The following is a 111,146-nucleotide window of genomic DNA, read 5'->3' as shown; positions in this document are numbered from 1 at the left end:
CGCACCGTGACCGGCTGGGCCGGCTGGACCGAAAGGGCGGCGGGCGAATCGGGAACGGCGGCAGGCGTGGACACAATGGAAACCGGCGAGACGGACATGGGCGGTAGTTTACCGAAAACCCATGGGTCTCGCCGGGCACGGAAAGGGACGGATCGCTGATCGGCCCGTTGCGAGGCGCTCAGACGGTGCGCCAGCCATCGTGGAACAGCGCCGCGACGCGCTCGCGCAGGCGCGAGAGGCTGGTCAGCGCGACTTCCTTCGGCGGCCGCGCGACCGAGAACGCGACGCACGCGCTCTGCCCGCCCTCCGCGCTCAGCCACAGCCGCTCGCCGCGGCGCAGCTTCAGCGTCTCGCCGTCCACGAGGAAGTAGTCGTCGACGTCGTTGCTGCGCGTCGCCCAGACCGGCCCGCACTGAACCGTCAGCCGCGTGCTGCGCTGCACCTTCATCGGGACGGTTTCGCCAGGGGGGATTTCGAAGGTGACGCTTGAAGAAATTTCTTGCATGATCGGCTCCGCCAAAAAATGCTTCGATGGCTACAATCGTAGTCATCGCCGGGCGTCCGACCAAACGACCAATTTTCACGTCGATGTGAGGAAAATTAGCAAATGGACCTGCGCCAGCTCCCCCCGCTGAATGCGATTCGGGCGTTCGAGGCCGCCGCCCGCCACGAGAATTTCTCGCGCGCCGCCGACGAACTGTTCGTCACGCACGGCGCGGTCAGCCACCAGGTGCGCGGGCTCGAGGAGGAGCTCGGCGTGCAGCTGTTCGCGCGCAAAGGCAAGCGGCTCTGCCTGACCGACGCCGGCAACCGCTATGCGCAGCAGGTCCGCACCGCGCTGATGATGCTCGCCGACGCGACGCGCGATGTGCGCGCGAGCGACCGCGACCGGCGGCTCGTGATCTCGATGCTGTCGTCGTTCGCGGCGCGCTTCGTGACGCCGCGCATCGGCTCGTTCATCGAACGGCATCCGGAAATCGACGTCGAGCTGCAGTCGACGAACGCCCTCACCGATTTCGCGCGCGACGACGTCGACATCGCGATCCGCTTCGGTTTCGGCACCTATCCGGGGCTCTACGTGGAGCCGCTGCTCAACGAGGTGTTCTTCCCGGCCTGCGCGCCGACGCTGAACGGCGGCGTGCTGCCGAAGACGCCCGCGGACCTCGTCCGCTACAACCTGCTGCGCTCGGACGACGAGCTGTGGCGGCCGTGGTTCGACGCGGCGGGCCTCGACACGCTGACCGAGCCGAAGCGCGGGATCCTGTACCAGGATTCTTCGAACCTGCTGCAGGCCGCGATCGACGGCCAGGGCATCGCACTCGTACGGCGCTCGCTCGCAGTGCACGACCTGCTGCAGGGGCGCCTCGTGCGCCTGTTCGATATCGACGGACTGAGCCCGTGGAATTATTTCTTCGTGTGCCCGCCGCCGCTGTTGAGCACGCCGCGCGTGCAAGCATTCAGGACGTGGATCCTGCAGGAAGTCGCCGAATTCAAGCTGCTGTGCGACGAGCTGGACGCGCGTCGCGCGGCGGAGAAGTCCGCCGCGTGAGCGCAAAAGGAACGGAGATCAGGGCCTGTTCACGCCAATCACGGGCTTGCTCTGGCCCTAGGGGTCAGAGCACGACCTTGACCATCGGATGGCCGGTCAGCGCGCGGTAGATGTTGTCGAGCTGTTCCTGGCTCGTCGCGCGCACGGTGATCGTGAGGCCCGTGTAGTTGCCGCCGCTCGATGCGCGCTCCTCGATCTTCTCGAGGTCGATTTCGTTGTCATGGACGCTCACGACCTTGAAGATCGTGTCCTTGAACTCCGGGTGTGCCTTGCCCATGATCTTGATCGGGAAATCGCACGGGAACTCCAGCAGCGATTCCTTCCGGGTATCGATCGCGCCGGTCAGCTCGACGGTTTTGGACGGTTCGCTCATCACTTTCTCCGGGTTAGGTCAAACTGTTCAAACTCGCGCGCTTTCGCGCGTTGGTACGCGTCGTACAACGCCGCGAATACCGGGCCGGGCTTGCCGCCCTGCACCGGCAGATCGTCGAGCGACGTGACGGGCAGCACCTCCTTCGTCGCCGACGTGATCATGATTTCGTCGGCCGCGCGCAGCTCCGCTTCGCTGATTTCGCGCGCGACGAACGGAATCCCGCATTCGTCGGCCAGTTCCTCGAGCAGCGCGTAGCGGATCCCCTCGAGGATCCTGTTGCTGCGCGGCGGCGCGAGCAGCTCGCCGTTCTTCACGATCCACACGTTCGACGACGAGCCTTCGGTCAGGCAGCCGTCGCGCAGCTGCAGCGTCTCGAACGCGTCGTGCTCGACCGCGTGTTGCGCCATCAGCACGTTGCCGAGCAGCGAGATCGACTTGATGTCGCAATGCAGCCAGCGACGGTCCTCGGCAGTCACGCAGCGCACGCCGCTCGCGCGCTCGTCCGCGGACGGCACGCGCAGCGGGCTCACCATCATGAACACCGTCGGCACCGCGTCGGCCGGGAACGCGTGGCCGCGTTTCGCGACGCCCCGCGTCACCTGAATATAGACAATCGCGTCGCCGGCGCCGAGCCCTTCGGCGTTCGCGTCGACGATCTGCTCGATCAGCGCGCGCCAGCCCGCGTCGTCATGCGGATTGGCGATGCCGATCTTCTTCAGGCTGCGCTCGAGCCGCTCGAGATGCTGCGCGATCCGGAACGGCACGTGCGCGCCGTCGTGCGCGTAGACGGGCACGACTTCATACACGCCGTCGCCGAAAATGAAGCCGCGGTCGAGGACCGGCACACGCGCTTGCGCGAGCGGCACCATTTCCGTTTGCGACGAGACGCTCAGGTAGACGATCGGTTCGAATTCGGCTTGGCTCATAGCGATACAAGATGGGGATGAAGTCGTCGAAACAAAGGCCTCGGCCCGCTTACTTCTTCTTGCTGAACATCAGCAGGATCGAGTCCCAGATACGGCCGAAGATACCCGCTTCCGGCACCGCCTGCAGCGCGACGACCGGGAACTGCGACAGCGTCTTGCCGTCCGCGACGATCTTCACGCTGCCGACCTGCTGGCCCTGTGCGAGCGGCGCGATCAGCGGCGCGTTCACTTCGACTTCCGGCTTGACCTTGTCGCCGAGGCCGCGCGGCACGGTGACCCACTGGTCGCCCTGCACGCCGACCTGCACGGTGTTCTCCTTGCCCTTGTAGAGGCGCGGCGTCGAGATCGCCTGGCCGCCCTTGAACAGGCGCACCGCATCGAACGCGCTGTAGCCGTAGTTCAGCATCTTCATGCTGTCCTGCACGCGGTCGCTTTCCTTCGTCTCGCCCATCATCACCGACACGAGACGGCGCGGCGCATCCGCCGTGCCCGGCATCGCACGCTTCGCCGACGAGATCAGGCAGAAGCCCGCCGCCTGCGTGTGGCCCGTCTTCAGGCCGTCGACGCTCGGGTCGAGCCACAGCAGACGGTTGCGGTTCGGCTGCTTGATGTTGTTGTACTTGAATTCCTTCTCCGAGAAGATGCTGTAGTACTGCGGATAATCGCGGATCAGGTGCGCGGACAGCGTCGCGAGGTCGCCGGCCGTCGTGTAGTGGTTCGGGTCGGGCATGCCGTTGACGTCGGCGAAGTGCGTGCCCTTCATGCCGAGACGCTGCGCCTCGTCGTTCATCAAGTTGACGAACTGCCCTTCGCTGCCGCCGACCAGCTCGGCCAGCGCGATCGCCGCGTCGTTGCCCGACTGGATGATCATGCCGTAGACGAGGTCGTGCACCGACACCGGCTTCTCCGCCTCGATGAACATCCGCGACTCGTCGCGGCCGACGCGGCGCACCGCGGCGCTCGGCGTGACGATCTGCTCCATCGAGATCTTCTTCTTGTCGAGCGCCTCGAACACGAGGTAGGCCGTCATCAGCTTCGTCAGCGACGCCGGCTCGACACGCTCGTCCGCATTGCCCGACGCGAGCACGGTGTTGCTCGTCGCGTCGACGAGCACCCACGAGCGCGCATTGACGCCCGGCGGCGGCACCGCACCCGGCATGTAGGTCGCGGGGGCGCCGGTCGCTTCGGGCGCGGCGGCCGGCGCGGCATGCGCGGCCTTGGCCTTCGCGGCAGGCTTCGCCTCGGCGGCGACGATCGTCGACGCGAGCGCGACGGGCAGCATCACGCCGAGCGCAACGTTGCGCGCGGCGGTGCTGAAGGTGATGGAAGAAGCGAGGGTCTTGAGGCCTTGGGAGGACAAACGCATGATCGATTCAGGCTGGTGGCAGAAAGTACGGGCGCGGACCGCGCACGGTTGAATGGCAAGGCGGCGGGCGTTCCGGCCATGCGCCTGAGCGTCAGGCGATGCGAAACGCGCCGGTTGGACTCGTGCGGACGCGTTCGGTTCGCGGCCCGCGCGGCGCGTGCGCGCGAACGGCCAACCGAGCGCCGCATGGGCCCGGCCGGGCCGCGGGCGACGCGAAATCCGGCCATTATACGTGGCCGCAGCGGGCGTTTTCGTGAACGTGCCGCCGCGCGTGCGCATGCCGGTGTCGCGAGCATAACGCGACGCGGATGCGCAGGATGCCTATCGAAGGAAGACGAAAGATGCACGCAGGCGCCGTGCAAGCGCGCCGCGAAAAAAGGGGCGAAACGCCCTGCAGACGGACCGGCGCTGCGCCGCCCCGCAACGGAGCGGCGCTAGCGCCTGTTCACGCCGACTAGCGCCACGCGTCGATCACGACGCGCTTCAGCACATGCAGCTTGCGATGGAAGAAATGCTCGGCGCCGGGGATCACGACCACCGGCAGCTCCTGCGGCCGCGCCCAGTCGTAGACGGACGCGATCGGCACGGTGTCGTCGGTCTCGCCGTGGATCACGAGCGTGTTCTCCGGCACGTCGGCGACCTCCCAGCGGCTCGCGGCCGTGCCGACGAACACCATCCGCTCGATCGCCGCGCCCGCGTCGCGCAGCCGCTTCGCGACATGCGACAGCACGAAGGTGCCGAACGAGAAGCCGGCCAGCACGAGCGGCAGGTCCGCATAGCCGGGCTGCGCGCGCATGTGCGCGAGCACCGCGAGCAGGTCGTCGGCCTCGCCCGTGCCGTTGTCGTGCACGCCTTCGGTCGCGCCGACGCCGCGGAAGTTCGACCGGTAGACGACGTAGTTGAGCTGGACGAGCGTGCGCGCGAGCGTCTGCGCGACCTTGTTGTCCATCGTGCCGCCGAACAGCGGATGCGGATGCGCGACGAGCGCGATGCCGCGCGGCGCGGCGCTGCCTTCGCGCACCGGGTCCGGCACGTCGACGGCGATCTCGATCTGCCCGACCGGGCCGGCGATCAGGGATTTCTGCGTATGGATGTTCATTCGGGCCGGCTCGCTCAGATCTTCAGGCGTTCGACGACCTTGCCGTCGCGCAGGTGCGATTCGACGATCTCGTCGATGTCGGCCTGGTCGACGTACGTGTACCAGGTGCCTTCCGGATAGACGACCATCACGGGCCCTTCCTCGCAGCGGTCGAGGCAGCCCGCCTTGTTGATGCGAACCTTGCCGGGCCCCGCGAGGCCGAGCTCCTTCACGCGTTTTTTCGCGTATTCCTGCATGGTCTGCGCGTCGCATTGCGCGCAGCTCGGACGTTCGGCGCCGGGCTCGCGCTGGTTCAGGCAGAAGAAGACGTGGTGCTGGTAGTAGGATTCCATGATGGGTGACGGCAAGCGGCCAGGCGGCAATGCCGGACCGGCGGTGGCAGGTGAATGGTGCGGACGATTATAGCGAGCGGCGCGCGCTGTTGCCCGCCAGGCTGCCCGCCCCGCTGCCCGGCTCCCTGCCCGTCAGCGGCGCGATGCGGCCGGCAGCCACGCGCGCTCGATGCGCAGACCGAGCCAGATCAGCGCCGCATAGGGCCAGATCCACGCGAGCCAGCGCGCGAGGCTGTTGAAGTGCACGTAGCGGCCCTGCCGCCAGCCCGCGAGCGTGAAGTCGAAGAACGGATTGACGGGCAGCAGGTTCACGAGTGCGACACCCGCGACGAGCGCGGCGGCGGCGAGTGCCGCGCGCCACGTTTCGGGCGCGCGCAGCGCGACGAGCGCCGCCGCAAAGCCGAGCGCGATGCCGAGCCGCGCGCCGGGCGTCGCCCACACGATGACGAGCCCGGTGGCCGACTGCATGTAGGTCGCGCCGGCCTTCAGCACGAGCGTCGCGCCGACGAGCGCGATCAGGAGCCGCACGCGCGGCGCGCGCGGCCGGATCGCGAGCGACGCGATCGCGAGCGCCGCGAACAGCATCAGCGCGCCGAGCACGGCCTCCCATCCGGAATCGGACAGCCAGCCGTCGACGCGCTCGGGCCACGCGGAAACCTGCCACGCCGCCGGCAGCCACGCGAGCAGCGCATCCTGCATCGACGCGTCCGCGCGCTCCCACAGCTCGGCCGGCCAGTCGCCGATGCCGAACAGGAACGGCGAAGGAAAGAGGATCGCGAACGGCCACAGCGCGGCGAGCAGCAGCGGCGTCGCGCCGTCCGGCTCGAACCATGCGAAGCGCAGCCGCCGGAGCGCACCGCGATCGAGCAGCGCACCCGTTGCCGGCGCGACGAGCGCCGCACCGAGCAACGCGCCGAGCGCGTTGGCCGCGAGATCGAGATTCGACGCGACGCGCGTCGGCAAGTAGGTTTGCAGCGCCTCCATCGACCCCGACAGCAGCGTGCCGAGCACGCCGGCGATCAGCGTCGCGCCGACGCCGCGCCAGCGCGGATGGAGCGCCAGCACCGCAAGGCCGCCGAACGGCAGGTAGCCGAGCACGTTCGTGACGACATCGAACGCGGTCACGTAGCGCTGCATCGGCGCGAACAGATAGTCGAACGGGCCGATGCCGAGCGCGGTCCAGCCTTCGAACGGATACAGCGACGCGTAGACGACGAGCGCCGCATACGCGGCGAATGCCTGCCGCGCAAGCGCCGACGCGCGAGGCGAGCCGGGCACGCTCATCGCGGACGCGGCACGCGCATTACGGCGTGCCCGCGTACGCCTGCATGCCGACCCATGCGGCGATCTGCGCGACGAGGTCGTCGCTCGCCATCGCGAGCGCACGTGCGCCGCCGGCCGCGTCGGGCGTGCTCGACGGCGCACGCGCAATGAACGTGCGCTGGCCGAGCACCTTGCCGTCCTGCGTGAGCGTCGCACGCGCGGTGACGGCGCCGTGGCTTTGCGACTCGCCGTCGAACACCTGCTCGAATTCGCTCAGGTCGATCTTGAGCGTCGGCGCACGCACGCCGTCTGAGCCTTCGAGCACCGCGCCGCGCGACGACAGCGCGCCGCGCAGACGCAGCGTCAGCAACTGCGCGGGCGGCGCGGTCCAGCGGCTGTCGCGGTACACGGCGGTGCGCTGCGCATCCGCGTACGCGAGCCGGTAGACGAACTTGTCCGAATCGAGCGCGTCCGGCGCGGCGACGTCGAGCACCTTCAGCGCGGGGGCCGTGCCGGCGGTCGCGACCGGCGCGGCCGGGCCGAGGTCGTAGCGGATGTTCGACAGCGCGGCGCGCTCGCTCGCGCAGCCGGCCGCAAGCGTGAGCGCCAGCACCGCAAACGCGGCTGCGGCCGGGCGCAGCGCGCGGGCAAGGATTCGGGACATGACGTGTTCCTGCATGAAAAATCTCGATTCGAAGGTCAGTGGCCGGCCGCGGCGTTCGGCCAGACGAAGCCGGTTTCGCCCGGCCCCGGCGATGCGCCCGGGGAACCGAACAGCAGACTGCGCGGGTTGCGGCCGAGTTCACCGGCGACGTCCTTCAACTGCCGCGACGCGTCGCCGACGCTGCCGGCGAGCGCGTTGAAGCGCGGCAGCGTGTCGTACTGCACGCGCGCGTTCAGGTCGTTCAGCGCGACGCCGATCTGCTGGGCCGCGGTGCCGGCCTTGTCCAGGTTCGCGACGAGCGGGCCGTTCGGCTGCAGCAGCGTGTTCGCCGACGCCATCGTGCGGTTCACCTCGTGCATCGTCTGCGGCAGCGCCGCGACCGCCGGCCCGAGCTGCTTCGACAGCGTCGTCACGCCGTCCGCCGCGTGCTGCAGGCTTGCCGCCGTCGCGAGCAGCTGGTCGCGCACTTCCGGCGACATCAGCTCGTTCGCGTTCTTCGCGGCGAGTTCGAGCTGCCGCAGCAGCACGTCGCCGCGCTGCTGGATCTGGTCGAACAGGCTCGGGTGCATCGGGATCTGCGCGATCGCTTTCGGCGACGACGGCAGCGGTGACAGGTCGCGCCCCGTGTCGTCGAGCTGCACAAACGCGATGCCCGTCACGCCCTGGAAGCCGAGGCTGCCGAACGTCGACTGCGTGATCGGCGCATCCTTGTCGACCATGATCCGGATCCGGATCTGGCCCGGATGCGCGCGGTCGAAGCCGATCGCCTGCACCTTGCCGACGTCGAGGCCGCGAAAGCGCACCGCCGCGTCCGGGAACAGGCCCGTGACGTTGGTGCGCGCGATCAGGTCGTACGGAATGCGCACGGTGCGGTCGACGTTGAACCAGAACACCGTGCCCGCGATCACGAGCGTCAGCGCGATCGTGAACAGGCCGGCCCAGAATGCATGCGATTTGTTTTCCATTCGCGGGTTCCTTCAGGCTACAGCTCGGGGTTCGACGGCGCGGGTTCGAGGGCTGCCGGCGGCAGCTTCGCGCGCCGCTCGGGCGGCAGCGCCTGCAGTGCGCGCCGTCCGCGCAGCCCCAGAAAATATTCGTGGATGAACGGATGGTCGACGTTCGCGGCCTCCTCGACCGGCGCGGCGACGAGCACCTTGCGGTCGGCGAGCACCGCGACGCGCGTCGACAGCGCGACCATCGTGTCGAGATCGTGCGTCACCATCACGACAGTCAGCCCGAGCGTGCGGTGCAGCGTCGCGATCAGGTCGACGAACTCCTCGGACGCCTGCGGATCGAGCCCCGCCGTCGGCTCGTCGAGGAACAGCAGCTCCGGCTCGAGCGCGATCGCGCGCGCGATGCCGACCCGCTTCACCATCCCGCCCGACAGCGCGGCCGGCATCTTCGACGCATGCTTGCACGGCAGCCCGACCATCTCGAGCTTCAGCATCACGATGTCGTTCAGCAGGTCGGGCGGCACGCGGCCGAGCTCGCGCAGCGGCTGCGCGACGTTGTCGAACACCGTCATCGACGAGAACAGCGCGCCCTGCTGGAACAGCATCCCCGACCGGGTGCGCATGGTGCGCGCGGTCGCGGCGTCGATCTTCGACGTGTCCTCGCCGAACACCTTGATCGTGCCGGACGTCGGCCGCTCGAGGCCGAGGATCTGCCGCACGAGCGTCGTCTTGCCCGAGCCCGAGCCGCCGACGATCGACACGATCTCGCCGCGCCGCACGTCGAAATCGAGCTTCTGGTGGACGATGTTGCGCCCGTAGCGCTTCGTCAGGTTGCGCACCTCGATCACGAGCTCGTCGGCCGCGCGCGCGCCCGGCGACGGCGCGCCGCTCGTCGCCGCATCGGTTGCCGCTGCATGGGCTGCCCGTTGATACGTCGTATTCATCCCAGCCCCACGTTCTGGAACAGCATCGCGAACACCGCGTCCGCGAGGATCACGACCGTGATCGACGTGACGACCGACGTCGTCGTGCCTTCGCCGAGGCTCTGCGAGTTCGCCTTGATGCGGAAGCCGAAATGGCACGCGACGAGCGCGATCAGCATGCCGAACACCACGCCCTTGCCGAGCCCGATGTACAGGTTCGCGATCGGCACGACGCCCGGCAGCGAGCGCACGAAGAAGCTGAAATCGATGCCGAGCGCGAGCTTCGCGGCGAGCGCGCCGCCCGTGAGCGCGATGATGTTGGTCCACATCACGAGGAGCGGCATCGCGACGCCGAGCGCGAGCACGCGCGGCAGGATCAGCCGCAGCCCGTGCGGGATGCCCATCACGCGCATCGCGTCGAGCTCCTCGGTCACGCGCATCACGCCGATCTGCGCGGTGATCGCCGAGCCCGACCGGCCGGCGACGAGGATCGCCGACAGCACGGGCCCGAGCTCGCGGATCACCGACAGGCCGAGGATGTTCACGATGTAGCGGTTCGCGCCGAACATCTGCAGCTGCTGCGCGGACAGGTAGCTGAGCACGATGCCGATCAGGAACGCGACGAGCGCGGTAATCGGCAGCGCCTGCGCGCCCGCGCTGTAGATGTTCGCCGAGGTTTCCTTCCACGGCATCGTCTGCGGCCGGCGCAGCACGGACAGCGCGTCGAGGATCACGCGGCCGAACATCGCGACGCCGCCCTGCAGGTGCTCGGCGAACGTGAAGATCGCGCGGCCGAGGCGCGTGACGGGATCGATGCGCGCGACGCGCTCCGGGGCCTCGCGCTGGCTGTCGAGCCGCTCGATGCGCTCGAAGATCGTGCGCTGCGTGTCGGTGAGCGCGACGCCGGCCGGCAGCTGGCGGCCCCACACGCGCCACAGCGCCTGGCCGCCGACGTGATCGAGCCGTTCGATGCCGGACAGGTCCCATTCGCGCACGCGCTCGGTCGCGAGACCCGCGACGCGGCGCGCGACGGCGCCGCGGTTGCGCGCCAGCGCGAGCGCAGTCCATTGTCCGTACAGGCGCACGGTCGGACCCTGGCCGCCGGCATCGACCGACAGGCCGGGAGGAGTGTCGAAATCCAAGGCGGCTTGTTTGCAAATGAATGACAACGGCCATTGTAGCGAACCGTCCGCCGCCGCGACGTGAGGATTTCCGCCGGGGTCGGAGCGGCGGGCGCTCGCGCTGCCGGCAAGCCATTCAGCGGTACCGGCCCGCCGCCCACCTTCCGGAAAGCCGTCTAAATCCTTTCATTATTACGTCACGTTTCCTTTCGATACTCTCACGCGCCGCACCGCAGGCCGTCGGCGCATGCGCCGTCTTCAGTGCGAATCAACACGAGTTACGACGAATCACGACAACAGAACACCGAACAGGACAACCGATGCGTCTCCCCCCGTTTCCCCGCCATCGCGCGCCGGCCGCCGCCGCGCTCGCGAGCCTCGCGTTCCTCGCCGCCTGCAACGGCGACGACGTGACCGCCCCGCCGTCCTCGCAGGCGCAGGCGCAAGCCCCCGCCGGCACGAAGGCGACCCTCGCCGTGCTCGAGACGACCGACCTGCACACGAACGTGCTGTCGTATGACTATTTCAAGCTCGCGGCCGACAACTCGCTCGGCTTCGAACGCGTGGCGACGCTGATCGCGCAGGCGCGCACGCAGTATCCGAACACGCTGCTGCTCGACAACGGCGACACGATCCAGGGCACCGCGCTGTCCGACTACCAGGCGCTCGTGAACCCGATCGGCTGCGACAAGACGCTCGCGATCTACAAGGTGATGAACGCGGCGAAGTTCGACGGCGGCGGGATCGGCAACCACGAATTCAACTACGGGCTGCCGTACCTGTCGCAGGTGACCGGCAACACGTTCGAGGTCAACGGGATGCCTGCGCCCGCGCAGCAGAAGAAATGCGCGGGCCCCGCATTCCCGCAGGTGCTCGCGAACGTGATCAGCGCGAAGACCAACGCGCCCCTCTTCACGCCGTACACGATCCTCACGCGCACGCTCACCGCGACGACGCCGGACGGCCGCACCGTCAGCGCGCCGGTGAAGATCGGCATCATCGGCTTCACGCCGCCCGCGATCATGAGCTGGGACAAGCGCTGGCTCGACGGCAAGGTGTACACCACCGGCCTGAAGGAAGCGGCCCAGAAGTACATCCCCGAGATGCGCGCGAAAGGCGCGGATCTCGTCGTCGCGATCTCGCACGGCGGGCTCGACAACTCGCCGTACTCGCCGACGATGGAAAACGGCAGCTGGTGGCTGTCGACCGTACCCGGCATCGACGCGATGCTGATCGGCCACTCGCACCAGGTGTTCCCGGATGCGGCGAGCACCGTGCCGCAGTTCAACCTGCCGGGTGTCGACAAGGTCAAGGGCACCGTCAACGGCGTGCCGACCGTGATGGCGAACTACTGGGGCAAGCACCTCGGCGTAATCAAGCTCGGGCTCGCGTTCGACGGCAAGCAGTGGAGCGTCGACAAGTCGCTGACGACCGTCGAGGCGCGGCCGATCCAGAACGCCGACAAGACCTACGTCGCCGCCGATCCGTCGGTGTCCGCCGCGATCGCGGCCGAGCACCAGGCGACGATCGACTACGTGAAGACGCCGATCGGCTCGACCGACTACCGGATGAACTCGTATTTCGCCGACGTCGGCGATCCGGGCGCGATCCAGATCGTCAACGAGGCGCAGGCCGACTACGTGAAGACCTACGTGCAGGCCAACCTGCCGCAGTATGCATCGCTGCCGGTGCTGTCGGTCAGCGCGCCGTTCAAGAGCGGCTTCGGCGGCGGCAACGATTTCACCGACGTCGCGCCGGGCGCGCTCGCGATCAACAACGCGGCCGACCTGTACCTGTACCCGAACACCGTGTACGCGGTGAAGGTGAGCGGCGCGGACGTGAAGAACTGGCTCGAGACCGCCGCGAAGCGCTTCAACACGATCGACCCGACGAAGGCGACCGTGCAGAAGCTCGTCGGCAGCTTCCCCGGCTACAACTTCGACATGTTCACGTCCGCGGACCTGTCCTACGAGATCGACGTCACGCAGCCGGCCGGCAACCGCATCCGCAACCTGACGTACAAGGGTGCGCCGCTCGATCCGAACGCGCAGTTCATCGTCGCGACCAACAACTATCGCGCGAGCGGCGGCGGCAATTTCCCGGGGCTCGACGGCAGCAAGACGATCTTCGCGTCGCCGGACGCGAACCGTGACGTGCTGATCGCGTACATCAAGAAGCGCGGCGCGCTCACCCGCGCGGTGGACGGCGCGCAGCGCAGCTGGCGCTTCACGAAGCTCGCGAGCTCGGTCGCGCACGTGCAGTTCGCGTCCGCGCCGAACCGCCTCGCGGACGCGGCGGCGGCCGGCCTGACCGGCATCACGCAGGTCGCGGCCGACGACGGCACGGGCAAGAACCTCGCGACCTACGAAATCGACCTGACGCAATGAGGCGCGCGATGCAACCGATCCCCACGATGCGGCCCGCCGAGTCCGGCATCGCGCCTGCCGTGCGTCGCCTGCTGCGCGTGAAACTGCCGCCTGCCGTGCTGCTCGCGGCGTCGGCGGCGATCGTCGCGACGGCGGTCGCGGTGGCCGGCTGGCGGAGCGCCGGGCCCGCGCCGAGCGCCGCGCAGCTCGACGAATGGCAGGCGATGGTCACGCAGGTCGCCGATCCGCACGCGCTCGCGCAGTTGCGCGACCTCGCGCGCGCCGGGTCCGCCGATGCGCAGGCGGCGCTCGGCGTCGCGCTCGTCGACGCGCGCGAGCCGGGGCTGCGGGACGAAGGGCGCGGCTGGCTCGAAACCGCCGCGCAGGCAAGCGGCGCGCAGGATGCGCCGGCCGTGCGGCGCGCGCAGCTCGCGCTCGGCAAGGCGTTGCTGTTCGGCAGCGACGATCTGCCGAAGGACTATGCGCGCGCCCGCGCGCTGCTCGGCGCCGCCGCCGAACACGGCGATCCGGCCGCAGCGTATTACGTCGGCCTGATCTACCGCAGCGGCTACGGCACCGCCGCCGATCCCGCGCAGGCGGCGCGCTGGTTCGCGCTCGCGTCGCGCGCGGACATCCCGGCGGCCGACTTCATGCTCGCAAACGCGTATCGCAACGGCAGCGGCGTGCCGCGCGACGACGCGCGCGCACTCGCGCTGTACCGGCGCGCGGCCGAGCACGAACTGCCGGAAGCGGTGCAGACGCTCGCGATGGCGTATCGGAATGGCGAACTCGGGCTCACGCCGAATGCGGACGAATTCCACGCGCAGTGGATCGAGACCGCGCACGCGCTGAAGCATCCGGTCGTCGCGCCCTGACGCTCCACCGACGTTCGGCCGGACGACGCGTCGTCCGGCCGCGCGCCGCCGTGACTTCGTCGTCAGGCGGCGACGCGACCACCCGTCAGGCGGCAAGGTCCAGCGAGCGTCGCTCCAGACGCAGGTAGATGTCGGACGCAATCAGCCCATACACGATGTGATCGAGCGCGCTCACCCAGCCTCGCGCATCGGCGAACCACGGGAAGAATTGCGTCATTGCGTAGAAATTGAAGAAGTACAGCAGCAGCCCGAATGCGGCTCCCGCCAGCGTCGCCATCCCGACGCTCGAATCGAGGCTGAACGGCGCGATGATCACCGCCAGGATCAGCGCGAACACGATCGTCAACGCGATGTGCACGCCCAGTGCCGCGAGCAGGATCCCGACTTCGAACGTGGCCGACGGCGCAAGCGCGTCCTCTCCGAAGTAGATCGCCGCGATCATGCGCAGCGGCGCCCACGCGCCTTGTCCGAGGATGACCGCCTCGACGAGTTCGAGGACGAGGATGACCGCACCGGCGACGAGTCCGCCGATCACGGCTGCGCGCCAGTCCGGAATACGGTGCACGTAGTGATGCGAATGCATGTGAAGTTGCATGGCGAGCTCCTTGAAAACGGTCTGGCGCCGCCGCTTCCGCCGACAACATCCGGTCGACGCGTGCGGATCGGGATGCGATTCGCGATCGGCCGGACACCTCGACACACGCTGCCGCGTCAATGCCGGTGCGTATGCGACACGCCGGAGCGAACCGCCGACCATGCCGACTCGATCGACTCCGACAGCCGGCGACAGGCGCGCGTCATCGGCGGCCGGACGGCTTCGGAAATCTGGGTCGTCTTGCGGTGGAAGCGCTCGAACAGGCTGGACAGGTTCGAACATGAATGAAGCTTGCTCATCGCCTTTTCCCTCGATGCAGCAACGACGAGAACGGACTGGCGCACTCCGGTTCGCCTGCGTCGCTGCGGGCGAACCCGTCGAAACACGCCGCCAGAGCGGATATATCGAACGTAGTCCCGCCGGTCGGGAATATCAAGAAGCCGGCAGGCGCCGTCGGATCGCGGTGCTGTGTTCCGCAGACGAAAGCGGCAACGAGGTTGCGGTTAAGCGGGATGCGGGCTGCAAGCGCTTGCGTGGCTGTGTAAGCAGAGTCGTAAAAACCAAATGGCCGCGCCAGATACGCGGCCATCACCGTCAATATTACTGACGTTGCATGGTTGTTCCGCAAGGACTCGCGCAGCCGCCTGGTGAGCTGGCGGGAATAAACTCGATCTCGATCTGGTTACGCTGGCTCGGCAGAATGTGCGAATCGTTTCGCCAGATCTTTGTATCGATGTTGATTCGGTCCCGCGAAATCCCAAGACTCAAGAGATAATCCTCAACAGCTTCCGCTCGGCGACGCGCAACAGTCTTCGCATCATCCTCATTGTCGTCTGCGAGTCCGCAAATTACGACTGGACCATCTTTCGCCACGCTATCACGGACGGCGATCAGAAGGCCGGCAAGCTGGACTCGGTCGATGTTTGAAATAGATGTAACGCCGTGCTGAACCTTTCCACCATACTGCAATGCAAAACTACACGCGGAAGCCATTCCATAGAAACACGCCACTGAAAAACCGATCAACACACGTAACGTACCAAGCATTATCGTCTGCACTTCCGTTTATCGTGGTGAAGGTGATTCACATCAATCTGAAAACGAGCATGACAAACCAATGCGCCGCGACAAGCACGCCCGCCACCACTGCCCATTGTGTCCAGCGGCGCCGCTTCCCGGCAAGGAACACTGCCACAACACCAAATACAATCGACGGCCCTAAAATGGCGGCAAGGAATACCAACCCATCCCAAAAGCCAATCGCGCATGCCCCAATCTCCCTGCAACCGTTCGGAACACAAAGTTGCGGGAAACGTCGACAGATTTCAGCATCAGCAGCGGACCACCACAGACTGGCAAGACCAAACGCTGCGAAAATCGTGGCGTGCCCTCCCTGCCTCATCGAACATTTCAACCCAATACAAGGCAACCCAAAGACGGCATGAATTCTCATGCTTTCCATTTTTTTCCTGCCCGGTTTCGCTCCCAGACAAACCCACGCCAGCCACCGATTACCGAGGCCACAATTACGGACATAAACCAACCAACCAAAAAGAGGTTGGCAACTTGCGGGTTCGTATCGAAGAGACTTCCTTTCCCGTGAAGAATAAAAACACCGAATAGATATAAGCCACCCCAACAAGCAAGCGTGACTATGATCGAGCCGGAAATTGCACCAATGGCAGATCCTAGATATTTCATTTTATCTGGAAGAACATGATTTTTTTCGATTTCCGAAAGTCGGACCACAACCCTGGAATCACGATATTCCAACGGGTTCGGAGTCCGGTACCGAATCCCGTAAGCTTTTCGCCGTTCCATAAATCAATGTGCCCGCCGCTGGCATTCCCCTCCGTTTCCCCGTCGCGGGTCCAGTAGCCATCAAACATGATGATGCCGGTTCGCCCCTTGACCCTATCCCTCCAATCTTCTCCGGTGACGTTTTCCGCCCTCCCCAGACCCGCAAAGGGCTGCAGCTTCAGCCATTCCCCAAGTTCGTTGGCTCGTGTCGCTGTTGCCTTTCCGTTCAGCAAGATTCGCCCGATGCTCGACTGACCACCAAGCGGCTTGACCAGTTTCGACGAAAAAGACTTCATTTCAATGCCAACACGGTGAAAGGCGACGCTCATGCGAATAGCGCATTGATTCGTATAAGCCGGATTGTCATAGGGATTGCCCGACGGGTAGGCGTCCCATAGTTCCTTGAATGTTACCGCCCGCAATTGCACAACCTTGATGGAATCGGGCGTCGTGTTCGTTCTTACTGTTGTCGGGCTGTTTGGCATCACGTCCAGTCCTTGTGTACAAGAGCGTCTTCGCCCCAATAGATCGTGTAACTGTCGGCGATCCCGGAATGGATACGCGGCAACTGGCCATTACTGTTGACATGCCCTGCGAAGGTCCGTCCGTCGCTCAGTTCGATCAGATATGGATAGTTCTGCGGTAACGATGTGCGTATGCCGGCACGCACCTGTTCGTCATAGGTGGCAGAGACATCAGTCTGCGTCGCTGTCGCCGCCTCGGCCTTCGCAGGGCTCGCAGCCGTAACGTTTTTTCCTCCCGTCAGCGTCGCTACCTCGTGCGACGAGAAGGTCATCATCATGTTGCGTTCGGCATAAAAAACAGGCTGCGGATTGCACCCGCAGACGTTGATATCGCCGCTCAACGCCCACGGCTTGCCATTTGGGCCTGTACCGGGCCAGCGCGGCCCCTTTGGCGCGATGAAACCTTCCTGTTTGCAAGCCGTGCAGTAGGTTTTCATGTAAAGCGTGGCGATATTCACCCTGGGCGGCGGGTTCGAACAAGTCACACCTTCGAGCCCTTCGGTAATCACCGCACTGCCGCCGCGGTCGCCTCTGGCAAGGAAATAGCGGATCATGCGGCCTCTCCTCAGCGTGTCGCTGCCGAACGCTTCACAACCGCGAATGTGTCGGCGGAGACGAGGCCGTCACGCTCCGGGCTGTCCGTCATGGTGTCGCCGTTATCGAGCTCGCTACCGACGAAAGCCAGTAGTTCGAAACTGCTGTTGTCCGTCAGCCCGAGCCCGCTGATGATTCGTGCAGTCGAGCCATCCGCATAGTGGACAAGATCGCCTACGACGCCGGCCTTGCCAAGTCGAACGCCGGTATCCCACGTGCCAGTTGCTTCGCGCAGCACGCCGCCCCGTGCAGTCGTCGCTCCACGTACCGCGAGCCGGTAGCGCAGCGGCGCTGGCGGCGGCACATAGCTGGCGTCGAACAATCCGTCGATGGTTTCGCCTGCCGGTACATGAATTCCCCACGAACGCTGAAGCGTTTCGACAATGCGATCGCCGTTGCTCAATCGACTGCCCACGAGCGCAAAGGGCTTGTCGCGGTCAATCGCGTACTCGCCTGCGCCGTCGGTAATGACAGCCTCGCTGCCGTCCTCGTAGGTCACGATATCGCCGACGCGGGCAACGGCAAGTCCGATCACTGTCAACCCGCTGCTGGCCTTGGTCACCCGACCGCCGCGCTCCGTGAGTGCGCCAATGGTGACGAAAAGATGGGTCGGTACTTTCTGCTCGTTACTCATCTTGATCTCCTTTCTCGACTATTGGGTGAGGATTGCTCCGCCCAAATTTGCTCAAGCGAGAAAGGAGAATCAATCTGACAAATTCGAAATCCTTATCAACAAGGCTCGTTTGAGTATGTTTACGCAATAGAGGATGGACTGGCTCAAGCGCTAGCCGGCTCAGCTGGGAGCTTGCGCTCATGTTCGACCCGACCCATCGCCAGCGCCAGCGCGATCGGAACGAGGCGCACCTATCGCAGTTCCGTGACACCCTGCGACGCCGCTGCCCTCCCCCAACTTCCCAGCACGATCCCCGCACCCTGTCGCTACAATAGGCCCCATGAACGCCCCCACCTCCTCCGACACGCCCGACGCCGGCGACGCGCACATTGCGCGCAGCCGCCTCGAGGCGCACCTGGACGCCACGCCGCGCGCGTGGCCGCTCGACATCGTCGCCGCGACCGGCTCGACCAACGCCGACGTCGCCGCCCGCCTGAAGGCGCTGCCGCGCGCTGCGAACGCGCTGCCCGCGCCGCTCGTGCGGGTCGCGTTCGAGCAGACGGCCGGCCGCGGCCGGCAAGGCCGGCCGTGGTTCGCGCAGCCGGGCAACGCGCTGCTGTGCTCGGTCGGCTGCATCGTCCCGCGCCCCGTCGACGCGCTCGGCGGATTGAGCATCGCGATCGGCGTCGCGCTCGCCGAAGGGCTCGCGGCGCTGCCGCTCGATGGCCGCACCGGCGTCGCGCTCAAGTGGCCGAACGACGTGCTGCTGACGGCCGCCGACGCCGGCACGCAGCGCCTCGTCGGCAAGCTCGCGGGGATCCTGATCGAAACCGTATGGACGACGCCCGGCGCGACCGCCGTCGTGATCGGCTTCGGCATCAACGTGCGCGGCGCGGAAGCCGTCGCTGCGCAGGTCGACGCGCAGCGTGCGCGCGAAGCGACATTGGCGGGCGCGCTGCCGCCCGCCGCGCTGTCGTCCGCGTGGGCGTCGGCCAACCTCACCGATACGCTCGCCGCGGCGCTGAACGCACTCACGCCCGCGCTCGCGCAGTTCGCGGCCGACGGCCTCGCGCCGTTCCTGCCGCGCTGGCACGCATTGCACGCGTACGCCGGCCGCGAAGTCGTGCTGATCGAGCAAGGCGTCGAACGCGCGCGCGGCATTGCGACCGGCATCGACGCGGCAGGCCAGCTGCTGCTAGACACGCCCACCGGGATCCAGGCGATCGCGGCAGGCGACGTGTCGCTGCGCGAGGCGCAATGAGCGAAGCGCAGTTGCTGATCGACGCCGGCAACAGCCGGATCAAATGGGCGCTCACCGACGCTCGGCGTGAACTGGTCGAAACGGGCGCGTTCGGCCACGCGCGCGACGGCGGCGCCGATCCGGACTGGTCGCGTGTGCCGCGCCCGCGCGGCGCATGGATCTCGAACGTCGCCGGCGCTGAAGTCGCCGCGCGGATCGACGCACTGCTCGACGCACACTGGCCAGGCCTGCCGCGCACGACGATCCGCTCCTGTCCCGCACAGTGCGGCGTGACGAACGGCTACACGACGCCCGATCAGCTCGGCAGCGACCGCTGGGCGGGCCTGATCGGCGCGCACGCGGCGTTTCCGGGCGAGCACTTGCTGATCGCGACGTTCGGCACCGCGACGACGCTGGAGGCGCTGCGCGCGGACGGCCGCTTCACGGGCGGGCTGATCGCGCCTGGCTGGGCGCTGATGATGCGCTCGCTCGGCACGCACACAGCGCAGTTGCCGACGCTGACGACCGACATCGCGAGCGGCCTGCTCGCGGGCGCGCAGGCGGAACCGTTCCAGGTCGATACGCCGCGCTCGCTGTCGGCCGGCTGCCTGTATGCGCAAGCCGGGCTGATCGAGCGCGCGTGGCGCGACCTGAACGATGCATGGCAGGCGCCGGTACGGCTCGTGCTCGCGGGCGGCGCGGCGGACGACGTCGCACGCGCGCTGACGGTGCCGCATACGCGGCACGATGCGCTGATCCTCTCCGGACTGGCGCTGATTGCCGCCGAAACGGCCGCGAACGGTTGATACGGTCGACGCGGCGGGGCGCGGGCGTCGTTCCGCACGCTGCCGCCCCGAATGCATGAAGAATGGGCCGCCCCTGCGATCGGCCCGACTGGATGACTGGATGACGAAAAGGAGTGTCGACGATGCTGCGCTGGCTGATCGCTGTTCTCTTTCTCGCCAACATGCTCGCGCTCGTGGTGATGCGCGAGGTGTTCGGGCCGCTGCCCGCGGCCGGTCCGCGCGAGCCGGGGATCCTGTCGCGGCAGGTGCATCCCGACGCGCTGCGCGTGACGCCGCTCGCACAAGCCACCGGCGAGGCCGTCGTCGGCGGGCCGATCGCGTCGCCCGCGCTGACCGCGCAGCCGCTCGCCGCGTCCGCGCCGTGACGACGCGTGCGGCCGCGCGACGACGTTACGGCTGCTGCGTGCGCACCTTCTTCAGCAGCGCGGTAGTCGAGCGGTCGTGCTCGAACGGGATCGCGAGCGCGCGACCGCCCCAGCCGCGCACCAGTGCCGATTCCGGCAGCACATCCATGTCGTAATCGCCGCCCTTGACGAGGATGTCCGGATGGACGGCCTCGATCAGCGACACCGGCGTCTGTTCCTCGAACTTCACCACATAGTCGACGCTCTCGAGCGCCGCCAGCAGCGCCATGCGGTCGTCCTCGCGGTTGATCGGCCGGTCGTCACCCTTGCCGAGCATCCGCACCGACGCATCGCTGTTGACGCCGACGATCAGGCACGCGCCGAGCGCCTTCGCGTCGGCGAGATAGGTGACGTGACCGCGGTGCAGGATGTCGAACACGCCGTTCGTGAACACGACGGGCGACGGCAGCGACGCGCGCAGCGCGGCCAGCGCGTCGCGGGTGATCAGCTTACGTTCGAAAGTGGCAGGCATGATGGGCGAAAAGCGGAAATAAGCGGCATGCGCGGCGCGCACGCCCAAGAAAAAGCCCGTCGGCCAAACCGGACGGGCTTCGTTTCATCGCGGCCCGGCAGCGGACGCGGCCGGTGACGCACGGCCGGCAACGAGCCGGCCGCGCGCGAGCCGGCTTCAGGCCGGCTGCGCAGCGGACGGGCCGCTTTCGGACTGCAGACGGCCCGTGACTTCCTTGCGGTACCGGTTCAGTTCCTGCGCGGTCGCGAACGTGCGCTCGAACAGGATCGACAGGTTGTGCAGGATACGCTCGATGACCTTCTTCTCCCACTCGCCGTCGAAGCGGATCTGCTCGTCGAGCCAGCGCTCGAGCCACTCCGGATCGGGCAGGCGCGACTGCACGGTGTCGCGCGGGAACAGCGCCTGGTTCACGTGCAGGTTGGTCGGGTGCAGCGGCTTCTCGGTGCGGCGCGCGGACGCCATCAGCACGCCGATCTTCGCGAACGCCGCGCGTGCGACGTCGCCGCAGTTGTTGAGCGCCTTCTTCATGTAGCGCAGGTACGCGCCGCCGTGGCGCGCTTCATCGCGCGAGATCGTTTCGTAGATGTGCTTGATGACCGGCTCGGTGTGCCACTCGGCCGCGCAGCGGTACCAGTGGTTCAGGCGGATCTCGCCGCAGAAGTGCAGCATCAGCGTCTCGAGCGGCGGCGCCGGATCGAACTCGAAGCGCACCGCGTGCAGCTCCTCCTCGGTCGGCATCATTTCCGGCTTGAAGCGGCGCAGGTATTCCATCAGCACGAGCGAGTGCTTCTGCTCTTCGAAGAACCACACGCTCATGAAGGCGGAAAAGTCGCTGTCGTGCTGGTTGTCGCGCAGGAACATCTCGGTCGCGGGCAGCGCCGACCATTCGGTGATCGCGTTCATCTTGATCGTCCTCGCCTGCTCGTCGGTGAGCAGCGAAGCGTCGAACTTGTCCCACGGAATGTCCTTCTCCATGTCCCAGCGGACGGCTTCGAGCGACTTGTAAAGTTCCGGATAAAGCATGGTGTTCATGATGGTCCCACCCCTGTTCTGCGCAATGCGACTTCTCTCAAACGTGACTGTTGCAGCAAATGCGCATGCCGATGCGCTTTTTGCAACCAAGCCTCTAATTTTACGCGTGAAACCAGCTCCCGGACGCGCGATTCGCATCCGTGAGCCGCGCGGCCGCGTAAGCCGCCGTGGGGCAAGCTGCGTGCCATGCTCCGCTCGAACGGAACGGGCCGCGCGTGCCTGAGTGGGGGCCGGCGCTGGCCGGCTTCGCTGGCGAGCCCGTCCGCTGCCCCATGCGGGGCGCCGCTGCCGGCCGGCTGCTCGATATGGTGTATTCGGCGGCGGCCATGATATCACGCGTGCGTGACGGTTCCGAGACGGCACCCCGGTCACGTTCGGCCAGGCACCGCGCGGCACGGCGCGGCGATCCGCCGCATCCGGCATGTCGCGGAAATGCAACCAGGATGTAATTCGAACGAAATGGATGCGTAATCGTCACGCACCCGATACGCGTCAGACCCGCATTTCTCCTGCCGTCGGCCCGTCGGCCGGCGACGCGCTCGCGCCGTCCGCGCGCGCGATCCAGCCGGCAAGCGTGTCGCGCTGCGCGCAGCCGTCGCGATAGCCGAGTTCGATCAGCTCGCACGCGAACGACGCCTCGAACAGCAGGTAGCTCGCGAACGACGCGCCCGCGGGCTGGCTGCCGCCGACCGCGCCGAGCAGCCCGCGCACGGTGAACGGCAGTTGCTTCACGTGCTTCGCGGCGATCAGCTCGATACGCTCGGACGGCGCGATCGCGAGCACGTCGACATGCCGCCAGCCGCTGTCCACTTCGACCTGGTGCGGCAGGTGCGTGATCATCCGGTTGATGTGCTCGATGCGTTCTATGTCCGAGCCGATCGAGTCGAGGAACACGCTCGCGAGCACCTGCTGGCCGATCTGCGCGAGCGACGGGTAGCCACGCACGAGGCCCCCGCCGTTCGCGGCGGGGATCTCGGGCCGCGGATCGGCCGCGCCGACGACGACGATCGCGTCCGCGCCGAAGTGGATCGCCGGCGACAGCGGCGCGATCTGCCGGATCGAGCCGTCGCCGAAATATTCGATCTGGCCGTCGAGCACGAGCGGCACCGCCGGAAACACGAACGGAATCGCCGACGACGCGAGCAGGTGCGACGCCGACAGGTCGACGAGCCGCGCGGTGCGCTGCGCGCGCCGCCACGCCTGGATCGGCTCGGCCGCCTGGTAGAACGTGAGGTGCCGGCCGCTCGAATAGCTGAGCGCGGTGATCGACAGCGCGTGCAGCAGGCGCGCCTCGAGCATCTGCTCGATCCGGTGAAAGCTCAGCTCGCGCTGCAGCAGGTGCGCGAGCGGCGCGTTGTCGAGCAGGCCGCGCGGCGACCGGCGCGCCGCCCAGCCGAAACTCATCGTCGCAAGCCAGCGCGCGCCCGCCGCGGCAATGCCGAGCCAGTCGGTCCGGTACACGTAGTCGGCGCGCAGATGCTCCCAGAATTCGAGCAGGCGCCGCACGCCATGCGAGAAATCGTCCGCGTGGCTCGCGATCGACGTCGCGTTGATCGCGCCGGCCGACGACCCGCACACGACCGCGAACGGCAGCGTGCGCCGCTGCGGATCGGCGTCGAGCGCGATCTCGGTCAGCGCCTTCAGCACGCCGACCTGATACGCGGCACGCGCGCCGCCTCCCATCAGTACGAGCGCGAGCCGCATCGATCGACCTGCTACATGGACTGCTGCGCCGTCACGTCGAGCGCTTCGGCGGACGGCTCGCAGGCGTCGACGCGGCCGCCGCACGCGCCGCCGCCGAACCGGCCGGCTTCGCACGCTTCGCGGCGGGCTTGCGCGGCGCGGCGGCCGGCGGATCGGCCGCCGCGGGCGGCGCCGCGTCCGGCGCGGCGGTGGGCTGGGCGCCCGGCTGCGTCATCGCGAGGCTCGCGAGCTGGTTGAACTGCGTCTGCAGCAGGTTCCACCATCCGGCCGGATCGAACGCCTGGTTCTGCGCGGCGGCATCGGCGTCGGCGGACGATGCTTCCGGTTCGGCCTGCGGCGCATCGCCGAGCGGCGACGCCGCAGCCTTTGCCGCCGCGACGGCCGCATCCTCTGCGGCCGACATCGAGCTTTGCGCAAACGTGCCGAACGCGCGCAGCGTCGCGAGCGTCGCGCGCTGCACCTCGAGCGCCTGGATCGCAGACTGCAGCATCCCGAGGTTCAGCTTCAGCCACTGCTCGACCGCACGCAGGTCGGTGATCCGCTTGTCGAGTTCCTCGACGTTCGTGAGCGGCGCCATCATGTCGGACATGCTCGACAGCGACGGCGGCAGCCCATGCGCGGCGCCGGGAATCGCCGCCATCGCGCCGAACGGCGACAGGCGAATCATTTCCCACATCCGGTCGACCATGTCGGCGGGTTGGAAGCCGGCAAAGCCGGGGAACGGATTGGAGCCGGTGGTATCGATCGTCATGCGGACATCCTGGTTGACTGGGGGGGGAATGCGACGGCCGGATCGGCCGGCCGCCTGGATCATCATAGCGCGCGTCAGAACGGCGCGCCGCCGGGGAAGTCGGGCGGGCGGCGCTCGCGCAGCGAACGGATGCCCTCCTGCACGTCGGGCCCCGAGAAGCCCATGAATTCGAGCGCGAGCGACGTGTCGAAGCTCGGCCCGGCCGAGCGCAGCCAGTTGTTGAGCGCGTACTTGGTCCATCGGATCGCCGTCTGCGACCCGTGCGCGAGCCGCTCGGCAACCTCGTACGCCTTCGGCAGCAGGTCGTGGTCGTCGACCGCGAGCGATACGAGGCCGATCCGCTCGGCCTCCTCGCCGCTCACCGGCTCGCACAGCAGCAGGTAGTACTTCGCCTTCGCCATCCCGCACAACAGCGGCCACACGATCGCCGCGTGGTCGCCCGCGGCGACGCCGAGCCGCGTATGGCCGTCGATGATGCGCGCGCTCTTCGACGCGATCGAGATGTCGGCGAGCAGCCCGGCGACGAGCCCCGCGCCGACGGCCGGGCCGTGCATCGCGGACACGATCGGCTTGCTGCAGTTGATCACGTTGTAGACGAGGTCGCGCGCCTCGCGCCAGACCCGCGCGCGCACGTCGAAGTCGTTCGCCATCTGCTCGACGAGCGCGAGGTCGCCGCCCGCCGAGAAGCCCTTGCCTTCGCCGCGGATCACCGCGACGCGCGTGTCGGGATCGCGATCGACGTCGCGCCAGATGTCGGCCAGTTCGCGGTGCATGCGCTCGTTCGCGGTGGCGAGGCCGCTCTTGTTCGCGCCTTCGCCGCTCATCACGATTTCGAGGATGCCGTGCGGCTGGCGCCGCACCTTCAGTGCTTCATAGCCGCTGTAGACGGCGAGATCGGACATGCGCAGCTCCTTGCGGAAAACCCATGGGTCGAGTGTAGCCAAGCCCGCGCAGGCAAACATCGGGCGAAACCCGGCGCGCGGACCGCAACCGGATTGCGCCCGCGCCCGGCCGGTTCATATCAAGCGGCGCCGTCAGGCGGTGCGACCGACTGGTCGATCGCGCCGAAGATCGACTTGCCGGCCTCGTCGACCATCTCGATCTTCACGGTGTCGCCGTAGCGCATGAACGGCGTCTGCGGCGCGCCGTGCTCGATCGTCTCGAGGCAGCGCTTCTCGGCGATGCAGCAGTAGCCGCGCTTCGGATCCTTGTTCGACACCGTGCCCGAGCCGACGATCGAGCCCGCGCGCAGGTTGCGCGTCTTCGCCGCGTGCGCGATCAGCTGGCCGAAATGGAACACCATGTCGGTGCCCGCGTCGGGCTGGCCGACCTTCTTGCCGTTCCAGTGGACGACCATCGGCCGGTGCACGCGGCCGTCGCGCCAGTGCTCGCCGAGCTCGTCCGGCGTGACCGCGACCGGCGCGAACGCGGTCGCCGGCTTGCTCTGGAAGAAGCCGAAGCCCTTCGCGAGTTCGGCCGGGATCAGGTTGCGCAGCGATACGTCGTTCACGAGCGTGACGAGCCGCACGGCCTTCAGCGCGTCGTCGGGCGACACGCTCATCGGCACGTCGCCGGTGATCACCGCGACTTCCGCCTCGAAGTCGATGCCCCATTCCTCGGACGGGCAGACCACGTCGTCGCGCGCCCCGAGGAAATCGTCGCTGCCGCCCTGGTACATCAGCGGATCGGTCCAGAATTCCGGCGGCATCTCCGCGCCGCGCGCGCGGCGCACGAGCTCGACGTGGTTCACGTACGCGGAGCCGTCCGCCCACTGGAACGCGCGCGGCAGCGGCGCCATGCAGTTGGCCGGATCGAACGCGAACGCGTGGCGCGCGCGGCCGTGGTTCAGCGCGTCGTACAGGTCGCGCAGCTGCGGCGCGTAGAACGCCCAGTCGTCGAGGACGCGCTGCAGCGTCGGCGCGATCGCGTCGGCGATCGCCGCGGTATGCAGGTCGCGCGACACGACGATCAGCTGGCCGTCGCGCGTGCCGTCCTTCAGCGAAGCAAGTTTCATAAGGGGAATCTGCCGTTGTAGTGACGATGGAAGGAATCTATTTTACGATGGTGAATCCGTGCGGCGCGCAGCCAGCGTGCGCGCCGCGGCCGAATCGAATCCAGCCTCTTCATCGCGCACGCGCGCCGTTGCCCCATGCCCGCCAGCCAGCTCCCAGACGACGATCTCGCCGAACCCGACACCTCCGACGATTCTGCCGGCGATGGCGGCGACAACGGCGAGAAGGTCCGCTCCGGCATCCAGTCGATCGAGGTCGGCTTCCGCCTGCTCGACGTGCTGACGAGCGAGCCGCGCGCGATGATGCTGCGCGACCTCGCGCAGCGCGCGGGCATGAGCCCCGCAAAGGCGCATCGCTATCTCGTCAGCTTCTCGCGGCTCGGCGTCGTGTCGCAGGATCCCGTGTCCGGCCGCTATGAGCTCGGCGGCTTCGCGCTGCAGATGGGCCTCGCGCGCCTCGCGCGGGTCGACGGCGTGAAGCTCGCGCGGATCGCGCTGACCGAGCTGCGCGACCGGCTCGACCAGACGGTCGGCATCGCGGTGTGGGGCAACCAGGGGCCGACGATCGTGCACTGGATGGAATCGAGCCATCCGGCGAAGGCGTCGCTGAAGCTCGGCGACGTGATGCCGCTGCTCGGCTCCGCGACGGGCCTGCTGTTCGCCGCGTACCTGCCGCCCGGCAAGACCGCCGCGATGATCGAGCGCGAACTCGCCGACACGCGCCGCTCGCCGCATCACGGCGGGCCGCGCACGCGCGCCGACGTCGACGCGGTGCTCGCGGACGTGCGCGCGCATCAGGCCGCACGCGTCGAGGGGATGCTGCTGCCGACGATCCACGCGTTCTGCATGCCGGTGTTCGACGCGGTCGGCGAACTCGCGCTCGCGATCCTCGCGCTCGGCCACGAGGGCACGTTCGACATCGCATGGGGCGGGGAGATCGATACCGCGCTGCGCGCCTGCGCGCAGAAACTGTCGTACGAACTCGGCTACAGTCCGGACGCACGCGACGCCTGACGCGCCTGTCGTGCCTGTCGTGCCTGTCGTGCCTGTCGTGCCTGTCGTGCCTGTCGTGCCTGTCGTGCGCCCCGCGCCGCGAACGTACCGCGCATCCGGCGGTCGGAATCCTGACGAGACCCGCGAGCCGCCACGCACATTGCGCGCCGGACGCCCGACGACCGCCCCACATCGCCCCGTACCCTTCGCCGCCAGCCGATGCCTCACGCCGACACCCGCCCCCGCCATGCTCCGCCCCGCCACTGGCTGCGCTTGGGCGTCGCGCTCGTCGTGGTGCTCGTGCTGCACGTGCTCGCCGCGTTCTGGTTCACGCGTCATCGCGAACCGTTCACACCGCCCGCGCCTGCCGAGGTGCCCGTGCAGATCGAGCTGCTGAAACCGCAGCCGATCGAGCGGCAACCGGCGCCGCCGGCGCCGAAGCCGGTGGCGAAACCGGCCGCGCCGACACCCGCACCGACACCCGCGAAGCCAGCCCCGCAACCGCGCCGGGCGCCGCAAGAACCCGTTCTGACATCGACGCAGACCGCCGCGGAAGGCGAGCCGCCGGCCGCATCCGCAGCCGGCGCTGCATCGGGTGCATCCGGTGCACCGGGCGCATCGGCCGCGTCCACCGGCGGCGCGAGCGGCGCCGCGACGGCAGGCCCCGCGTCGAACGGCGTGAAATACGCGGTGCCGCCATCCGGCGACCTGCAGTACGACGCGTTCTTCAACGGCATGCAGAACTCGACGGGCACGATCCACTGGCGCACCGACGGGCAATCGTACGAACTGTCGGTGACGATGCCGGTGCCGTTCATCGGCCCGTTCCGCTACCGGAGCCAGGGCCGCATCGATGCGTTCGGGATCGCGCCCGAGCGTTACGTCGAGCAGCGCGGCAAGCGTCCCGAGGACATCGCGATCTTCAACCGCGAGATCAAGCAGGTCGTGTTCACCCGCACGCCGAACAACGTGCCGCTGCCCGACGGCACGCAGGATCGCTTCAGCCTGCTGATGCAGCTCGCGGGCCTCGTGCGCGGCAACCCGGATGCGTACAAGCCGGGCGTCACGCAGCAGTTCTTCGTCGTCGACAACAACAGCGGCGAGGCCTGGCCGATCACGGTGATCGGCGACGAACAGGTGCAGACCGCCGCGGGCTTCGTCGCAACGCGGCACTTCATGCGCCTGCCGCGCCGCGACGGCGATACGCGACGCATCGACATGTGGCTCGCGCCGTCGCTCGGCTGGCTGCCCGCGCGACTCGTGCAGACCGAACCGAACGGCACGCAGATCGAACTGCTGTGGCACGGGCGGCTCGCCGCCCCCGACGTGCCGGCGGACGCCGCGCCCGACACCGGCCACGCACCGTCCGCGCCGGCCGATGCTTCGGCGCCGGCCGCACCTGCTGTGTCACCCGCACCTGCTGCGTCGCCTGCACCCGATGCGTCGCCCGTGCCCGGCGCACCGCCTGCGCCAGCTCCCGCGCCGACCACGCCCGCCCCATCGCCATCCGCACCGCCTGCGGCATCGACCGCAGCCCCGTGACACCTCGCGTGCCGACGCACGAATCGGCAATTTCGACCGATGCTCACACACCTAAAGATCAGCGGTTATGCGCCGTAAAATTAGGCATGACACTCTTTAACAACTATTTCAGTGCACCGGCCGACAATAGGAAACGTTTCAGAGATATCGGCTTCTAACCGATACACCCCATGCAACGGGAACGGGGTGTGCAGCGCAAGCCCCTTGAAACCGGCGCAGCCTGCCCCACCTATGGGGACAACAAGGCCAGATGCCACTGCGAAGAGGAGTGCCGCCATGCAAATGATCTACAACAGCCCCAACTACTGCGTCGTCGAGTTCCCGCCGCAGGCCGGCCACCACGCGATGAACGCGGGCGGCTACGAAATCGTCGACAAGAACGCGCAGCGCGAAATCTTCATCGATGGCGAACTCGCTACGCGGTTTCGCGAGCACGTCAAACAGCTGATCGAAGACGAACCGTCGCTCGACGAAGTCGACGAATTCCTCGGACAGTTCGACAGCCTGATGACGCAACCGGTCGTCCTGCACTGACGGCACCCGGGCCCGGCGCTTCGCACCGCCGGGCTCACCGCAAGCGGCGCGCGGTTCACCTGCGCCGCCCCGAGCACTCCAATCCCGCCCCCGCCCGGTCCGCCGCGCGGGGGTTTTCATTTGGCGCGGCGGCCCTCGCTCCACCGTCGCGCGGCCCCGCGCCACGCCGGGCGGCGCGGGGCCGCACCGGCTACAATGGCGGTTTTCCCGATTCGCCGGTCATCCGCCATGTCTGCGACCTCATCCGCCGTTCCTTCCGCTCCGTCCGCCGCGCTCGACGCTCCGTACACGCGCGGCGCCCAGCTGCCTGAGCTGCTCAAGCAGCGCATCCTGATCCTCGACGGCGCGATGGGCACGATGATCCAGCGCTACAAGCTCGACGAGGCCGCGTATCGCGGTGTGCGCTTCAAGGATTTCGCACGCGACATCAAGGGCAACAACGAGCTGCTGTCGATCACGCAGCCGCAGATCATCCGCGAGATCCACGACCAGTACTTCGCGGCCGGCGCCGACATCGTCGAGACCAACACGTTCGGCGCGACGACGGTCGCGCAGGCCGACTACGGGATGGAAGACCTCGTCGTCGAGATGAACATCGAATCGGCGAAGCTCGCGCGCGAGGCGGCCGCGAAGTACGCGACGCCGGACAAGCCGCGCTTCGTCGCGGGCGCGATCGGGCCGACGCCGAAGACGGCGAGCATCTCGCCGGACGTCAACGATCCGGGCGCCCGCAACGTCACGTTCGACGAGCTGCGCGACGCGTACTACGAACAGGCGAAAGCACTGCTCGACGGCGGCGTCGACCTGTTCCTCGTCGAGACGATCTTCGACACGCTGAACGCGAAGGCCGCGCTGTTCGCGCTCGACGCGCTGTTCGAGGACACCGGCGAACGGCTGCCGATCATGATCTCGGGCACCGTCACCGACGCGTCGGGCCGGATCCTGTCCGGCCAGACGGTCGAGGCGTTCTGGAACTCGCTGCGCCACGCGAAGCCGCTCACGTTCGGCCTGAACTGCGCGCTCGGCGCGGCGCTGATGCGCCCGTACATCGCCGAGCTCGCGAAACTGTGCGACACCTACGTGTCGTGCTATCCGAACGCGGGCCTGCCGAACCCGATGAGCGACACCGGCTTCGACGAGACGCCGGACGTCACGTCGGGCCTGCTGAAGGAATTCGCGCAGGCCGGACTCGTGAACCTCGCCGGCGGCTGCTGCGGCACGACCCCCGAACACATCGCCGAGATCGCGAAGGCGCTCGCCGAAGTGAAGCCGCGCCGCTGGCCGAGCCAGTACAGCGAAGCCGCCTGACCCGACCGTTCCACGCCCGCCCCACATCACACGAATTCGCACCGCCATGACCGATCACATGATGCGCCTTGCCGGCCTCGAGCCGTTCAACGTCACGTCCGGGACGCTCTTCATCAACGTCGGCGAACGCACCAACGTCACCGGCTCGAAGGCGTTCGCGCGGATGATCCTCAACGGCCAGTTCGACGAAGCGCTCGCCGTCGCGCGCCAGCAGGTCGAGAACGGCGCGCAGGTGATCGACATCAACATGGACGAGGCGATGCTCGATTCGAAGGCGGCGATGGTGCGCTTCCTGAACCTGATCGCGTCGGAGCCGGACATCGCGCGCGTGCCGATCATGATCGACTCGTCGAAGTGGGAAGTGATCGAGGCGGGCCTCAAGTGCGTGCAGGGCAAGGCGATCGTCAACTCGATCTCGCTGAAGGAAGGCGAGGACGCGTTCGTCCATCATGCGAAGCTGATCCGCCGCTACGGCGCGGCGGCCGTCGTGATGGCGTTCGACGAACAGGGCCAGGCCGATACGTTCGCGCGCAAGACCGAGATCTGCAAGCGCTCGTATGACGTGCTCGTGAACACGTGCGGCTTCCCGCCCGAGGACGTCATCTTCGATCCGAACATCTTCGCGGTCGCCACCGGCATCGAGGAGCACAACAACTACGCGGTCGACTTCATCGAGGCAACCCGCTGGATCAAGCAGAACCTGCCGTACGCGAAGGTGAGCGGCGGCGTGTCGAACGTCTCGTTCTCGTTCCGCGGCAACGATCCCGTGCGCGAGGCGATCCACACCGTGTTCCTGTACCACGCGATCCAGGCGGGGATGGACATGGGCATCGTCAACGCGGGCCAGCTCGGCGTGTATGCGGAGCTCGACGCGGAGCTGCGCGAGCGCGTCGAGGACGTGATCCTGAACCGCCGCGCGGATTCCACCGACCGCCTGCTCGAGATCGCCGACAAGTTCAAGGCCGGCGGCGCGAAGAAGGAAGAGAACCTCGAGTGGCGCAACCAGCCGGTCGAGAAGCGGCTCTCGCATGCGCTCGTGCACGGCATCACGACCTTCATCGTCGAGGATACCGAGGAAGTGCGCGCGAAGATCGACGCGGCGGGCGGCCGCCCGATCAACGTGATCGAAGGCCCGCTGATGGACGGCATGAACATCGTCGGCGACCTGTTCGGCCAGGGCAAGATGTTCCTGCCGCAGGTCGTGAAATCGGCGCGCGTGATGAAGCAGGCCGTCGCGCACCTGATCCCGTTCATCGAGGAAGAAAAGCGCCTGCTCGCGGAAGCGGGCGGCGACGTGCGCGCGAAGGGCAAGATCGTCATCGCGACCGTGAAGGGCGACGTGCACGACATCGGCAAGAACATCGTGTCGGTCGTGCTCCAGTGCAACAACTTCGAAGTGGTCAACATGGGCGTGATGGTCCCGTGCAACGAGATCCTCGCGAAGGCGAAGGTCGAGGGCGCGGACATCATCGGGCTGTCCGGCCTCATCACGCCGAGCCTCGAGGAAATGGCGTACGTCGCGTCCGAAATGCAGCGCGACGACTATTTCCGCGTGAAGAAGATTCCGCTCTTGATCGGCGGCGCGACGACGTCGCGCGTGCACACGGCCGTGAAGATCGCGCCGCACTACGAGGGCCCCGTCGTCTACGTGCCGGACGCGTCGCGCTCGGTATCGGTCGCGGCGAGCCTCCTGTCCGACGAAGGCGCGGCGAAGTATCTCGACGAGCTGAAATCCGACTACGACCGGATCCGCGACCAGCACGCGAACCGGAAGGCGCAGCCGATGGTCACGCTCGCCGAAGCGCGCGCGAACAAGACCAGGGTCGACTGGGCAAGCTACCAGCCGGTCAAGCCGAAGTTCATCGGCCGGCGCGTGTTCAAGAACTACGACCTGAACGATCTCGCGAACTACATCGACTGGGGCCCGTTCTTCCAGACCTGGGATCTCGCGGGCCCCTACCCCGCGATCCTGAACGACGAGATCGTCGGCGAATCGGCGCGCCGCGTGTTCTCCGACGCGAAGTCGATGCTCGCGCGCCTGATCCAGGGCCGCTGGCTGACCGCGAGCGGCGTGATCTCGCTGTTGCCCGCGAATACGGTCAACGACGACGACATCGAGATCTATACCGACGACTCGCGCTCCGAGGTGTTGCTCACGTGGCGCAACCTGCGCCAGCAGAGCGTGCGCCCGGTGGTCGACGGCGTGATGCGGCCGAACCGCTCGCTCGCCGACTTCATCGCGCCGAAGGAATCGGGCGTCGCCGACTACATCGGGATGTTCGCGGTGACGGCCGGCCTCGGCGTCGACGTGAAGGAAAAGCAGTTCGAAGCCGACCACGACGACTACAGCGCGATCATGCTGAAGGCGCTCGCGGACCGCTTCGCGGAAGCGTTCGCGGAGGCGATGCATGCGCGCGTGCGCCGCGAGCTGTGGGGCTACGCGAGCGCCGAGACGCTCGACAACGACGCGCTGATCGCCGAAAAGTACGTCGGCATCCGGCCGGCGCCCGGCTATCCGGCATGCCCCGACCACCTCGTGAAGCGCGACATGTTTGAAGCGCTTCATGCGGACGAGATCGGCATGAGCGTCACCGACTCGCTGGCGATGCTGCCGGCAGCGAGCGTGTCGGGCTTCTACCTCGCGCACCCGGACAGCACCTACTTCTCGGTCGGGAAAATCGCGCAGGACCAGCTCGAGGACTATGCGCAGCGGATGGCGCTGTCGCTCGACGACGCGCGGCGCGCGCTCGCGCCGCAGCTTTGACGGGGAACGGCCGGCCGTCGCCGGTCTTTCGTCATACAAGATGCAAAAAGCCCGCGAATGCGGGCTTTTTTGCTGGCGGTCGGCCTGGTGCGGCTCAGAAGCCCCAGTGCACGTCGGCTTCGCCGGCCTTCGCCTCGCGCAGCATCGTAAGGAACGGCGCGACGCGCTGCGCCAGACTCGGCGGCACTTCGTGGTGCGCGTGGTCGGCCTCGTCCTCGTGGAAATGACCGGCGTGCTCGGCACGCTCGTGCTTCGCCTGCGCGACGGCATCTTCCAGCTTCGAGATCGCGTGGTCCAGCTCGTCGTGCGTAATCACGCCGCGCTCGCCCAACTGCTTGCCGACGAGACCCAGCACATACACGGCGAAATCCTTCAGCACGTCGAGATCCTGTGCCGCCTTGCTCTTGAACGTAATCATGACATTTCCCTTTTCATCTTGTTGTGCCCGCCGCGCGAGGTTGGGGAACGCCGGCAGACCGGCGTCCGGCCTCGCGGATACGGGCCGCCTGAGGGGCATATTAGCACCTGTTAAAATTCTGCGATCCCTGAAACGCGCGCTCGAAAAGCGCGCCGGCGCGCCGAGCTTCCCGGCCGCCACCAACGAAGCCTTCTATCAGCATGCTGCCAGCCCAAAAACAGACCCTCGAAGCCCTGCTCGCGGATAGCGTCAAGCAGGTCGCCCACGCCCTGAAGGGCGACGACGCTACGTTCGTCGCGCCCGCGATCACGCTGGAGCGCCCGAAGGTGGCCGCGCACGGCGACGTCGCGTGCAACGTCGCGATGCAGCTCGCGAAGCCGCTCGGCGCGAACCCGCGCCAGCTCGCCGAGAAGATCGTCGCGGCGCTCACCGCCCAAACGGGCGCGCAAGGCCTCGTCGAGGCCGCCGAGATCGCCGGCCCGGGCTTCATCAACCTGCGCCTGACGGCGGCAGCCAAGCAGGCCGTGATCGCCGCGGTGCTCGCCGAAGGCCGCGCATTCGGCCTGTCCGCGCGCGAGAAAGGCAAGCAAGTGTTGCTGGAATTCGTGTCCGCGAACCCGACCGGCCCGCTGCACGTCGGCCACGGCCGCCAGGCCGCGCTCGGCGACGTGCTCGCGAACGTGATCGCGAGCCAGGGCTACGCGGTGCACCGCGAGTTCTACTACAACGACGCCGGCGTGCAGATCGGCAACCTCGCGATCTCGACGCAGGCGCGCGCGCGCGGCCTGAGGCCGGGCGACGCGGGTTGGCCGGAAGCCGCGTACAACGGCGAGTACATCGCCGACATCGCGCGCGACTACCTGAACGGCGAGACGGTCGCCGCGAAGGACGGCGAGCCCGTCAAGGGCGCCGGCGACATCGAGGATCTCGAGGCGATCCGCAAGTTCGCGGTCGCGTACCTGCGCCACGAGCAGGACATGGACCTGCAGGCGTTCGGCGTGAAGTTCGACCAGTACTACCTCGAATCGTCGCTGTACAGCGAAGGCCGCGTCGAGAAGACGGTCGACGCGCTGATCAAGGCCGGCATGACCTACGAGCAGGACGGTGCGCTGTGGCTGCGCACGACCGACGAAGGCGACGACAAGGATCGCGTGATGCGCAAGTCGGACGGCACGTACACGTATTTCGTGCCGGACGTCGCGTACCACGTGACGAAGTGGGAGCGCGGCTTCACGAAGGTGATCAACATCCAGGGCTCGGACCACCACGGCACGATCGCGCGCGTGCGCGCCGGCCTGCAGGGGCTGCACATCGGCATCCCGAAGGGCTACCCCGACTACGTGCTGCACAAGATGGTCACCGTGATGCGCGACGGCCAGGAAGTGAAGCTGTCGAAACGTGCGGGCAGCTACGTGACCGTGCGCGACCTGATCGAATGGTCGGGCGGCGCGGCGCCGGGCCAGGAGGCGGCGCCCGACCTGATCGACGAGGCGACCATCACGCGCGGCCGCGACGCGGTGCGCTTCTTCCTGATCTCGCGCAAGGCCGACACCGAGTTCGTGTTCGACATCGACCTCGCGCTGAAACAGAACGACGAGAACCCGGTCTATTACGTCCAGTACGCGCACGCGCGGATCTGCTCGGTGTTGAACGAGTTGAAGTCGCGCTATAACGGCGATCTCGCGCAGCTGCCGGACGCCGACCTGTCGCAGCTGACGAGCGCGCAGGCCGCGTCGTTGATGCAGAAGCTCGCCGAGTATCCGGACATGCTCACGCACGCGGCGAACGAGCTCGCGCCGCACGCGGTCGCGTTCTACCTGCGCGATCTCGCTGGCGAATTCCACTCGTTCTACAATGCGGAGCGCGTGCTGGTCGACGACGAAGCGCCGCGCACCGCGCGCGCCGCGCTCCTCGCCGCGACCCGGCAGGTGCTCGAGAACGGTCTGGCGATGCTCGGCGTGTCCGCGCCCGCCAAGATGTAAGCGGCCCGAACCGGGCAGCGAATGGCCGCGGCCGCGCCCGCCGTCGGATTACCCGCCGTCGGATGCCCGCCGCGGCCTTTTCACGATTCTTTTTGCAGGTGACTCAAGCAATGGCACAACCACGCCGCACTTCGAAGCAATCGAAACAAGCCGGAGGGACATTTCTTGGAATCGTGCTGGGCCTGATCGTCGGCCTCGCGATCGCCGTGGTGGTGGCGCTCTACATCACGCGTTCGCCGTCCCCGTTCGTGTCGAAGGTCGCGCCGCAGCCGGCCGACAACGCCGCAAGCCAGCCGCAGCAGTTCGATCCGAACCGCGCGCTGCAGGGCAAGACACCCGGCCAGCCGGTGCCGCAGGCCGCGCAGCCGTCGCCGCCCAATACCGCCCCCGGCCAGGCCGGCAACCAGACGCAAGGCGGCCTGCTGCCCGAGCCGCAGATCGTCGAAGTGCCGCCGTCGGCCAACGGCAACGCCCCGAGCGCATCGAACGGCTCGAACGGGTCGAACGGCTCGAGCGCGTCGAACGGATCGTCGGGCAACGGCGTCGCCGTCGCGCCGAAGCCGGCCGATACCACGCCGCCGAAGAAGCCGCAGGCAACCGCGAATGCGAACGCGAACGCGGGCGAAGACGACATCGCGCGCCTCGCCGCGCAGAAGCAGGCGCAGCAGCAACAGGCGCAGAAGGCGCAACAGCAGCAGGCGAATGCACCGAAGGCCACGTCGTCGGCGACGACGGTCGCGAGCAACACGCCCGGCAATGCCGCGAAGGCGCCGACCGCGAGCGACGCGAACACCGGCTACTTCCTGCAGGTCGGCGCGTACAAGACGGAAAGCGACGCCGAGCAGCAGCGCGCGCGCCTCGGCTTCCAGGGGTTCGAGTCGAAGGTGTCGAAGCGCGACGTCAGCGGCGTCACGTATTTCCGCGTGCGCGTCGGCCCGTTCTCGAAGTTCGAGGATATGAACTCGGCGCGCCAGCGCCTGTCCGATGCAGGTGTCGACACGGCAGTGATCCGCTTCACGAAGCAGTGAAGCCGGTCGCGCCCAAGCTGATCCCGTTACGTTTCGCTACCCAAGCAACTGATTCGACGTTCACAACATGAAAAAACTGCTCAGCACGCTCCTCCTGTCCCTGGGCCTCGTGGCCGGCTTCGCCCATGCCGCCCCGGCCGCGCCGGTGGCCGGCAAGGACTTCGAGGTGATGAAGGCGCCGCAGCCGGTGTCCGCACCGGCCGGCAAGGTCGAAGTGATCGAATTCTTCTGGTACGGCTGCCCGCACTGCTACGAGTTCGAGCCGACGGTCGAGGCATGGGTCAAGAAGCAAGGCAACAACATCGACTTCAAGCGCATCCCGGTCGCGTTCCGTGACGATTTCGTCCCGCACTCGAAGCTGTACTACGCGGTGTCCGCGCTCGGCATTTCGGAGAAGGTCACGCCGGCGATCTTCAACGCGATCCACAAGCAGAAGAACTACCTGCTGACGCCGCAGGCGCAGGCCGACTTCCTCGCGACGCAAGGCGTCGACAAGAAGCAGTTCATGGACGCGTACAACTCGTTCAGCGTGCAGGGCGAGGTCAATCAGTCGGCCAAGCTGCTGAAGGACTACAACATCGACGGCGTGCCGACGATCGTCGTCCAGGGCAAGTACAAGACGGGCCCGGCCTACACGAACAGCATTCCGGGCACCGCGCAGGTCCTCGACTATCTCGTGAAGCAGGTTCAGGACAAGAAGCTCTGATCCCCGTTCCGATCCCCTCCCCGGCGCCGGCATGACTACTCCGCTGAAGGTCTTCATCACCGGCGCGTCGAGCGGCCTCGGCCTCGCACTGGCCGAGGAATACGCGCGCCAGGGTGCGACGCTCGCCCTCGTCGCGCGACGCACCGATGCACTCGACGCGCTCGCGCGGCGTTTCCCCGGGCGTTCCATCTCCGTCTATTCGGCCGACGTCCGCGACGCCGACGCGCTCGCGGCCGCCGCCGCGGCATTCATCACCGCGCACGGCTGCCCGGACGTCGTCATTGCGAACGCGGGCATCAGCCAGGGCGCCGTCACGGGCCAGGGCGACCTCGTCACGTTCCGCAACGTGATGGACGTCAACTACTTCGGGATGGTCGCGACCTTCGAGCCGTTCGTCGGCCCGATGACGGCTGCGCGGCACGGCACGCTCGTCGGCGTCGCGAGCGTCGCCGGCGTGCGCGGCCTGCCCGGCTCCGGCGCATACAGTGCGTCGAAATCGGCCGCGATCAAGTATCTCGAGTCGCTGCGCGTCGAGCTGCGTCCCGCGGGTGTCGGCGTCGTGACGATCGCGCCCGGCTACATCCGCACGCCGATGACCGCGCACAATCCGTACCGGATGCCGTTCCTGATGGACGCCGACCGCTTCGCCGCACGCGCGGCGCAGGCAATCGCGCAGCAGCGCGCGTTCCGCGTGATTCCGTGGCAGATGGGCGTCGTCGCAAAGGTGCTGCACGTGATGCCGCGCTGGCTCTACGACCGCCTGTTCGAAAAGGCGCCCCGCAAGCCGAAGGCCGGCACGCACTGAGCACGGGGCCGGGCTGGCCGCGCGGCGCATCGTTGCCGCTGCGGCCCGCTTGAGCGCTCGCCGCTCGCTTCGTCGCTTCGGGTCACCTTTGCGCCCTTCCGGCTCAGCCTCGCGCGCCACCTTCCCGCTTCCGCCTCTCGCTTCAGCGTCTCGCCTCACCCTCCCGCTTCAGCCTCTCGCTTCAGCGTCTCGCCTCCCCCTCCCGCTTCAGCCTCACGCTTCGGCCTCCCGCCTTACCCGCCAGCTTTCCGGCGCACAAACGCCCTTTCCGTCGTCATCGCAGCCGTTTTCCGCTCAACGCGCAGCGTTCCGGCGCCTTTTTCCACGCGGCGCGCGCTTTGACGGTATGCTATCCGCCAGCCGCGCGGGGCCGGACCGAATTCCCGGCCGCGCATCCGTATCCCGTCATCAAGCAAAAAACACAAGCCACGTCGGAGAACCTATGCACGTCAAGCTGTTCGCCGCGGCCGCACTCGCCGCCGCGCCCGTCCTCGTCGCCGCGAAGCCGCTCACCGTCTGCACGGAATCGAGCCCCGACGGCTTCGACGTCGTGCAGTACAACTCGCTCGTCACGACCAACGCGTCGGCCGACGTGATCTTCAATACGCTCGTGTCGTACGACGAAGCCGCGAAGAAGGTCGTGCCCGCGCTCGCGGATACATGGGACGCGAGCGCCGACGGCCTCGCGTACACGTTCCATCTGCGTCCGAACGTCGCGTTCCAGTCCACCGACTCCTTCAAGCCGACCCGCCCGCTGAACGCGGACGACGTCGTGTTCACGTTCAACCGGATGCTCGACGACGCGAACCCGTGGCACAAGGTGGCCGGCGCGAGCGGCTTCCCGCATGCGCAGTCGATGGGGCTGATCAAGCTCGTGAAGTCGGTGTCGAAGGTCGACGACAACACCGTGAAGTTCGTGCTGAACGAGCCGAACGCGACGTTCGTGCCGATCCTGACGATGGGCTTCGCGTCGATCTATTCGGCCGAATACGCGGACCAGCTGCTGAAGGCCGGCAAGCAGGCGGACCTGAACACGAAGCCGGTCGGCACGGGCCCGTTCGTGCTGAAGAGCTACACGAAGGACGCGCTGATCCGCTACGACGTGAACCCCGCCTACTGGGGCACGAAGCCGAAGGTCGACCGGCTGATCTACGCGATCACGCCCGATCCGTCGGTGCGGATGCAGAAAGTGAAGGCCGGCGAATGCCAGATCGCACTGTCGCCGAAGCCACAGGACGTGCTCGCCGCAAAGGGCGACGGCGCGCTGAAGGTCGTGCAGACGCCCGCGTTCATGACCGCGTTCGTCGCACTGAACACGCAGAAGAAGCCGCTCGACAACGCGAAGGTGCGCGAGGCGCTGAACCTCGCATTCGACCGCACGACCTACCTGAAGGTCGTGTTCGACAACACCGCGACGCCCGCGAACAACCCGTATCCGCCGAACACGTGGGGCTACGCGAAGGACATCGCGCCGTATGCGTACGATCCCGCGAAGGCGAAGCAGCTGCTCGCCTCGGCGGGCTTCCCGAACGGCTTCTCGACGACGATCTGGACGCGTCCGACCGGCAGCGTGCTGAACCCGAACCCGAAGGCCGGCGCGGAACTGCTGCAGGCCGACCTCGCGAAGATCGGCGTGAAGGCCGACCTGAAGGTGATCGAGTGGGGCGAGCTGATCAAGCAGGCCAAGCTCGGCCAGCATGACATCCTGTTCATGGGCTGGGCCGGCGACAACGGCGATCCGGACAACTACCTGACGCCGCAGTTCAGCTGCAACGCGGTGAAGTCCGGGATCAACTTCGCGCGCTACTGCGACCCGCAGCTCGACAAGCTGATCGCCGACGGCAAGGCCACCGCCGACCAGGCGAAGCGCGCGAAGCTGTATGAAGCCGCGCAGAAGATCGTCCACGACGAGGCGCTGTGGATTCCGCTCGGGTATCCGACCGCGGCGGCGCTCACGCGCGCGAACGTCAGCGGCTATCGCGTGAGTCCGTTCGGACGACAGAACTTCACGGCGGTATCCGTGCAGTAACCGCACCGTGGTGCGCAGGCGACGGGTGTGACGGCCGGGTCGTCGCGTCGCACGACGCGGACTTCATCGCGGCGCTCGCGCCGACCCACACGATGCAATGGAACCGCCACGGGTGGCGCTGCGAACCCGTCGCATCATCAAGGAGAACGGACGATCAGCGCGCGGGCCGGAACCGCAGCACGCCGTCCTCGCCCTGCTCGCGCACGAGTTCGCCCGCGATCCACAGCAGGTTCAGGTGCGCGATCGCCTCGCCGAGCGCGAACGTGATCTGGTGGATGTCGAGCTCGCGGCGGCGGAACATGATCGGCACGATGTCGGCTGCGCTCATCGGTTTCTCCGCGCATGCTTCGCGCACCTCGTCGAGCCGTGCGTCGTGGTGCGCGCGCAACTGCGCGATGCGCGTGCGCACGCCGCGGAACGGCTTGCCGTGCGATGGCAGCACGAGCGTATCGGCGGCCATCGTCTCGTAGCGGCCGAGCGACTGCAGGTACAGCGCGAGCGGGTTCGCTTCCGGTTCGAGATCGAACACCGACACGTTCGTCGAGATGCGCGGCAGCACCATGTCGCCGGAGATCAGCACGCCGTCCGCTTCGCTGTGGAGCGCGCAATGTTCAGGCGAATGGCCGTAGCCCGTGACGACGCGCCACGTGCGCGCGCCGATCGTCACCGCGTCGCCTTCGCGCAGGCGGCGATAGCGCGGCGGCACGGCCGGCACGAGATCCGAGTAGTAGCTGCGGCGGTTGCGCAGCTTGTCGAGCGAAGCCGGATCGGTGAGGCCGTGGCGCGCGAAGTGATCGGCCGCGGCCGGGCCGCCGGCGTTCGAGCCGTTGCCGGCGGCCATCAGGCAGCCGAACATGTATTCGCCGAGCGTCATCCACAGCCGCACCTTCCAGCGCGACTGCGCGCCGCCTTCGCACAGCCAGTTCGCGAGCCCGAAGTGATCGGGATGGCAGTGCGTGACGATCACGCGCAGCACCGGCAGGCCGTCGAGGTGCGCATCGAAGATCCGTTCCCAGTGCTCACGGATCGCGTCCGACGCGATCCCGCAATCGACGATCGTCCAGCCGGCCTGCCCGTCGATCTCGTCGCGCAGCAGCCAGAGGTTGATGTGGTCGAGCGAGAACGGCAGCGGCATGCGCAGCCAGCGCACGCCGGGCGCGACCTCGAACGTGTCGCCCGCGGCGGGCAGCGTATCGGCGAAGGGGTAGTCGAGTTGGTGTTCCAGTGCGTTCATCGGTGGGGTGTCTCGTCGTTATTCGTGCGGGGCCGACAAGCGGCCTGGCGTGCGGGGCCGGCAAGCAGCCGGGCGGGCGGCGGGCTGCCGCGGGCGTTCCGGCGATTCTATCGCTCAATCGGCCCGGACGTGATCCGCGCCGCCTGCGCGTCAAAAAAAGTTCGCGTCAGAATCCGTTCCGTACCTGTATCTTTGCGCGAAGATGCCCCGAACGGCACCGAACGCCGCGCAACATGCCGATCGGCGACCGACCTGGGCGCCACCCGGGATGCAATGAAAGCGCCGACTTGGGCGCTAAAATGTCGACTGGTTCCAGCCCTTTTGAGCGAGCCTGCACGCAATGAATCACTTCCCCAAACTGCTGTCGTCGCAGATCGGCTTCGACGTCGCGCAGACGATGCTCGAAAACTTCGACCGCCACTACCGGGTCTTCCGGGAAGCGGCCATCGCAGCGAAGACGCTGTTCGAGCAGGCCGACTGGCACGGGCTGCAGCGGCTCGCGCGCGAGCGGATCACGTCGTACGACGATCGCGTGCAGGAATGCGTCGAGGTGCTGGAAGACGAATACGACGCGGAGAACATCGACGACGAAGTGTGGCAGCAGATCAAGCTGCACTACATCGGTCTCCTGACGTCGCACCGGCAGCCCGAGTGCGCGGAGACGTTCTTCAACTCGGTGTGCTGCAAGATCCTGCACCGCTCGTACTTCAGCAACGACTTCATCTTCGTGCGCCCGGCGATCTCGACCGAATACCTCGAGAACGACGAGCCTGCGGCCAAGCCGACCTACCGCGCGTACTATCCCGGCACCGACGGGCTCGCGGCGACGCTCGAGCGGATCGTCACGAACTTCCAGCTCGAGCCGCCGTTCGAGGATCTCTTGCGCGACATCACGTGCGTGATGCATGCGATCCACGACGAATTCGGCCGCTTCGACGAGGCGCAGAATTTCCAGATCCACGTGCTGTCGTCGCTGTTCTTCCGCAACAAGACCGCGTACATCGTCGGCCGCATCATCAACGCGGACCGCGTGCTGCCGTTCGCGGTGCCGATCCGTCACGTGCGAGCGGGCCTGCTCGCGCTCGACACGGTGCTGCTGCGCCGCGACCAGCTGCAGATCATCTTCAGCTTCTCGCACTCGTACTTCCTCGTCGACATGAACGTGCCGTCCGCATACGTCGACTTCCTGTGCTCGATCATGCCGGGCAAGCCGAAGGCGGAGATCTACACGTCGGTCGGCCTGCAGAAGCAGGGCAAGAACCTGTTCTACCGCGACCTGCTGCATCACCTGTCGCATTCGAGCGACCGCTTCATCATCGCGCCGGGGATCAAGGGCCTCGTGATGCTCGTGTTCACGCTGCCGTCGTTCCCGTACGTGTTCAAGATCATCAAGGACCAGTTCCCGCCGCCGAAAGAGACGACGCGCGCGCAGATCATGGAGAAGTACCAGCTCGTGAAGCGCCACGACCGGCTCGGGCGCATGGCCGACACGCTCGAGTATTCGAGCGTCGCGCTGCCGCTCGCGCGGCTCGACCACGCGCTCGTGCGCGAGCTCGAGAAGGAAGTGCCGTCGCTGCTCGAATACGAGGGCGACGACCTCGTGATCAAGCACCTGTACATCGAGCGCCGGATGATCCCGCTCAACCTGTACCTGCAGAACGGCAGCGACGCGGACATCGAGCACGGCGTGAAGGAGTACGGCAACGCGGTGAAGGAGCTGATGAAGGCGAACATCTTCCCCGGTGACATGCTGTACAAGAACTTCGGCGTCACGCGCCACGGCCGCGTCGTGTTCTACGACTACGACGAGATCGAGTACCTGACCGACTGCAACGTGCGCCGCGTGCCGCCGCCGCGCAACGAGGAAGACGAGCTGTCCGGCGAGCCGTGGTATTCGATCGGCCCGCACGACATCTTTCCCGAAACCTACGGGCCGTTCCTGCTCGGCGATCCGCGCGTGCGCGACGTATTCTTGAAGCATCACGCGGATTTCTTCGAGCCTGCGCTCTGGCAGGCGAGCAAGGACAAGCTGCTGCAGGGCGAACTGCCCGATTTCTATCCGTACGACGCGTCGCTGCGCTTTTGCGTACGCTACCCGGCACGCTTCGATGCCATGGACGACGACGAAGGCGGCGCGCAGCGCGCCGCCTGAAGCCGCATCCCGAACCGACCCGATTTCCGCACACGGAACTCCACACCGATGAACACCAACGACCACCCGCTTTCACACCTGTTCGACAACAACGACGCCTGGGTCAAGCGCAAGCTCGCCGACGATCCGCAGTACTTCTCGCGTCTCGCCGACCAGCAGGCGCCCGAATATCTGTGGATCGGCTGCTCTGATTCGCGCGTGCCGGCGAACCAGATCATCGGCCTGCCGCCGGGCGAAGTGTTCGTCCACCGGAACATCGCGAACGTCGTCGTGCACACCGACCTCAACTGCCTGTCGGTGATCCAGTTCGCGGTCGACCTGCTGCGCGTGAAACACATCATGGTGGTCGGCCACTACGGCTGCTCGGGCGTGAACGCGGCGCTGCACAACCGCCGCGTCGGCCTCGCGGACAACTGGCTGCACCACGTGCAGGACGTGCGCGAGAAGCACGCGGTGCTGCTCGACGAATGGCCGATCGGCGAGGCGCGCTATCGCCGCCTGATCGAGCTGAACGCGATCGAGCAGGTCGTCAATGTGTGCCGCACGACGATTGTCAACGACGCGTGGGCGCGCGGCCAGCAGCTCACCGTGCACGCGCTCGTGTACGGCGTGCACGACGGCCGCATGCGCGATCTCGGGATGGCCGTGTCGAACGCCGAAGCGCTCGACGACACCTACCGGCGTGCAGTGGCTGCGCTGACCACGGGCGGCCAGCACTCGCCGGACAACGACATGGTCGCGGCCGATGCGGCCAAGCTCACCGAAGTCGCGCAGTCTGTCGCGGACACGTTGAAGCATTGAGCGGGGCCCGGGCAGGCGCCGAAGCGCTGACGCCAACGGACCGCGCTGCATGGGACCCGAGCAGGCGCTGAAGCGCCAACCCGGTTCGACTGGAGACGAACATGGCATCTGTTGATCACGACGATCCGATCGTCATCGCAGCGGCGGCGCGCACGCCGATCGGCGGCTTCCAGGGCGACTTCGCATCGCTCACGGCGCCGCAGCTCGGCAGCGTCGCGATTGGCGCGGCGCTCGCGCGCGCCGGTCTCGGGCCGGAGCAGGTCGATGAAGTGGTGATGGGCTGCGTGCTGCCCGCCGGCCAGGGCCAGGCGCCCGCGCGCCAGGCCGCGCTCGGCGCGGGCCTGCCGCTCGCCACCGGCTGCACGACGGTCAACAAGATGTGCGGCTCGGGAATGCGCGCGGCGATGTTCGCGCACGACATGCTCGTCGCCGGCTCGGCCGACGTGATGATCGCGGGCGGCATGGAAAGCATGACGAACGCGCCGTACCTGCTGCCGAAGGCGCGCGCCGGGATGCGCATGGGCCACGGCCAGGTGCTCGACCACATGTTCCTCGACGGCCTCGAGGACGCGTACGACAAGGGCCGCCTGATGGGCACGTTCGCCGAGGAATGCGCGAGCGAGTACCGGTTCACGCGCGACGCTCAGGACGCGTTCGCGATCGAGTCGCTCGCGCGCGCGAAACGTGCGAACGAGGACGGCTCGTTCGGCTGGGAGATCGCGCCCGTGACGGTGGCCGGCAAGAAGGGGGACACCATCGTGTCACGCGACGAGCAGCCGTTCAACGCCGATCCGTCGAAGATCCCGACGCTGAAGCCCGCGTTCAGCAAGACCGGCACCGTGACCGCCGCGAATGCGTCGTCGATCTCCGACGGCGCGGCCGCACTCGTGATGATCCGCGCGTCCACCGCCGCGCGACTCGGCATCCAGCCGCTCGCGCGCGTCGTCGGCCACGCGACGTTCGCGCAGGAACCGTCGAAGTTCACGACCGCGCCGGTCGGCGCGATCCGCAGCCTGTTCGGCAAGAACGGCTGGCGCGCCGCCGACGTCGACCTGTACGAGATCAACGAGGCATTCGCGGTCGTCACGATGGCGGCGATGACGGAATTCGACCTGCCGCACGACAGCGTGAACGTGAACGGCGGCGCCTGCGCGCTCGGCCATCCGATCGGCGCGTCCGGCGCGCGCATCGTCGTCACGCTGATCGGCGCGCTGCGCGCACGCGGCGGCAAGCGCGGCGTCGCGAGCCTGTGCATCGGCGGCGGCGAGGCGACCGCGATGGGCATCGAACTGATCTGACACCCTGAACCCACGCACTGCGAAGGAGTGGCGAGCATGAAAACCGTATTGATCGTCGGCGCGTCGCGCGGCCTCGGCCGCGAATTCGTCCGGCAATACCGGCGCGACGGCTGGAACGTGATCGCCACCGCACGCGACGACGCGTCGCTCGCGGCGCTGCGCGAGCTCGGCGCGCACGCGCATGCGCTCGACATCGCGCAGCCCGAGCAGATCGCCGCGCTCGGCTGGAAACTCGACGGCGAACGGCTCGATGCGGCCGTCGTCGTGTCGGGCATCTACGGGCCGCGCACCGAAGGGGTCGAAACGATCACATCCGACGATTTCGACGCGGTGATGCACACCAACGTGCGCGGGCCGATGCAGCTGCTGCCGATCCTGCTGCCGCTCGTCGAGGACACGCACGGCGTGCTCGCGGTCGTGTCGAGCCGGATGGGCAGCATCGGCGAGGCGACCGGCACGACCGGCTGGCTCTACCGCGCGAGCAAGGCCGCGCTCAACGACGTGCTGCGCGTCGCGTCGCTGCAGACCCGCCACGCGGCCTGCATCTCGCTGCATCCGGGCTGGGTGCGCACCGACATGGGCGGCGCGCAGGCCGCGATCGATCCGGAAACGAGCGTCACGGGCATGCGCCGCGTGATCGCCGAAGCCGGTGCGGACGTCGCGCTCGCGAACGGCCGCTTCTTCCAGTACGACGGCATCGAGCTGACCTGGTAACAACAACCCGTCGTTAATTCACGTTTCGCATGATTTCGACCCGACCAGACGCGTGCCCATGCGGCGGCGCGTCGCCCGTACCTGCCGGCCGCGCGCCGGCGCCTCGCTACGCCGCGTGCTGCGGCCGCTTCATCGACGGCGGCGAGATCGCGCCGACCGCGCTCGAGTTGATGCGTTCCCGGTACAGCGCGTACGTGCTCGGCGCGACCGACTACCTGCGCGCGACGTGGGATGCGCGCACCTGCCCCGCCGATCTGGATGCCGACCCCGCAGCACCCGACGCGCCGCGCTGGCTCGGCCTCGCGGTGAAACGCCACACGCCGCTCGACGAACGCCACGCAGAGGTCGAATTCGTGGCCCGCTACAAGGTTGGCGGGCGCGCATACCGGCTCCATGAGACGAGCCGTTTCGAGCGCGACGAACAGGGTTTCTGGCGCTATATCGACGGCGAAGTAAACGAACGCTGACAAATACTTGCTGTGGCATACGCCGGGTAATTCCTGCATTGCACAACCCAAAATTGTCAGGCTACGATGAGCCTCGGTTTGGTCAAGTTGCATGGCAGGGCTTACGAATGGCGTTCAGCAAGGTATTTGTGGGATGGATGGCGGCATGCGCGCTGTCGGCCGCTATGGCCGACACGCTGCCGAACGCCGCGCCCGCAGGCGGGCCGCTCGCCCGCGCCGAACGCTTCGACTACGGCGGCTCGGGCCTGCCGCAGGTCGCCGCAAACCTGAACGAGCAGATCGTGCGCATTCCGGCCGACGCGTCGGGCACGGTGACGCTCGAAGCCACGCTGTTCAAGCCGGATGGCCCCGGCCCGTTCCCGCTCGTCGTGTTCAACCACGGCAAGAATCCCGGCGATCTCCACGAGCAGCCGCGCAGCCGCCCGCTCGCGTTCGCGCGCGAATTCGTGCGCCGCGGCTATGCGGTGATCGCGCCGAACCGGCAAGGTTTCGCCGGCTCCGGCGGCACCTACCAGCAGGAAGGCTGCGACGTCGCGAAGAACGGTCTCGCGCAAGCGGCCGACGTCGGCGCGACGGTCCGCTACATGGCGCGCCAGCCGTATATCGACGCGTCGCGCATCGTCGTCGCCGGCACGTCGCATGGCGGGCTCGCATCGATCGCTTATGGCACCGAGGCGACGTCCGGCGTGCGCGGCATCATCAACTTCTCCGGCGGGCTGCGCCAGGATCTCTGCAACGGCTGGCAGCGCAATCTCGTCGACGCGTTCGACCAGTACGGCGCGCATTCGGCGGTGCCGTCGCTGTGGCTCTACGGCGACAACGACTCGGTGTGGACGCCGGCGCTCGTCGCGCAGATGCACGACGCGTATGCGTCGCACGGCACGCACGTGCAGTTCGTCGACTTCGGCCGCTACAAGGACGACGCGCACCGGCTGATCGTCGATCGCGACGGCGTGCCCGTCTGGTGGCCGGCCGTCAATGCGTTCCTCGCCGACCTGAACCTGCCGACATCGGTGCGCTATGCGGTCGCGAGCCCGCACGAGCCGAAGGCGTCGGGCTATGCGTCGATCGACGCAGTCAACGCGGTGCCGTTCGTCGACGAAGCCGGCCGCGAAGGCTATCGCCGCTTCCTGAGCCAGCATCCGAGCCGCGCGTTCGCTGTGTCTGACGAAGGCGCGTGGTCGTGGGCCGAGGGCGGCGACGATCCGATGGCGCTCGCGCTCGACAATTGCGCGAAGCAGGGTGCGGGTGCATGCCGGCTGTATGCGGTCAACGATCGCGTCGTGTGGAACGCGCATGCGTCGCAGACCGCAGACAACGGCGACCGCGACGACGATGCGCAGGCCGCGCGCTCGCTCGCGGCGCGCTGATCGTACGCGCCTGAGTTCCCTCTTTTCTCCTTTTTTTCCTCCGATCATTTCCATCCGCGATCGAATCGCGCATCGCACGTGACGATCGCGATCCGATGACGAAGCGCGGCCGCCCGTGCGATTCAAGCGCAGCGACGCCGGTCGTTTCGCCGCACCGGCCCCCGAGCGCACGACAGCCGGCCGCGATCGTCAATCTGCGTCATTCGTCGCCCCTGACCGCCGCGATCCCGCTACCCGGTCCCGACTTCGGCACGCGCATCGGCGGCAAGCGCGCCGCGTGTTCCGTCACGCTTTCCCGCTTTCCCGCTTTCCCGCTTTTCCGCTTTACCGCTTTACCGCTTTCCCGCTTTCCCGCTTTCCCGCTTTTCCGCTTTACCGCTTTCCCGCTTTCCCGCTTCCGCCGACGTCGCAGACACCGTCACGCACACCCAGCGCCCTTCTTCCACCCCCATTTTCCAACCCCGAACCACACCATCGCCCCACGATTTTTTTCTACTGGGGGGTGTCACTCGAACGTCGTCATCTGCACGCATTTCCGGACTACTGGACCGTACCGTTCCGAGCCGCCCCGAACTGCGCCGAACTCCCGTCCGGCAAGGCTTTGCGGCGTTTGTAACCGCCCGTGCACGGATCCGCGGAACACGCTAATCTTCCGCGGAACACGCTGATCTCAGCGCGTTTTCGTGTTTTGCATGCCGCCCTGACGGCCTGCATTGCCGTCATCCGATGCGGCGCGCCGAGCATCTGTCCGATGCCGCGCGCCGCGCGTTTTACCCCGGAGCCGTTTTGACTACGCAAGCGACCGACGACTGGGTCGCGCGCAGCCTGCGCGCGGTCTGGCACCCCTGCACCCAGATGAAGCACCACGAGCGGCTGCCGCTCATCCCCGTCGCGCGCGGCGCAGGCGTGTGGCTGTACGACCGTGACGGCCGTCGCTATTTCGACGCGATCAGCTCGTGGTGGGTCAACCTGTTCGGCCATGCGAATCCGGACATCAACGCCGCACTGAAGGACCAGCTCGACACGCTCGAGCACGCGATGCTCGCGGGCTGCACGCACGAGCCCGCGATCGAGCTCGCCGAGCGGCTCACCGCGCTCACGCAGCACACGCTCGGCCATGCGTTCTTCGCGTCGGACGGCGCGTCCGCCGTCGAGATCGCGCTGAAGATGAGCTTCCACGCATGGCGCAACCGCGGCCGCGCGGACAAGCGCGAATTCGTCTGCGTTGCGAACGGCTATCACGGCGAGACGATCGGCGCTCTCGGCGTGACCGACGTCGCACTGTTCAAGGATGCATACGACCCGCTGATCCGCCAGGCGCACGTCGTCGCGTCGCCCGACGCGCGCCTCGCGCAGCCGGGCGAGACGGCCGCCGACGTCGCGGGCCGCGCGCTCGCCGACGTGCGGCGCCTGTTCACCGAACGCGACGGCCACATCGCCGCGCTGATCGTCGAGCCGCTCGTGCAGTGCGCGGCCGGCATGGCGATGCACGATCCGTCGTACGTGCGCGGGCTGCGCGCGCTGTGCGACGAATTCGGCGTGCACCTGATCGCCGACGAGATCGCGGTCGGCTGCGGGCGCACCGGCACCTTTTTCGCGTGCGAGCAGGCCGGCGTGTGGCCCGATTTCCTGTGCCTGTCGAAAGGTATCAGCGGCGGCTACCTGCCGCTGTCGCTGGTGCTGTCGCGCGACGACATCTTCGCGGCGTTCTACGACGACGACACGACGCGCGGCTTCCTGCACTCGCACTCGTACACGGGCAACCCGCTCGCGTGCCGCGCGGCGCTCGCAACGCTCGACCTGTTCGCGCGCGACGACGTGCTCGCGCGCAACGAGCGCAACGCCGCCGCGATGCGCGACGCGCTCGCGCCGCTCGCCGCGCACGGCCAAGTGCGCCACCTGCGCGAGCGCGGCACGCTGTTCGCATTCGACGTCGCGCTCGACGGCGATGCCGCGCGCGGCTTCTCGCGGCGCTTCTTCGAGCGCGCGCTCGAACGCGAGTTGCTGCTGCGCCCGATCGGCACGACCGTCTACCTGATGCCGCCGTACGTGATGAGCGACGACGACATCGCGTGGCTTGCGCAGCGCACGCGCGACACGCTCGACGCCACCCTCGCGGAGATTGCACGATGACCCTGCTCGACACCCTGCAACGCGGCCTCGCCGAACTCGACGCGCAAGGCCTGCGCCGCGTGCGCCGCACCGCGGACACTGCGTGCGACGCGCACATGACCGTCGACGGCCGCGAGATCGTCGGCTTCGCGAGCAACGACTATCTCGGCCTCGCCGCGCACCCGGCGCTGGTCGCCGCGTTCGGCGAAGGCGCGCAGCGCTACGGCTCGGGGAGCGGCGGCTCGCATCTGCTCGGCGGGCACTCGCGCGCGCACGCACTGCTCGAGGACGAGCTCGCCGGTTTCTGCGGCGGCTTCTCCGACGCGCCGCGCGCGCTGTACTTCAGCACCGGCTACATGGCGAACCTCGCCGCGATGACCGCGCTGACGGCCAAGGACGCGACGATCTTCTCCGACGCGCTGAACCATGCGTCGCTGATCGACGGCATCCGGCTGTCGCGCGCGAACGTGCAGGTCTATCCGCACGCGGACATGACCGCGCTTGCCGCGCTGCTCGAAGCGTCGGACGCGAAGACGAAGCTGATCGTCAGCGACACCGTGTTCAGCATGGACGGCGACATCGCGCCGCTGCCGGAACTCGTCGCGCTCGCCGAGCGCCACGGCGCGTGGCTCGTCGTCGACGACGCGCACGGCTTCGGCGTGCTCGGTCCGCAAGGCCGCGGCGCGCTCGCGGCGGCCGCACTGCGCTCGCCGCACCTCGTCTACGTCGGCACGCTCGGCAAGGCGGCCGGCGTCGCGGGCGCATTCGTCGTCGCACACGAGACGGTGATCGAATGGATGATCCAGCGTGCGCGCAGCTACATCTTCACGACCGCCGCGCCGCCGGCGGTCGCGCATGCGGTATCGGCAAGCCTGAAGGTGATCGCCGGCGACGAAGGCGATGCGCGGCGCGCGCACCTCGCCGCGCTGATCGAGCGCACCCGTGCGCTGCTGCGCAAGACCCGCTGGCAGCCGGTCGATTCGCACACGGCCGTGCAGCCGCTCGTGATCGGCAGCAACGAGGCGACGCTCGCCGCGATGGCCGCGCTCGACGCGCACGGCCTGTGGGTGCCCGCGATCCGGCCGCCGACGGTGCCCGCCGGCACGTCGCGGCTGCGCATCTCGCTGTCGGCCGCGCATTCGTTCGACGATCTCGCGCGGCTCGAAGCCGCGCTGATCGACGCGAGCGAGGGCCGGATGCCCCCTTCCGGCGCGCACTCGCGCTCGCTGCCCGCCGAAGCGGCGCAACGGCGGGAGGCCGCATGAGCGCACCGCTGTCGCTGTTCGTCACCGGCACCGACACCGAGATCGGCAAGACCTTCGTGTCCGCCGCGATGCTGCACGGCTTTGCGCGGCGCGGCCTGCGCGCGGCCGCGCTGAAGCCGGTCGCGGCCGGCGCGTATGAAAAGGACGGCGTGTGGCGCAACGAGGACGCCGACCAGCTCGACGCGGCCGCGAACGTCGTGCTGCCGCCCGAGCTGCGCACGCCGTTCCTGCTGAAGGCGCCCGCGGCACCGCACATCGTCGCCGCGCAGGAAGGCGTGACGCTCGATGTCGACACGATCGTCGCGTGCCATCGCGAGGCGCTGACGCGCGCGGACATCGTCGTCGTCGAAGGCGCCGGCGGCTTCCGCGTGCCGCTCACCGACACGCACGACATGGCCGACCTCGCGGTTGCGCTCGGCGTGCCGGTCGTGATGGTGGTCGGCGTGCGGCTCGGCTGCATCAGCCATGCGCTGCTGACCGCCGACGCGATTCGCCAACGCGGCCTCACGCTCGCCGGCTGGGTCGCGAATCACGTCGATCCGGCGATGTCGTACCCGGACGAGAACGTCGCGACGATCCGCGACTGGCTCGCGCGCGAGCACCGCGCGCCGCTCATCGGCCGCATTCCGCACATGACGCCGGCCGCCCCCGAATCCGCTGCAGCGATGCTCGACGTCGCCGCGCTCATCGACACGCTGCGCGCCTCGCAGCATTGACCCCAACATTCCCCCACGCGAATCCAGGATGAACGATATGACCCAAGCCCAGACCGCTGCCGTGCAACCCGATGCGATCCCCGTGGCCGCCCCGGCCGCGCAGCGCTGGCGCGTCGCCGACGTCGTCGCGCTGTTCGAACTGCCGTTCAACGACCTGATGTTCCGCGCGCAGCAGGTGCACCGCGAGCATTTCGACGCGAACGCGGTGCAGCTGTCGACGCTGCTGTCGATCAAGACGGGCGGCTGCGAGGAGGATTGCGGCTACTGCTCGCAATCCTCGCACCACGACACCGGCCTGAAGGCGGAGAAGCTGATGGATGTCGACGCGGTGCTCGACGCCGCGCGTGCCGCGAAGGCAAACGGCGCGAGCCGCTTCTGCATGGGCGCCGCGTGGCGCAATCCGAAGGAGCGCCACATGCCGGCGCTGACCGAGATGGTGCGCGGCGTGAAGGAGATGGGCCTCGAGACCTGCATGACGCTCGGCATGCTCGAGGACGAGCAGGCGAAGGAGCTCGCCGACGCGGGTCTCGACTACTACAACCACAACCTCGACACGTCGCCGGAGTTCTACGGCCAGATCATCTCGACGCGCACGTACCAGGACCGTCTCGACACGCTCGACCGTGTGCGTGACGCCGGCATCAACGTGTGCTGCGGCGGGATCATCGGGATGGGCGAATCGCGCCGCGAACGCGCGGGCCTGATCACGCAGCTCGCCAACCTGAACCCGTATCCGGACTCGGTGCCGATCAACAACCTCGTCGCGATCGAGGGCACGCCGCTCGAAGGCACCGCGGCGCTCGATCCGTTCGAATTCGTCCGCACGATCGCGGTCGCGCGGATCACGATGCCGAAGGCCGTCGTTCGCCTGTCGGCCGGCCGCGAGCAGCTCGACGACGGATTGCAGGCAATGTGCTTCCTCGCCGGCGCGAACTCGATGTTCTACGGCGACCAGCTGCTGACGACGAGCAACCCGCAGACGCAGCGCGATCGCGCGCTGTTCGAGCGTCTCGGGATTCGCGCGAGCCAGGCGGACGCGCTCGCGACCGACGCGTAAGCACGGCACGTCGATGCATTGAAATAGCCGGGGCATGCCCCGGCTTTTTCATATCCCGACGATCCGAACGGGGTTGCGCTGCGCGTCGCGAACGACGGTGCGCTCGCCGCGCGAACGCACGCCGCCGCGCCTGTCGACCTCGGCGCCACCGGCGTCACGCGCGCGCCACCTCGTCGAGCACTGCCCGCACCTTCGCAACGAGCCGCTCGTCGACCGGCGCGAGCACCTCGCCGCGCGGCCGCACGCCCGAGCCGAAATGCACCGCGCGCACGCCGGTCGTGCGGACGAAGTCGCCGACCGCATCGGCGGTCAGCCCGGAGCCGGCCAGCACCGTGCACGTCGAGCCCTCCGCGTGCCGCACCATCCGCGCGATCGTCGCCGCCGCGTCGAGCACCGACGGATGGCCGCCCGACGTCAGCACCGACGTGACGGCCGGCACGCGCAGCAGCGCGTCGAATGCGGCGTTGAGGTCGCGCGCGACGTCGAACGCGCGGTGAAAGGTCAGCGCGCGGCCGCCGGCCGCGGCGGCGATGCGTGCGAGCGCATCGAGATCGACGTCGCCGCGCGCATCGAGCGCGCCGAACACGACGCCGTTCGCGCCGGCCGCGACCGCCGCGCGCACGTCGCGCTCGATCACCTTCAGTTCGTCGGCGTCGTAGACGAACGAGCGGCTGTGCGGCCGCACGATCACGTTGACGGGAATCGGCACCGCGGCGACGACGGTCTCGATCAGGCCGACACTCGGCGTCAGCCCGCCTTCGCCGATCGCGGTCACGAGTTCGAGCCGGTCGGCGCCGGCGCGGGCAGCGGTTTTCGCGTCGCCGACGGTCGTGGCGATCACTTCGAGCAGGATGGACGGGGCGGCGGTTCGGATCATCGGCGGCTCGCGAATCGGTATGAGGATTCACGCATCCTAGCCGACCGGTGCGGGCGACGCCAAATCACGGCCCGCGCGCGCCGCCCGTCGCGGCGCGCAGACGCTGCTACACGGCGTCGGCGTCGTCGTCGATCCAGTCGATATCGCCGCACAGCACGCGCAGCGCGTCGCCGACGCGAATCGCGACCGACAGCGTCACGCACGGCTGCGCCTCGTTGATCGACAGGTACGGCCGCGTCACCTGCACGCGCCCCGGTTCGCCGATCGCCGAGCGGAAATACGGCCGCCGCAGCCAGTTCGCGCCCTGCGCGTCCGCGAGCGGCAGGAAGCGCGCCTCGCGCGCCGCGCGATCGGCGCGCAGCACGACGTTGCGGCCCGCCTGCCGGCCCTGCGCGTCGAGCAGGAAGCAGCGCGCCGCGTGGTCGAGCGCGAGGAAGTTCCAGCACACCTCTTCGAGCGGTTCGCCGGCCGCAAGGCGCTCGGCCGCGCGCTCGAACGCGCGCAGGTGCGGCGCGAGCCGCTGCGTGTCGCGCCGCTCGCGCGCTTCGGTCTGCTGACGAAAGCGCTCGGTCAGCTCGCCGATGCAGGTGGTCGCGGCCGCGCTGTCGGGCAGCCCCGGCGCCGGACGGCCGAAGAAATAGCCCTGCACGAAATCCGCCTCGCACGACAGCGCGATCTGCGCCTCATGCTCGGTTTCGATCCCTTCGACCAGCACGAGCTTGCCGGCCTCGTGCAGCAGCGTGACGAGGCCGTGCAGGATCGCGGTCAGCCCCGTGCGATGCGCCGCGTGCGACAGCATGATCCGGTCGAGCTTCACGATATCGGGGTTGAGCTGCCAGATCCGTTCGAGGTTCGAATGGCCGGCGCCGAAATCGTCGAGCGCGATCAGGAACCCCTGCGCGCGGAACTCGCGCAGCGCGTCCGCGAGCCGTTCGAGATCGTCCGCGCGCTGCTCGAGCACTTCGAGCACGATGCGGCGCGGCGGCATGCCGAGGCGCTTCAGGTTCGCGAGCAGCGCGGCCGCCTGGAACGGATCGGTCAGCACGCCCGGATGCACATTCAGGAACAGCCATTCGCGCTCCGCGCCGAGCAGCGCGAAGTTCTCGAGATGCAGCGCCTGCGCGAGCCGGTCGAGCTGCATCAGCTCGCCGTGGCGCGCTGCCTCGCCGAATACGTCGAGCGGCGACACGGACCGGTCGAGCGGGTCGTGCGCGCGCAAGAGCGCCTCATAGCCGACCGCACGCTGGTGCGACAGGCTGAAAATCGGCTGGAACACGGTCGTGAGCGTCAGCTCGTGATGCTGCGTCGCAAGACGCTCGAAGCCGGAACTCACCTCCCGTTCGAAGCGGTACGGCGACGCGGCGGCCGGACGCTCCTGTTGCACGATCGTCATACCTCCCTCCTCCTGATGCTGGCAAACGCGGCGGCTGACGAACTGGGCGGCGCGCAATATCTCATGAACTGTCCCTCGGATTTCCGGTTGTTGTGACTTGTCGGTCAGCATGAAGCAAGCTCCGTGCGCGCTCGCGTGAGGCCCGCCACGCCGGTCCGCGCGGGGGACGCACCGGCGTGGCGCATCCCCGACGCACCATTCAGGTGCGCACGCACCGGGACGCTTGAACGCAGCCGTCGCATCAGCACGCTACACTCCGTACGGTCGTTTCATTCCCCGTTTATTGCCGTATCGATGGAAATCGTCTTCACCGTCCTGATTCTGCTGCTCACCGTCGCGCTGTCCGGCGCGATCCCCCGCGTGCTGCCGTTGCGGCTGCCTCTGCCGCTGATGCAGATCGCGTTCGGCGCGATCCTCGCGTGGCCGAAGTTCAACCTGCACGTCACGTTCGATCCCGAAATCTTCATGCTGCTGTTCATTCCGCCGCTGCTGTTCGCGGACGGCTGGCGGATTCCGAAGCGCGAGCTGTACCTGCAGCGCCGCGCGATCCTGATGCTCGCGTTCGGGCTCGTCTTCATGACGGTACTCGCAGTCGGCTATTTCGCGCATTGGCTGATTCCCGAGTTGCCGCTGCCGATCGCGTTCGCGCTCGCCGCTGTGCTGTCGCCGACCGACGCGGTCGCGCTGTCCGGCATCGCCGGCAAGGGCCGGATCCCGCCGCAGCTGATGCACATCCTCGAGGGCGAGGCGTTGATGAACGACGCGTCGGGCCTCGTCGCGCTGAAGTTCGCGGTCGCCGCCGCGCTGACCGGCATGTTCTCGCTGCGCGACGCGTCGGTCACGTTCGTGATCGTCGCGGCCGGCGGGCTCGCGACGGGCGCCGCGGTGTCATGGATCTTCAGCGCGCTGTCGACGCGCTTCCTGAACGCCGAGCAGGAAGGCGATCCGGCGCCCGGCATCGTGATGACGCTGCTGGTGCCGTTCGCCGCGTACCTGTTCGCCGAGCATCTCGAGCTGTCCGGCGTGCTCGCGGCCGTTGCGGCCGGGATGATGATGAACTACACGAGCTTCTCCCGCAAAAGCACCGTCGCGTCGCGCGTGCGCGCGGAAAGCACGTGGGCGATGATCGAGTTCGTGTTCAACGGCATGGTGTTCATCATGCTCGGCCTGCAGCTGCCGCACATCATCGGCCGCGCGCTCGTCGATGCGCACCATACGAGCGACGCGCTCGTCGGCCGGATGATCTTCAACGTGCTCGCGATGATGGCCGCGCTCTATGCAATCCGCTTTTTGTGGGTCTGGCTGCTGCGCTGGATCGCAAGCCGGCGCGCCGCGCGCCAGGGGCTCGCCGGCACGATGGCCGGCGTGCGCACGATCGCGGTGATGACGGTCGGCGGCGTGCGCGGCGCGGTGACGCTCGCCGGCGTGCTGTCGATTCCGGTCGCGCTGTCGGACGGCACGCCGCTGCCGGGCCGCGACACGGCAATCTTCGTCGCATCGGCGGTGATCCTCGGCTCGCTGGTGTTCGCGGTGATCGGCCTGCCGGTGCTGCTGCGCGGCGTGCGCTCGACGCGCAACCCGCTCGCCGACGAGGAGCGCGCCGCGCGCGCGGCCGCCGCGCAGGCGGCGATCCGCGCGATCGATGCGTCGCACGACGCGATCGCGACCGATCTCGACGAGTCGGGCGCCGCGCGCTGCGCGGACATCTCCGCGCGCGTGATGGATCAGTACCGCCGCCGGCTTTCCGCGCTCGCCGAGGACGGGCCCACGCCGCGCGCGGAGGCCAAGCAGGCCGAGACGATGGAGCTGCAGATGCGGATTGCGGCCATCCGCGCGGAACGCTCGGTGCTGTACCGGATGCGCGGCGAGAGCAGGATCTCCGACGAGACGCTGACGAAGCTGATCCGCGAGATCGACCTGTCGGAAACGGCGCTGTCGACGCGGAAGAAGGGCATCGTCTGATTGCAGGCGCTGCGCGCGTGCCAGATCACCGGATCGCAGCGCGTCACGCAGACGTCGTGAACGCGGCGGCCAGCAGGACATCTCAATGAAAAACGGCGACGCCCGCGATGCGAGCGTCGCCGTTTTTCGTGGCGCGTGCCGTGCGACTTACTTCGCGACGACGACCGGAATGCCCTTCAGCGTCCCCGCACCCTTCACCTCGTCGAGCGCGTGCTGCACCGCCGCACTCGTCGCGGCATCGATGCCGAGCTGCAGCGCAAGCTCGCGCTCCGCGCGCTTCACGCCCGCCAGATTGCGCAGCTTCACGTGGCCGAAGCCGCGCACGCGTGCGTGCAGGTCCGCCAGCTGCGTGACGCGCGCCGCGTTGTCGGCCGTCACCGCCGCGAGCGCGCGGGTCAGCGTCGTCTCGTAGTCGTCGGCGAGCGCGCGCTCCATCCTGCGCTCGACGGTGCGGCCGAACGGATCGAGCGACGTGCCGCGCAGGCTGCGCACGCGCGCGAGCATGCCGAGCACCGGCCACATCCACTGGCCGAACACACGCTTCTTCGGCACGCTGCCGTCGCGGCCCGCTTTCGCGACCGTCGGCGGCGCCAGGTTGAACTTCACGCGATAGTCCTGCCCCGGCACGCCTTCGAACTGCGCTTCGAGCGCCGAGCGGAACGCGCCATCCGCATACAGTCGCGCGACCTCGTATTCGTCCTTCACCGCGAGCAGGCGATGGAACGTCGTCGCGACCGCGCGCGTCAGCGCATCGTCGCCCTTCGCGCGCGCGGCGCCCACGAGCGCGAGGTAGCGCTCGACGTAGCGCGCACCGCCGTACGCGGACAGGCGCGCTTCGCGGTCCGCGATCAGGTCGCCGAGCGTCTCGATCGCGACCGGCGCCGCCACCGTGTGCCGCGCGTTCCACAATGCGTCGAGACCAGCCGGATCGCCCGCCGCCATCCGGCCGACCGAGAACGCGAGCTTGTTCATCGGCACCGCGACGTTGTTCAGCTCGATCGCGCGCATCATTGCCGCGTGCGACACCGGCACGAGGCCGAGCTGCCACGCGAAGCCGAGCATCAGGATGTTTGCGCCGATCGAGTCGCCGAGGAATTTCGCGGCGAGCGCCTGCGCGTCGCAGCTCGACAGGAAGCCGTCGCCGGCCGCATGGTGCATCTTCTCGAGCAGCGCGTCCGCGTGCAGGCTCGCGTCGGGGTTCTGCACGAACGACGCGTTCGGGATCCGGTGCGTGTTGACGACGATCCGCGAACGCTCGTGACGCACCGTCTGCAGTGCCTCGGCGCTCGCGCCGACGACCATGTCGCAGGCGAGCAGCACGTCCGCCTGCTGCGTGTCGATGCGCACCTGGTTCAGCCATTCGTCGCGCGCGGCGATCCGCACGAACGACAGCACCGAGCCGCCCTTCTGCGCGAAGCCCATGAAGTCGAGCACCGACGCGCTCTTGCCTTCGAGGTGCGCGGCCATGCTGATCAGCGCGCCGACCGTCACGACGCCCGTGCCGCCGACGCCCGTCACGAGCATGTCGTACGGCGCCGCGTCGAGATGCGTGGCCGGCACCGGCAGCGCATCGACACGCGCGGCGAGCGCCGCCTCGTCGAACGCCGCACCCGCGGCCTTCTTCAGCGCCGCGCCTTCGACCGTCACGAAGCTCGGGCAGAAGCCGTTCACGCACGAGAAGTCCTTGTTGCACGACGACTGGTCGATCCGGCGCTTGCGGCCGAGCGGCGTCTCGAGCGGCTCGACCGACAGGCAGTTCGACTGCACGCCGCAATCGCCGCAGCCTTCGCACACCGCATCGTTGATGAACAGGCGCTTGTCCGGGTCGGGGAACTCACCCTTCTTGCGGCGGCGGCGCTTTTCGGCCGCGCAGGTCTGGTCGTAGATCAGCACGGTGACGCCCGGCGTCTCGCGCAGCTCGCGCTGCACCGCGTCGAGCTCGCTGCGGTGATGGAACGTCGTGCCTTTCGGGAACAGCCCGTGATGGCCGTCGTACTTCTCCGGCTCGTCGGACACGACGACGAAGCGCGACACGCCTTCCGCCTCGACCTGCCGCGCGATCTGCGGCACCGAGATGCTGCCGTCGACCGGCTGGCCGCCCGTCATCGCGACCGCATCGTTGTAGAGGATCTTGTACGTGATGTTTGCCTTCGCGGCGACGGCCTGGCGGATCGCGAGGATCCCCGAGTGGAAATAGGTGCCGTCGCCGAGGTTCTGGAACACGTGCTTCGTGTTCGTGAACATCGCGTGCGCGGCCCAGTCGACGCCCTCGCCGCCCATCTGGATCAGCCCGGTCGTGTCGCGCTCCATCCACGACGCCATGAAGTGGCAGCCGATGCCGGCCTGCGCGATCGAGCCCTCCGGCACCTTCGTCGACGTGTTGTGCGGGCAGCCCGAGCAGAAGTACGGCGTGCGCTTCACCGCGTCCGCTTCGTTCGACAGGATCTGCGGCGCGACGAGATCGACGACGCGTTCGCGGCGGTCGAGCGCCGGCTTGTGACGCGCAAGCCATGCGGCGAACACCGGCAGGATCCGCGACGGGCGCAGTTCGCCGAGCTCCGACAACAGGCACGCGCCTTCGGCGTCGTGCTTGCCGAGCACGCGCGGTCGCGCGCCATCCGCGCGGTTGTACAGGTAGTCCTTGATCTGCTGCTCGATCACCGGGCCCTTCTCTTCGATGACGAGCACTTCCGACAGGCCGTCGACGAAGGTTTCGATCCGCGTCATCTCGAGCGGATACGACAGGCCGACCTTGTAGATCCGTACGCCCGCCGCTTCCAGATCGGCGACGGTGAGGTCGAGCCGGCGCAATGCCTCCATCAGGTCGAGGTGCGCCTTGCCGCAGGTGACGATGCCGACGTTCGCGTGCGCGCTCGGCGCGATCCATTTGTCGATGCTGTTCGTGCGCGCGAAGTGGCGCACCGCGTCGAGCTTCGCCGCGAGGCGCGCTTCGATCGCGAGGCTCGGCAGGTCGGGCCAGCGGTTGTGCAGGCCGCCGGCCGGCGGCGTGTAGCCTTCGGGCGCGGACCAGTGCGTCTGCAGCGCGTCGAGATCGACGGTCGAACCCGATTCGACCGTTTCCGAGATCGCCTTGAAGCCGACCCACGCGCCCGAGTAGCGCGACAGCGCCCAGCCGTACAGGCCGAATTCGAGCATGTCGGCGATGTTCGACGGATTCACGACCGGCATGTGCCACGCGATCATCGCGAAGTCGCTCTGGTGCGGCATCGACGACGACACGCAGCCGTGATCGTCGCCGGCGACGACGAGCACGCCGCCGTGCGGCGACGAGCCGTATGCGTTGCCGTGCTTCAGCGCGTCGCCCGCGCGGTCGACGCCCGGACCCTTGCCGTACCACATCGCGTACACGCCATCGACGGTGCGTTCCGGATCGGCCTCGACGCGCTGCGTGCCGAGCACCGCGGTGCCGCCGAGCTCCTCGTTGATCGCGGGCAGAAAACGCACGCCGCCGCCGTCGAGCAGCTTCTTCGCTTTCCACAGCTGCTGATCGACCATCCCGAGCGGAGAACCGCGGTAGCCGCTGACGAAGCCGGCCGTGTTCAGGCCCTGCGCGGCATCAGTCGCGCGCTGCATCAGCAGCAGGCGCACGAGGGCCTGCGTGCCGGTCAGGAAGATCCGGCCGCGCGTCGCGGTCAGGTTGTCGGTCAGACGATAGTCGGATAGAGCGGGCGTGCCGTCGATGGGCAAGCGGGCGGTCATGGGGACGTCTCCTGATTTGTACTGTTCTGGGCTGCCGCGGCGGGGCGTCGGGCGACGCGCCGGCCGGCAGCGGCGGAATGGCTCTATTTTTTCGCGCGGAGACGAGAATGTTTTTTCTCATCTTGCGCGGACAGCCCCGTGACGAGAAAAACCGCGCAGTATTTGCGGCCGTTTTGAGAGAGTTTTCGCGCACGGCCGTCGAAGCGGGTGAATCGGCATGGATCGGGTACGCAGGCGCGGCTCGGTGCGGCAGTCGTGCACATTCGCGCTGGCAACCCGCGGCGGCGGGGTGGCCGCTCGCGCGCCGGACGACGCGGCCCGGCGGCCCGCGAGCCGGCATCCTCACCGTTCGGATGCACAGCATTTGGATTTGTCCGGGAGGCGGATATCCACAAAGGAAATGCGCCCGATCAGGCGCTCATCCTCACCTGTGAAATGCACAGCTTTTCGACTTTCCGGAGTGGCTGGATATCCACACGAAACTTTCCGGTTTGGGCGTTCTCGCTCACCGTTAAAATGCACAGCGTTTCGACTCGGCGAAATGGTCGATGGCCGCGACGGGAACGCAGCCCATTCGGCGTTCATGCTCACCTGTGAAATGCACAGCTTTTCGATTTGTCGGGGTGGCCGGATATCCACACGGAAACCTTCCGGATTGGGCGTTCACTCTCACCGCTAAAATTCACAGCGTTTCGACTTGCCGGGAAAGTCGGGGCCATGGGAACGCGCTGATCGGGCGCTCACCCTCACCTTTGGAATGCACAGCATTTCGCGTCGTTTCCGGGGGTGGATATCCACAACCCGAATGACGCTTTCAGCCACATCCGGTCACGCTCACCTGTGCAATGCACAGCGTTTCGAGTTGCTTCGGGATGGGGATATCCACAACGAAAGCGACTGTGTGATCGACGGCCCGCGTGTCGATCGGATCAGCCCGTTGTCCTCATGAAACGGCCGCGTGGCGTGCCGCAGCCGGCTTGCGGGCAAGGTGCTCACCTTTCGAAGGCACAGCGTTTCGAGTGGCTTCGACGGGTAGTTGTCCACATGCGCGTGAACACGCAACGCCGCGCCATCCGTCGAGTTCATTCGATCTGCAGCCGTTCCGGTGCATGCGCCGCTTGCGAGCGAGCCAACGGCCCTGACGGCTGCGCGCTGTCCGCGCCGACCTGCTCCCGAGCCGACTCCGGACGGGCCACGGAGCGCCGCATCCACGGCATTTGCGGTTAGTCATTTTAAAACTAGTTAATTTACGACTTACCCGGTCCTTCGCCCTTCCGCCGATCGATTGGCCGCGCTTCCCGACTGTGTCGGCAGGCCCCGTTCAGTCGCCGCCCCTCGCCGGGCACGCCTCGCCGGCCGCCCCTGGCCGGGCGCACCTCGCCGGGCGCCCCTCGCCGGCCGCCCCTCGCCGGCCGCCCCTAGCCGGGCGCACCTCGCCGGCCGCCCCTGTCCGAACCTCCGCGGCTCGGGTACGCTTGACCCTCAGCGAACATCGCCATGCGGAGGCACGATGAAGCTCTACTACTGGCCGAAAACCCGGGCGTTCCGGGCCCTGTGGATGCTCGAGGAAGTCGGCGCGGTGTACGAACTCGTGCCGATCGACCTGCGTTCGCACGAGCAGGGCAGCGATGCGTTCGTCCAGGTCAATCCGATGGCGAAACTGCCAGCGCTAGACGACGGCAGCGTGCCGTTCGCCGAATCCGGCGCGGTACTGCTCTACCTCGCCGACCGCTTTGCCGACGCGCGGCTCGGCATCGCGCCGGACGATCCGCTGCGCGGCCGCTTCCTGCAATGGCTGTTCTTCACGCCGACCTGCCTCGAACCGGCGATGGCGGAAAAATTCACCGGTGCGTCAGGCAACCCGGTCGCGTTCGGCTGGGGCAACATCACGCGCGTGCAGCGCGCGCTTGCGCAGACGCTCGCGCATCAACAATGGCTCGTCGGCGAGCAGTTCACCGCAGCCGACCTGCTGCTCGCAAGCACGCTGCAGATCGCGCTCGACGCGCACTTGCTGCCGCGCGAAGGCGTGCTCGGCGATTACGTCGCGCGTGCGGAAGACCGCGACGGCTTCCGCCGCGCGATCGCGATCGAGCAGCGCGAGGCGGCACGGCTGCTGCATCCGTGATGCGCCGGTAGCGCGCTACCTGCTACCCGCCGCCTGCCGCCCGCTGCCACCGCCCACGAAACGCCGCTACATGGTGGGCGCAGCGGAGTCAGGCGCGTGCGCCCCGGAAGACACGGCGGTCGCGCCGGGGGTGCCGCCGTCGGTGTCCGCGTCGACCGGCACGATCTCGTGGAAGTGCGTGTAGTCGATGTGCGTGATGCCGCCCTCCTCGTGCATCAGGTCGACGTAGCGATGGAGCCAGCGGATCTCGCCGTGCTCCCACGAGTACCGCGCCTGCATCACCTGCGAGGTCGTCTCGTCCGAGCCTTCGATCGTGATCAGCAGCGACGCATCGCGCGCCGCAAGCGAATCGGCCGTCTCGCCGAACAGCGGGCTCGACTCATCGATCACGTGCATCAGGTTCCAGCCGAGCAGGAAGATCGGATGCTCGCTGCGCACGAGCGGCAGGTCGTGGATCTTGCGCAGCGTATAGCCTTCGTGCGTGCCTTCGACGCGCATCAGCCGCAGTTTCGCGCGCGCCTCGGCGATCACGTTCTGGCGCGCGTTCGCAACCCGCACCATCAGCGTCATCCGGCCGTTCAGCGGCCGCACGATCGCGTAGCGCGCGAACAGGATCTTCGCGCGCGGCCGCGAGAAACGCGCGAAGACGAGCCCCGTGGCCAGCGCGATCCCCGACATCCCGATGAAGATCTCGAGCGTCGCGACGAGGTGCGCGTAGACGGTCTGCGGATGCATGTCGCCGTAGCCGACGGTCGCGAGCGTCTCCACGCTGAAAAAGAACGCGCCGCCGAACCCGGCCGGCGACTGGTTCGCGATCGGCGCGGTGCCGAGCAGGTACAGCGTCGCGAAACAGCCGTTCATCAGCAGGAACAGCACCGCGAGCGACAGGAAGAACATCGGCCAGCTCACCGTCAGCGCGCGGTGGTACAGGTCGCGCCAGCCGAGCGGCGGCATCCCGTACGCGATCACGTGACGGGTGCCCGACCAGATCTTGCGGCCGCGGCCGCGGGGGTGAATGGAGGCGGAGGAATCTTTCATGACGCGTCGCCGCTGACGGGGAGCGACGAGCGTAGCACGGGGAACGCCGGGCAGGAATGCGCGGGCGCGGTGGAAGCCGGGCGGCGTGCGTTGCTGCACCGCTTCCACGCGTGAACCCTGCCCGGCCCGATATTGCGCCGGATTGCGCCTAACATTGAATCTCGGTGCATCGCGCTGTGCACGATCGCGGGATCCGCAGACAGATCGGCAAACACGGGAGTCGCCATGGGAGACCAACACAATCCGCAACGCCGGCGCCTGCTGCACACGGCCGCCGCAGGCAGCCTGCTGGTTGTCGGCGGAAGCTGGCAACGCCACGCCAGCGCGGCCGACGCGGTCACGCTGCCTTTCGAGAACGGCCTGCGCGAGCTGACGCGCGCGTTTCCGCAAAAGGGCGAGATGCTGCTGGTGCGCATCCGTCCGCCGCTGCTCGAAACCCCGTTCGCCGTGTTCGACGACGGCGTGTTCACGCCGAACGACCGGTTCTTCGTGCGCTGGCATCTCGCCGACATCCCGACGCGCATCGACGCCGGCGCGTTCCGGCTCGCCGTGCACGGGCTCGTCGAGCGCCCGGTCGAACTGAGCCTGCACGATCTCATGAGCAACTTTCCGCACGTCGACGTTGCCGCCGTCAATCAGTGCGCGGGCAATTCGCGCGGCTTCTTCGCACCGCGCGTCGCCGGCGGCGAATGGGGCAACGGCGCGATGGGCAACGCGCGCTGGACGGGCGTGCGGCTGAAGGACATCCTCGAGCGCGCGGGCGTGAAGGCGGGCGCGGTCCAGGTCCGCTTCCGCGGCCTGGACAACGGCGTACTGCCCGCCACGCCGCCGTTCATCAAGGCGCTCGACGTCGACCGCGCGCGCGACGGCGAAGTGATCGTCGCGTTCGGCATGAACGGGCAGCCGCTGCCGCTGCTCAACGGCTTCCCGCTGCGTCTCGTCGTGCCCGGATGGTATTCGACGTACTGGGTGAAGATGCTGCACGACATCGAGGTCATCGACCGGCGCGACGACAATTTCTGGATGGCGAAGGCCTATCAGATTCCCGACACGCCGCATGCGAGCATCCAGCCCGGGCAGACGGGCGTCAAGACCGTACCGATCAGCCGGATGGTGCCGCGATCGTTCGTCACCAACCTCGCCGACGGCGCCGTGATCGCGCTCGACCGCACGCAGACGGTTCGCGGCATCGCGTTCGGCGGCGACACGGGTGTGCGCAAGGTGCTGTTCTCGCACGACGGCGGCGCGTCGTGGTCGGCGGCGCGGCTCGGGAAGGACTACGGCAAGTACAGCTTTCGCCGCTGGGAAGCGCAGTTCACGCCGCACCGCGCCGGACAGGCCGTGCTGCAGGTCAAGGCGGTCAACGACGACGGCGTCGAGCAGCCCGACACCCCGCCCTGGAACCCGGCCGGCTACATGCGCAATGTGGTCGAATCGACGAAGGTGTTCGTCGCGTGAGGAGCCGCTGATGACGAAGACATGTGCCGCGATCCTGCTCGCCGCCGTGGCGTGCGCGGGAAGCATCGCGATGGCGGAAACGGCCCGGCCGGCGCGCGCTGCAGCGGCCGGGACGGTCGAGGTCCAGTTGCCCGGGGATACGCAGAAGTTTCCGCCTGGCCCGGGCGCCGATCTCGCGAACCTGCACTGCCTGACCTGCCATTCGGTCGACATGGTGACCCGGCAGCCGCCGCTGTCGTTCCAGGAGTGGAAGGCGGAAGTCGCCAAGATGCGCGCGGTCTACGGTGCGCCGCTGCCGCCTGACGCGATCGACGACATCGCGCGATACCTGACCGCGATCAACGGAAAGCCGTGACGCATTGCAAGGCCACGCGGCGCGCCGGTGAAAATGCCGGCCGCCCGTCGGCCACGAAGTGCGCGTTGCCGTTTCTCCGGCCCGCCGCCGGTATGCGTGCCGACGAGGCAGCGTATCCGCATTTGGAAAAGGTCGGCAGCACGCTGCCGGCCCCTCTCTCGCTGATCGCAGCGCGCGTCACGCGCCTCGGTCAATTCCTGTCGACGATCACCCGGTCGAACGTGCCGCCGTCCGCGAAGTGGGTCTTCTGCGCGTTCGCCCAAGTGCCGAAGACCTGCTCGACACTGAACGTCTTCAGCGGCTTGAACTCGGCCGCGTGCTTCTTCAGCACATTCGGATCGCGCGGACGCAGATGATGCCGCGCGATGATCTCCTGCGCGTCCGGCGTGTACAGGTAGTCGAGATACGCCTGCGCGACCTTGCGCGTGCCCTTCTTGTCGACCACCTTGTCGACGATCGCGACCGGCGGCTCCGCGAGGATGCTCGCCGACGGATACACCGCGTCGAACTGCGCGCCCGACGCACCGGTATCCATCAGCGCGACCTCGTTCTCGAACGTGACGAGCACGTCGCCGATGCCGCGCTGCGTGAACGTCGTCGTGGCGCCTCGGCCGCCCGAATCGAGCACCGGCACGTTGCGGAAGATCGCCTTCTCGAAGTCGAGCGCCTGCTGGTCGGTCGCGCCCTTCTGCTTCTGGTAGCCCCACGCGGCCAGATACGCGTAGCGGCCGTTGCCCGACGTCTTCGGGTTCGCGATGATCACCTGCACGCCCGGCTTCGCGAGGTCGCTCCAGTCCTTGATCCCCTTCGGGTTGCCCTTGCGCACGAGGAACACCATCGTCGTCGAGTACGGCGAGCTGTTGTCGGGGAAGCGCGCGCGCCAGTCCTTCGGCAGCAGCTGACCGCGCTCGGCGAGCAGGTCGATGTCGTTCGGCTGGTTCATCGTCACGACGTCGGCCTGCAGGCCCTGCAGCACCGACAGCGCCTGCGCGCTCGATGCGCCGTGCGACTGCTTGATCGTCACCGTCTCGCCGGTCTTCTGCCTGTAAGCGGCCGCAAAACCCGCGTTGATGTCCTTGTACAGCTCGCGCGTCACGTCGTACGACACGTTCAGGAGCGACGTGTCGGCATGCGCGGCCGCCGTCGAAACGACCAGCGCCGCCGCGGCGATGCCCTTCAGCAGCCGGCCGCCGATTCCGTGCGTGTATCCCATCGTTGAAATGCCCCGCTTCCAGTGGTTCCAGTGGTGGATGCGTGACGGCGCGCGCACGCACCGTCATCGAAACGTAAGCGGGCATTCTAGCGGCCGGCCGCGCGGCGCCATCCAATCAGTCATGGAAAGCAAAGCAGGAATTCTGCTAAGTGGCGGCGACCGCTCGCGCAGGCGTCCGATCTGATGCTAAGATCGCCGTTCAGCCCACTTCACGGTCCATCCATGTCCGCTGCCCTGCGTTCGCATCCGATCCTCGCCGCCGTTGCGGCAGGCGCGCGCGCGGCCGGGCTGAAAGCGAAAAAACGACTCCTCGACTGACGGGGATGTCGCGTCCCGTCAGGCGATTGCCGGACGGGATGCCCGCAAGCCGTTTCTCTCTCCTCGCTTGCACGCCTCTTTCCGGCACCCCGCCGGCGGAACGGTTCTCTCCCATCCGTTTCCACCATGAGGCTTTGCATGCAAGCACGTTTCGAAGGTATCTGGCTGCCGATCATCACGCCGTTTCACGACGGTGAAGTCGACCATGCGACGCTCGCGCGGCTCGCCCGCCGCTATGCGGCCACCGGCATCGCCGGCTTCGTCGCAGGCGCGACGACGGGCGAAGGCGCGCTGCTCGACGCGCGCGAACAGGACGCCGTGTTCGCGACCATCCGCGACGCGGCGCCGGGTTTTCCGATCGTCATCGGGCTGACCGCGAGCGCGACGCATTTCGCCGCGGCCCGCGCGCGCGAACTCGCCGCGCTGCGCCCCGCCGGCCTGCTCGTCACGCCGCCCGTCTACGTGCGGCCGACGCAGGACGGCATCCGGCGGCACATCGAGGCGATCGTCGAGGCCGCCGACCTGCCGGTGCTTGTCTACAACATCCCGTACCGCACTGGCGTGAACGTCGAATTCGAGACGCTGCAGGCGCTCGCGCGCGATCCGCGCGTCGCGGGCGTGAAGGAATGCGGCGGCAGCTTCGAGCGGATGACGCGGCTCGTCCACGACACGCCGCTCGCGATCCTGTCCGGCGACGACAACCAGAACTTCGCGGCGCTATGCGCGGGCGCGCACGGCACGATCGCGAGCAGCGCGCACGTGCTGCCCGAATGGCACGTGCGCATTCACGCACTGGTGCGCGACGGGCGGCTCGCCGATGCGCGACGGCTCTCGGTCGCGCTGCAGCCGCTCGTCGCGGCGCTGTTTGCGGAGCCGAATCCGGCGCCCGTGAAGGCGCTGCTGGCTGCGCAGGGCTGGTGCGAGGACGGCTTGCGGCTGCCGTTCGTGCCGGCGAGCGATGCGTTGCGGGCGAGGCTGGTCGAGCTTCATGAGGAACTCGAAGCGTCCAAGTCGGTTGTCGCGACTGTTTAGGATTTCGATCGAGAAACTGTTTCAAACCGTCAGGATCCAGGACGATCCGTACTGCGCAAGATGGCCGTCGGCGGTGACAAGGCGCAACGGTTCGTAGTGAGCCTGCGCCACGAGCAACCGGTCGAACGGGTCGCGGTGATGGTGCGGCAGGTTGCGCACGGCCGCGCCGTGCGCTGCCCGAACCGGTAGTTCGTTGTACCCGCTCGCATCGATCTCATCGATGAGCCGATCGATGTCGACGTTCAGCTTTCCCCGCCCGACCTTGATGGCCGCTTCCCAGATACTCGCGCTGCTGACGAACACTTCATCGGCAGCGGCGATCAGCGTGCGTGCGCGGATACTCAGCTTCGGGTCATCGGTCACGACCCAGATAAAGATGTGCGTATCGAACAGCAAACGCATCACTTCCCCTCGAAAGCATCCAGCACGTGATCGGGCAGCGGCGCATCGAAGTCGTCGGCAATCCAGACCTGGCCTTTGAGCGCACCGAACCGCCGGACGGGTTTGACGCGCTTGACGGGTTCGACGGGTACGAGCCGGACCGCGGGTTTGCCGTGAATCGAGATCAGGACTTCCTCGCCGCCCATCGCGGCATCGACGAGCCGGGACAGATCGAGCGCGGCTTCGTTGAGGCTTGCGTTCTGCATGATCGACTCCATTGAGTGGCCCACCATTGTCGCGAGATTCGACAGTTCGCTCCAGTTGGCCAAATGGGCGACCGAACGCGCATTTGCCGATCGCGATCACGCAGCGAGCACTGTCGTGGTCGCCTCCGTCGCATCGCGCACCGCCTGCGTCACGATCCGCGCGAGCCGGTCCACCGTCGGCGTCGCCGACGACGCGTGCCGCAGCAGCATCAGCGGCAGGCTCGGCAGTTCGGGCAGCCCGAGCGGTGCGCCGTCGAGCAGCCGAACCGACGCGGGCAGCCCGTAATGCGAGCGCACCGTGAGCCCGAGACCCGCCGCCGCCGCGGCCCACAGGCCCGCGAGGCTCGGTGTGGTGAACGCGACGCGCCACGGCACGCCCGCGCGATCGAGCGCGTCCGTCGCTGCGCCGAAGAAGCGGCACGGCCGATCGAACACGACGAGCGGCAGCGGTTCGCCCGGCACGGAAACGGAGCCGATGACCGTGCCGCCGCGCGCGTCCGTCGCCGCCCCAGCTTCGGCCGCCCCCTCTCCACCGCCGTCCGGAACACCGACACCGGCCATACCCATGCCAACCGCCCCGATCCACCGCATCGGCACATGCGCGATCGCCCCGCTGTCGATCCCCGCCCGCGACACGCGCGCCGCCGACGCGGGGTCTCCCCACACCAGCGCGAGATCGAGCTGGTTCGCGTCGAGCCGATCGAGCAACTCGGCGTTGCGCGCGACGCGCGCCTCGATCCGCACCTTCGGATGCGCACGTGCGAAGCGGCCCAGCACGCCGGGCAGGATCGCCTCGCCGAAATCCTCCTGCAGGCCGATCCTCACCCAGCCGTCGAGATTCGCGCCGCGCACGGCGGCGGCCGCCTCGTCGTTCAGCTCGATCATCCGCCGCGCGTAGCGCAGCATCGCGTCGCCGGCATCGGTCAGCGCGAGCCCGCGCCCCGACTTGACGAAGAGCGGCGTGCCCGCCTGCTCCTCGAGCTTGCGAATCTGCGCGCTCACTGCCGACGACGAGCGCGCGACGCGGTCCGCCGCCTTCGCGAAGCTGCCGAGATCGACGCCCGCGACGAGGCTGCGCAGCGCGGCGATGTCGAAATTGGGGTACGCCGCCGATTCAGACATTTCAACCATCCTGTTTTATCGAACGATTCATCAAAAACTTTCCGATTTTCAGGACGAATCTAGGACGCGAGACTGTGGCTGTCAATGTCCGCTCGCTCACTGATCGTCATGGAAACTTCACTCCCTCTTGACCCTTGCGCGCCGGCCCGCCCCGCGCGCGGCCCGGCTCATCGCTGGCGCGTGCTCGCGGCCGGCGTCGCCGCGAACATGAGCTTCTCCGCCGCCGCGACCGGCATCCCGACCACGGCCGTGTGGCTGCGCGCCGACTACCGGCTCGACAACGCCGCGCTCGGTGTCGCACTCGGCGCGCTCGGCCTCGGCGTCGCGCTGTCCGAGCTGCCGTGGGGCATCGCTGCCGACCGCTTCGGCGACCGGCGCGTGCTGCTGTCCGGGCTCGTCGCCACGGCCGTGATGTTCGTGCTGATGGTGTTCGCGATCGTGCCGTCCGCCCACGCAGTGCCGCCGCTCGCGCGCGTCGCGGCCGCGCTGTTCTGCGTCGGACTGCTCGGCGGCAGCGTGAACGGCTCGAGCGGCCGCGCGGTGATGCGCTGGTTCGGCGAACGCGAGCGAGGACTCGCGATGAGCATCCGCCAGACCGCGGTGCCGCTCGGCGGCGGCGTCGGCGCCGCGCTGCTGCCGTCGCTCGCGTCGCATGTCGGGTTCGCCGCGGTGTTCGGCGCGCTGGCGCTGCTGTGCGCGGTGTCCGCAGCGCTGACCTGGCGCTGGTTGCACGAGCCGCCGGACAGCCACACGGCCGCGCCGCCCCACGTTTCCGGACAGCCCGTGCGACCTGAACGCGGGCCGCTCGCGAGCGGCCCGGTCTGGCGGATCGTGCTCGGCATCGGCCTGCTGTGCGCGCCCCAGTTCGCGGTGCTGACATTCGCGACCGTGTTCCTGCACGATTTCGGCCGGCTCGGCGTCGCGGCGATCAGCACCGCAATGGTCGCGCTGCAGGCGGGCGCGATGACGATGCGCGTGTGGAGCGGGCGCCACACCGACCGGCACGGCAACCGGCGCGCATACCTGCGCAGCTCGGTGCTCGTCGCGGCCGCGTCGTTCGCGCTGCTGGCGGCGGCGACCGCCGCGAGCCCGCAGGTGCCGATCGCCGCGATCGTCGCGGTGCTGGTGTTTGCGGGCATCTGCGTGTCGGCGTGGCACGGCGTCGCGTACACGGAACTTGCGACGCTCGCCGGCGCGAACCACGCGGGCACCGCGCTCGGCATGGCAAACACCTGCGTGTACCTGGGTCTGTTCGCGACGCCGCTCGCGATCCCGCCGCTGCTCGCGCACACGTCGTGGAGCGTCGTCTGGCTCGCGACGGCGGCATGCGCGTGCGCGGCGTGGCCGCTGTTTCCGAGGCGTGTACGTTGAGCCCGCCCGCCCGCATCCCGAGCGGGCAGGCATCGGCTCCCGGTCGCGCCGCACGCGCGCGACCGGGAGCCGACTACTGGACGGAACGCACGCGCGCCGCCTGTCACGCGCGGCATTCGCCCCGTGCTGCGCATCAAGGCGTCAGAGCCCCTCCTGTGCCAGCGCTCGCTGCGCGGCCGGCCGCGCGGCGACGCGTTGCGCATGCGCGCTCCATGCGACGTGCCGCGTCATGTCGAGCCCGATCGCCGCGCCCCAGCGATACAGCACGAGCAGGAACGGATCGACGATCGAAAAGCCGCCCGGCTCGGCCCATTCGCGTCCGTCGGCCAGCGCCGCTTCGATCGTCGCGTTCGCGGCGTCGATCACATCGCGCCCATGCGCGCTGATCGCGCCATGCACGGCCGGATCGTCGACGAAGCGGCCCGGCCGCCACAGCGCGCCATAGCCGACGCCGTGTACCCAGCCGACGAGCCACGCGAGCCATTCCTGACAGCGCGCCTCGCGCAGCGGATCGTCGAGCGGCAGCAGCCGTGCGTCGGGATGACGGCGCGCGAGGTAGCCGAGGATCGCGGGCGTTTCGGTCAGCACGCGCGATTCGCCGGGAATCGCGAGCGCCGGCACGCGCGCCTTCGGATTGGTCACCAGATAGCGTTCGCCAAGGTTGTCGCCGTGCCTGACGGACACGACTTCGGTATCGAACGGCGCGCCGGTTTCCTCGAGCGCGATGTGCGTCGCGAGCGAACAGGCGCCCGGCGAGTAGTAGAGACGATAGGTGTTCATGTCGACGTTGCCATGGAGGCCGTGTGGAAGATGGCAGCGAGTGTAGGAACGCGGGCTCGGCGCCGGCAAACGATGAATTGTCGTGCTCGGGCATTAGTGCTACTAATACGCGCCATGCGACCGATCCATCTTCCCCCGCTGCAGACGCTGCGCGCATTCGAGGCCGCCGTGCGGCTGCAGAGCTTCACACGCGCGGCCGACGCGCTCGCGCTCACGCAGGGCGCGGTGAGCCAGCACATCCGCGCGCTCGAGGCGCAGCTCGGCTATCCGCTCTTCACGCGCGAACGCAGCGGCGCGACGCCGACGCATGCGGCCCACGCGCTCGCGCTGCAGGTGCGACAGGGCCTGAGCGTGCTCGAACGCGCGTTCGAGCCGGCGCTCGCGGCCCGCAGCCGGCCGCGCTCGCGCGCGGTCACGCTCGACGTCAGCGTGCTGCCGAGCGTCGCCGAGCGCTGGCTCGCGCCGCGCCTGCCGCGCTTCGCGGCCGCGCATCCGCACATCGACATCATGCTGCATCCGGATGCCGCGCTCGCGCCGCTGCGCAAGCGCGACCGCATCGACGTCGCGCTGCGCTACGGCCCCGGCACGTGGCCGGGCGTCGTCGCCGAGAAGCTGATGAACGAGACGATCTTTCCGGTCGCGAGCCCCGCGTACCGCAATCGCGACGGCGTGCTGCCGCGCGCGCCGGCCGATCTCGTGCGCGCGACGCTGTTGCGGCATCCCGCGCAGCCATGGGAGCCGTGGCTGCAAGCCGCGCGGCTCGACCTCACCGAATCCGCGCGCGCGCCGCGCTTCACCGACGCGAACGCGCTGATCGATGCGGCACTGAGCGGACGCGGCGTCGCGCTCGCGCGCCGCTCGCTGATCGAGCCGGAACTCGCGGCGGGCACGCTCGTGCGCGTGTCGACGATCCGCGTGACCGACGTATACGCGCACTATGTCGTCTGGCGTCCCGACCATCCGAAGGAAACGGCGATCCGCACCTGGCTCGACTGGCTGCGCAGCGAGGTGCGCCGCCGCACGCCGCGCCGCTGACGCATCCGTCCGAAAGCAATTCGTCACTTCAAGGAGTGAATTCCGGGCATCACGCCAGCTGCGCAAACGATTCACCGAAACGCCTCATCGGATCGGCATACTCGCAGACGTTCGAGATCAACCCCATTGGAGACATGTAATGCGCCGCGTTGCCACCGCCCTTGCCCTTGGTGCCGCAATGTTCGCCGCCGCGTGCAGCGACGATGCCCCGCACGATGCGCACGCGGCCGACGGGACGCAGCAGTCCGGCGCATCGGCCGGCGCGGCAAGCGCGTTCAACAGCGCCGCGCCCGGCGGCAACGCCGCGTCGGACGCTGCCGCCCCGCTTGCGCCGCCCGTCGTCCACTACCCGCCCGACGATGACGACGACGCCGCGAAACCCGCTGCCAGCGGGCCGGGCGCGGCACCGGCCGCCGCAGCATCGACACCCGGCTGATCTGCAGTTTCCAGCGGTACGCATCGAGCGGCCGCCGGCAGGGCGGACATCGATCCCTGCTGCAGCGAGTTGATTCGGTAACGGTTGCCGCCGCGCAGTCGTTCGCGCCTCATGCCCGGCGCGGCGTCGCCCGCGATCGGGGCCGCACTATCGGGAACCCGAAGGGGGACACGAAGCGATCAATCGCCCGCGTCGTCGCCGCGCACCCATGCGTGACGCGCGACGTTTCGAATGCTCGATGCGTCACACCGCATGCGCGAGCGCCCCGCCGGCGAACGCCGGCCCGAACTCCCCCGCCTCCTCGCGAAAGCGCAGCGGCGCCGCGCAATGCACGAGGGTGTCGACGAAGTACTTCGCGCGCGGCCACGGCCCGAAGCCGGCCGCGGTGTTGATGTGGCCCGCGTCGCCGAGATTGACGAACGCGCTGCCGAGCCGCTGCGCGAGCGCGCGCGCGTCGCCGAGCGGCATCCACGGGTCGGTCTCGCTGCCGATCACGATCGACGGCACCGCGAGGCGACGCGCGTCGAACGGCCCCGCGAACGTGAATTTCCTCGGACTCGCGGGCGCGACGAGCAGCACGCCGGCGACGTCGCCCGCATGCGGCCATTGCGCGAGCGCGTGCGCGGCCGCGAGGCAGCCGAAGCTGTGCGCGGCGAGCACGAACGGGCCGCGCTCGCGTGCGAGCAGCGCGCGCACGGACTGCGCCCAGCGTGCGAGGTCCGGCGCGTCCCAGTCGTCCTGCTCGACCCGCAGCGAACGCGGGAACTGCCGCTCGAGCCAGGTCTGCCAGTGAGCACCCTCGCTGCCGTGCAGGCCGGGAACGGTGACGAGCCGCGGCGGCCACGCCGTTTTGCTGCATGCGCGCATCATGATCACCCTCGCTGGCTGGTAGACGAGGTCCGATTGTGGCGCGCGGCGCATGGCGGCCGAACCAATATTTTGTGCTTTGCTTTTCGGCGGGCGGGTGCGCGCGGCGAATCGCGCTTCGGCCGTGCATCGGCCGCGTATCCGCCGTTTCCGCGCCCTGCGCGGGTCGCGGCGACGCAACCGCCCGCGAAACCGTAGAATGTGGGGTTCCAGAATGGAGACACCCGATGCCCGCTACGCCTTCCGGCGCGCTGCGCCCGTTCCATCTCGCATTTCCCGTGTCGAGCCTCGCCGACGCCCGCGCGTTCTACGGCGGCCTGCTCGGTTGCCCGGAGGGCCGCAGCTCGGATCATTGGGTCGACTTCGACTTCTTCGGCCACCAGCTCGTCGCGCACCTCGCGCCTGACGAAACGGGCGCGAGCGCCGTCAACCCGGTGGACGGCGACAACGTGCCGGTGCGCCACTTCGGCGTCGTGCTGTCGATGGACGAATGGCATGCGCTCGCCGACAAGCTGCAGGCCGCGCACACCCGCTTCGTGATCGAGCCGCACATCCGCTTCAAGGGCGAGGTCGGCGAGCAGGCGACGATGTTCTTCCTCGACCCATGCGGCAACGCGCTCGAATTCAAGGCGTTCGCCGACATCGGCCAGCTGTTCGCGAAGTGACCCGCATGAAAGTCCTGTTCTACTCGTCCTACCAGGAAGCCGACGCATGGCGCGCCGAGCTCGCGCAGGCACTGCCCGAAGCCGAGCTTCGCGTGTGGCAGCCGGGCGATGCGGCCGCCGCCGACTACGCGCTCGTGTGGCGTGCACCGCGTGAACTGTTCGCACCGCGCGACGGCCTGCGCGCGATCTTCAACCTCGGCGCCGGCGTCGACGCGCTGCTCGCGCTCGAGCGCGCGCATCCGGGCACGCTGCGCCGCGACGTGCCGCTCGTGCGACTCGAGGATTCGGGCATGGCGCAGCAGATGATCGAATATGTGACGCACGCGGTGCTGCGCTACCTGCGCCGCTTCGACGAATACGAGACGCTGCAGCGCGTGCGCCGCTGGCAGGTGCTCGAGCCGCATCCGCGCGCGACCTTCACGGTCGCCGTGCTCGGCCTCGGCGTGCTCGGCACGCAGGTCGCGCGCGCACTCGCCGGGCTGGGACTGCCGGTGCGCGGCTACAGCCGCAGTCCGAAGCAGCTCGACGGCATCGCGACGTTTGCCGGCTCGGCCGAGTTCGACGCATGCGTCGACGGCGCGAAGGTGCTCGTCAACCTGCTGCCGAGCACGCCGGACACCGACGGGATCCTCGACGCGCGCCTGTTCGCGCGTCTCGCGCCGGGCGCGTACGTGATCAACGTCGCGCGCGGCGCGCATCTCGTCGAAGCCGACCTGCTCGACGCGCTCGCGTGCGGCCGAATCGCGGCCGCGACGCTCGACGTGTTCCAGCACGAACCGCTGCCGGAAGACCATCCGTTCTGGCACGCGCCGCGCATCACAATCACGCCGCACAGCTCGGCCGAGACGCTGCGCGCGGAAGCCGCCACGCAGATCGCCGGCAAGATCCGCGCATTCGAGCGCGGCGAGCCGGTCACGGGCATCGTCGACTACGCGCGCGGCTACTGAATTGCCTTTTTCAAATAACCGGAGACAGCCATGACCTTCCCCACCGCCGTCAAGATCGTCGAAGTCGGCCCGCGCGACGGGCTGCAGAACGAAAAGACCTTCGTGCCCACCGACGTGAAGATCGCGCTCGTCGACCGCCTGTCGCGCGCCGGCTTCCGCAATGTCGAAGCCGCCTCGTTCGTGTCGCCGAAATGGGTGCCGCAGATGGCCGATGGCGCGGACGTGATGGCCGGCATCGAGCGGCGCGCCGGCACGATCTACTCGGTGCTCACGCCGAACCTGAAGGGCTTCGAGGGCGCGCTCGCCGCGCGCGCCGACGAGGTGGTGATCTTCGGCGCGGCGAGCGAAGCGTTCTCGCAGCGGAACATCAACTGCAGCATCGCCGAGAGCATCGCGCGCTTCGAGCCGGTCGCGAAGGCCGCGAAGGACGCGGGCCTGCGGCTGCGCGGCAGCGTGTCGTGCTCGCTCGGCTGCCCGTACCAGGGCGACGTGCCGGTCGCATCGGTCGTCGACGTCGTCGAGCGCTTCGCGGCGCTCGGCTGCGACGAGATCGACATCGCCGACACGATCGGCGTCGGCACGCCGACCCGCACGCGCGAAGTGCTCGCGGCCGTCACGCGCGTGTTTCCGCGCGAGCGCCTGTCGGGCCACTTCCACGACACCTACGGCCAGGCGCTCGCGAACATCTACGCGGCGCTGTTCGAAGGGATCGAAATCTTCCACGCGTCGGTCGCAGGCCTCGGTGGCTGCCCGTACGCGAAGGGGGCGACCGGTAACGTCGCGACCGAAGACGTGCTGTACCTGATGCAGGGCCTCGGCATCGACACGGGCGTCGATCTCGCGCAGGTCGTCGCCGCCGGCGAGTTCATCTCGAACGCGATCGGCCGCGCGAACGTGTCGCGCGCCGGCCGCGCGCTGCTCGCGAAGGCGCAAAGCGCGGCCGATGCGTCGAGCTGCGTCTGACCCCAGGGGCCTGTTCCCGCCAATCGCGGGCTTGTGCCGGCCGCCAGAACGAATTTTTCAGTGACGGGAACGTGCCCGACTCCAACGGATTGCCCAATATGACGACACCTGCTTCACTCGATTCCCTCCCCGATTCCGCGCGGCGCGTCGCGATGCTGCTGCGCGAGCGCGGCCACGCGAAAGGCATCGTGATGCTCGCCGAAACCGGCAAGACGTCGGCCGAGGCCGCCGCCGGGCTCGGCTGCTCGGTCGCGCAGATCGCGAAATCCATTCTGTTCCGCCGCCAGGCGGACGGCGCGCCGGTGCTGGTCGTCGCGAGCGGCGTGAACCGCGTCGACGAGAAGAAGGTCGCCGCGCAGGTCGGCGAGGTCGGCCGCGCCGACGCGAAATTCGTGCGCGACAACACGGGCTACGCGATCGGCGGCGTATGCCCGATCGGCCATCTTGTCGAGCCGGTCACGCTGATCGACGCCGACCTGCTCGCGCTCGACAGCCTGTGGGCAGCGGCCGGCCATCCGCACGCGGTGTTCAATCTGTCGCCGCAGGAACTCGTCACGCTGACCGGCGCGCCGATCGCGGACGTCGCGCTGCGCGAAACCGCATGAGCGACGTGCCGGAAAGCGCGGTCGCGTCGCCGTGCACGGGCGTGTGCAGGATCGATCCGCGCACCGAATGGTGCGCGGGTTGCCTGCGGACCCGCGATGAAATCAAGGCGTGGCGCGCGTCGGACGACGACGCGAGGCGCGCGGTGCTCGCGCGGCTCGATGCGCGGCGTGCGCTGGCGGCGAGCGACGCATAAAAAAAATGCCGTTCAGCCTGTCGGGCGAACGGCATCTCGAATCGGAATCCTGTGAACGTGATCAACGTCACAGCACCCATCATACGAGCGACGCCGACGGCATCGCATCGGGTGTTTCCCTACAACTTCTTACAGCCCGTTTCACTCCCCCGCATCGGACTTCGGCACGCATGCGCGCGCCGTGCCGCCGCGCCGTCGGCGCACCCCGCCGGCAAGCGCTGGCGGCCGCGCGAATCGCACGGCCGCTTCAGTTCCGGACGAGCGCGCGGCGCGCCGGCACGATGCGCCAGCCGAGGTTGACGCCAGCCGCCGCGAGCAGGATCAGCAGCGCGCCGAGCACCTGCGTCCATGCGAGCGTCTGCCCGAACGCAATGCGGTCGACCGCGATCGCGACCACCGGATAGACGAACGACAGCGCACCCGTCATCGCGGTCGGCAATTTCTGGATCGCGCCGTACAGCAGTACGTACATCACGCCCGTGTTCACGATGCCGAGCGCGACGAGATCGAGCCACTGCGCGGGTGTCGCGGGCAGCGTATCGAAGTGCGCGAACGGCGCGAGCATCACGACGCCGAGCCCGACCTGCAGCAGCGCGAGCAGATGCGGCGGCGTGCCTTTCAGGTGCTTCGTGATGATCGACGACACTGCGTACAGGAATGCCGCGCCGATGGCGAGCGCCACGCCTTCGAGGTACTCGCCCGGCATCGCGAGCACGGCCGGCTCGACGCGCACCACGCAGACGAGGCCGACGAACGCGAGCATCATCCACACGAGCGTCGACGCAGTGATCCGCTCGCGGAACACGATCGCGCCGAGCGCGACGAGCATGAATGGCTGCGTGTTGTAGACGGCGGTCGCCATCGAGATCGATGCGCGCGAGTACGCGGCGAACAGCAGCAGCCAGTTCGCGACGATCGCGACGCTGCCCGCCGCGGTGAGCAGCAGCATGCGCGGCGAAAACAGCGAGCGGCGCAGGAACCCGAACGCCGCGCAGACGATCGCGAGCGTCGCGGCGCCGAACACGCAGCGGAAGAACACGACATTGGCGAGCGGCTGGTGCGACGACATCACGAGCCAGCCGATCGTGCCGGACATCAGCATCGCGACGACCATCTCGGCGGCGCCGCGGCGAATTTCGTTCGAAGCCATCACAGTTCCCGTTGAAGGATCGGATGACTTCGATTCTAGGAACTTGCTTTCGCGATCTCCACGACTAAACTGAAGCGAATCCGCCGTTTCACCTTCGAAAGCAAAGTCATCATGCCAAAACGCCTTTCCCCGCCCGCGGTCGCGACGCTCGACGCGACCGACCGTGCGATCCTCGCCGCGCTCGCCGACGACGCGCGCATCGCCACCAGCGAACTCGCGCGGCAGGTCGGCCTGTCGGCGCCCGCGACCGCGGACCGCGTGCGGCGCCTCGAAGCGCAGGGCGTGATCGCCGGCTTCACGGTCGAGCTCGATCCGCGCGCGCTCGGCTATACGCTGCAGGCAATCGTCCGCGTGAAGCCGCTGCCCGGGCAGCTGCATCTCGTCGAGGAACTGCTGCGGCGCATTCCCGAATTCGTCGAATGCGACAAGGTGACGGGCGACGACTGCTTCATCTGCCGGCTCTACCTGCGTACGATCGAGCAGCTCGACGGAATCCTGTCGAAGGTGACGGAGCGCGCTGAAACCAGCACCGCGATCGTCAAGTCGACGCCCGTGCCGCGCCGGCTGCCGCCGCTCGCGGACGACGACGCGGCGCGCCACTGACGCACCGCCCGCCGCACCGCCGCAGTGCCGTGCCGCTCACGCGGCCGGTGCATGCAATCGGCTCATGCGACCGGCTCATGCAGCCGGATCACGCGCCTCGAAGAACGCGAGGATTTCGTCGATCAGTTCGACCGGCGCCTCTTCCGGAATGTAATGTCCGCAGTCGACCGCGCGGCCGCTGACGTCGCGCGCGACGTGCCGCCATTCGTCGAGCGGATCGAAGCAGCGGCCGACGATTCCGTTCTCGCCCCACAGCACGCGCAGCGGGCACGCAAGCTTGGTGCCGCGCTCGAGATCCGCACGGTCGTGCTCGAGATCGATCGTCGCCGACGCGCGGTAGTCCTCGCACATCGCATGCACGGCGCCCGGCTGCGCGAGCGCCGCGCGATACGCGGCGAGCGCCTCCGGCGCGAACGGCGCGAGGCCCGCCGAGCGGTTGCCCATCACGCGCTCGATGTACGCGTCGGTGTTGCCGCCGACGAGCGTCTCCGGCAGCGGCTCGGGCTGGATCAGGAAGAACCAGTGGAAGTACGCGGTCGCGAACGCGCGATCGGTCTTCTCGTACATCGCGAGCGTCGGCGCGATGTCGAGCAGCATCATCCGCTCGACCGCGTCGGGGTGATCGAGCGCGAGCCGGTGCGCGACGCGCGCGCCGCGATCGTGCGCGCACACGTAGAAGCGCTCGAAGCCGAACTGCCGCATCACCGCGACCTGGTCGGCCGCCATCGCGCGCTTCGAGTACGGCGTGTGCTGCGCATCGCTCGCGGGCTTGCCCGATGCGCCGTAGCCGCGCAGGTCGGTCGCGATCACCGTGAAATGGTTCGCGAGCGTCGCGGCGACGCGATGCCAGATCATGTGGGTTTGCGGATGGCCGTGCAGCAGCAGAAGCGGCGGCCCCGCGCCTCCTTTGACACCGAAGATGTCGGTGTCCTGCACCGTGACGCGAAATGGTGCGAATGTCTCGAACGACATGGTCTTGTTTCTCGTTGGTTTGTTATAGGCGGTTATTGTAGGAGCGCGTCCCGAACCGCACAGCGGCGTGGATACCCGAATTCGTAGAAAGAGAGCACTCACTCGATTGTGTGCACGCAGCACGTTTTGCTAAGCTCGCAAGCAAACGCACGATCGTTCGTATTAAAATGTGCCGCAGGCCTTCTGCAGCGGCTACACTCGAAACGCGCGTACGCGCCGCCGCACACGGCCACGATCCGCTTTGCATGGGACCAGAGCGCGCTGTCGGGGTCGGAGCAAATGATGAAGCACCCGCTCCCGCCTACGAAGCACTGAAGCGCCCACTCTGGCCGACACTGGAGACTTCATATGGCACTGCCCGCCGTCCTGCAGCATCTGACGCTGCCCGTCATCGCGTCGCCGATGTTCATCGTCAGCTATCCCGAACTCGTGCTCGCGCAATGCAAGGCGGGCATCGTCGGTTCGTTTCCTGCGCTCAACGCGCGCCCGGCCGAGCTGCTCGACGCGTGGCTCACGCAGATCCAGGCCGAGCTCGCCGACCACAAGGCGAAGCATCCCGATGCGGTGATCGGCCCGATCGCGGTCAACCAGATCGTCCACCAGTCGAACGCGCGGCTCGAGCACGACATCCGCGTGTGCGTCGACCACAAGGTGCCGATCTTCATCACGAGCCTGCGCGCGCCGTCGCGCGAGATCGTCGACGCGGTGCACAGCTACGGCGGCATCGTGCTGCACGACGTGATCAACCTGCGTCACGCGCAGAAGGCGCTAGAAGCGGGCGTCGACGGACTGATCCTCGTCGCTGCCGGCGCGGGCGGCCACGCGGGCACGACGTCGCCGTTCGCGCTCGTCGGCGAAGTGCGGCGGATGTTCGACGGCCCGATCGTGCTGTCCGGCGCGATTGCGAACGGCGGCTCGATCCTCGCCGCGCAGGCGATGGGCGCCGATCTCGCGTACATGGGCACGCGCTTCATCGCGACGCAGGAAGCGCACGCGATCGAGGACTACAAGCATGCGATCCTCAACGCGAAGGCGGCCGACATCGTCTACACGAACCTGTTCACCGGCGTGCACGGCAACTACATCCGCGAAAGCATCGAGAAGGCGGGGCTCGACCCGGACGCGCTGCCGGAATCGGACAAGACCAAGATGAACTTCGGCGGGGACAAGGCGAAGGCGTGGAAGGACATCTGGGGCGCAGGCCAGGGCGTCGGCCTGATGGACGACCTGCCGAGCGTCGCGACGCTCGTCGAGCGGCTGAAGCGCGAATACGACGACACGAAGGCGCGGCTCGGTATCGCCCGTTGAGCGAGACAAGCGTGCCAGGGCGGGCGCGCTGATGCGCGCATCCCGCCGGACGTCACACAAAACAAAAGCGCGAACCGGTCACGGTTCGCGCTTTTTCATTCGCGGCGAAATGGCGCGGCTCAGCCCGCGCGCTTGATCCGCGTGATCGGCAGCACGCGCAGGCGCGCCTCGATCGACGGGCACAGCGACTGGTCCTCGAAACGCGCGGCGAGGAAGTCGACGAACGAGCGCACCTTCGCGGACACGTGACGGCGGCTCGCATACACCGCGTAGATCGGCAGCTCGCGCGGCGGCACCGCGTCGAGCAGCACGGGCACGAGCCGTCCGGCCTCGAGGTCGTCGCCGACCACTTCCGTGCCGAGCAGCGCGATGCCCGCGCCGCCGAGCACCGCCGCGCGCAGCCCTTCGAGATGATTGACGATCAGGTTGCCGCCCAGATTCACGCGCGACGCGGCAGCCGCGTCGATCAGCATCGAATCGAGCATCGTCGCATTCGTGTCGCGACGCAGGTAATTGTGGTGCGCGAGATCGGCGATCGTCTGCGGCGTGCCGCGTTTCTCCAGATACCCGGGGGATGCGACGAGCAGGATGTGCGCGGTCGCGATCTGCCGCGCGACGAGCGACGACGACTTCAGGCCGTTTGGCGCCGCGCGCACGGCAACGTCGTAGCCTTCGTCGATCAGTTCGACGACGCGGTCCGACAGCGTGATCTCGACCGTCACGTCGGAGAAGCGGTCCGCGTAATCGGTCACCGCCTGCATCACGTGCCGCAGCCCGAACGCGGACAGCGACGTCACGCGCAGCCGGCCCTGCGGCACGACGCTCGCGGCGCCGACCGCCTGCCCGGCTTCGTCGAGTTCGGACAGCGCCTGCACCAGGCGCTCGTAATATTCGCGTCCCGCCTCGGTCGGCGCGACGCGACGTGTCGTGCGATGCAGCAGCCGCGCGCCGAGCTGCTGCTCGAGATGCATCACGTGCTTGCTCGCCATCGCAGCCGACATCTGCATACGCTCCGCCGCGCCGACGAAGCTGCCCACTTCGACGACGTAGCGAAACACATTCATGCTGACGAGGGTATCCATCGAACTAGCTCGCAATTCCAAAGAGTCATGCAATTACGAGATAGGGTAGCAAAAGTGAGGAAATCGAAAGGTCAACAAAGGCAAAACGGCGCCGCAATAGGCGGCGCCGTTCAGGAAAATGCAACAAGGCGCGAATCCGGGACGGATCGCGCGGCGGGATGCCCGCGGGGTCAGAACTTCGCGCGGATGCCTGCGCCGAACGTGTTGCCGTTCGACAGGCTGTTGATGTGGTCGTTCATGTACGCGGCGTATATGTCGGTGCGCTTCGACAGCGGATAGTCGTAGCCGACCGCCCAGGTCTGACGCGTCTGGTTCAGGCCGCCGCCGTCGCGCGAGTAGGCGTACGACGCCATCGCGCTGCCGGCGCCGAGCGGCACCAGCACGCCGCCTTGCCCGGTGTTGACGTGCCAGCTGCCGACGACCTGGTCATTCTTCGTATACATGTACTGCGCGAACAGCTTCACGAGCTTCAGGTCGTAGGTCGCGCCGACCTGCGCGATGCCCTGGCTCTTCAGGCCTGTCACGAGCGAGCTCAGGTCGCGCGGCGCGTTGTTGAAGTTCACGTACTGGTAGACGGCGGTTGCGGCGAACGGACCGTTCGCATAGTTGAACTGCGCGCTCCACTTCTTCGAGCCGTTGTCGCCGGCCTGGTTGCCGAGCGCGTACATCGCGCCGAAGTTGAACCCGCCGAACTGCGGCGACGTGTACGACACCGCGTTGTTCCAGCCCGAATCGCCGACCGCGCCCTGGTCGCTCGGATAGGTCGGGAACGTGCCGAGGCCGAGGAACGTGTGATAGACCATCGGCGAGAACGTGTACGAGTCGAAGAACGGGTTGAACAGGATCGTCGACAGGAACAGGTGCGTCGTCAGGCGGCCGGCCGTCACGGTGCCGTACGGCGCGCTGATGCCGACGTACGCGTTGCGCGCGAAGAACGTGTCGCCCTGGAAGCGGCCGAACTGGCCGTTCTGCGCGCGGAAGAAGCTTTCCAGCGTGAAGATCGCCTTGTAGCCGCCGCCGAGATCCTCGGCCCCGTGCATCCCCCAGTACGACGTCGACATCCCGCCGCCCGACACGTTCCATGCGCGATCGCTGCCCGGGAACTTGGTCGCGCCGACCCATTCGTCGACCTGGCCGTACAGGGACACGCTCGATTGCGCATGGACGGGGGCGGTGGCGGCAACGCAGGCGGCGGCCGCGATCAGCTTGACGGACGTGCGCGACGCACGGCGGGCGAATGCTTTCATGGGATCTCCAGGTATTGTCGATAAGAAGTCGTGCGGCGCTAGCGTTGTTATCGGAGCCGATGCTTGCGTCGTGTCGTGTTGGGGCGCAGCCATCTTTACGGATCATTGGTCCGGTCAAAAATGCATGCGCTTATTGCGGGTATAGCGGCGGCATTAACTTCGCGCGGTCGGCGCCTTGACAGGCGGGGCGCGACGGCCACGCGCGGACGGACCGCGCGGCGGCACGGCGGTGCGCAACGCGCGAGCCGGGCGCGAAAGATAGCGCAACGCGGCAGGAAAATCAGCGGAATTCTGGGCCCGACTGTTGCAAAATTGCATCAATCGGCGGGGGACAGAGCGCGAGCGCGCTCAGTTTCGGTAGAACGGCGAGAAAAACGGCGAATGCGCAGGCTCTTCCTGCGAACGAGGCGGCGGCAGCGGCCGGCCGCCACGCTCCTCGTTGTAGCGCGCGACGTCGGCGCGGATCGACCCGGCGCGCAGCGGCATGTTCCCGCCGCCCGGCGGACGCGGCACCTGGCGCGCATCGGCGCTGATCGGGCGGTACGGGCTCTGCGCGGCGTAGTGGCCATAGGAAGGCGTCGGCCGCAGGCCCCAGCGGGCCCCGCCATAGCCGTTCACGCCCACGCCGAAGCGGGCGCCGCCGGGCGCGCCGCCGCCCTGCGGGATCCGGCGCCAGACAGGTGACCCGCCGGACGGCTGGCCGTACGCGCGCATGCCGCCGCCGCCGAACCCGTGTCCGCCGTGCGGAGGCTGCGCGAGCGCGAGCGGCATCAGAAGCGCGCAGAGCACGCCCGCTGCCCACCGTCCGATCTTCCGTTTCACCCGATCCGTCATCGTTCAAAGCCTGGTTACGCCCTGCAGCCCGCCGGATGGACGGGCGCAAGCCTTTCAGCAGTAATTTATGAGCGAGGCGAAATCGTGTCGAGCCAAAAAATGTTAGGCCGCGGGCATCGGTGTAACACCATGTTACTGCTACGTTTTTCCCTCTCGGGGCCGCATCGCGGCGCGACATTCTTCTGCCAATTTCGTCATCCGGACGGGACCGGCGCCGCCGCTTCCATCATGCAATCGAATCATCAATCGATTCGCACAATGAATTTGTTTATTGAATGATCCGCCGCGACAATACGGGTACCTGTGCCTGCGCAGCATGCATTCCTGTCGTTCCGATCGAGATCCCGATGGCCCGCCCCCGCTTCCTCCCCGACAACTTCACGCTCGCCCTCGTCGGCAGCGTCGTGCTCGCGAGCTTCCTGCCCTGCCGCGGCAGCGCCGCCCATGCGTTCAACTGGGCGACCAACATCGCCGTCGGGCTGCTGTTCTTCCTGCATGGCGCGAAGCTGTCGCGCGAAGCCGTCGTCGCGGGCGCTACGCACTGGCGGCTGCACGCGGTCGTGCTGCTCAGCACGTTCGCGCTGTTCCCGCTGCTCGGCATCGCGCTCAAGCCCGTGCTGCAGCCGCTCGTCACGCCGGCGCTGTACGCGGGCGTGCTGTTCCTCTGCACGCTGCCGTCGACGGTCCAGTCGTCGATCGCGTTCACGTCGATCGCGAAAGGCAACGTGCCGGCGGCTGTCTGCGCGGCATCGGCGTCGAGCCTGCTCGGCATCTTCGTCACGCCCGCGCTCGTCGGGCTGCTGATCACGACGCAGACCGGCGCGTCCCAGACGGGCATGTCCGCGTCGCCATGGAGCACGGTCGGCAGCATCGTGATGCAGCTGCTCGTGCCGTTCATCGCCGGCCAGCTGCTGCGGCGCGCGATCGGCGGCTGGATCGAGCGCAACCGCGGCGTGCTGCGCTTCGTCGACCAGGGCTCGATCCTGCTCGTCGTCTATGTCGCGTTCAGCGAGGCCGTCAACCAGGGCCTCTGGCACCAGATCCCGCCGCGCGCCCTCGCCGGGCTGCTCGCAGTGAACCTGCTGCTGCTCGCGATCGCGCTGCTGCTGACCGCGTTCGTCAGCAAGCGGCTCGGCTTCAATCGCGCCGACCAGATCACGATCATCTTCTGCGGATCGAAGAAGAGCCTCGCCGCCGGCGTGCCGATGGCGAAGGTGATTTTCTCCGCGCATGCGGTCGGCGCGATCGTGCTGCCGCTGATGCTGTTCCACCAGATCCAGCTGATGGCCTGCGCGGCGCTCGCGCGGCGCTGGGTCGCGCGCGACCGCAGCCTCGAGCGCGATGCGCGCAACGACGGGCCCGCACCGCCCGCACAAGGCGCGCTGAGCGGCGGCAAGCGCTGACGCGAGCCGACACGCGTGCGGGGGCCGGTGCATTCGGCGGCAGTGCTCACCTCAGCCGGCCTGACCACACGCACTCGCTCGCATTTCTCCCGACTGCTGCCGCGCCCCCACGCACGGCAGCACGCCACGCTCATGGCGCAACGCACCAGAATCGCGCATCGCTTCACGAAATCTTCATTCAATTTCTGCTGAGCGGTGCCGTTAAGCCGGGCGTTCCGTCGATCTGGCCGCCCCGCCCATGTCCGCCCTCACAGCCGCTCCCGATGCCGTCCGCACGTCGCGCTTGATCGCGGATCGCGCGCTCGCCGCCGTGTTCCAGCCAATCGTCGATCTCGGCTCCGGCACGGTCATCGGCTACGAGGGCCTGATCCGCGGCCCGCGCGGCACCGCCCTCGAACTGCCGGCCGCGCTGTTCGCGCAGGCCGCGCGCGAAGGGGAAACCGTCGCGCTCGAGCATGCGGCCGCCGTCACCTGCCTCGACGCATTCGCCGCGCTCGGCTGCGACGGCAAGCTGTTCCTCAACTTCAGCGCAGGTGCGATCCTGCAGCTCGCGCGCGAACGCGAGCGCGCCCGCGCGCTGCTCGAGCGCACGCAGATCGCCGCCGAGCGCATCGTGATCGAGCTGACCGAGCAGAACGCGACGCCTGATCTCGCGCACATCGCGCCGGCGCTCGCGTCGCTGCGCGATGCGGGCATCCAGTTCGCACTCGACGACTACGGGACCGCGAATGCGAGCATGAACCTGTGGCTGCGCCTGCATCCCGACGTCGTGAAGATCGACCGCTTCTTCATCCACGACATCGCGCTCGATCCGCTGAAGTTCGAGGCGGTCAGGGCGATGCAGCACTTCGCGCACGCGAGCGGCGCGCAGCTGATCGCGGAAGGCATCGAGCACGAGCGCGACCTGATCGTCGTGCGCGACATGGGAATCTGCTGCGTGCAGGGCTTCCTGCTCGGCCGCCCGCAAGCGCTGCCGTCGCCGATCGTCGCAGCGGCCGCACGCGACGCGATCCGCGCGCCGCATATCGCGGTGTTCCCCGGCACGACGCGCGCGGCGCGCCAGACCGGCACGATCGCCGCGAAAATGCTCGTCGCCGCACCTGCGCTGCCGCGCGACGCGACCAGCAACGACGTGCTCGACCTGTTCAACCGGATGCCGGGGCTGCATGCCGTCGCGCTCGTCGAGCACGAGCGGCCCGTTGCGCTCGTGAACCGCCGCGGCTTCATGGACCGCTTCGCGCTGCCGTACCACCGCGAGGTGTTCGGCCGGAAGCCGTGCCTGCAGTTCGCGAACGACGCGCCGCTGATGATCGAGAACACGACGACGGTCGAGCAGCTCGCGTCGCTGCTCGCGAGCAACGACCAGCGCTATCTCGCGGACGGCTTCGTGATCACCGAGCACGGCCGCTACGTCGGGCTCGGCACCGGCGAGAGCCTCGTGCGCGCGGTGACCGAGATGCGCATCGAGGCCGCGCGCTATGCGAACCCGCTGACGTTCCTGCCCGGCAACATCCCGATCAGCGCGCACATCGACCGCCTGCTCGAGCGCGACGCCGGGTTCCACGCGTGCTACGTCGACCTGAACCAGTTCAAGCCGTTCAACGACCAGTACGGGTACTGGCAGGGCGACGAGGTGCTGAAATTCGCCGCGACCGTGCTGGCCGGCATCTGCGATCCGCAGCGGGACTTCCTCGGCCACGTCGGCGGCGACGACTTCCTCGTGCTGTTCCAGAGCGACGACTGGCAGGCGCGCGCGGCCGCCGCGATGCGGCACTTCAACGACGGCGCGCAGCGCTTCTACACGCAGGCCGACCAGCGCGCGGGCGGACTGCGCGGCGAGGACCGCTACGGCAACCCGGCGTTCTTCGGTTTCGTGACGATGGCGATCGGCGCGGTCGGCGTGCCCGCGGGCGCGCACCGCGCGATGCGCTACGGCAGCGACGAGATCGCGTCGGTCGCCGCACTCGCAAAGCGGCGCGCGAAGCAGCATCCCGACGGGCTCGCGGTCGTCGATCTCGACGCCGGCCGCGCGGCGCTGCTCGCGCGCGGCGAGCCGCCGCGCGCTGACGGGCGCTGACGGGCAACACACCGGTCGCGCCCGGCCGGCGACACGCGTAGCCGCGCCGTCGCTGCCGATCTTGCCGATCGCGAGCGCCACCCGCCCTGCCGGTCTGCCCGCGCGTCGCGCGACCACCTTGCCCTTCCTACCACCTGTTTAGTATTTTTAGTAAAAGCTCCGGCGCAGATTAGTGCTTTAAATCCGGGTATTTACGGATCACCTCAGTGGATAAGGCACGAATTTCCCGGTGCGTTTTACTATACAATCGCCGTCACCCTAAACAAATCCGGATCTCGAACGATGGGTACCACCATTCGCGACGTGGCGCGGGCGGCAGAGGTCTCGATCGGCACCGTGTCCCGCGCGCTGAAAAACCAGCCTGGCCTGTCCGAAACCACGCGCGCGCGCATCGTCGAGATCGCACAGCGCCTCGGCTACGATTCCGCACAGTTGCGGCCGCGCATCCGCCGGCTCACGTTCCTGCTGCACCGCCAGCACAACAGCTTTCCCGCCAGCCCGTTCTTCTCGCACGTGCTGCACGGCGTCGAGGACGCGTGCCGCGAGCGCAGCATCGTGCCGACGCTGCTCACCGTCGGTCCGAACGACGACGTGCTGCGCCAGATGCGCACGCACGCGCCCGATGCGATCGCGGTGGCCGGCTTCATGGAGCCGGAAACGATCGAGGCGCTCGCCGCGACCGGCCGCCCGCTCGTGCTGATCGACCTGTGGGCGCCCGGGCTGCGCTCGGTCAACATCGACAACGCGACCGGCGCCGCGCTCGCGATGCGCCATCTGCTCGCCACCGGCCGCACGCGCATCGCGTTCATCGGCGGCTCGCCCGCGCACTACAGCATCACGCAGCGCGCGATCGGCTACCGGCGCGCGTTCTTCGAGGCCGGACGGCTGTTCGATCCCGCGTACGAAGTGACGATCGACGCCGGGCTCGACCCCGACACGGGCGCCGCGCGCGCGATGCAGCAGCTGCTCGACGCGCCGCGCCCGCACCCCGACGCGGTGTTCGCGTACAACGACGCGGCCGCGCTCGCCGCGCAGCGCGTGTGCCTCGCGCGCGGCCTGCGGGTGCCGGACGACATCGCGATCGTCGGCTTCGACGACATCCCGGCCGCCGCGCACGCGCATCCGCCGCTCACGACGCTCGCGGTCGACAAGGAAGCGCTCGGCCGCCGCGGCGTCGAGCTGCTGCTCGCCGAATCCCCCGAGCACACCGAGATCTGCCTGCCCGTCGAGCTGATCGTCAGGGCCAGCAGCCAACCCGCCGCGTCGCCGGCATTCGCCACCACGGTCACCGAATCATGACTACGCCCCCGGCCCACTCGAGCGCGGCGATGCCGGCCGCGCATGCGCATCCGGCCCCGTTCGTCGCGAACTTCCGCGATCCGTCGTTCCTGCTGTCGCACGTCGAGGACACGCTGCGCTTCTACGCGCCGAACGCTCTCGACCCGACAGGCGGCTTCTACCACTACTTCCGCGACGACGGCAGCGTGTACAACCGCACGTCGCGACACCTCGTCAGCAGTTGCCGGTTCATCTTCAACTACGCGATGGCGTACCGCCACTTCGGCGATCCGCGCCATCTCGAGTACGCGCGCCACGGGCTGCGCTTCCTGCGCGACGCGCACTGGGACGACGAGCTGAAGGGCTATGACTGGGAGCTCGACTGGCGCGACGGCGCGAAGCGCGCGACGCTCGACGGCACGCGCCACTGCTACGGGCTCGCGTTCGTGCTGCTCGCCGCCGCGCACGCGACGATGGCGGGCATCGACGACGCGCGGCCGCTGATCGCCGCGACCTACGAGCTCGCCGAGCACCGCTTCTGGGATGCCGCCGCGGGCCTGTATGCGGACGACGCGTCGCCGAACTGGATCGTGTCGAGCTACCGCGGCCAGAACGCGAACATGCACATGACCGAGGCGCTCCTCGCCGCGTACGAGGCGACCGGCCACCTCACCTATCTCGACCGCGCGGAAAAGCTCGCGACCAACATCACGCAGCGCCAGGCGGCGCTGTCGGGCGGGCTCGTATGGGAGCACTATCACGCGGACTGGTCGGTCGACTGGGACTACAACAAGGAAGACAGCTCGAACATCTTCCGGCCGTGGGGCTTCCAGCCCGGGCACCAGACGGAATGGGCGAAGCTGCTGCTGATCCTCGAACGGCACCGCCCGCTCGACTGGCTCGTGCCGCGCGCGGCCGAGCTGTTCGACGCGGCGCTCGCGCACGCGTGGGACGCCGATCACGGCGGGCTCTGCTACGGCTTCGGCCCCGACTTCACGATCTGCGACCACAACAAGTATTTCTGGGTGCAGGCGGAGACCTTCGCGGCGGCCGCGATGCTCGGCGCGCGCACCGGCAGCGAGCGCTTCTGGGACTGGTACGACGAGATCTGGCGCTACAGCTGGGCGCATTTCGTCGACCACCGCTACGGCGCGTGGTACCGGATCCTCACGTGCGACAACCGCAAGTACAGCGACGAGAAGAGCCCCGCCGGCAAGACCGACTACCACACGATGGGCGCGTGCTACGACGTGCTCGCGACGCTCGCGCGCGCGGCGCGCAGCGAACCGACGCAATGAGCGGCGCAATGACGGGCGGCGCATTTCCGGCGTTCGTCTCCGCCGGCGACATCCTGACCGACATGATGCGCGCCGGCGACGCGCACTGGACGTCGGTGCCGGGCGGCGCCGGCTGGAACGTCGCGCGCGCGGTCGCGCGGCTCGGCGTGCCGAGCGCGCTCGCGGGCGCGATCGGCGACGACTGCTTCTCGGACACGCTGTGGCACGCGAGCGACGCGGCCGGGCTCGACCTGCGCTTCCTGCAGCGCGTCGCGCGGCCGCCGCTCCTCGCGATCGTCCACGAGACGCGGCCGCCCGCCTACTTCTTCATCGGCGAGGCCAGCGCCGATCTCGCGTTCGATCCCGCGCGCCTGCCGGCCGGCTGGGCCGACCACGTGCAGTGGGCGCACTTCGGCTGCATCAGCCTCGTGCGCGAGCCGCTCGCGGGCACGCTCGTCGCGCTCGCCGCCGACCTGCACGCGCGCGGCGTGAAGATCAGCTTCGATCCGAACTTCCGGAACCTGATGACGGCCGCGTACCGGCCGACGCTCGAGAAGATGGCGGGCCTCGCCGACCTGATCAAGGTGTCCGACGAGGATCTGCGGCACCTGTTCGACGGCAGCAGCGAAGCCGACGCGATCGCGGCGCTGCGCGCGATGAATCCGCACGCGACGCTGCTCGTCACGCGCGGTGCGCAGGCCGCGACGCTGTATGCGGATGGGGAGATTCACGAAGCGCGGCCGCCGCGCGTCGAAATCGCCGATACGGTCGGCGCGGGCGACGCGTCGATCGGCGGGCTGCTGTTCAGCCTGATGGCGACGCCCGCACGGCCGTGGCGCGCGCACCTCGCGTTCGCGCTCGCCGCCGGCGCCGCCGCGTGCCGCCATACGGGCGCGCACGCGCCGACGCTCGACGAGGTCGTCGCGCTGTTCGACGACTGACAAGGAGCGCTGTACATGGTGCGGCGCGGTGCTACGATGAAGTGTCCTATTGCGGGAGAAGCGGCATGGACACCAACACGTTCACGAAGGGCATCTACACGGCCAAGGCGCACACCCAGCATGCCAGCAGCGGGCAGTTTCAGGGCTACGTGATCCTGACCCGGGACGACGGGGACGAGACCGAGAACGTGCGCTACGACGTCCATTCCACGAGCCCCAACGAGGAAGAAGCGTTCAACGAGGCGAAGGCGCTCGCGCACCGGATCCTCGGCGAAATCGAGCTGTGACCGGGCGGTGACGCGCATGCGCGATGCCCCGGCCCGCGCCGGGCGGGCGCGCCGCCCGCCGCGCAAGGTGCGCCGCCGCGCGTCAGACGAGCCGCGCCACCATCGACACCAGCATCGTGATCACCAGCGTCGACATGAACGGAAACGGGTAACGCCGTGCGCCGAGCGTCAGCGTCACGTCGCCCGGCAGCCGCCCGATGCCGAGCTTGCCGAGCCACGGCCAGCAGCGCGCGAGGATCATCACCGCGATGAACGACGCCATCAGCCAGCGCAGCATCGTCCGCTCCCGTCAGAGCGCGTGCGAGCGATCGCCGCGCGCGAACGCGTCGAGCGTGCCGTCGATGCCGCGCGAAAACGCGATCACCTTGAACAGCTCGCCCATCTCCGCTTCCGAGATCAGCTTCTGCACCGCGTTCGCGGCGGGCAGGAACTGCCTGACGTCGGACGGGTCGATCGCGGCGAGCGCGTCGGTGACGCCCGCATTCAGCAGGAAGCGCGCCTGCGACGTGTAGCCGAGCAGGTCCGCGCCGGTCGCGACGCCGGCTTCGTAGATGCCGGAGAATTCGACGTGCGAGGTGATGTCCTGCAGCCCCGGGTACAGGAACGGATCGTCGTGCGCGCGGTGGCGGTAATGGCACATCAGCGTGCCGCGGTCGCGCTGCGGATGGTAGTACTCGTGCGCCGGAAAGCCGTAGTCGATCAGCAGCACCGCGCCGCGCGCGAGCATCGAGCAGACGGTGCGGGTGAACGCGAGCGCCGCCTCGTGCGTCTCGGTCACGTAGCCGTCGGCGGCCTCGAGTGTCGCGAGCACCGGCGGCAGCCCGGCCGGCCCGACCGGGCGGTCGTCGAACACGAACGCCTGCCGCGCGTCGAGCGCGACGCCGCGCTCGCGCCACGCGCCGTCCGCCTTCGCGAACAGCCGCACCGGCATCGCATCGAGCACCTCGTTGCCGACGACGACGCCCTCGAACCGCTCGGGCAGCGCGTCGAGCCAGCGCACCTTCGCCGCAAGGCCCGGCGCGGCGGCCACGATCGTGTCGCGCTGCCGCTCGCGCAGCTCGCCGGACAGGTCGACGATCAGGTATTCGTCGACCTCGGCCTCGAGCGCGTCGAGCGACGCGAGCAGCCCGGCCGCGAGCTTGCCGGTGCCGGCGCCGAATTCCATCACGCGGCGCGTGCCGCTCGCCGCGAGCGCCTCGGCGACCGGCCGTGCGAGCGTCTGCGCGAACAGCGGCGACAGCTCGGGCGCGGTGACGAAGTCGCTGCCGTCCTCGGCGCGGCGGCCGAACTTGCGCGCGCCGCCGCTGTAGTAGCCGAGGCCCGGCGCGTACAGCGCGGTCTCCATGAAGCGGGCAAACGGCAGCCAGCCGCCGGCCGCCGCGATGTCGCCGCGCAGTTGCGCGGCAAGTGTTTCGGACTGCGCGAGCGCGTCGGGGCCCGGAGCAGGTAAACTAGCGGGTTCGTGAGCTTTCGGGTTCATCCCGGCATTGTAAATGACCGTTTCAGCCGATACGTCGCCCGAGCGCGTGGTACTCATCGCGGGCGCAGCGGACAGCGCCGCCGACGCCGCGTCCATCGGACGCGCGCTCGCGACGGGGTTCGCCCGGCGCGGCTGGGACGTCGCGCTGCAGCGAGGCCCCGGCACGCCGCGCGCGGCGGCCGACGCGCTCGCCGTCGAGATCGGCGCGCTCGGACGTCGGGCAGCCGTGCTCGATGCCGATCTGGCCCTCGAAGCCGACGCGGCGGGACTCGTCGCGGCCTGCGGCGCGGCGCTCGGCCGGCCGGCGTGCGTCGTGTTCCACAGCGCGCCGGCCGGCGCCGACGACGCGCACTCGGCGAGCCATGCGTCGCTCGCCGACGCGCTCGCGCGCAACGTCGCCGCGCCGCTCGCGCTGGCCCGGGCGCTGGAAGCCGCGACGCCGGACGCCGCGCGCGCCGACGAAGGGCTGCGCGCGTGCGCGGTCCACGTGCTGGACCAGGCGCTGTTTCACCCGGCGCCCGGGCAGCTGTCGCACGCGCTGATGCAGGCCGCGCTGAACCGCGCGACCGCCGCGCTGGCGCTGGCGCTCGCGCCGAAGGTGCGCGTCGCGGCGCTCGTGCGCGGACACGCGCCGCACGTCGACGACATCGCGGCGGCGGCCTGCTACCTGGCGGACGCGTCCGGCATCACCGGCGCGACGCTGACCGTCGACGGCGGCGAGCACCTGGTGCCGCCCGCCGCCGACCCGAATGAACCGCGCGGGCGCGCGCCATGACGGCCGCCGCCCGCGCCGCTTTGCGTGCGCGCACGCCAATTTGACTGGAACGACCATGCTTTCCGCTCTCCTGCACCCCCGCCTCGCGGATTGCCGCAGGCTCTACCTGCGCGACTACGAGGTGCACATCAACATCGGGGCATTCGACCACGAGAAGCGCGGCGAGCAGCGCGTCGTCATCAATGTCGACCTGTTCGTGCCGCTCGCGTTCAGCACCCCCGTCGACGACCGGCTGCACGAAGTCGTCGACTACGATCTGATGAAGCAGAGCGTCGCGCAGTGCGTCGCACGCGGCCACATCCATCTGCAGGAGACGCTGTGCGACGCCATCGCCGCGCACCTGCTGGCGCACGAAGCCGTGCGCGCGGTACGCGTCTGTACCGAGAAACCGGACGCCTATCCGGACTGCGACGCCGTCGGCGTCGAAGTCTTTCGCATCAAGGACGAGGAGCGAGCATGAACGCCCCCCACACCCCCGATCTGAATGAAGCGGCGGTCGGTACCGCGGCGGTCGACACCGCGGCGGTCGATACCGCAGCCGATGCCGCCGAAGCGGGCGCGACCGAAGCCGGCCGCCCCGTGCTGACGCGCCGCGAGCAGAAGGAAGCGTACGAGAACAACAAGCTGTTCAAGCGGATCGTGCGCCAGGTCGGCCAGGCGATCGGCGACTACAACATGATCGAGCAAGGCGACAAGGTGATGGTCTGCCTGTCGGGCGGCAAGGACAGCTACGCGATGCTCGACGTGCTGCTGCGCCTGCGCGAGCGCGCGCCGATCGACTTTGACATCGTCGCCGTCAACCTCGACCAGAAGCAACCGGGCTTCCCCGAGCACGTGCTGCCCGAGTACCTGACGCAGGTCGGCGTGCCGTTTCATATCGAGAACCAGGACACGTACAGCATCGTCAAGCGCCTCGTGCCCGAGGGCAAGACGACCTGCTCGCTGTGCTCGCGGCTGCGCCGCGGGATCCTGTACCGCGTCGCGGGCGAGCTCGGCGCGACCAAGATCGCGCTCGGCCATCACCGCGACGACATCGTGCAGACGCTGCTGCTGAACATGTTCTACGGCGGCAAGCTGAAGGGGATGCCGCCGAAGCTGCAGTCGGACGACGGCAGGAACGTCGTGATCCGCCCGCTCGCGTACGTGAAGGAAACCGACCTCGAGAAGTACGCGGAGCTGCGCGAATTCCCGATCATCCCGTGCAACCTGTGCGGCAGCCAGCCGAACCTGAAGCGCGCGGAGATGAAGGCGCTGATCCGCGACTGGGACAAGCGCTTCCCGGGCCGCGTCGACAACATGTTCAACGCGCTCGCGAACGTCGTGCCGTCGCACCTGATGGACACGAACCTGTTCCCGTTCGCGTCGCTCCGCGCGACCGGCCAGGCCGACCCGCAGGGCGACATCGCGTTCGACGAGGAACCGTGCTCGACGGGCGACGATGCGGCTGCGCCGGGTGGTGTGACGCCGGGTGCGGCCCGGCCGATCTCGATCGTCCAGTTCGATGATCTTTGAGACGGCCGCCGGATCGGGCGCCAGGACGCCCGTTCCGGTTCCACCAACCTTGCGCGGCGGGCCTCGGCGGGCGGAACGCCCATGCTAAAATGGTCAGCTTCGAACTCTTCTGACATGCTGGCGCCATGAATATCGTCATTTTGGCGGCAGGCACCGGCAAGCGCATGCGTTCCGCGCTGCCGAAAGTGCTTCATCCCCTGGCCGGCAGGCCGCTCCTCTCCCACGTCATCGCCACCGCGCGCGCGCTGCAGCCGTCCCGGCTCGTCGTCGTCGTCGGTCACGGCGCCGAGCAGGTCCAGGCAGCCGTGGCCGCGCCCGACGTGCAGTTCGCGGTGCAGGCCGAGCAGCTCGGCACCGGCCATGCGGTGCGCCAGGCGCTGCCGCTCCTCGATCCCGCGCAGCCGACCCTCGTGCTGTACGGCGACGTGCCGCTCACCCGCGTGTCCACGCTCGAGCGCCTCGTCGACGCGGCGCGCGAAGGCCGCTACGGCATTCTGACCGTCACGCTCGACGACCCGACCGGCTACGGCCGCATCGTGCGCGACGCGGCCGGCTTCGTCACGCGCATCGTCGAGCAGAAGGATGCGTCGCCGGAAGAACTGAAGATCGCCGAAATCAACACCGGCATCATCGTCACGCCCACTGCCCAGCTGTCGATGTGGCTCGGCGCGCTGAAGAACGAGAACGCGCAGGGCGAGTACTACCTGACCGACGTCGTCGAACTCGCGATCGACGCCGGCTTCGAAGTCGTCACCGCGCAGCCGGACGCCGAATGGGAAACGCTCGGCGTGAACAGCAAGGCGCAGCTCGCGGAGCTCGAGCGCACCCACCAGCGCAACGTCGCCGACGCGCTGCTCGCCGACGGCGTGACGCTCGCCGATCCGGCGCGGCTCGACGTGCGCGGCACGCTGCGCTGCGGCCGCGACGTGTCGATCGACATCAACTGTGTGTTCGAAGGCAACGTGACGCTCGCGGACAACGTGACGATCGGCGCGAACTGCGTGATCCGCAATGCGTCGATCGGCGCGGGCACGCGTGTCGACGCATTCACCCACATCGACGGCGCCGAGCTCGGCGCGCACACGGTGATCGGCCCGTACGCGCGGCTGCGGCCGGGCGCGCAGCTCGCCGACGAGGCGCACGTCGGCAACTTCGTCGAGGTGAAGAACGCGGTGATCGGGCACGGCTCGAAGGCGAACCACCTCACGTATATCGGCGACGCCGACATCGGCGCGCGCGTGAACATCGGCGCGGGCACGATCACCTGCAACTACGACGGCGCGAACAAGTTCCGCACCGTCATCGAGGACGACGTGTTCGTCGGCTCGGATACGCAATTCGTCGCGCCGGTGCACGTTGGCCGTGGCGTGACGATCGCCGCCGGCACGACGATCTGGAAGGACGTCGCCGACGGCGTGCTCGCATTGAACGACAAGACGCAGACCGCGAAGAGCGGCTACATCCGGCCGGTCAAGAAGAAAAACTGAAAACAGCATGCGGGCGCGGCACGGCGCCCGCTTTGACATAGAGGGTAGATTTCCATGTGCGGCATTGTCGGCGCAGTTGCGCAGCGTAATATCGTTCCGGTGCTGATCGAAGGTCTGCGGCGCCTTGAATACCGAGGCTACGATTCGTGCGGCGTCGCCGTGCTCGAGCCGAATGCGCCGAAGCGCGCGCGCAGCGTCGCGCGCGTCTCCGATCTCGACGCGCAGGTGCGCGAAACCGGCCTCGACGGCGGCACCGGCATCGCGCACACGCGCTGGGCGACGCACGGCGCGCCCGTCACGCACAATGCCCACCCGATCTTCTCGTCGGACGCGCTCGCGCTCGTCCACAACGGCATCATCGAGAACTTCGAGCCGCTGCGCGACGCGCTGCGCGCGAAGGGCTACGACTTCGTGTCGCAGACCGACACCGAAGTGATCGCGCACCTCGTGCACAGCCTGTACCGCGGCGACCTGTTCGCCGCCGTGCGCGAAGCCGTGCAGCAGCTGCACGGCGCGTATGCGATCGCGGTGATCCACAAGGACCAGCCGCACACGGTCGTCGGTGCGCGCCAGGGCTCCCCGCTCGTCGTCGGCTATGGCGACGGCGAGAACTTCCTCGCGTCCGACGCGCTCGCGCTCGCGGGCAGCACCGACCACTTCACGTTCCTCGAGGAAGGCGACGTCTGCGAACTGTCGCGCGACGGCGTGAAGATCGTCGACCGCCACGGCGCGGCGGCCAAGCGCGAAGTGCGTGTCGTCAGCGCATACGGCGGCGCGGTCGAACTCGGGCCGTATCGCCACTTCATGCAGAAGGAAATCTTCGAGCAGCCGCGCGCGATCGGCGACACGGTGCCGCAGACCGACGCGTTCGACGCGACGCTGTTCGGCGACGCGGCGCCCGCAGCGTTCGCGAATATCGACAGCCTGCTGATCCTCGCGTGCGGCACGAGCTACTACTCGGGCCTCACCGCGAAATACTGGCTCGAATCGATCGCGAAGATCCCGACCCAGGTCGAGATCGCGAGCGAGTACCGCTACCGCGAATCGGTGCCGAACCCGCGCCAGCTGGTGCTGGTGATCTCGCAGTCGGGCGAGACGGCCGACACGCTCGCGGCGCTCAAGCACGCGCAGTCGCTCGGCCACACGCACACGCTCGCGGTCTGCAACGTCGCGACGAGCGCGATGGTGCGACTCACCGAGCTGCAGTTCCTGACGCACGCGGGCACCGAGATCGGCGTCGCGTCGACCAAGGCGTTCACGACGCAGCTCGTCGCGCTGTTCGTGCTGGCCGCGACGCTCGGCAAGCTGCGCGGCCACGTCGACGCCGCGCTCGAAGCCGAATTCCTGAAGCAGCTGCGCCACCTGCCGGCCGCGCTGAACAGCGTGCTCGCGCTCGAGCCGCAGATCATCGCGTGGGCGGAAGAATTCGCGCGCAAGGAAAACGCGCTGTTCCTCGGCCGCGGGCTGCACTACCCGATCGCGCTCGAAGGCGCGCTGAAGCTGAAGGAAATCTCGTACATCCACGCCGAGGCGTACCCGGCCGGCGAACTGAAGCACGGCCCGCTCGCGCTCGTCACGGAAGCGATGCCGGTCGTGACGGTCGCGCCGAACGATGCGCTGCTCGAGAAGCTCAAGTCGAACATGCAGGAAGTGCGTGCACGCGGCGGCGAGCTGTACGTGTTCGCGGACGCCGACACGCACATCGTCAACGACGAAGGCCTGCACGTGATCCGGATGCCCGAGCACTATGGCCAGCTGTCGGCGATCCTGCACGTCGTGCCGCTGCAACTGCTCGCGTATCACACGGCATGCGCGCGCGGCACCGACGTCGACAAGCCGCGGAACCTCGCGAAGTCGGTGACGGTGGAATAAGCGGCGCTGCAAACCTGTTGCACCGCCGACGTGAAAGACGGAGATAGCATGGTGAGACTGATTGGATGCGGGTTGCTGGCGCTCACGTTCGCGTCGTCGGGCTGGGCCGCCGAGCATTACGTCGAGGTCTGGAATCCGCCCGAGGCGCGCGCATCGGCGCCCCGGTCGCCGGCGGCCCATGCGCCCGATGCGCGCGCGGCGGCACCCGCGAAGCATGCGGCAACCCAGCCGAAGGCGGCCACGAAATTCCACAAACGCCGGGTCGTGCAAACCGCGCAGACGCTGAAGACACTGAAGACGGGCGCGCATCGGATGCCGGCGCCGGGCGCGACGCCCGGTGGCGCACCGGTGGCTCGACCCGTCGCGCAGCCGGCGCCGGGCCGGCTGACCGTCATGCAGCCCGATGCGCAGGACACGCCGCGTGGCCTCGCATATACCGACATCCCGCGGCAATATACGCCGGACGGCAACGTGCTGCGTGTCGGCACGCGCAACGGACCTGCGGAGGTGGCACGATAATGGAAGCGGAAACCTACCACGGCTACCAGATCTGGGGCCACGCGATCCTTCAACAGGACGAGATCCTGCAGCCGGAGCGCTTCGCGGCTAGCGGAACGATCACGCAGAACAACAGGCTCGTCGAGGCGTCGGGCGTGCTGGGCGTGTTCGACACCGAGGACGACGCACGCGTCGCCGGGCTCGAATGGGCCCGCGCGTGGATCGACAACCATCGTTGAGCGCACGCGCGCCGGCGAGGCGCGGCCCGGCGCGCGGCACGGCCGATCGCGGTCTTCAATGCAACAAGGGGCGTCCGAGGACGCCCCTTGTTGCATTCAGGCTCGAGCGGCGGGTCAAACAGCCTGCCGCGGCGGCTGCACTGCGCTCTGCGGCCGGCCGACGAGCCGCGCCAGCAGGACGATTGCCGCCAGCGTCCCGACGTAGGCGGCGATCTGGATGCCCGCCGGACGCGCGGTATAGCCGACCAGCGTATGCAGCGCCTTGCCGACGATGCTCGTGTCCTTGAGCAGCCACGACGTATCCCACACCGCATCGCCCCACGACGGCACGAGACCGGCCGCCAGCAGGAAGCCGACGCACTGGCTCGCCATCCCCGCCGCGAGCAGCACGATCAGCCCGTTGGTGACGGAAAACAGCCGCTTGAGTGGAATCTGCAGCAGGCCCGCGTACATCGCGTAGCCAAGCCCAGCGCCGCCCAGCACGCCGAGCAGCCCGCCCGCGACCATCTGCGGCGTCTGCCCCGGGTCGCCCGCGGCAATGCCGTACAGGAACAGCACGGCCTCCGAGCCTTCGCGCAGCACCGCGACCCCGACGACGATCGCGAGCCCGGTCAGCGGCTTGCTGCCGGTCGCGACGGCCCGACCGACCGTCGCCATGTGCAGCGCCATCTCGCGGCCATGCTTGCTCATCCAGATGCTGTGCCACGCGAGCATCAGCGTCGCGACGAACATCACGCCCGCGTTGAACACCTCCTGCCCCATCCCGGACGCCCATTGCGAGATCACGTCGGCGAACGCCGCGATCAGGCCCGCGCCGATCACGCCACCGACGAGCCCGCTGCCGACCCACCAGCCGCGCCACGGCACGCCCTTCGTGGCGGCCATCACGATCGAGACCACCAGCGCGGCCTCGAGCACTTCACGAAAGACGATCAGGGCGGTAGACAACATGGCGGTATCCGCTTACTTGACGGTCAGGTGCGTCTTCGACTGGTCTTCGTGGTACTCGTCGTGGAACTCGTACGTACCGGCCTTCAGCGGCCCGACCAGGATTTCGACCGACTTGCCGGCGGGAATGACCTTCTCCGCCTTGAAGTCGTCGCTTTCGAATTCGGCGGGCGTCGAGTCGAGGTTCTTCACGACGAACTTGACCTTCTTGCCGGCCGGAATCGTCACGCCTTCGGGCGAAAACTTGTGGTCCTTCAGGGTCAGGTTGACGACGTCGTCAGCGGCGAATGCCGTTGCCGATGCGCCCAGCAGGGCCAGCGCGAAGCCGAAAGCGAAACGGTTCATGTTCAGGACGGGAAAATAATTTTGAGAGAGACTGATATTAAGATCGATTCGCATTTCCACATCAAATGACCTTATTCGTGCAATGGGGATCGCGCTGCATGCCGTTTCGTAACCCGTTGTCGGAAAATGAGTTTTCCACGGTGTGGCGATACCTTGGAACGGTCAATCCGGCTAAATACCGACTGACGATCCGGCTGCCATTCCGATTCATCGGATCACATCCTTACGAATAACTGTCTGAATGCGGATGCCGGGCACGGTATCCTGCTCGTCGGCGCGTGCATGCTTGACCTTCCCATCGTGGCAAGCTTCATGCTGTGCGCGTTCGTCAACTCTGGAGGGAATGATGGAATTCGAAGTTCAGGACATGACCTGCGGCGGCTGCGCAAACGCGATCACCCGCGCGGTGACCGCGGCCGATCCCGGCGCGAAGCTCGACATCGACGTCGCCGCAAAACGCGTGACGGTCGAATCGACGCAATCCGCGCAGCAGGTGCAGTCGATCATCGAAGCCGCAGGCTTTCATCCCGCGCTGCGCGCCGCGTAACGCGTATCGCCGGAGGCGCTGCGGATCACATCCGGCAGCGCCGGCCGCGTGCGCGCCGCCTCCCGCAGCGGCGCGCACGCACACACGCTCAACGCAGCCGTATGAGCGTCGATTTCAGCTCCGTGTATTTCTCGAGCGCGTGCAGCGACTTGTCGCGGCCGTTGCCCGACTGCTTGTAGCCGCCGAACGGGAAGTTCATGTCGCCGCCTTCGTCGTAGCAGTTCACCCACACGGTGCCCGCGCGCAGACGGCGCGATACCTCGTGCGCGGTCGTCAGGTTCGACGTCCACACCGCGGCCGCCAGTCCGTATTCGGAGTCGTTGGCGATGCGCACGGCCGCGTCGACGTCGTCGAACACGATCACCGACAGCACCGGCCCGAAAATCTCCTCGCGCGCGATCCTCGCATCGGGCTTCACCTCGAACACCGTCGGCTCGACGTAGAAGCCGCCCGTCTCTTCCTTCGCGCGCGCGCCGCCCGTCACGAGCCGGCCTTCGTTGCGCCCCGCTTCGATGTAGCCGAGCACGCGCTCGAGCTGGATGCCGTCGACGATCGCGCCCATCGACACCGACGGGTCGAGCGGGTTGCCCGGCACGTACGCGCGCGCGGCCGCGACCAGCTTCTCGATGAACGCGTCCTTGATGTCGCGATGCACGAGCAGACGCGAACCCGCGGTACACATCTCGCCCATGTTGTAGAAGATCGCGCCGGCCGCGGCCTGCGCCGCGCGATCGAGATCCGGACAATCCGGCAGCACGATGTTCGGCGACTTGCCGCCCAGCTCGAGCCACACGCGCTTCAGGTTCGACTGCGCGGCGTACTGCATGATCAGCTTGCCGACCGCCGTCGATCCCGTGAACGCGACGCAGTCGACGTCGCGATGCAGCGCGAGCAGCTTGCCCGGCTCGCCCGCGCCCGGCACGACGTTGAACACGCCGGCCGGAATACCGGCTTCGTGCGCGAGCTGCGCAACCCGGATCGCGGTCAGCGGCGACTTCTCCGACGGCTTCAGCACGACGCTGTTGCCGGCCGCGAGCGCGGGGCCGAACTTCCACGCGGCCATCAGGATCGGGAAGTTCCACGGCACGACCGCGGCGACGACGCCGACCGGCTCGCGCGTGACGAGCCCGACGAGATGATGATCGGCGGGCGCGACTTCACCGCCGACCTTGTCGATCGCTTCCGCGAACCATTCGACGCAATACGCGGCGCCCGGCACGTCGACCGTCGTCGTGTCGCCGATCGGCTTGCCCGCGTCGAGCGTCTCGAGCAGCGCCAGTTCGTCGAGGTGGTCGCGCATCAGCGCCGCCCAGCGCAGCAGCACGGCCTTGCGCGCACGCGGGTTCAGCCCCGCCCACACCTGCGCGTCGAAGGCGCGGCGCGCAGCGGCGACGGCGGCATCGACGTCCGCCTCGCCGCAGTCGGCGACCTTCGCGAGCACGCGGCCGTCGATCGGGCTCACGCAGTCGAACGTCTTGCCCGCGTGCGCGTCGCGCGGCGCGCCGTCGATGAATGCGCGCCCTTCGATTGCGAGCGACGCTGCCTTGTCCTGCCAGTCAGCCAAAGTCAACTTATTCATCAGGATGCCTCAATGTTGAGTCATTCACCGTCCGATGCGGTGCGCCCACGGCACGGCCGGCGGCGAATGCGGTGACGCGCGGTCAGAAGGTCGGCGGCGAATTGGCCGAGACGACCTCGCAGATCTGCTCCGCGCTGGGATTGCGAAAACGATGCGGCAAACGGCTTTCGAAGTAGTAGCCGTCTCCGGGGTCGAGCAGCCACGTTGCGCCGTCGACGGTGAGTTCGAGCCGGCCCGACACGACGACGCCGCCTTCGTGCCCCGCATGCGCGAGCATCTCGGGACCGGTGTCGGCCTGCGGCTGATAGATCTCGCGCATGATGCACATGTTGCGGTCCTTCACGCCCGCGCCGACGAGATGAAACGCGAGCGAGTCGTTGCCGAGGTTCGGCATCTCGTCGCGGCGCGACACGACCGTGCGCGATTCGACGAGCTCGAACGTGAAGAATTCCGCGAGGCTCATCGGGATGCATTCGAGCAGCTTCTTCAGCGAGCCGACCGACGGGCTCACGCGGCCCTGTTCGATCAGCGAGATCGTGCCGTTGGTCACGCCGGCCCGCTTCGCGAGTTCGCGCTGCGACAGGCCATGCTTGTTGCGCACGAAGCGCAGGCGCTCGGCGACTTCGGTGGACATCGATTCGGTTTCGGACACGATAAGTGCGATGAAAGAGTGAAACGACGCGTGGGTCGGCCGTTGAATATTCTAATCACTTTATCGCGTATATTGACGGGGAAAACCCTGAAAGGCGTTCGAAATAATGAACACCTGCAGCGTCATTCCGTTTACGCATCTTTTATTCGCAGTGCTTCGGGAAAGCCCTGATGCAGGACCGCTAAAAAACATTTGACGCCGTTTTTGGCTCGTATATGCTGGCTCTCAGGTCAGCGTCATCGGATCGTCACGAGCAGCAAATCGCGTTATTGCAACGCAAAAATTGATGCCCGTCGATGTGAATGGAGCCCGACCGACGCCTCGATTATTTAAACGCCTCCGGCGCTCGAACGATCAGGTGTTCAATACTTTCAACAAACCAGTCGAGTGTAATCGTGAGAGTCCGTGGCCCTCTGGTGAGGTGGGATCGAGGCGATGCGCGAAGTTCGCGCAGCGCGGCGCCCCCTTCCGACGGCAGTTGCGGCTGGCATAGTCCTCGCCTGCATCTGTCGATCTACACCATCCTGTCCCGCCGTTCCGTCCGTCGTCACAACGCCGTCTCCGCGCGCGCGTTCGTCGCGATCCATACCGACGAAGTGGCGTCGCTGCTGCCATAGCGCCTCTATTCTCTTTACGTCGTCCGTTTCGTTTGCTTTGCCAGCATCACGTCTGCCGTGTCCTCTGACCGGTGACGGATCGCGTTCGCGCGTGCATTGCCGCAAGCATTGCCGTGTGTAGCGCCGCACCACGAAACGAACGCCGGCCTGATCGTCGCGCGCAGCATGAATCGCCCACGGATTTCCGCTGCGCCCATTCGTCAGCGGCCTTGCGCCTCGCGCACGGCTGCGGGGCCGTGTCGCGCCTGCGATTGGCGCAAGCCGCGTCCGGCTTGCATCGGCAGCAACGCGCCGCGGCCTGTTTAGGCAACCTGATTGACGCCATGGAAAGGAAACCCCTCGTCGGCATCACCGCCGACTACACGCAAATCGGCGCGCATGCGTCGCACACCGTCGGCGACAAGTACGTCGCGGCGGTCGTCGACGGCGCACACGCGCTCGCAATGGTGCTGCCCGCGCTCGGCGAGCGCCAGTCGGTCGACGACATCATCGACGCGGTCGACGGCCTGCTGTTTACCGGCAGCTATTCGAACGTCGAGCCGCATCGCTACGGCGGCGAACCGAGCGCACCCGGCACGAAGCACGATGCCGCGCGCGACGCGACGACGCTGCCGCTGCTGCGCACGGCGATCGACGCCGGCGTGCCGGTGCTCGCGGTCTGCCGCGGCTTCCAGGAACTGAACGTCGCATACGGCGGCACGCTGCACCAGCGCGTGCATGAAGTGCCGGGCTTCGCCGATCACCGCGAAGACGACGCCGCGCCGCTCGAGTCGCAATACGGTCCCGCGCATCCGGTGCGGCTGACGCCGGGCGGCGTGCTGCACCTGCTCGCCGACGGCCGCGACGAAGTGCGTGTGAATTCGCTGCACAAGCAAGGCATCGCACAACTCGGCGCAGGACTCGCGATCGAGGCCGTCGCGCCGGACGGACTGATCGAGGCCGTGAGCGTCGCCGGCGCGCCGGCGTTCGCGCTCGCCGTGCAATGGCATCCGGAATGGCGGCACGCGCACGACGCGCTGTCGAGCGCGATGTTCCGCGCATTCGGCGCCGCCTGCCGCGCCCGCCGCCAGGCCCGCACGCGTGCCATGTCCGCCGCGCTCGCGTGAGCGCGCCGACAAACCAACGAGAACAGACATGCAAGACATCGACGAATTTCTGAAGAAACACCGGATCACCGAGATCGAAGCGATCATTCCCGACATGGCCGGCATCGCGCGCGGCAAGATCACGCCGCGCAACAAGTTCACGTCCGGCGAATCGATGCGCCTGCCGCAAGCCGTGATGGTGCAGACCGTCACCGGCGAATATCCGGAGGACGGGTCGCTCACCGGCGTCACCGATCCCGACATGGTGTGCGTGCCCGACACGTCGACGATCCGCCTGATCCCGTGGGCGGTCGACCCGACCGCACAGGTGATCCACGACTGCGTGCACTTCGACGGCTCGCCCGTCGAGATCTCGCCGCGCTACGTGCTGCGCCGCGTGCTCGACCTGTACAAGGCGAAGGGCTGGAAGCCCGTCGTCGCGCCCGAACTCGAGTTCTACCTGGTCGACATGAACAAGGACCCGGACCTGCCGCTGCGCCCGCCGGTCGGCCGCACGGGCCGTCCGGAGACGGGCCGCCAGTCGTACTCGATCGAGGCCGTCAACGAGTTCGATCCGCTGTTCGAGGACATCTACGAGTACTGCGAATCGCAGAATCTCGACATCGACACGCTGATCCACGAAGTCGGCGCCGCGCAGATGGAGATCAACTTCATGCACGGCGACGCGCTGTCGCTCGCGGACCAGGTGTTCCTGTTCAAGCGCACGGTGCGTGAAGCGGCGCTGCGCCACAACATGTACGCGACGTTCATGGCGAAGCCGATGGAAGACGAGCCCGGTTCGGCGATGCACGTGCACCAGAGCATCGTCGACGAGGAGACGGGCCAGAACCTGTTCACGTCGAAGGAGACGGGCGGCGCGACGTCGCTGTTCTACAACTATCTCGCGGGCCTGCAGAAGTACACGCCGGCCCTGATGCCGATCTTCGCGCCGTACATCAACTCGTACCGCCGGCTGTCGCGCTTCATGGCCGCGCCGATCAACGTGCAGTGGGGCTACGACAACCGCACGGTCGGCTTCCGGATCCCGCACTCGGGCCCGTCCGCGCGCCGCATCGAGAACCGCATTCCGGGCGTCGACTGCAACCCGTACCTCGCGCTCGCCGCGACGCTCGCCGCCGGCTACCTCGGCATGACGCAGCGGCTGGAGCCGACCGAGCCGCTCGTCAGCGACGGCTACGACCTGCCATACCAGCTGCCGCGCAACCTCGAGGAAGGCCTGACGCTGATGGCCGCGTGCGAGCCGCTCGGCGAGATCCTCGGCCATAAATTCCTGAAGGCGTATTTCGCGCTGAAGGAAACCGAATACGAAGCGTTCTTCCGCGTGATCAGCTCGTGGGAACGCCGCCATCTGCTGCTGCACGTCTGAGCGTGCGCAACCGCAATCCGGAGGAAACATGACTTACCGTACCGAATCAGCCTGGATCCAGCCCGCCGCGCCCGCGGCCCGCACGACCCAGGCGCGCACGACGGCCGAATACCGCGCGCTCGACGCCGCGCACCACATCCACCCGTTCTCCGACATGGGCGCGCTCAACCGCGCGGGCAGCCGCGTGATCGTGAAGGCCGACGGCGTCTACCTGTGGGACTCGGAAGGCAACAAGATCATCGACGGGATGGCCGGCCTGTGGTGCGTGAACGTCGGCTATGGGCGCAAGGAGCTCGCCGACGCCGCGTACCGGCAACTGCAGGAACTGCCGTTCTACAACACGTTCTTCAAGACGACGCACCCGCCCGTCATCGAACTGTCGGCGATGCTCGCCGAAGTGACGCCGGAAGGCTTCAACCACTTCTTCTATTGCAACAGCGGCTCGGAAGGCAACGACACCGTGCTGCGTCTCGTGCACCAGTACTGGCGCGTGCAGGGCAAGCCGCAGAAGAAGTTCGTGATCTCGCGCAGGAACGGCTACCACGGCTCGACGATCGCGGGCGGCACGCTCGGCGGGATGGGCTACATGCACGAGCAGATGCCGTCGAAGGTCGAGCACATCGTACACATCGACCAGCCGTATTTCTTCGGCGAAGCGGAAGCGGGCGTGACGCCCGAAGCGTTCGGCCTCGCGCGCGCGCAGCAGCTCGAAGCGAAGATCCTCGAGCTCGGCGCGGAGAACGTGGCCGCGTTCATCGGCGAGCCGTTCCAGGGCGCGGGCGGCGTGATCTTCCCGCCGTCGACGTACTGGCCGGAAATCCAGCGGATCTGCCGCAAGTACGACATCCTGCTCGTCGCGGACGAAGTGATCGGCGGCTTCGGCCGCACCGGCGAGTGGTTCGCACACCAGCACTTCGGCTTCGAGCCGGACCTGATCACGATGGCGAAGGGGCTGACGAGCGGTTACGTGCCGATGGGCGCGGTCGGCATCCACGAGCGCGTCGCGCGCCCGATCATCGACAACGGCGAGTTCAACCACGGCCTCACGTACTCGGGCCACCCGGTCGCGGCAGCGGTCGCGGTCGCGAACCTGAAGCTGCTGCGCGACGACGGCATCGTCGAGCAGGTGAAGACCGATACCGGTCCGTACCTCCAGGCGCTGATGCGCGAGACCTTCGCGCGCCATCCGATCATCGGCGAAGTGCACGGCCACGGCCTCGTCGCGAGCCTGCAGCTCGCGGAAGCACCGGCCGAACGGCGCCGCTTCAAGAACGGCGGCGACGTCGGCACCATCTGCCGCGACTTCTGCTTCAACGGCAACCTGATCATGCGCGCGACCGGCGACCGGATGCTGCTGTCGCCGCCGCTCGTGATCACGCGCCAGGAAATCGACGAACTCGTGTCGAAGGCGAAGAAAGCCGTCGATGCAACCGCCCGGCAACTGGGCCTTTCGTAACGGCTTTGCTTACGGGCGGCGGCGGGCGCCGCGGCCCACATAACCCTAGGGAACTCCACCATGCGTGCTCGTCATCTTCGCCAAGCCTGTTCTGCCGCCGCCCTTGCTGCCGCGGCTGCGTTCACGTCCGTCGCCAGCCCGCCCGTGCAAGCCGCCGATGAGCTGAATGTCTACAACTGGTCGGACTACATCGCGCCCGACACGATTCCGAACTTCCAGAAGCAGACCGGCATCCACGTCAAGTACGACAACTACGACAGCGACGACACGCTGCAGGCGAAGCTGCTTGCCGGCAGCTCGGGCTACGACATCGTCGTGCCGACGTCGAACTACATGGCCAAGCAGATCCAGGCGGGCGTCTACCAGAAGCTCGACAAGTCGAAGCTGCCGAACCTCGCGAACCTCGACCCGCTGCTGATGAAGATGATCGCCGACGCGGATCCGGGCAACCAGTACGGCGTGCCCTGGGCATACGGCACGGACGGCATCGGCTACAACGTGCAGGCCGTGAAGAAGGCGCTCGGCGACAAGGCGCCCGTCGACAGCTGGGCGCTGGTGTTCGATCCGGCCAACATGGAGAAGCTGAAGGGCTGCGGCGTGTCGTTCCTCGACCAGGCGGTCGACGTGTTCGCGGCGACGCTGCAATACATGGGCAAGAACCCGAACAGCACGAACCCCGCCGACTACCAGGCAGCCTTCGAAGTCCTGAAGAAAGTCCGCCCGTACATTACCCAGTTCAACTCGTCGGGCTACATCAACGACCTCGCGAACAACGACGTGTGCGTCGCGCTCGGCTGGTCGGGCGACGTCGGCATCGCGCATCGCCGCTCATCGGAAGCGAAACGCTCGTATGAGATCAAGTTCGCGAACCCGAAGGAAGGCGGCCTGCTGTGGTTCGACGTGATGGTGATCCCGAAGGACGCGCCGCACGCCGAGGCCGCGCTGAAGTGGATCAACTACATCGAGGATCCGAAGGTCAACGCGGCCATCACCAACACGGTGTTCTATCCGACCGCGAACAAGGCCGCGCACCCGTTCGTGACGCCGGCGGTCGCGCAGGACCCGACCGTCTACCCGCCCGAAGAGGTGCTGAAGAAGATGACGCTGATGAAGCCGATGCCGGCCGACATCCTGCGTCTCCAGAACCGCCTGTGGGCGCAATTGAAGACCGGCCACTGATCGCGATGCCTGCACGCGGCGCAGGAATCGCTCGATCCCTGCCCGCATGACTGACGCGGACGACCGTCCGCCCGCGCGCAACGCGCGCACGCTCCACCCGGCACGAGCCGTCTTTCGCGAGTCGCATCCTGCGCCTCGCGCGGGGACGCTCACGCCTGCAATCCGTGATGAACGAATGGTGAAACCCATGCAATCGATACCCTCTTCCGCAGCCGCGCGCCACGCGCAGCCGGCCGCCACGGCCCGCACGAAGAA

The 111,146-nt window shown here is 68.1% G+C and carries 109 protein-coding genes (1 of these 109 running past the window's edge); 60 read left to right on the top strand and 49 right to left on the bottom strand.

Features of this window, described 5'->3' with window-relative positions; translation table 11 throughout:
* Positions 1-98: the start of a lipoyl(octanoyl) transferase LipB gene (lipB, locus tag ACV229_RS14725; protein WP_448083852.1), read on the bottom strand. Its footprint begins 658 nt before the window's first position; only the first 98 of its 756 coding nucleotides appear in the window; it begins with the start codon at positions 96-98; the stop codon falls past the left edge of the window.
* Between the two features lie 80 nt (positions 99-178).
* Positions 179-505, bottom strand: a complete 327-nt coding sequence (locus tag ACV229_RS14720; RefSeq protein WP_448083851.1) for a DUF2917 domain-containing protein — start codon at positions 503-505, stop codon at positions 179-181.
* 102 nt (positions 506-607) lie between these two features.
* Between ACV229_RS14720 and ACV229_RS14715 the strand changes: the two genes are divergently transcribed.
* A complete protein-coding gene (locus tag ACV229_RS14715; RefSeq protein WP_448083850.1) occupies positions 608-1,549 on the top strand; it encodes a transcriptional regulator GcvA in 942 nt (313 codons plus the stop codon).
* A gap of 64 nt (positions 1,550-1,613) precedes the next feature.
* Here the strand turns inward: ACV229_RS14715 and ACV229_RS14710 are convergent, their stop codons facing one another.
* The 10 genes from ACV229_RS14710 to ACV229_RS14665 all read right to left on the bottom strand — a co-directional run bounded on the left by ACV229_RS14710 (position 1,614) and on the right by ACV229_RS14665 (position 10,590).
* Complete coding sequence (locus tag ACV229_RS14710) at positions 1,614-1,922, bottom strand: HP0495 family protein (protein ID WP_010090550.1); 309 nt, start codon at positions 1,920-1,922, stop codon at positions 1,614-1,616.
* Positions 1,922-2,848 carry a D-amino acid aminotransferase gene (locus ACV229_RS14705; protein WP_448083849.1) on the bottom strand — a complete coding sequence of 309 codons (927 nt, stop codon included), beginning with the start codon at positions 2,846-2,848 and terminating at the stop codon, positions 1,922-1,924. The genes ACV229_RS14710 and ACV229_RS14705 overlap by 1 nt, the downstream gene beginning before the upstream one ends.
* 49 nt (positions 2,849-2,897) lie before the next feature.
* Positions 2,898-4,214 carry a D-alanyl-D-alanine carboxypeptidase family protein gene (locus ACV229_RS14700; protein WP_448083848.1) on the bottom strand — a complete coding sequence of 439 codons (1,317 nt, stop codon included), beginning with the start codon at positions 4,212-4,214 and terminating at the stop codon, positions 2,898-2,900.
* A gap of 454 nt (positions 4,215-4,668) precedes the next feature.
* Complete coding sequence (locus ACV229_RS14695) at positions 4,669-5,313, bottom strand: alpha/beta hydrolase (protein WP_448083847.1); 645 nt, start codon at positions 5,311-5,313, stop codon at positions 4,669-4,671.
* Between the two features lie 14 nt (positions 5,314-5,327).
* Positions 5,328-5,645, bottom strand: a complete 318-nt coding sequence (locus tag ACV229_RS14690) for a (2Fe-2S) ferredoxin domain-containing protein (RefSeq protein ID WP_448083846.1) — start codon at positions 5,643-5,645, stop codon at positions 5,328-5,330.
* A gap of 132 nt (positions 5,646-5,777) precedes the next feature.
* Entirely contained in the window at positions 5,778-6,929 is a 1,152-nt protein-coding gene (locus ACV229_RS14685) for a VanZ family protein (RefSeq protein ID WP_448083845.1), read from the bottom strand.
* Between the two features lie 19 nt (positions 6,930-6,948).
* Entirely contained in the window at positions 6,949-7,587 is a 639-nt protein-coding gene (locus tag ACV229_RS14680; RefSeq protein WP_448083844.1) for an ABC-type transport auxiliary lipoprotein family protein, read from the bottom strand.
* Between the two features lie 20 nt (positions 7,588-7,607).
* Positions 7,608-8,537, bottom strand: a complete 930-nt coding sequence (locus ACV229_RS14675) for an MlaD family protein (protein ID WP_448083843.1) — start codon at positions 8,535-8,537, stop codon at positions 7,608-7,610.
* A gap of 17 nt (positions 8,538-8,554) precedes the next feature.
* Positions 8,555-9,469 (bottom strand): ABC transporter ATP-binding protein, encoded by a 915-nt coding sequence (locus tag ACV229_RS14670; RefSeq protein WP_448083842.1) that lies wholly within the window; start codon positions 9,467-9,469, stop codon positions 8,555-8,557.
* Entirely contained in the window at positions 9,466-10,590 is a 1,125-nt protein-coding gene (locus ACV229_RS14665) for an MlaE family ABC transporter permease (protein ID WP_448083841.1), read from the bottom strand. The genes ACV229_RS14670 and ACV229_RS14665 overlap by 4 nt, the downstream gene beginning before the upstream one ends.
* Positions 10,591-10,889: 299 nt before the next feature.
* On the opposite strand from ACV229_RS14665, the gene ACV229_RS14660 reads away from it, so the two are divergent.
* Both ACV229_RS14660 and ACV229_RS14655 read left to right on the top strand, forming a co-directional pair.
* The gene (locus ACV229_RS14660; protein ID WP_448083840.1) at positions 10,890-12,956 is read left to right on the top strand and encodes a bifunctional 2',3'-cyclic-nucleotide 2'-phosphodiesterase/3'-nucleotidase; all 2,067 of its coding nucleotides are present in this window, start codon (positions 10,890-10,892) and stop codon (positions 12,954-12,956) included.
* 8 nt (positions 12,957-12,964) lie between these two features.
* On the top strand, positions 12,965-13,810 hold the full coding sequence (locus ACV229_RS14655) for a tetratricopeptide repeat protein (RefSeq protein WP_448083839.1): 846 nt from the start codon (positions 12,965-12,967) through the stop codon (positions 13,808-13,810).
* A gap of 85 nt (positions 13,811-13,895) precedes the next feature.
* Here ACV229_RS14655 and ACV229_RS14650 read toward each other — a convergent pair whose 3' ends face one another.
* From ACV229_RS14650 to ACV229_RS14615, 8 genes are all read right to left on the bottom strand, one after another.
* Positions 13,896-14,405: a hypothetical protein gene (locus ACV229_RS14650; protein WP_448083838.1), complete on the bottom strand. Its 510-nt coding sequence runs from the start codon at positions 14,403-14,405 to the stop codon at positions 13,896-13,898.
* Between the two features lie 116 nt (positions 14,406-14,521).
* The gene (locus tag ACV229_RS14645; RefSeq protein ID WP_448083837.1) at positions 14,522-14,704 is read right to left on the bottom strand and encodes a hypothetical protein; all 183 of its coding nucleotides are present in this window, start codon (positions 14,702-14,704) and stop codon (positions 14,522-14,524) included.
* 301 nt (positions 14,705-15,005) lie between these two features.
* Complete coding sequence (locus ACV229_RS14640) at positions 15,006-15,452, bottom strand: hypothetical protein (protein WP_448083836.1); 447 nt, start codon at positions 15,450-15,452, stop codon at positions 15,006-15,008.
* A 37-nt stretch (positions 15,453-15,489) separates the two neighbouring features.
* A complete protein-coding gene (locus tag ACV229_RS14635; protein ID WP_448083835.1) occupies positions 15,490-15,867 on the bottom strand; it encodes a hypothetical protein in 378 nt (125 codons plus the stop codon).
* Complete coding sequence (locus ACV229_RS14630) at positions 15,855-16,106, bottom strand: hypothetical protein (protein WP_448083834.1); 252 nt, start codon at positions 16,104-16,106, stop codon at positions 15,855-15,857. Before ACV229_RS14630 ends, ACV229_RS14635 begins: the two co-directional genes overlap by 13 nt.
* Positions 16,103-16,690, bottom strand: a complete 588-nt coding sequence (locus ACV229_RS14625) for a type VI secretion system amidase effector protein Tae4 (RefSeq protein ID WP_448083833.1) — start codon at positions 16,688-16,690, stop codon at positions 16,103-16,105. Before ACV229_RS14625 ends, ACV229_RS14630 begins: the two co-directional genes overlap by 4 nt.
* Positions 16,690-17,283, bottom strand: coding sequence for a hypothetical protein (locus ACV229_RS14620; RefSeq protein WP_448083832.1), 594 nt, complete (start codon positions 17,281-17,283; stop codon positions 16,690-16,692). The genes ACV229_RS14625 and ACV229_RS14620 overlap by 1 nt, the downstream gene beginning before the upstream one ends.
* 11 nt (positions 17,284-17,294) lie before the next feature.
* Positions 17,295-17,957: a PAAR domain-containing protein gene (locus tag ACV229_RS14615; protein WP_448083831.1), complete on the bottom strand. Its 663-nt coding sequence runs from the start codon at positions 17,955-17,957 to the stop codon at positions 17,295-17,297.
* Positions 17,958-18,276: 319 nt separating this feature from the next.
* Between ACV229_RS14615 and ACV229_RS14610 the strand changes: the two genes are divergently transcribed.
* From ACV229_RS14610 to ACV229_RS14600, 3 genes are all read left to right on the top strand, one after another.
* Positions 18,277-19,197 (top strand): biotin--[acetyl-CoA-carboxylase] ligase, encoded by a 921-nt coding sequence (locus ACV229_RS14610; protein ID WP_448083830.1) that lies wholly within the window; start codon positions 18,277-18,279, stop codon positions 19,195-19,197.
* Positions 19,194-19,982 carry a type III pantothenate kinase gene (locus ACV229_RS14605; protein WP_448083829.1) on the top strand — a complete coding sequence of 263 codons (789 nt, stop codon included), beginning with the start codon at positions 19,194-19,196 and terminating at the stop codon, positions 19,980-19,982. The genes ACV229_RS14610 and ACV229_RS14605 overlap by 4 nt, the downstream gene beginning before the upstream one ends.
* Before the next feature lie 122 nt (positions 19,983-20,104).
* Positions 20,105-20,347 carry a hypothetical protein gene (locus tag ACV229_RS14600; RefSeq protein WP_448083976.1) on the top strand — a complete coding sequence of 81 codons (243 nt, stop codon included), beginning with the start codon at positions 20,105-20,107 and terminating at the stop codon, positions 20,345-20,347.
* A gap of 25 nt (positions 20,348-20,372) precedes the next feature.
* Here the strand turns inward: ACV229_RS14600 and rfaE2 are convergent, their stop codons facing one another.
* The 6 genes from rfaE2 to ACV229_RS14570 all read right to left on the bottom strand — a co-directional run bounded on the left by rfaE2 (position 20,373) and on the right by ACV229_RS14570 (position 26,359).
* Positions 20,373-20,858: a D-glycero-beta-D-manno-heptose 1-phosphate adenylyltransferase gene (gene rfaE2, locus ACV229_RS14595; RefSeq protein WP_448083828.1), complete on the bottom strand. Its 486-nt coding sequence runs from the start codon at positions 20,856-20,858 to the stop codon at positions 20,373-20,375.
* 156 nt (positions 20,859-21,014) lie between these two features.
* The gene (locus ACV229_RS14590; RefSeq protein WP_448083827.1) at positions 21,015-21,890 is read right to left on the bottom strand and encodes a ferritin-like domain-containing protein; all 876 of its coding nucleotides are present in this window, start codon (positions 21,888-21,890) and stop codon (positions 21,015-21,017) included.
* 492 nt (positions 21,891-22,382) lie between these two features.
* The gene (locus ACV229_RS14585; protein WP_448083826.1) at positions 22,383-23,594 is read right to left on the bottom strand and encodes a patatin-like phospholipase family protein; all 1,212 of its coding nucleotides are present in this window, start codon (positions 23,592-23,594) and stop codon (positions 22,383-22,385) included.
* 31 nt (positions 23,595-23,625) lie between these two features.
* The gene (locus ACV229_RS14580; RefSeq protein ID WP_448083825.1) at positions 23,626-24,345 is read right to left on the bottom strand and encodes a PhaM family polyhydroxyalkanoate granule multifunctional regulatory protein; all 720 of its coding nucleotides are present in this window, start codon (positions 24,343-24,345) and stop codon (positions 23,626-23,628) included.
* Positions 24,346-24,419: 74 nt separating this feature from the next.
* Complete coding sequence (locus ACV229_RS14575; RefSeq protein WP_448083824.1) at positions 24,420-25,247, bottom strand: enoyl-CoA hydratase/isomerase family protein; 828 nt, start codon at positions 25,245-25,247, stop codon at positions 24,420-24,422.
* Positions 25,248-25,366: 119 nt separating this feature from the next.
* Entirely contained in the window at positions 25,367-26,359 is a 993-nt protein-coding gene (locus tag ACV229_RS14570) for a fumarylacetoacetate hydrolase family protein (RefSeq protein ID WP_448083823.1), read from the bottom strand.
* A gap of 135 nt (positions 26,360-26,494) precedes the next feature.
* Between ACV229_RS14570 and ACV229_RS14565 the strand changes: the two genes are divergently transcribed.
* The 5 genes from ACV229_RS14565 (at position 26,495) to metH (ending at position 33,497) form a co-directional block, all read left to right on the top strand.
* Positions 26,495-27,370, top strand: a complete 876-nt coding sequence (locus ACV229_RS14565; RefSeq protein WP_448083822.1) for an IclR family transcriptional regulator — start codon at positions 26,495-26,497, stop codon at positions 27,368-27,370.
* Positions 27,371-27,568: 198 nt separating this feature from the next.
* The gene (locus ACV229_RS14560; protein WP_448083821.1) at positions 27,569-28,891 is read left to right on the top strand and encodes a DUF3108 domain-containing protein; all 1,323 of its coding nucleotides are present in this window, start codon (positions 27,569-27,571) and stop codon (positions 28,889-28,891) included.
* A 276-nt stretch (positions 28,892-29,167) separates the two neighbouring features.
* Positions 29,168-29,425 carry a BTH_I0359 family protein gene (locus ACV229_RS14555; protein WP_448076977.1) on the top strand — a complete coding sequence of 86 codons (258 nt, stop codon included), beginning with the start codon at positions 29,168-29,170 and terminating at the stop codon, positions 29,423-29,425.
* Between the two features lie 228 nt (positions 29,426-29,653).
* Positions 29,654-30,733 (top strand): homocysteine S-methyltransferase family protein, encoded by a 1,080-nt coding sequence (locus ACV229_RS14550; protein ID WP_448083820.1) that lies wholly within the window; start codon positions 29,654-29,656, stop codon positions 30,731-30,733.
* Positions 30,734-30,779: 46 nt separating this feature from the next.
* The gene (gene metH / locus ACV229_RS14545) at positions 30,780-33,497 is read left to right on the top strand and encodes a methionine synthase (protein WP_448083819.1); all 2,718 of its coding nucleotides are present in this window, start codon (positions 30,780-30,782) and stop codon (positions 33,495-33,497) included.
* 94 nt (positions 33,498-33,591) lie between these two features.
* On the opposite strand, the gene ACV229_RS14540 is transcribed toward metH, so the two are convergent.
* Positions 33,592-33,915 (bottom strand): DUF1840 domain-containing protein, encoded by a 324-nt coding sequence (locus ACV229_RS14540; RefSeq protein ID WP_448083818.1) that lies wholly within the window; start codon positions 33,913-33,915, stop codon positions 33,592-33,594.
* Positions 33,916-34,115: 200 nt separating this feature from the next.
* Between ACV229_RS14540 and argS the strand changes: the two genes are divergently transcribed.
* From argS to ACV229_RS14515, 5 genes are all read left to right on the top strand, one after another.
* The gene (gene argS / locus ACV229_RS14535) at positions 34,116-35,897 is read left to right on the top strand and encodes an arginine--tRNA ligase (protein ID WP_448083817.1); all 1,782 of its coding nucleotides are present in this window, start codon (positions 34,116-34,118) and stop codon (positions 35,895-35,897) included.
* 110 nt (positions 35,898-36,007) lie between these two features.
* The gene (locus ACV229_RS14530) at positions 36,008-36,925 is read left to right on the top strand and encodes an SPOR domain-containing protein (protein WP_448083816.1); all 918 of its coding nucleotides are present in this window, start codon (positions 36,008-36,010) and stop codon (positions 36,923-36,925) included.
* A gap of 67 nt (positions 36,926-36,992) precedes the next feature.
* On the top strand, positions 36,993-37,631 hold the full coding sequence (locus ACV229_RS14525; protein ID WP_448083815.1) for a thiol:disulfide interchange protein DsbA/DsbL: 639 nt from the start codon (positions 36,993-36,995) through the stop codon (positions 37,629-37,631).
* 31 nt (positions 37,632-37,662) lie between these two features.
* Positions 37,663-38,436, top strand: a complete 774-nt coding sequence (locus tag ACV229_RS14520) for an SDR family oxidoreductase (protein WP_448083814.1) — start codon at positions 37,663-37,665, stop codon at positions 38,434-38,436.
* Between the two features lie 442 nt (positions 38,437-38,878).
* Positions 38,879-40,465, top strand: a complete 1,587-nt coding sequence (locus tag ACV229_RS14515) for an ABC transporter substrate-binding protein (RefSeq protein ID WP_448083813.1) — start codon at positions 38,879-38,881, stop codon at positions 40,463-40,465.
* A 154-nt stretch (positions 40,466-40,619) separates the two neighbouring features.
* On the opposite strand, the gene ACV229_RS14510 is transcribed toward ACV229_RS14515, so the two are convergent.
* Positions 40,620-41,699 (bottom strand): MBL fold metallo-hydrolase, encoded by a 1,080-nt coding sequence (locus ACV229_RS14510; RefSeq protein WP_448083812.1) that lies wholly within the window; start codon positions 41,697-41,699, stop codon positions 40,620-40,622.
* 340 nt (positions 41,700-42,039) lie between these two features.
* On the opposite strand from ACV229_RS14510, the gene aceK reads away from it, so the two are divergent.
* The 10 genes from aceK (at position 42,040) to bioB (ending at position 53,651) form a co-directional block, all read left to right on the top strand.
* Positions 42,040-43,851, top strand: coding sequence for a bifunctional isocitrate dehydrogenase kinase/phosphatase (gene aceK / locus ACV229_RS14505; RefSeq protein ID WP_448083811.1), 1,812 nt, complete (start codon positions 42,040-42,042; stop codon positions 43,849-43,851).
* 48 nt (positions 43,852-43,899) lie between these two features.
* The gene (can, locus tag ACV229_RS14500) at positions 43,900-44,652 is read left to right on the top strand and encodes a carbonate dehydratase (protein WP_448083810.1); all 753 of its coding nucleotides are present in this window, start codon (positions 43,900-43,902) and stop codon (positions 44,650-44,652) included.
* Positions 44,653-44,753: 101 nt separating this feature from the next.
* Positions 44,754-45,950 carry an acetyl-CoA C-acetyltransferase gene (locus tag ACV229_RS14495; protein ID WP_448083809.1) on the top strand — a complete coding sequence of 399 codons (1,197 nt, stop codon included), beginning with the start codon at positions 44,754-44,756 and terminating at the stop codon, positions 45,948-45,950.
* A 36-nt stretch (positions 45,951-45,986) separates the two neighbouring features.
* Entirely contained in the window at positions 45,987-46,664 is a 678-nt protein-coding gene (locus ACV229_RS14490) for an SDR family oxidoreductase (protein ID WP_448083808.1), read from the top strand.
* 29 nt (positions 46,665-46,693) lie between these two features.
* Positions 46,694-47,131, top strand: coding sequence for a YchJ family protein (locus tag ACV229_RS14485; RefSeq protein ID WP_448083807.1), 438 nt, complete (start codon positions 46,694-46,696; stop codon positions 47,129-47,131).
* 107 nt (positions 47,132-47,238) lie between these two features.
* Positions 47,239-48,501: a dienelactone hydrolase family protein gene (locus tag ACV229_RS14480; RefSeq protein ID WP_448083806.1), complete on the top strand. Its 1,263-nt coding sequence runs from the start codon at positions 47,239-47,241 to the stop codon at positions 48,499-48,501.
* Positions 48,502-49,287: 786 nt separating this feature from the next.
* Positions 49,288-50,634, top strand: a complete 1,347-nt coding sequence (gene bioA, locus ACV229_RS14475) for an adenosylmethionine--8-amino-7-oxononanoate transaminase (protein ID WP_448083805.1) — start codon at positions 49,288-49,290, stop codon at positions 50,632-50,634.
* Positions 50,631-51,878 (top strand): 8-amino-7-oxononanoate synthase, encoded by a 1,248-nt coding sequence (bioF, locus tag ACV229_RS14470; protein ID WP_448083804.1) that lies wholly within the window; start codon positions 50,631-50,633, stop codon positions 51,876-51,878. Before bioA ends, bioF begins: the two co-directional genes overlap by 4 nt.
* A complete protein-coding gene (gene bioD, locus ACV229_RS14465) occupies positions 51,875-52,594 on the top strand; it encodes a dethiobiotin synthase (RefSeq protein WP_448083803.1) in 720 nt (239 codons plus the stop codon). Before bioF ends, bioD begins: the two co-directional genes overlap by 4 nt.
* 37 nt (positions 52,595-52,631) lie before the next feature.
* Positions 52,632-53,651 (top strand): biotin synthase BioB, encoded by a 1,020-nt coding sequence (gene bioB / locus ACV229_RS14460; RefSeq protein ID WP_448083802.1) that lies wholly within the window; start codon positions 52,632-52,634, stop codon positions 53,649-53,651.
* A 154-nt stretch (positions 53,652-53,805) separates the two neighbouring features.
* Here the strand turns inward: bioB and ACV229_RS14455 are convergent, their stop codons facing one another.
* Entirely contained in the window at positions 53,806-54,528 is a 723-nt protein-coding gene (locus ACV229_RS14455) for a copper homeostasis protein CutC (RefSeq protein WP_448083801.1), read from the bottom strand.
* 106 nt (positions 54,529-54,634) lie between these two features.
* The gene (locus ACV229_RS14450) at positions 54,635-55,921 is read right to left on the bottom strand and encodes a sensor domain-containing phosphodiesterase (protein ID WP_448083800.1); all 1,287 of its coding nucleotides are present in this window, start codon (positions 55,919-55,921) and stop codon (positions 54,635-54,637) included.
* A gap of 294 nt (positions 55,922-56,215) precedes the next feature.
* Between ACV229_RS14450 and ACV229_RS14445 the strand changes: the two genes are divergently transcribed.
* Positions 56,216-57,883, top strand: a complete 1,668-nt coding sequence (locus ACV229_RS14445; protein WP_448083799.1) for a Na+/H+ antiporter — start codon at positions 56,216-56,218, stop codon at positions 57,881-57,883.
* A 147-nt stretch (positions 57,884-58,030) separates the two neighbouring features.
* Here ACV229_RS14445 and ACV229_RS14440 read toward each other — a convergent pair whose 3' ends face one another.
* The gene (locus ACV229_RS14440; protein WP_448083798.1) at positions 58,031-61,603 is read right to left on the bottom strand and encodes an indolepyruvate ferredoxin oxidoreductase family protein; all 3,573 of its coding nucleotides are present in this window, start codon (positions 61,601-61,603) and stop codon (positions 58,031-58,033) included.
* A gap of 1,510 nt (positions 61,604-63,113) precedes the next feature.
* Between ACV229_RS14440 and ACV229_RS14435 the strand changes: the two genes are divergently transcribed.
* Positions 63,114-63,728 carry a glutathione S-transferase family protein gene (locus tag ACV229_RS14435; protein ID WP_448083797.1) on the top strand — a complete coding sequence of 205 codons (615 nt, stop codon included), beginning with the start codon at positions 63,114-63,116 and terminating at the stop codon, positions 63,726-63,728.
* A gap of 66 nt (positions 63,729-63,794) precedes the next feature.
* Here the strand turns inward: ACV229_RS14435 and ACV229_RS14430 are convergent, their stop codons facing one another.
* The gene (locus ACV229_RS14430) at positions 63,795-64,766 is read right to left on the bottom strand and encodes an ion channel (RefSeq protein ID WP_448083796.1); all 972 of its coding nucleotides are present in this window, start codon (positions 64,764-64,766) and stop codon (positions 63,795-63,797) included.
* A 225-nt stretch (positions 64,767-64,991) separates the two neighbouring features.
* Between ACV229_RS14430 and ACV229_RS14425 the strand changes: the two genes are divergently transcribed.
* The gene (locus ACV229_RS14425) at positions 64,992-66,224 is read left to right on the top strand and encodes a molybdopterin-dependent oxidoreductase (protein WP_448083795.1); all 1,233 of its coding nucleotides are present in this window, start codon (positions 64,992-64,994) and stop codon (positions 66,222-66,224) included.
* Between the two features lie 10 nt (positions 66,225-66,234).
* Positions 66,235-66,579, top strand: a complete 345-nt coding sequence (locus ACV229_RS14420) for a c-type cytochrome (RefSeq protein WP_448083794.1) — start codon at positions 66,235-66,237, stop codon at positions 66,577-66,579.
* A gap of 190 nt (positions 66,580-66,769) precedes the next feature.
* Here ACV229_RS14420 and ACV229_RS14415 read toward each other — a convergent pair whose 3' ends face one another.
* The gene (locus tag ACV229_RS14415; protein ID WP_448083793.1) at positions 66,770-67,792 is read right to left on the bottom strand and encodes a sulfate ABC transporter substrate-binding protein; all 1,023 of its coding nucleotides are present in this window, start codon (positions 67,790-67,792) and stop codon (positions 66,770-66,772) included.
* Between the two features lie 456 nt (positions 67,793-68,248).
* Between ACV229_RS14415 and dapA the strand changes: the two genes are divergently transcribed.
* The gene (gene dapA / locus ACV229_RS14410) at positions 68,249-69,142 is read left to right on the top strand and encodes a 4-hydroxy-tetrahydrodipicolinate synthase (protein ID WP_448083792.1); all 894 of its coding nucleotides are present in this window, start codon (positions 68,249-68,251) and stop codon (positions 69,140-69,142) included.
* 21 nt (positions 69,143-69,163) lie between these two features.
* On the opposite strand, the gene ACV229_RS14405 is transcribed toward dapA, so the two are convergent.
* From ACV229_RS14405 to ACV229_RS14395, 3 genes are all read right to left on the bottom strand, one after another.
* Positions 69,164-69,544 carry a type II toxin-antitoxin system VapC family toxin gene (locus ACV229_RS14405; RefSeq protein ID WP_448083791.1) on the bottom strand — a complete coding sequence of 127 codons (381 nt, stop codon included), beginning with the start codon at positions 69,542-69,544 and terminating at the stop codon, positions 69,164-69,166.
* Positions 69,544-69,789 carry a type II toxin-antitoxin system Phd/YefM family antitoxin gene (locus ACV229_RS14400; protein WP_448083790.1) on the bottom strand — a complete coding sequence of 82 codons (246 nt, stop codon included), beginning with the start codon at positions 69,787-69,789 and terminating at the stop codon, positions 69,544-69,546. Before ACV229_RS14400 ends, ACV229_RS14405 begins: the two co-directional genes overlap by 1 nt.
* A gap of 96 nt (positions 69,790-69,885) precedes the next feature.
* A complete protein-coding gene (locus ACV229_RS14395; RefSeq protein ID WP_448083789.1) occupies positions 69,886-70,920 on the bottom strand; it encodes a LysR substrate-binding domain-containing protein in 1,035 nt (344 codons plus the stop codon).
* A 99-nt stretch (positions 70,921-71,019) separates the two neighbouring features.
* On the opposite strand from ACV229_RS14395, the gene ACV229_RS14390 reads away from it, so the two are divergent.
* The gene (locus ACV229_RS14390) at positions 71,020-72,282 is read left to right on the top strand and encodes an MFS transporter (RefSeq protein WP_448083788.1); all 1,263 of its coding nucleotides are present in this window, start codon (positions 71,020-71,022) and stop codon (positions 72,280-72,282) included.
* A gap of 141 nt (positions 72,283-72,423) precedes the next feature.
* Here the strand turns inward: ACV229_RS14390 and ACV229_RS14385 are convergent, their stop codons facing one another.
* Positions 72,424-73,062, bottom strand: a complete 639-nt coding sequence (locus ACV229_RS14385) for a glutathione S-transferase family protein (RefSeq protein ID WP_448083787.1) — start codon at positions 73,060-73,062, stop codon at positions 72,424-72,426.
* A 114-nt stretch (positions 73,063-73,176) separates the two neighbouring features.
* Between ACV229_RS14385 and ACV229_RS14380 the strand changes: the two genes are divergently transcribed.
* Together ACV229_RS14380 and ACV229_RS14375 are read left to right on the top strand one after the other, a co-directional pair.
* A complete protein-coding gene (locus ACV229_RS14380) occupies positions 73,177-74,097 on the top strand; it encodes a LysR substrate-binding domain-containing protein (RefSeq protein WP_448083786.1) in 921 nt (306 codons plus the stop codon).
* A 139-nt stretch (positions 74,098-74,236) separates the two neighbouring features.
* Positions 74,237-74,533: a hypothetical protein gene (locus ACV229_RS14375; protein WP_448083785.1), complete on the top strand. Its 297-nt coding sequence runs from the start codon at positions 74,237-74,239 to the stop codon at positions 74,531-74,533.
* Between the two features lie 243 nt (positions 74,534-74,776).
* On the opposite strand, the gene ACV229_RS14370 is transcribed toward ACV229_RS14375, so the two are convergent.
* Entirely contained in the window at positions 74,777-75,400 is a 624-nt protein-coding gene (locus ACV229_RS14370; protein ID WP_448083975.1) for an RBBP9/YdeN family alpha/beta hydrolase, read from the bottom strand.
* A 227-nt stretch (positions 75,401-75,627) separates the two neighbouring features.
* Between ACV229_RS14370 and ACV229_RS14365 the strand changes: the two genes are divergently transcribed.
* The 5 genes from ACV229_RS14365 (at position 75,628) to ACV229_RS14345 (ending at position 78,774) form a co-directional block, all read left to right on the top strand.
* A complete protein-coding gene (locus tag ACV229_RS14365; RefSeq protein WP_448083784.1) occupies positions 75,628-76,065 on the top strand; it encodes a VOC family protein in 438 nt (145 codons plus the stop codon).
* A gap of 5 nt (positions 76,066-76,070) precedes the next feature.
* Positions 76,071-77,012: a 2-hydroxyacid dehydrogenase gene (locus tag ACV229_RS14360; RefSeq protein ID WP_448083783.1), complete on the top strand. Its 942-nt coding sequence runs from the start codon at positions 76,071-76,073 to the stop codon at positions 77,010-77,012.
* A gap of 30 nt (positions 77,013-77,042) precedes the next feature.
* Positions 77,043-77,975 carry a hydroxymethylglutaryl-CoA lyase gene (locus tag ACV229_RS14355; protein WP_448083782.1) on the top strand — a complete coding sequence of 311 codons (933 nt, stop codon included), beginning with the start codon at positions 77,043-77,045 and terminating at the stop codon, positions 77,973-77,975.
* A 98-nt stretch (positions 77,976-78,073) separates the two neighbouring features.
* Positions 78,074-78,580 (top strand): YbaK/EbsC family protein, encoded by a 507-nt coding sequence (locus ACV229_RS14350; protein ID WP_448083781.1) that lies wholly within the window; start codon positions 78,074-78,076, stop codon positions 78,578-78,580.
* Entirely contained in the window at positions 78,577-78,774 is a 198-nt protein-coding gene (locus tag ACV229_RS14345) for a DUF1289 domain-containing protein (RefSeq protein ID WP_448083780.1), read from the top strand. Before ACV229_RS14350 ends, ACV229_RS14345 begins: the two co-directional genes overlap by 4 nt.
* 247 nt (positions 78,775-79,021) lie before the next feature.
* On the opposite strand, the gene ACV229_RS14340 is transcribed toward ACV229_RS14345, so the two are convergent.
* On the bottom strand, positions 79,022-79,924 hold the full coding sequence (locus ACV229_RS14340; protein WP_448083779.1) for a DMT family transporter: 903 nt from the start codon (positions 79,922-79,924) through the stop codon (positions 79,022-79,024).
* A 111-nt stretch (positions 79,925-80,035) separates the two neighbouring features.
* Between ACV229_RS14340 and ACV229_RS14335 the strand changes: the two genes are divergently transcribed.
* Complete coding sequence (locus ACV229_RS14335) at positions 80,036-80,527, top strand: Lrp/AsnC family transcriptional regulator (protein WP_448083778.1); 492 nt, start codon at positions 80,036-80,038, stop codon at positions 80,525-80,527.
* A gap of 75 nt (positions 80,528-80,602) precedes the next feature.
* Here ACV229_RS14335 and ACV229_RS14330 read toward each other — a convergent pair whose 3' ends face one another.
* A complete protein-coding gene (locus tag ACV229_RS14330; protein WP_448083777.1) occupies positions 80,603-81,499 on the bottom strand; it encodes an alpha/beta fold hydrolase in 897 nt (298 codons plus the stop codon).
* Positions 81,500-81,847: 348 nt separating this feature from the next.
* On the opposite strand from ACV229_RS14330, the gene ACV229_RS14325 reads away from it, so the two are divergent.
* A complete protein-coding gene (locus ACV229_RS14325; protein ID WP_448083776.1) occupies positions 81,848-82,807 on the top strand; it encodes an NAD(P)H-dependent flavin oxidoreductase in 960 nt (319 codons plus the stop codon).
* Positions 82,808-82,926: 119 nt separating this feature from the next.
* On the opposite strand, the gene ACV229_RS14320 is transcribed toward ACV229_RS14325, so the two are convergent.
* The 3 genes from ACV229_RS14320 to ACV229_RS14310 form a co-directional block, all read right to left on the bottom strand.
* Positions 82,927-83,889, bottom strand: coding sequence for a LysR family transcriptional regulator (locus ACV229_RS14320; protein WP_448083775.1), 963 nt, complete (start codon positions 83,887-83,889; stop codon positions 82,927-82,929).
* Between the two features lie 170 nt (positions 83,890-84,059).
* A complete protein-coding gene (locus tag ACV229_RS14315; RefSeq protein WP_448083774.1) occupies positions 84,060-85,136 on the bottom strand; it encodes a porin in 1,077 nt (358 codons plus the stop codon).
* A gap of 348 nt (positions 85,137-85,484) precedes the next feature.
* A complete protein-coding gene (locus ACV229_RS14310; RefSeq protein ID WP_448083773.1) occupies positions 85,485-85,970 on the bottom strand; it encodes a peptide-binding protein in 486 nt (161 codons plus the stop codon).
* Positions 85,971-86,317: 347 nt separating this feature from the next.
* Between ACV229_RS14310 and ACV229_RS14305 the strand changes: the two genes are divergently transcribed.
* The 6 genes from ACV229_RS14305 to ACV229_RS14280 all read left to right on the top strand — a co-directional run bounded on the left by ACV229_RS14305 (position 86,318) and on the right by ACV229_RS14280 (position 93,233).
* A complete protein-coding gene (locus tag ACV229_RS14305) occupies positions 86,318-87,373 on the top strand; it encodes a bile acid:sodium symporter family protein (RefSeq protein WP_448083772.1) in 1,056 nt (351 codons plus the stop codon).
* A gap of 238 nt (positions 87,374-87,611) precedes the next feature.
* Positions 87,612-89,450: an EAL domain-containing protein gene (locus tag ACV229_RS14300; protein WP_448083771.1), complete on the top strand. Its 1,839-nt coding sequence runs from the start codon at positions 87,612-87,614 to the stop codon at positions 89,448-89,450.
* Positions 89,451-89,732: 282 nt separating this feature from the next.
* Positions 89,733-90,749, top strand: a complete 1,017-nt coding sequence (locus ACV229_RS14295; RefSeq protein WP_448083770.1) for a LacI family DNA-binding transcriptional regulator — start codon at positions 89,733-89,735, stop codon at positions 90,747-90,749.
* A complete protein-coding gene (locus ACV229_RS14290) occupies positions 90,746-92,026 on the top strand; it encodes an AGE family epimerase/isomerase (protein ID WP_448083769.1) in 1,281 nt (426 codons plus the stop codon). The genes ACV229_RS14295 and ACV229_RS14290 overlap by 4 nt, the downstream gene beginning before the upstream one ends.
* An 8-nt stretch (positions 92,027-92,034) precedes the next feature.
* On the top strand, positions 92,035-92,946 hold the full coding sequence (locus ACV229_RS14285) for a carbohydrate kinase family protein (RefSeq protein ID WP_448083974.1): 912 nt from the start codon (positions 92,035-92,037) through the stop codon (positions 92,944-92,946).
* Positions 92,947-93,011: 65 nt separating this feature from the next.
* On the top strand, positions 93,012-93,233 hold the full coding sequence (locus ACV229_RS14280) for a hypothetical protein (protein ID WP_448083768.1): 222 nt from the start codon (positions 93,012-93,014) through the stop codon (positions 93,231-93,233).
* A gap of 82 nt (positions 93,234-93,315) precedes the next feature.
* Here ACV229_RS14280 and ACV229_RS14275 read toward each other — a convergent pair whose 3' ends face one another.
* On the bottom strand, positions 93,316-93,510 hold the full coding sequence (locus tag ACV229_RS14275; protein ID WP_448083767.1) for a DUF2905 domain-containing protein: 195 nt from the start codon (positions 93,508-93,510) through the stop codon (positions 93,316-93,318).
* 12 nt (positions 93,511-93,522) lie between these two features.
* On the bottom strand, positions 93,523-94,713 hold the full coding sequence (locus tag ACV229_RS14270; RefSeq protein WP_448083766.1) for a class I SAM-dependent methyltransferase: 1,191 nt from the start codon (positions 94,711-94,713) through the stop codon (positions 93,523-93,525).
* 13 nt (positions 94,714-94,726) lie between these two features.
* On the opposite strand from ACV229_RS14270, the gene ACV229_RS14265 reads away from it, so the two are divergent.
* The 7 genes from ACV229_RS14265 (at position 94,727) to ACV229_RS14235 (ending at position 101,096) form a co-directional block, all read left to right on the top strand.
* Positions 94,727-95,488: an SDR family oxidoreductase gene (locus ACV229_RS14265; RefSeq protein ID WP_448083765.1), complete on the top strand. Its 762-nt coding sequence runs from the start codon at positions 94,727-94,729 to the stop codon at positions 95,486-95,488.
* Positions 95,489-95,543: 55 nt separating this feature from the next.
* Positions 95,544-95,948, top strand: a complete 405-nt coding sequence (locus tag ACV229_RS14260; RefSeq protein WP_448083764.1) for a dihydroneopterin aldolase — start codon at positions 95,544-95,546, stop codon at positions 95,946-95,948.
* Positions 95,945-97,000 (top strand): tRNA 2-thiocytidine(32) synthetase TtcA, encoded by a 1,056-nt coding sequence (gene ttcA, locus ACV229_RS14255; RefSeq protein WP_448083763.1) that lies wholly within the window; start codon positions 95,945-95,947, stop codon positions 96,998-97,000. The genes ACV229_RS14260 and ttcA overlap by 4 nt, the downstream gene beginning before the upstream one ends.
* Positions 97,001-97,125: 125 nt before the next feature.
* Positions 97,126-98,487, top strand: coding sequence for a bifunctional UDP-N-acetylglucosamine diphosphorylase/glucosamine-1-phosphate N-acetyltransferase GlmU (gene glmU / locus ACV229_RS14250; RefSeq protein ID WP_448083762.1), 1,362 nt, complete (start codon positions 97,126-97,128; stop codon positions 98,485-98,487).
* Positions 98,488-98,541: 54 nt separating this feature from the next.
* The gene (glmS, locus tag ACV229_RS14245) at positions 98,542-100,359 is read left to right on the top strand and encodes a glutamine--fructose-6-phosphate transaminase (isomerizing) (protein WP_448083761.1); all 1,818 of its coding nucleotides are present in this window, start codon (positions 98,542-98,544) and stop codon (positions 100,357-100,359) included.
* A gap of 48 nt (positions 100,360-100,407) precedes the next feature.
* Entirely contained in the window at positions 100,408-100,878 is a 471-nt protein-coding gene (locus ACV229_RS14240; RefSeq protein ID WP_448083760.1) for a hypothetical protein, read from the top strand.
* A complete protein-coding gene (locus ACV229_RS14235; protein ID WP_448083759.1) occupies positions 100,878-101,096 on the top strand; it encodes a hypothetical protein in 219 nt (72 codons plus the stop codon). Before ACV229_RS14240 ends, ACV229_RS14235 begins: the two co-directional genes overlap by 1 nt.
* Positions 101,097-101,210: 114 nt before the next feature.
* Here ACV229_RS14235 and ACV229_RS14230 read toward each other — a convergent pair whose 3' ends face one another.
* Positions 101,211-102,047, bottom strand: coding sequence for an FTR1 family iron permease (locus ACV229_RS14230; protein WP_448083758.1), 837 nt, complete (start codon positions 102,045-102,047; stop codon positions 101,211-101,213).
* A gap of 12 nt (positions 102,048-102,059) precedes the next feature.
* On the bottom strand, positions 102,060-102,389 hold the full coding sequence (locus ACV229_RS14225; RefSeq protein WP_448083757.1) for a cupredoxin domain-containing protein: 330 nt from the start codon (positions 102,387-102,389) through the stop codon (positions 102,060-102,062).
* A 346-nt stretch (positions 102,390-102,735) separates the two neighbouring features.
* Between ACV229_RS14225 and ACV229_RS14220 the strand changes: the two genes are divergently transcribed.
* Entirely contained in the window at positions 102,736-102,936 is a 201-nt protein-coding gene (locus ACV229_RS14220) for a heavy-metal-associated domain-containing protein (protein WP_448083756.1), read from the top strand.
* An 88-nt stretch (positions 102,937-103,024) separates the two neighbouring features.
* Here the strand turns inward: ACV229_RS14220 and ACV229_RS14215 are convergent, their stop codons facing one another.
* Positions 103,025-104,515 carry an aldehyde dehydrogenase gene (locus ACV229_RS14215; protein WP_448083755.1) on the bottom strand — a complete coding sequence of 497 codons (1,491 nt, stop codon included), beginning with the start codon at positions 104,513-104,515 and terminating at the stop codon, positions 103,025-103,027.
* Between the two features lie 82 nt (positions 104,516-104,597).
* The gene (locus ACV229_RS14210) at positions 104,598-105,149 is read right to left on the bottom strand and encodes a cupin domain-containing protein (protein WP_448083754.1); all 552 of its coding nucleotides are present in this window, start codon (positions 105,147-105,149) and stop codon (positions 104,598-104,600) included.
* A 413-nt stretch (positions 105,150-105,562) separates the two neighbouring features.
* On the opposite strand from ACV229_RS14210, the gene ACV229_RS14205 reads away from it, so the two are divergent.
* The 5 genes from ACV229_RS14205 (at position 105,563) to ACV229_RS14185 (ending at position 110,891) form a co-directional block, all read left to right on the top strand.
* A complete protein-coding gene (locus ACV229_RS14205) occupies positions 105,563-105,784 on the top strand; it encodes a hypothetical protein (RefSeq protein ID WP_346778735.1) in 222 nt (73 codons plus the stop codon).
* Between the two features lie 323 nt (positions 105,785-106,107).
* Positions 106,108-106,890, top strand: coding sequence for a gamma-glutamyl-gamma-aminobutyrate hydrolase family protein (locus tag ACV229_RS14200; protein ID WP_448083753.1), 783 nt, complete (start codon positions 106,108-106,110; stop codon positions 106,888-106,890).
* Positions 106,891-106,918: 28 nt separating this feature from the next.
* Positions 106,919-108,256: a glutamine synthetase family protein gene (locus tag ACV229_RS14195; RefSeq protein ID WP_448083752.1), complete on the top strand. Its 1,338-nt coding sequence runs from the start codon at positions 106,919-106,921 to the stop codon at positions 108,254-108,256.
* A 28-nt stretch (positions 108,257-108,284) separates the two neighbouring features.
* Positions 108,285-109,712, top strand: a complete 1,428-nt coding sequence (locus tag ACV229_RS14190) for an aspartate aminotransferase family protein (RefSeq protein WP_448083751.1) — start codon at positions 108,285-108,287, stop codon at positions 109,710-109,712.
* Between the two features lie 60 nt (positions 109,713-109,772).
* Entirely contained in the window at positions 109,773-110,891 is a 1,119-nt protein-coding gene (locus tag ACV229_RS14185) for a polyamine ABC transporter substrate-binding protein (protein ID WP_448083750.1), read from the top strand.
* Positions 110,892-111,146 lie beyond the last annotated feature (255 nt).

It is taken from the genome of Burkholderia sp. MR1-5-21 (assembly GCF_053427715.1).
Note: the sequence above shows the minus strand (reverse complement) of the source record. Positions and strands in the feature narration are given on the sequence as shown.

Excerpts from the sequence above, each read along its gene's own strand:
- ACV229_RS14720 (WP_448083851.1), bottom strand. The coding sequence starts at position 505 with ATGCAAGAAATTTCTTCAAGCGTCACCTTCGAAATCCCCCCTGGCGAA.
- ACV229_RS14715 (WP_448083850.1), top strand. The coding sequence starts at position 608 with ATGGACCTGCGCCAGCTCCCCCCGCTGAATGCGATTCGGGCGTTCGAG.
- ACV229_RS14710 (WP_010090550.1), bottom strand. The coding sequence starts at position 1,922 with ATGAGCGAACCGTCCAAAACCGTCGAGCTGACCGGCGCGATCGATACC.
- ACV229_RS14705 (WP_448083849.1), bottom strand. The coding sequence starts at position 2,848 with ATGAGCCAAGCCGAATTCGAACCGATCGTCTACCTGAGCGTCTCGTCG.
- ACV229_RS14700 (WP_448083848.1), bottom strand. The coding sequence starts at position 4,214 with ATGCGTTTGTCCTCCCAAGGCCTCAAGACCCTCGCTTCTTCCATCACC.
- ACV229_RS14695 (WP_448083847.1), bottom strand. The coding sequence starts at position 5,313 with ATGAACATCCATACGCAGAAATCCCTGATCGCCGGCCCGGTCGGGCAG.
- ACV229_RS14690 (WP_448083846.1), bottom strand. The coding sequence starts at position 5,645 with ATGGAATCCTACTACCAGCACCACGTCTTCTTCTGCCTGAACCAGCGC.
- ACV229_RS14685 (WP_448083845.1), bottom strand. The coding sequence starts at position 6,929 with ATGAGCGTGCCCGGCTCGCCTCGCGCGTCGGCGCTTGCGCGGCAGGCA.
- ACV229_RS14680 (WP_448083844.1), bottom strand. The coding sequence starts at position 7,587 with ATGCAGGAACACGTCATGTCCCGAATCCTTGCCCGCGCGCTGCGCCCG.
- ACV229_RS14675 (WP_448083843.1), bottom strand. The coding sequence starts at position 8,537 with ATGGAAAACAAATCGCATGCATTCTGGGCCGGCCTGTTCACGATCGCG.
- ACV229_RS14670 (WP_448083842.1), bottom strand. The coding sequence starts at position 9,469 with ATGAATACGACGTATCAACGGGCAGCCCATGCAGCGGCAACCGATGCG.
- ACV229_RS14660 (WP_448083840.1), top strand. The coding sequence starts at position 10,890 with ATGCGTCTCCCCCCGTTTCCCCGCCATCGCGCGCCGGCCGCCGCCGCG.
- ACV229_RS14655 (WP_448083839.1), top strand. The coding sequence starts at position 12,965 with ATGCAACCGATCCCCACGATGCGGCCCGCCGAGTCCGGCATCGCGCCT.
- ACV229_RS14650 (WP_448083838.1), bottom strand. The coding sequence starts at position 14,405 with ATGCAACTTCACATGCATTCGCATCACTACGTGCACCGTATTCCGGAC.
- ACV229_RS14645 (WP_448083837.1), bottom strand. The coding sequence starts at position 14,704 with ATGAGCAAGCTTCATTCATGTTCGAACCTGTCCAGCCTGTTCGAGCGC.
- ACV229_RS14640 (WP_448083836.1), bottom strand. The coding sequence starts at position 15,452 with ATGCTTGGTACGTTACGTGTGTTGATCGGTTTTTCAGTGGCGTGTTTC.
- ACV229_RS14635 (WP_448083835.1), bottom strand. The coding sequence starts at position 15,867 with ATGGAAAGCATGAGAATTCATGCCGTCTTTGGGTTGCCTTGTATTGGG.
- ACV229_RS14630 (WP_448083834.1), bottom strand. The coding sequence starts at position 16,106 with ATGAAATATCTAGGATCTGCCATTGGTGCAATTTCCGGCTCGATCATA.
- ACV229_RS14625 (WP_448083833.1), bottom strand. The coding sequence starts at position 16,690 with ATGCCAAACAGCCCGACAACAGTAAGAACGAACACGACGCCCGATTCC.
- ACV229_RS14620 (WP_448083832.1), bottom strand. The coding sequence starts at position 17,283 with ATGATCCGCTATTTCCTTGCCAGAGGCGACCGCGGCGGCAGTGCGGTG.
- ACV229_RS14615 (WP_448083831.1), bottom strand. The coding sequence starts at position 17,957 with ATGAGTAACGAGCAGAAAGTACCGACCCATCTTTTCGTCACCATTGGC.
- ACV229_RS14610 (WP_448083830.1), top strand. The coding sequence starts at position 18,277 with ATGAACGCCCCCACCTCCTCCGACACGCCCGACGCCGGCGACGCGCAC.
- ACV229_RS14605 (WP_448083829.1), top strand. The coding sequence starts at position 19,194 with ATGAGCGAAGCGCAGTTGCTGATCGACGCCGGCAACAGCCGGATCAAA.
- ACV229_RS14600 (WP_448083976.1), top strand. The coding sequence starts at position 20,105 with ATGCTGCGCTGGCTGATCGCTGTTCTCTTTCTCGCCAACATGCTCGCG.
- rfaE2 (WP_448083828.1), bottom strand. The coding sequence starts at position 20,858 with ATGCCTGCCACTTTCGAACGTAAGCTGATCACCCGCGACGCGCTGGCC.
- ACV229_RS14590 (WP_448083827.1), bottom strand. The coding sequence starts at position 21,890 with ATGAACACCATGCTTTATCCGGAACTTTACAAGTCGCTCGAAGCCGTC.
- ACV229_RS14585 (WP_448083826.1), bottom strand. The coding sequence starts at position 23,594 with ATGCGGCTCGCGCTCGTACTGATGGGAGGCGGCGCGCGTGCCGCGTAT.
- ACV229_RS14580 (WP_448083825.1), bottom strand. The coding sequence starts at position 24,345 with ATGACGATCGATACCACCGGCTCCAATCCGTTCCCCGGCTTTGCCGGC.
- ACV229_RS14575 (WP_448083824.1), bottom strand. The coding sequence starts at position 25,247 with ATGTCCGATCTCGCCGTCTACAGCGGCTATGAAGCACTGAAGGTGCGG.
- ACV229_RS14570 (WP_448083823.1), bottom strand. The coding sequence starts at position 26,359 with ATGAAACTTGCTTCGCTGAAGGACGGCACGCGCGACGGCCAGCTGATC.
- ACV229_RS14565 (WP_448083822.1), top strand. The coding sequence starts at position 26,495 with ATGCCCGCCAGCCAGCTCCCAGACGACGATCTCGCCGAACCCGACACC.
- ACV229_RS14560 (WP_448083821.1), top strand. The coding sequence starts at position 27,569 with ATGCCTCACGCCGACACCCGCCCCCGCCATGCTCCGCCCCGCCACTGG.
- ACV229_RS14555 (WP_448076977.1), top strand. The coding sequence starts at position 29,168 with ATGCAAATGATCTACAACAGCCCCAACTACTGCGTCGTCGAGTTCCCG.
- ACV229_RS14550 (WP_448083820.1), top strand. The coding sequence starts at position 29,654 with ATGTCTGCGACCTCATCCGCCGTTCCTTCCGCTCCGTCCGCCGCGCTC.
- metH (WP_448083819.1), top strand. The coding sequence starts at position 30,780 with ATGACCGATCACATGATGCGCCTTGCCGGCCTCGAGCCGTTCAACGTC.
- ACV229_RS14540 (WP_448083818.1), bottom strand. The coding sequence starts at position 33,915 with ATGATTACGTTCAAGAGCAAGGCGGCACAGGATCTCGACGTGCTGAAG.
- argS (WP_448083817.1), top strand. The coding sequence starts at position 34,116 with ATGCTGCCAGCCCAAAAACAGACCCTCGAAGCCCTGCTCGCGGATAGC.
- ACV229_RS14530 (WP_448083816.1), top strand. The coding sequence starts at position 36,008 with ATGGCACAACCACGCCGCACTTCGAAGCAATCGAAACAAGCCGGAGGG.
- ACV229_RS14525 (WP_448083815.1), top strand. The coding sequence starts at position 36,993 with ATGAAAAAACTGCTCAGCACGCTCCTCCTGTCCCTGGGCCTCGTGGCC.
- ACV229_RS14520 (WP_448083814.1), top strand. The coding sequence starts at position 37,663 with ATGACTACTCCGCTGAAGGTCTTCATCACCGGCGCGTCGAGCGGCCTC.
- ACV229_RS14515 (WP_448083813.1), top strand. The coding sequence starts at position 38,879 with ATGCACGTCAAGCTGTTCGCCGCGGCCGCACTCGCCGCCGCGCCCGTC.
- ACV229_RS14510 (WP_448083812.1), bottom strand. The coding sequence starts at position 41,699 with ATGAACGCACTGGAACACCAACTCGACTACCCCTTCGCCGATACGCTG.
- aceK (WP_448083811.1), top strand. The coding sequence starts at position 42,040 with ATGAATCACTTCCCCAAACTGCTGTCGTCGCAGATCGGCTTCGACGTC.
- can (WP_448083810.1), top strand. The coding sequence starts at position 43,900 with ATGAACACCAACGACCACCCGCTTTCACACCTGTTCGACAACAACGAC.
- ACV229_RS14495 (WP_448083809.1), top strand. The coding sequence starts at position 44,754 with ATGGCATCTGTTGATCACGACGATCCGATCGTCATCGCAGCGGCGGCG.
- ACV229_RS14490 (WP_448083808.1), top strand. The coding sequence starts at position 45,987 with ATGAAAACCGTATTGATCGTCGGCGCGTCGCGCGGCCTCGGCCGCGAA.
- ACV229_RS14485 (WP_448083807.1), top strand. The coding sequence starts at position 46,694 with ATGATTTCGACCCGACCAGACGCGTGCCCATGCGGCGGCGCGTCGCCC.
- ACV229_RS14480 (WP_448083806.1), top strand. The coding sequence starts at position 47,239 with ATGGCGTTCAGCAAGGTATTTGTGGGATGGATGGCGGCATGCGCGCTG.
- bioF (WP_448083804.1), top strand. The coding sequence starts at position 50,631 with ATGACCCTGCTCGACACCCTGCAACGCGGCCTCGCCGAACTCGACGCG.
- bioD (WP_448083803.1), top strand. The coding sequence starts at position 51,875 with ATGAGCGCACCGCTGTCGCTGTTCGTCACCGGCACCGACACCGAGATC.
- bioB (WP_448083802.1), top strand. The coding sequence starts at position 52,632 with ATGACCCAAGCCCAGACCGCTGCCGTGCAACCCGATGCGATCCCCGTG.
- ACV229_RS14455 (WP_448083801.1), bottom strand. The coding sequence starts at position 54,528 with ATGATCCGAACCGCCGCCCCGTCCATCCTGCTCGAAGTGATCGCCACG.
- ACV229_RS14450 (WP_448083800.1), bottom strand. The coding sequence starts at position 55,921 with ATGACGATCGTGCAACAGGAGCGTCCGGCCGCCGCGTCGCCGTACCGC.
- ACV229_RS14445 (WP_448083799.1), top strand. The coding sequence starts at position 56,216 with ATGGAAATCGTCTTCACCGTCCTGATTCTGCTGCTCACCGTCGCGCTG.
- ACV229_RS14440 (WP_448083798.1), bottom strand. The coding sequence starts at position 61,603 with ATGACCGCCCGCTTGCCCATCGACGGCACGCCCGCTCTATCCGACTAT.
- ACV229_RS14435 (WP_448083797.1), top strand. The coding sequence starts at position 63,114 with ATGAAGCTCTACTACTGGCCGAAAACCCGGGCGTTCCGGGCCCTGTGG.
- ACV229_RS14430 (WP_448083796.1), bottom strand. The coding sequence starts at position 64,766 with ATGAAAGATTCCTCCGCCTCCATTCACCCCCGCGGCCGCGGCCGCAAG.
- ACV229_RS14425 (WP_448083795.1), top strand. The coding sequence starts at position 64,992 with ATGGGAGACCAACACAATCCGCAACGCCGGCGCCTGCTGCACACGGCC.
- ACV229_RS14420 (WP_448083794.1), top strand. The coding sequence starts at position 66,235 with ATGACGAAGACATGTGCCGCGATCCTGCTCGCCGCCGTGGCGTGCGCG.
- ACV229_RS14415 (WP_448083793.1), bottom strand. The coding sequence starts at position 67,792 with ATGGGATACACGCACGGAATCGGCGGCCGGCTGCTGAAGGGCATCGCC.
- dapA (WP_448083792.1), top strand. The coding sequence starts at position 68,249 with ATGCAAGCACGTTTCGAAGGTATCTGGCTGCCGATCATCACGCCGTTT.
- ACV229_RS14405 (WP_448083791.1), bottom strand. The coding sequence starts at position 69,544 with ATGCGTTTGCTGTTCGATACGCACATCTTTATCTGGGTCGTGACCGAT.
- ACV229_RS14400 (WP_448083790.1), bottom strand. The coding sequence starts at position 69,789 with ATGCAGAACGCAAGCCTCAACGAAGCCGCGCTCGATCTGTCCCGGCTC.
- ACV229_RS14395 (WP_448083789.1), bottom strand. The coding sequence starts at position 70,920 with ATGGTTGAAATGTCTGAATCGGCGGCGTACCCCAATTTCGACATCGCC.
- ACV229_RS14390 (WP_448083788.1), top strand. The coding sequence starts at position 71,020 with ATGGAAACTTCACTCCCTCTTGACCCTTGCGCGCCGGCCCGCCCCGCG.
- ACV229_RS14385 (WP_448083787.1), bottom strand. The coding sequence starts at position 73,062 with ATGAACACCTATCGTCTCTACTACTCGCCGGGCGCCTGTTCGCTCGCG.
- ACV229_RS14380 (WP_448083786.1), top strand. The coding sequence starts at position 73,177 with ATGCGACCGATCCATCTTCCCCCGCTGCAGACGCTGCGCGCATTCGAG.
- ACV229_RS14375 (WP_448083785.1), top strand. The coding sequence starts at position 74,237 with ATGCGCCGCGTTGCCACCGCCCTTGCCCTTGGTGCCGCAATGTTCGCC.
- ACV229_RS14370 (WP_448083975.1), bottom strand. The coding sequence starts at position 75,400 with ATGCGCGCATGCAGCAAAACGGCGTGGCCGCCGCGGCTCGTCACCGTT.
- ACV229_RS14365 (WP_448083784.1), top strand. The coding sequence starts at position 75,628 with ATGCCCGCTACGCCTTCCGGCGCGCTGCGCCCGTTCCATCTCGCATTT.
- ACV229_RS14360 (WP_448083783.1), top strand. The coding sequence starts at position 76,071 with ATGAAAGTCCTGTTCTACTCGTCCTACCAGGAAGCCGACGCATGGCGC.
- ACV229_RS14355 (WP_448083782.1), top strand. The coding sequence starts at position 77,043 with ATGACCTTCCCCACCGCCGTCAAGATCGTCGAAGTCGGCCCGCGCGAC.
- ACV229_RS14350 (WP_448083781.1), top strand. The coding sequence starts at position 78,074 with ATGACGACACCTGCTTCACTCGATTCCCTCCCCGATTCCGCGCGGCGC.
- ACV229_RS14345 (WP_448083780.1), top strand. The coding sequence starts at position 78,577 with ATGAGCGACGTGCCGGAAAGCGCGGTCGCGTCGCCGTGCACGGGCGTG.
- ACV229_RS14340 (WP_448083779.1), bottom strand. The coding sequence starts at position 79,924 with ATGGCTTCGAACGAAATTCGCCGCGGCGCCGCCGAGATGGTCGTCGCG.
- ACV229_RS14335 (WP_448083778.1), top strand. The coding sequence starts at position 80,036 with ATGCCAAAACGCCTTTCCCCGCCCGCGGTCGCGACGCTCGACGCGACC.
- ACV229_RS14330 (WP_448083777.1), bottom strand. The coding sequence starts at position 81,499 with ATGTCGTTCGAGACATTCGCACCATTTCGCGTCACGGTGCAGGACACC.
- ACV229_RS14325 (WP_448083776.1), top strand. The coding sequence starts at position 81,848 with ATGGCACTGCCCGCCGTCCTGCAGCATCTGACGCTGCCCGTCATCGCG.
- ACV229_RS14320 (WP_448083775.1), bottom strand. The coding sequence starts at position 83,889 with ATGGATACCCTCGTCAGCATGAATGTGTTTCGCTACGTCGTCGAAGTG.
- ACV229_RS14315 (WP_448083774.1), bottom strand. The coding sequence starts at position 85,136 with ATGAAAGCATTCGCCCGCCGTGCGTCGCGCACGTCCGTCAAGCTGATC.
- ACV229_RS14310 (WP_448083773.1), bottom strand. The coding sequence starts at position 85,970 with ATGACGGATCGGGTGAAACGGAAGATCGGACGGTGGGCAGCGGGCGTG.
- ACV229_RS14305 (WP_448083772.1), top strand. The coding sequence starts at position 86,318 with ATGGCCCGCCCCCGCTTCCTCCCCGACAACTTCACGCTCGCCCTCGTC.
- ACV229_RS14300 (WP_448083771.1), top strand. The coding sequence starts at position 87,612 with ATGTCCGCCCTCACAGCCGCTCCCGATGCCGTCCGCACGTCGCGCTTG.
- ACV229_RS14295 (WP_448083770.1), top strand. The coding sequence starts at position 89,733 with ATGGGTACCACCATTCGCGACGTGGCGCGGGCGGCAGAGGTCTCGATC.
- ACV229_RS14290 (WP_448083769.1), top strand. The coding sequence starts at position 90,746 with ATGACTACGCCCCCGGCCCACTCGAGCGCGGCGATGCCGGCCGCGCAT.
- ACV229_RS14285 (WP_448083974.1), top strand. The coding sequence starts at position 92,035 with ATGACGGGCGGCGCATTTCCGGCGTTCGTCTCCGCCGGCGACATCCTG.
- ACV229_RS14280 (WP_448083768.1), top strand. The coding sequence starts at position 93,012 with ATGGACACCAACACGTTCACGAAGGGCATCTACACGGCCAAGGCGCAC.
- ACV229_RS14275 (WP_448083767.1), bottom strand. The coding sequence starts at position 93,510 with ATGCTGCGCTGGCTGATGGCGTCGTTCATCGCGGTGATGATCCTCGCG.
- ACV229_RS14270 (WP_448083766.1), bottom strand. The coding sequence starts at position 94,713 with ATGAACCCGAAAGCTCACGAACCCGCTAGTTTACCTGCTCCGGGCCCC.
- ACV229_RS14265 (WP_448083765.1), top strand. The coding sequence starts at position 94,727 with ATGACCGTTTCAGCCGATACGTCGCCCGAGCGCGTGGTACTCATCGCG.
- ACV229_RS14260 (WP_448083764.1), top strand. The coding sequence starts at position 95,544 with ATGCTTTCCGCTCTCCTGCACCCCCGCCTCGCGGATTGCCGCAGGCTC.
- ttcA (WP_448083763.1), top strand. The coding sequence starts at position 95,945 with ATGAACGCCCCCCACACCCCCGATCTGAATGAAGCGGCGGTCGGTACC.
- glmU (WP_448083762.1), top strand. The coding sequence starts at position 97,126 with ATGAATATCGTCATTTTGGCGGCAGGCACCGGCAAGCGCATGCGTTCC.
- glmS (WP_448083761.1), top strand. The coding sequence starts at position 98,542 with ATGTGCGGCATTGTCGGCGCAGTTGCGCAGCGTAATATCGTTCCGGTG.
- ACV229_RS14240 (WP_448083760.1), top strand. The coding sequence starts at position 100,408 with ATGGTGAGACTGATTGGATGCGGGTTGCTGGCGCTCACGTTCGCGTCG.
- ACV229_RS14235 (WP_448083759.1), top strand. The coding sequence starts at position 100,878 with ATGGAAGCGGAAACCTACCACGGCTACCAGATCTGGGGCCACGCGATC.
- ACV229_RS14230 (WP_448083758.1), bottom strand. The coding sequence starts at position 102,047 with ATGTTGTCTACCGCCCTGATCGTCTTTCGTGAAGTGCTCGAGGCCGCG.
- ACV229_RS14225 (WP_448083757.1), bottom strand. The coding sequence starts at position 102,389 with ATGAACCGTTTCGCTTTCGGCTTCGCGCTGGCCCTGCTGGGCGCATCG.
- ACV229_RS14220 (WP_448083756.1), top strand. The coding sequence starts at position 102,736 with ATGGAATTCGAAGTTCAGGACATGACCTGCGGCGGCTGCGCAAACGCG.
- ACV229_RS14215 (WP_448083755.1), bottom strand. The coding sequence starts at position 104,515 with ATGAATAAGTTGACTTTGGCTGACTGGCAGGACAAGGCAGCGTCGCTC.
- ACV229_RS14210 (WP_448083754.1), bottom strand. The coding sequence starts at position 105,149 with ATGTCCACCGAAGTCGCCGAGCGCCTGCGCTTCGTGCGCAACAAGCAT.
- ACV229_RS14200 (WP_448083753.1), top strand. The coding sequence starts at position 106,108 with ATGGAAAGGAAACCCCTCGTCGGCATCACCGCCGACTACACGCAAATC.
- ACV229_RS14195 (WP_448083752.1), top strand. The coding sequence starts at position 106,919 with ATGCAAGACATCGACGAATTTCTGAAGAAACACCGGATCACCGAGATC.
- ACV229_RS14190 (WP_448083751.1), top strand. The coding sequence starts at position 108,285 with ATGACTTACCGTACCGAATCAGCCTGGATCCAGCCCGCCGCGCCCGCG.
- ACV229_RS14185 (WP_448083750.1), top strand. The coding sequence starts at position 109,773 with ATGCGTGCTCGTCATCTTCGCCAAGCCTGTTCTGCCGCCGCCCTTGCT.